Raw genomic sequence first — 113,174 nt, forward strand, 5'->3', positions numbered from 1 at the left:
CGCCTCGTCCCCACCCCTACCGGCGCTCGTGCCGCCGAGCAGGCCGCCGGTCACGATCGCATCGAGCGCCTGCCCGCCCGTGCCGCCCTGACCCTTCGCGACCATGCCGGTGGCGTTGCGATGACCGTGGCGTCGCGCCATGCCGCCACCCTTGGCCGCCTCGGACCGGCGTGCCACCTCTGCCGCCACGATCGCCTGCGGCAACGCCGCCAGGCGAGCGAACCTCGCCGACAGGTCCAGCAGCCGCGCCAGCTGCTCCTCCGACAGCGTGTCCAGGTCGCAGCCCTCGAACGGCGCGAGCTGCTCACGCGCCGTGTCGATCGCCTCTACCGGGAAGGTCATGACACCAGTCAACACGGAGGGTCTGACATCCACTCCCAGCCATCCACCCTGGTAGATGTGGAAAACGCCACCGCCTCCCGGCCTGGGGACATCACCTGAAGCACGATGTTCGACAGGTGGCTTCCAGCGGAACTGGACACACGTGGACGCCCTTAGACAACGGGCTGGTGCATGGTCCGTTTCGCGCTCGCGTGCGCGGGGGCGCGTCGTAGCCACAAGGATCCGGCTGTGCGCCACCATGGGGCCATGCCGACGATGCGCGTCTTCCGCCTGAGCCGGGCTCGACGGCGTCTGCTCCGCGAACACGCCGAGGCGGGCGTGACCGACATCCTGTTCGTGGGCTCCATGAGACTCGCTGGCGTCGCCGCATGGTTCTGCACTGCGACCGATGACGAGCGCGACAAACTCGCGTCTCACCTGCCGGAGCTCGAGCGCCGATTCCGCGAGGTGCTGGGCGAGGTCGGATTCCCCGAGACCCAAGTCGCCGAATGCGGGGCGACCGTCGAGTCACAGGAGACCGTCGATCGCGACTGGGGCTCCAATTGGCGCAAGGCGATGCAGTAGGCCCGCACCCAAGAGGCTCGCGCCGCCAGACGTTACCGCAGATGTCTTAGCGAGTTGCTCCCTTGGCAATCCTCCTCGCGCTACCGAGCACGCCCACGAGTGCGTACCCGCAACGGCCCGCGGGGCGCGCCACCCTCCACCCGCACCGCGCTCCCCTGCCACGACCCCGGCGCGCCGCCTGGCGCCCGCGCCCGGCAAGCGCCAAGATGCAGGCATGTCATCTGCGCGTGTGATCCATGTCACATGGGACGATGCGGCACGAAGGGCCCTCGAGGCCCGCGTCGCACGCGAGAACCCGGCCGGGCGGGAGGAGGCCCTGCGCCTCGCCGGCCTGGCCCTGCACCTGTGCACCGACCACGATGACCACGCGGACGAGTCCCGCGCGCTCCTCGACCGCTCCGTCACGGTCCCCGGCGCCGAGCCGCACCCGGGCGCGCGTGAGGCCCTCGCCCAGATCGCCGCGGCACGCGGCGACCAGGCCGGTGCGATCTACCGCTACCGCGAGCTCCTCGCCGAGCACCCCGACGGCGAGGGCACCTCGGGCGGCGTCGAGGTCGCGCTCGCGGAGCTGCTGCTCGACCGCGGCGTGCACGGCGACGTCGACGAGGCCGTCGACCTGCTTCAGACCTGGCGCAAGCGCCGTCCGCTGCACCTGGACACGCTGATGTTCCGCTGGCACGTCGCCCTGATCCGCTCGGCGGAGGCGGTGGGCGACGAGCGGACGATGCGCACCGCCGCCTCCACCGCCCTGAGCCTCGCGGAGAGCGCCAAGCGCCTGAGCTTCCACCCCGACTTCCACGAGATCGACACGGACAAGCCCACCCTCCGCTGGCTTCGCAGCATCGCGGCCTGACGCCCGGCGAGCGCGCCGCGGCTACCCTGCCTAGGTGATCTCCGACGCCGACCTCCCCTCCACCATCGCGGAGCCGGTGGAGCACACGCTCGAGATCAAGAAGTCGATCTTCCTCACCCATCTCGCGCCCGTCGCCTCGATGGAGGAGGCGGACGCGATCATCGCCCGGATCCGCAAGGAACGGTGGGATGCACGTCACCACTGCGTCGCGATGGTGCTGGGCACGCATGCCGACCGTCAGCGCTCGAGCGACGACGGCGAGCCCGCCGGCACCGCGGGCGTGCCGATGCTGGAGGTGCTGCGTCGCCGCGAGGTCACCGACGTCGTCGCGATCGTGAGCCGCTGGTTCGGTGGGGTCCTCCTGGGCGCGGGCGGCCTGGTCCGCGCCTACACCGCCGCGGTCGCGGAGACCCTCGACGTCGCCCGCCCCGTGCACCGGAGGCGCCTCACCGCTGTCACGCTCGACGTGCCGCACGCCGAGGCGGGCCGCCTGCTCGCCTTCTGCCACACCTGGGTCGCGGCCCACGCGGGGAGCCTGGCCGAGCCCGAGTACGGTGCCACGGCGCGGCTCATCGTCCATGTTCCCCCGGTCGAGCTGTCGACCTTCGACGCCGACCTGGCGGCGGCGACCGCAGGCGCGATCGCGCCGCACCACGGCGAGACCGCGGTGGTCGACGTCCCCGCCTGACGCGCCTACGTGTTGAGGAACGCGAAGATGTCGTAGATGAGGAACGCAGGCCACACGAGCGCCTGCAGCAGCGCACCCACGTGCTCCCAGAAGCCGTCGGCCTGGTTCCAGAACCACACCGCCGAGCCGATCATCGCGAGGAAGTACCCTCCGCCGCCCGCTGCGGCACCCGTGTTGCTCGCCATCGCCTATCCCCCTGTCGGGTCGATCGGGGACCCGGTTCCTGAGTACCAGGCACCGTCGGACATCGCAACGGGACGATGCGCCGCGCGACCGGCGCGTCAGACCGGCCGGGTGTGCTCCAGCGCAGCATGCGTCATCGAGGCGAGCCGCGACAGGCACCGCAGGTACTTCTTGCGGTAGCCGCCCCTCAGCATCTCGGGCGTGAACACGGAATCGAGCGGCGCACCGGAGGCAGCCAGCACCGCGTCCCGGTCGTAGAGCCGGTCCACCAGCGCCACCACGCGCAGCGCCTGGTTCTGGTCCTCGAGCGCCGCGACGTCGGTGATGGCCAGCGCGGCGATCCCGTCGACGTAGGCGCCGTAGCGCGACGGGTGCACCTGGGTGAGGTCCTCGAGCAGGTCGGCCCACGCCACCTGGGCTCCCCGCGGCGCACCGGCGACGGCGGCCACCACCTCCGGCGACGCCGGCGCCGGGAAGTCCAGCTCCCCGCGATGCCGGTAGTCGGGGCCGTCGATGCGGACGGTGGTGAAGACCCGGGCGACCGCCTGCACCTCCCGCTGGAAGTCCTCGGCGGCGAAGCGTCCCTCGCCCAGCGCATCGGGCAGCGTGTTCGACGTCGCCGCCACGCACACACCCGCGTCGGTGAGCTCGCGCATGAGCCGCGCCATGATGAGGGTGTCCCCCGGGTCGTCGAGCTCGAACTCGTCGATGCACACCACGGCGAAGCCGGACAGGGCCTCACGGGCCGCGATGAAGCCGAGCGCGCCCACCAGGTTGGTGTACTCGACGAACGTGCCGAACACGGCGCGCGACGGTCCGAGCGCATGCGCGAGCGACGCGAGCAGGTGCGTCTTGCCGACCCCGAAGCCGCCATCGAGGTACAGCCCGGCGCCGGGTCCCTTGCGCGTCCGCAGCCGCCGCAGGTGCGGCGCCGCGAAGTCGCGCACGGCCGCCAGCGCGGCCGCCTGCGAGGGATGCTCGGGATCGGGGACGTACGTCGAGAACGACGCCTGACCGAAGTGCGGCGGCGGCACCAGCCCCGCGATGAGGTCCTCGGGTGCGACCACGGGCCTGCGCCCGATCAGCGGGACGGTCACCGGGGACCCCCCGAGACGGCGCGAGGCGCGCCGGGCATCCCCGGCGCGCCTCGCATCGTCATGCGTGCGCTCAGGCCTCGACCTCGGTGCGGTCGCCCGACCACAGCGTGTGGAACGTGCCGTCGCGGTCGACGCGCTTGTAGGTGTGCGCGCCGAAGAAGTCGCGCTGACCCTGGATCAGCGCGGCGGGCAGTCGCTCGGCACGCAGCGAGTCGTAGTACGCGAGCGACGAGCCGAAGGCGGGCGCCGGCACGCCGGTGAGGGCGGCCTGCGCGACCACGCGGCGCCACGCGCCCACGCCGCCGGCGATCTCGTCCGAGAAGTACGGGTCCACGAGCAGCGTCGGCAGCTCCGGGTCACGCGTGAACGCGTCGGTGATGCGGTCGAGGAAGCGTGCGCGGATGATGCAGCCCGCGCGCCAGATCTTCGCCATGTCGCCCAGGGTGATGTCCCAGCCGAACTCCTCGGAGGCGGCGCAGATCTGGTCGAAGCCCTGCGCGTACGCGACCACCTTCGAGGCGTACAGCGCGAGGCGCACGTCCTCGACGAAGCCCTCGCGGTTGTTGATGTGGAAGTCGCCGGTCGACGCGGTCAGCACGTCGCGCGCGGCGGCGCGCTGCGCGACCTGCGACGAGATCGCGCGGGCGAACGTCGCCTCGGCGATGCCGGTCACGGGCACGCCCAGGTCGAGCGCCGACTTCACGGTCCAGCGACCGGTGCCCTTCTGGCCCGCCTCGTCCTTGATGACGTCGACGAGCGCCTTGCCGGTGATCGCGTCGTTCTGACGCAGCACCTCGGCGGTGATCTCGATGAGGAAGGACTCGAGGTCGCCCTGGTTCCACTCGGCGAAGATGTCCGCGATCTGGGCGGGCTCGAGGTCGAGTCCCGTGCGCAGCAGGTCGTACGCCTCGCCGATGAGCTGCATGTCGGCGTACTCGATGCCGTTGTGCACCATCTTGACGAAGTGGCCGGCGCCGTCGGGGCCGATGTGCACGCAACAGGGCGTGCCGTCCTCCGCCTTCGCGGCGATCTTCTCGAGGATCGGGCCGAGCGTGACGTACGACTCGGCGGGACCGCCGGGCATGATCGACGGGCCGAGCAGCGCGCCCTCCTCGCCGCCGGACACGCCCGAGCCCACGAAGTGGAGGCCCTTCGCGGCGAGGTCCTTCTCGCGGCGCATGGTGTCCGTGTACAGCGCGTTGCCCGCGTCGACGATGATGTCGCCCTGCTCGAGCAGGCCGGTGAGCTGGTCGATGACCGCATCCGTCGGGCCGCCCGCCTGCACCATGACGACCACGGTGCGCGGCTTCTGGAGCGACGCGACGAAGTCCTCGAGCGTCTCGGAGCCGATGAACGTGCCCTCGTCGCCGTGGTCCTCGAGAAGCGAGTGCATCTTCTGAGGCGAGCGGTTGTGCACCGCGACCGTGAAGCCGTTGCGCGCGAAGTTCCGGGCCAGGTTGCGTCCCATGACCGCGAGTCCGGTCACACCGATCTGAGCAAGCGCCATCGTCCATCCTTGTCGTTCCGGGGATACCCGGCCCAGCCTAGACGCTCGCGGTGCGCGTGGCGTACGTCTCGCCTGGAGGACCCGGGCTTAGGCTCCGACTATGGCCAGCGACCTCGACTCGGCGCCCGCGGATTTCCGCGCCGCGCTGCTGTCGTTGCGCGACGCGCCCACGCATCCCGCCGTGCGCCTCTCGGAGGTTCCGGCCCCCCACCGCATCGCGCCCTACGCCGCAGCGGTGCAGGGAGAGGTCGAGGGCGTCGAGGCGTCCGGCCGGTTCGTGATCCTTCACGACCCCGACGGTCAGCCCGCCTGGGACGGGACGATGCGCATCGTCGCCCTCGTGAAGGCAGTTGCCGATCCCGAGGTCGGGCGCGACGACCTGTGGGGCGAGGTCGCGTGGTCGTGGCTCACGGACGCCCTCGCGGGCACGCCCCACCACGCGCGCGGCGGTACCGTGACCAAGGTGACCTCCGAGTCGTTCGGCGAGCTGGCCGAGCGTCCCGGCGAGGTCTCGATCGAGCTACGGGCGTCGTGGACGCCCACCACCACCGATCTGGCACCGCACATCGCGGCCTGGACGGAACTCATGGCGGCATGCGCGGGCGTCCCTCCGACGCAGGACGGGGTGCGTGCGCTGCCGGGAAGGACCCTGTGACCGAGCCCACCACCGCATCGTCCACCGAGGACGATGCGCTCACGCCCATCCCGCTGACCGAGCCGGAGGGCGGCGTCCCCCCGATCATCGACACCCCCGAGGCCCTGGCCGAGGCGTGCGCCGCCTTCGCCGCGGGCACGGGCCCGGTGGCGGCCGATGCGGAGCGCGCCTCCGGCTTCCGGTACGGGCAGGGCACCTACCTCGCGCAGTTCAAGCGCGAGGGGGCGGGCATCGCGCTCATCGACACGGCCGCGCTCCCCGACCTCTCGACGTTCGGCGCCGCGCTCGGCGACGCGGAGTGGGTCTTCCACGCCGCGAGCCAGGACCTGCCGGGCATGCGCGAGCTCGGCATGACCCCCGGACGCGTCTTCGACACGGAGCTGGGCGCACGCATCCTGGGCTGGCCCCGCGTGGGCCTCGCCGCCGTGGTCGAGCGCGAGCTGGGCTTCGCGCTCGCGAAGGAGCACTCCGCGCAGGACTGGTCCACGCGCCCCCTCCCCCACGACTGGCTGGTCTACGCGGCCCTCGACGTCGAGGTGCTCCTCGACCTCCGCGAGCGGCTCGGCGCGCACCTCGAGGCGGCGGGCAAGCTCGCGTGGGCCGAGCAGGAGTTCGAGGCCGTGCGCCTCGCACCGCCTCCGGAGCCCCGCGAGGAGCCGTGGCGCAGGACCTCGGGCTGCCACCAGGTCCGCGACCAACGCGGGCTCGCGATCGTGCGCTCCCTGTGGGAGGCGCGCGACAAGGAGGCCCGCCGGAGGGACGTCTCCCCCGGTCGCGTGCTGCGCGACCAGGCGATCGTCGCGGCGGCGATGGCGAAGCCCGCGTCGCTCGACGCGCTCCTGGGCGTGCGCGAGTTCCAGTCGAAGGGCACCAAGCGGCGCGCGCCGCAGTGGTACTCGGCCATCGAGAAGGCCATGACGCTGACCGAGCGCGAGCTGCCTGCGCGGCGCGCCCCCGCAGGCGACGGCCCGCCGCAGCAGCGCGTGTGGAAGGACAAGCGCCCCGAGGCCTTCGCCCGGCTCGGCGCCGCGCGCGAGCGCATCGCGGCCCTGGTGGAGACCCACGAGGTCCCCGCGGAGAACCTGCTTCAGCCGGACGCCATGCGCCGCACGTGCTGGGAGTACGCGGGAGGCGGCGAGGCCTGGATCCGTGACTTCCTTGCGTCGCGCGGCGCACGCGCGTGGCAGATCGACCTCACCGCGCCCGAGCTCGCCGCCGCCTTCGTCGAGGCAGAGGCCACGGCAGCCCGGGCCGAGGAGACCCCCGAGGGCTGACCGTCAGCCGTTCTCCGGCGCCGCGCCGAGGCCGACGAACGTGGTGAGACCGTCTCCGCGCTCCAGCGTCAGGTGGGCCCCGAGGGGCAGCACGCGATCGGTCTCGTCGTCGAACCTGTACGACCAGTTCTCCGTCATGTCGTCGGTGCTGATCGACACGATCGTGTCTCCCTCGACCACGTAGAGCATCGTCTCGGCGACCCAGAGCGACCCGGTCGAGATCGGGAACGAGGCGGTCACCTCGCCGTCCGCGAGAGAGACCTGGTGCAGCTCGTCCTCGCCGACGAGGTACACGGAGCCGTCGTGGACGGCGCGCACGCTCACGTCGCCGTCGCCATCACCGAAGCCTCGATCCCACGCGCGCTCACCCGTCGCGAGGTCCACCCGCATCAGGTCGACGAGATCGCCTTCCTCGTCCGTGTCCCCGACGAACAGCTCGCCGCCCTCGATCCGGTAGCTCTCCGTTTCGAGCGCCGAGCCCCAGGCCCCCTCACCCTGCGCATCGAGCGCCATCAGCGTGAATCCGTCCCCGGCCGCGTCATCGACACGAAGGACCACGCCGTCCACGCTCGTCAGGCTGGTGTCGTCGTCCTCGATGCCGCTGAGAGCGGTCGCCCTGCCGGTGTCCCTGTCGAGCATCTCCTCCTCGTCCGAGCTGACCGCGACGAAGCCGCCCCGCGCCGCGATCCACCTCGCGGAGCCGTCGACGTCCTGCACCCAGGCCGGGCCCTCGTCGAGGCGAGCGAGCGGGTAGCGGGACACCGTCGCCGGTCCGCCCTCGCTGGTCGCCAGGTTCATCACGAACACGTCCTCGCCGTCCGCGTCGACGGTGATCGGCCCCTCCGGGAGGTCGGCGGAGCCGATGACACTGCCGTCGTCGTGCGCCAGGACCAGCAGCCGACTGGTGAGGTGGTCGTACGCGCCCCGGGTGGTCACGAGCACGAGCACCGAGGAGTCCTCGCCGTCGCCGATGACGCTCGCGTAGCCGTCGCCGTCGCCCACGTGGTCGCCGAGCGCGGCGGTCCACTGCTCCTCGCCCGTGAGGAGCGAGAAGAGCGTCACCTCGGGCTCGAACCCGGGGTCCGCCGGTTCGGGCAGCCGGTGCGCGCCCAGGTCGGTGCCGTTGAGCCCATCGGAGAAGCCGTGGATCAGGCCCCCGTCGATCGCCGGGTCGGGATCCGCGTAGTCGGTGGCGCCCGGCCAGTGGTCCTCGACGTCCGGACGGGATCCGGAGCCGTCCCGGTACGCGTCGTAGGCCGTCGCGTACTCCGTGCCGGCCTCCCAGCCCGCGTCGTACTGCGCGTCGTAGCCGGGCGTCCACTCGACGTCGTCGTACCAGTACTCCGCGGCGTCGGGATCGTCCCTGAAGTCCTCGTAGAAGAACGTCGGTGCCACCGCGATCGCGTCTCCACCGATCACCCAGCGTTGCGCGAAGCTGATGTAGTCGGACTCGACGCCGCGGGTCAGGTCCATGGACCAGATCTCCTCCGGCGTGCCGTCGATGTCCGCGAGGACGGCGGTGTCCGACCCGTCGCCCCCGAGCAGCGTGACCGCGCCGAGGGCGCCCGCCCCGAGCAGCATCACGACGCCCGCCGCCACGCCCGCGATCACGGCGGGCCTGCGCGAACGCGCCTGCACGGGCGCCTCGGACCCGGGATCGGACGATGCGGCGGGCACGGCGGCCGGGGGCGCCAGGGCGGGGACGGGCTGGTAGCTCCCGTCGAGCCCCAGGCGCCACTGCTCGAACGAGCCGTCCTCACGCCTGCGGTGGTACACCTGCGTGCCGTCGGGCTGCGGCACGTAGTAGCCGTATGTGCCGTCGGCGAGCTGCTGGTGGTAGACGAACGTGCCATCGGGCTGCGCCTGATGGAAGCCGTGGCTGCCGTCGGGCTGGAGAACCCACTCCTGCGCGGCAGTACCGGTGGCGGACGTGATCCCGTCGGTCATGGCTCGACGCCCCCCGTCAGGCGTCCGCACCCGAGGCGGCGCCCAGGCCGATCAGCTCGCTCGTCGAGTTGCTCCACAGGACCAGGAAGGACCCGAGGCTCGACACCGAGTACGAGTCGTCGTCGAACCTGTACGACCACACGTCCTTCATGTCCTCCGTGCGCACCGCCACGATCTCGTCGCCCTCGACCACGAACAGCATGGTCTCGGCGAAGTAGACCCACTCGGCGTCGGCCGGGAAGTCGCCGAGCTCCTCGCCGTCCTTGAGGGACAGCTGGACCAGCGTGTCGTCCGAGGAGACGTAGACCTTGCCGTCGTGCACGCTCTCGAGCCGCCAGTCGTCACCGTCGACCGCCTGCTCCCATGCCCCCTCGCCGGTGGCGAGGTCCACGCGCATGAGGTCCTCGAAGCCGTAGTCGTCGGACTCGTCGCCCACGAACAGCACGCCGCCCATGACGCCGTACATCTCGGCCTCCAGGGGCTCGTCCCAGAGCTGGTTGCGCTCCTCGTCCACCGCCATGAGAGCGACGTCGCCGTCGTCCTCGCGGTCGATCCGGACGTAGACGTCTCCGATGCGCGTGACCGCGGTGTCCTCGTCCGTGAGCCTGCTGAGGGGGTGGAGGTCGCCGGTCAGCTGATCGAGCAGCGCGACCTCGTTGGCGTACACCGACACGATCCCGTCCTCGAGGCCCAGCGAGTACACGCTGCCCTCGATGTCCTCCGACCAGGTCTCGCCGGCGTCGAGGTCCAGGAGCGAGTAGCGGGACACCGTGGTGAAGTACTCCTCGTCCGAGCTCGTCTCCACCATCACGTACAGGTCGTCGCCCTCCGGCTGCACGCTGATGTAGCCGTCCGGGAGCCGTGCCTCGCCGATGACAGCGCCTCCTTCGCGGGCCAGCACCACCAGCCGGTTGGCGACGTCCGCGTCGTCGGCCGTGCGCACCAACGCGATCACCGAGGCGCCGTCGGAACCCTCGCGGAGCTGGACCGACACCTCACCGGAGCCCGCATAGTCGGCGAGCGGCGCGGTCCACAGCGTCTCCCCCGTCTCGAGGGAGATGAGCGAGGCCTGCGGTGCGAAATCGGGCTCGACCGGCTCGGGGAGCCTGTGGGCGCCCTGAGAGTAGCCATCGACGCCGTCGCCGAAGCCATGGATGAATCCGCCCTCGGAGGCGTAGTCGCGAGACTCGTACGATCCGTCTCCGGGCCAGTACTCGTCGACATCCGGCGCCTCGACGTCGGTGTACCAGTACTCGTCCCAGTACTCCGCATCGGCCTCGGCATAGGCCACGCCCGCCGCCCAGCCCTCGTCGTACTGCGCGTCGTAGTCCGGCGTCCATTCGACGCCGTCGTACCAGTAGTCCAAGGTGTGCTCGACGTTGAACGCGTAGTAGTCGAACACCGGGCTCACGGCCAGGGCATCGGTGCCGATCGCCCACGAGCCGGCGTACGACACGTACTGGGACTCCTCGCCCAGCAGCAGGTCGGCGGTCCAGGCCTCGCCCGGCTTGTCCACGATGTCGGCGAGCACCGCCACATCGTCCCCTGCCGCATCGTCGCCTCCTCCGAGCAGCAGGTAGGCACCGACCGCACCGCCGGCGAGGAGCACCACGGCGCCCGCCGCCACGCCCGCGATGACGGCCGGCCTGCGCGAGCGCACCGCGGGCACGGGCACCGTCGCGGGGGACGATGCGGGGTCCACCGCGGGCGTCGCAGGCGCGGCGGCCACCGGCGCCGGTGCGGGCACAGGCGCGACCGCCTGGAACGTCCCGTCGAGGCCCAGGAGCCACTGCTCGAACGAGCCGTCGGGAAGGCGGCGGTGATAGAGCTGCGTGCCGTCGGCCTGCGGGAGGTAGTAGCCGTACGTGCCGTCGGCGAGCTTCTGATGGTAGACGTACGAGCCGTCCGCCTGAGGCTCGTGGTACCCGTAGGTGCCGTCCGCCTGGAGCGTGTAGTAGCCCTGGTCCGGCCCCTCAGGACGGCGTGCGGTGTCGTGCTCGGTCATGACCGGATGCCCCTCAGCTCGGCGGAAGCGGCGGCTCGTCGAGCCACCGTCCCGTTCTCGTCGCCGAGCACTCTAGCGATCCCCGAGAAGGCCGGGCAACGCACCGTGACGGGGATCACCCCTGGTCAGAGCCGTTCCGTGCCGTTTGGGCGTGTTGTCCCGGCCCGCGTCAGCGCTCGTGCAGCAGCGCGATGGTGCCGGCCGCGATCGCCGAGGGGTCGAGGCCCATGTCGTCGATCAGCTGGGCGCGCGAAGCGTGCTGGAGGAACTCTCGCGGCACACCGTGGTGCGCCCACGCGGCGGTGAGCCCGTGCAGGCGCGCGTAGGACGCCCATTCCTCGCCCAGCCCCGCATCCGTGAGGCCGTCCTCGACCGTCACCACGAGCTCGGCGTCGCGCACCAGGTCCTCGAGGCCGTCGGGCACCGGGTGCACCCACGTCGCGGTCGCCGCGAGCGTGGCGATCCCCTCGGCGGCGATCTTGTCCGCCGCGGCGATCGCGGTCGCCGCCATCGAGCCCAGCCCGACCACGACGACGCGCGGGCCGTCGCCGTGCTCCGCGAGGACCTCGAGGTCGCCGACGGTCCGCACGGACGGGAGCGGATCGCCCACCGCGCCCTTGGGGTAGCGCACCACCGTCGGGGCGTCGTCGACGTCGAGCGCGTCCCGGAAGGCCTGGCGCAGCGTCGCCTCGTCGCGAGGCGCTGCGAGCCGCAGGCCCGGGACGTGGCGCAGGAGTGCCATGTCCCACATGCCGTTGTGGCTGGGGCCGTCGTCGCCGGTGATGCCGGCGCGGTCGAGCATGAAGGTCACGCCCGCGCGGTGGAGGGCCACATCCATGAGCACCTGGTCGAAGGCACGGTTCAGGAACGTCGCGTACACCGCGACCACAGGGTGAAGGCCCGCATACGCGAGCCCCGCGGCGCTCGTCACGGCGTGCTGCTCCGCGATGCCGACGTCGATCACCCGGTCGGGGTACGCATCGGCGAGCGGCTGGAGTCCCACGGGCGCGAGCATCGCCGCGGTGAGCGCCACCACGTCCGGCCGCTCCTCGGCCGCCGCGAGGATCTCGTCAGCGAACACCGAGGTCCACCCGAAGCGGGACGGCTCGATCGGCAGCCCGGTCTCGGGGTGGATCTTCCCCACCGCGTGGAACCGGTCGGCGACGTCCTGCTCCGCCGGCGAGTAGCCGCGCCCCTTCTCCGTGAGGACGTGGACGATCACGGGCTCGCCGAACTCGTGCGCCTGACGCAGCGCCCGCTCGACCTGGCGCTGATCGTGCCCGTCGATGGGGCCGATGTACTTGAGCCCCAGGTCGGAGAACACGCCGTCCTCGGTGAGCAGGCCCTTGAGCGCCCGCTTGGCGTGCATGACCGTCTGATAGGTGAAGTTGCGGAACCGCCCGCGCCGCTCGAACGTGCGCTTGCCCCACCCGAGGAACTCCTCGTACCGGCGGTCGGTGCGGATGCCGTCGAGCTTGCGCGCGAGCCCGCCGATGGTCGGCGCATACGAGCGGCCGTTGTCGTTGATGACCACCACCACGCGGTCGCGTGAGGCGCCAAGCGAGTTGAGCGCCTCCCAGGCCATCCCGCCCGTGAGGGCGCCGTCGCCGATCACGGCGACCGTGCTGCGCGCGCGCTCGCCCCGCAGCGTGTGCCCCCGCGCGATGCCGGCGGCCCAGGACAGCGCGGTCGACGCGTGCGAGTTCTCCACGATGTCGTGGACGCTCTCCTGGCGGTCGGGGTATCCCGAGAGCCCGCCGCGGCGGCGCAGCGTCGAGAAGTCCTGGCGGCCGGTCAGCAGCTTGTGCACGTAGGCCTGGTGCCCGGTGTCGAAGACGATCGAGTCGTGCGGCGAGTGGAACACGCGATGGATCCCGATGGTGAGCTCGACCACCCCGAGGTTGGGCCCGAGGTGGCCGCCCGTGCGCGACACGCTGTCGACAAGGGTGGTGCGGATCTCCGCGGCGAGCTCCGCCAGCTCCTCGTAGGTCAGCCCGCGAAGGTCCGCGGGCGACCCGATGCGTTCCAGCACCTGGTGCTCCTCACTGCTGTATGACGTTCCACTGTACGGCCTCGTCCCCCTGACCCACGGCGGCGGCCGTCACGACCAAGGAAGCGGCCCCGCCCGGCTTGTGCCGGACGGGGCCGCTCGGGCCTGGTCGCGGCTACTTCACGAGCGACCGCAGCACGTACTGCAGGATGCCGCCGTTGCGGAAGTAGTCCGCCTCACCGGGCGTGTCGATCCGGACCACCGCGTCGAACTCGACCACCGAGCCGTCGGCCTTGGTCGCCTTGACCTCGAGGGTGCGCGGGTGCTCGCCCGCGGAGAACGCCGAGACGCCCGCGATCTCGAAGGTCTCGGTGCCGTCGAGCCCGAGCGATGCCGCGCTCTCCCCTGCCGGGAACTGCAGCGGGATGACGCCCATGCCGATGAGGTTGGACCGGTGGATGCGCTCGAAGCTCTCGGTGATGACCGCGCGGACGCCCAGCAGCGACGTGCCCTTCGCGGCCCAGTCACGCGAGGAGCCGGAGCCGTACTCCTTGCCCGCGAGCACCACGAGCGGCACCCCTGCGGCCTGGTAGGCGACCGACGCATCGTAGATCGTGGTCTGCTCGCCCGTGAGGTGGTTGAGCGTGAAGCCGCCCTCGACGCCGTCCAGCAGCAGGTTCCTGAGGCGGATGTTCGCGAACGTGCCGCGGATCATGACCTCGTGGTTGCCGCGGCGCGAGCCGTAGCTGTTGAAGTCGCGACGGTCGACACCGTGCTCCGCGAGGTAGACGCCCGCGGGGCTGTCGGCCTTGATCGAGCCGGCGGGCGAGATGTGGTCCGTGGTGACCGAGTCGCCCAGCAGCGCGAGCACGCGGGCGCCGGCGATGTCCTCGACCGGCTCCGGCTCGAGGCCCATGCCCTCGAAGTACGGAGGCTTGCGCACGTACGTCGAGTCGTCGGCCCACTCGAACGTCTTGCCGGCCGGCGTGGGCAGGTTCTGCCAACGCGAGTCGCCCGCGAACACGTCCGCGTAGTCCTTCTCGAACATCTCCTGCGTGATGGACGAGCCGACGATCTGCTCGACCTCGGCCGCGTCGGGCCAGATGTCGCGCAGGTAGACGTCGTTGCCCTCGGAGTCGGTGCCCAGCGGGTCCGCCTCGAAGTCGTGGTCCATCGTGCCGGCGAGCGCGTACGCGATGACGAGCGGCGGCGACGCGAGGTAGTTCATCTTCACGTCGGGGTTGATGCGGCCCTCGAAGTTGCGGTTGCCCGACAGCACCGAGACGACCGCGAGGTCGTTCTCGTTGACCACGTCGGAGACCTCCTGCGGGAGCGGTCCCGAGTTGCCGATGCACGTGGTGCAGCCGTAGCCGACCAGGTGGAAGCCGAGCGCCTCGAGGTCGGGCCACAGGCCCGCCTTCTCGTAGTAGTCGGTGACCACCTGCGAGCCGGGCGCCATCGAGGTCTTCACCCACGGCTTGGCCGTGAGGCCCTTGGCGTTGGCGTTGCGCGCGAGCAGCGCCGCTGCGAGCATCACCGACGGGTTCGAGGTGTTGGTGCACGAGGTGATCGACGCGATCACCACCGCGCCGTGGTCGAGCGCGGTCTCCGTGCCGTCGGCGAGCGTGACGGGAGCGTGCTTGTGCGGGCGCGTCTTCAGCGCGGTGGACGATGCGTGGGCCGGGGCGTCCTCCTCGCCGGCGTGCGCCTCGGCCGCGATCGGGTCGGAGGCAGGGAAGGTCTCCTCGACCGACTCGTCGAGGCCGTGCATCTCCTCGTGCTGCGCGTAGTCGAGGATCGAGCGGCCGAACGACGCCTTGGCGTCGGTCAGCTCGATGCGGTCCTGGGGACGCTTGGGGCCGGCGATGGAGGGCACCACGGTCGAGAGGTCGAGCTCGAGGTACTCGGAGTACGCGGCCTCGCGCGACGGGTCGTGCCAGAGGCCCTGCTCCTTGCAGTACGCCTCGACCAGCGCGACCTGCTCGGCGGAGCGGCCGGTGAGGCGCAGGTAGTCGACCGTCACGTCGTCGATCGGGAAGATCGCGGCGGTCGAGCCGAACTCGGGGCTCATGTTGCCGATCGTCGCGCGGTTGGCGAGCGGGACCGCGCCCACGCCCTCGCCGTAGAACTCGACGAACTTGCCCACCACGCCGTGCTGGCGGAGCATCTGGGTGATGGTGAGCACCACGTCCGTCGCGGTGGCGCCCGCCGGGATCGCGCCGGTGAGCTTGAAGCCGACCACCTTGGGGATGAGCATCGACACCGGCTGGCCCAGCATCGCGGCCTCGGCCTCGATGCCGCCCACGCCCCACCCGAGCACGCCCAGGCCGTTGATCATGGTGGTGTGCGAGTCGGTGCCCACGCACGAGTCCGGGTACGCCTGGGTCGCGCCGTCGAGCTCGCGCGTCATGACGCCGCGCGCGAGGTACTCGAGGTTGACCTGGTGGACGATGCCGGTGCCCGGCGGGACCACCTTGAAGTTGTCGAAGGCGGTCTGGCCCCAGCGAAGGAACTGGTAGCGCTCGCGGTTGCGCTCGTACTCGAGGTCCGTGTTGCGCTCGAGGGCGTCCTTGCGGCCGAAGATGTCGATGACCACCGAGTGGTCGATGACCATCTCGGCCGGCGCGAGGGGGTTGATGACCGACGGGTCGCCGCCGAGGGCGCTCACCGCCTCGCGCATCGTCGCGAGGTCCACCACGCAGGGCACTCCGGTGAAGTCCTGCATCACCACGCGCGCCGGCGTGAACTGGATCTCCGTGTCCGGGTCGGCGGTGGGCTCCCACTGCGCGAGCGCCTGGACGTGGTCCGCGGTGATGTTCGCGCCGTCCTCGGTGCGCAGGAGCGCCTCCGCGAGGATCTTGAGCGAGTACGGCAGGCGCTCGAGCCCAGGGACCGCGTCGAGTCGGAAGATCTCGTACTGCTTCTCGCCGACATCCAGCGTCGACTTGGATCCAAGGGTGTTCGCGCTCATGCGTCTCCTCCGTGGTTCGGGGTGTCCCAGCTTCGGGTCTGGCGTCATCCTATCGGGGCGGATGCCAGCGGCATTCTCCCCGCCCGGCCTACTCCTTGACGAACGTCGCGACCGTCTCGATGTGATGCGTCATCGGGAACAGGTCGAGGCCCTGCGCCTCCTCGAGCGCATAACCGTGGCCGGCGAGCAGCGCGGTGTCGCGGGCGAGCGCGACCGGGTCGCATGCGACATAGACGATGCGGCCCGCGCCGACCCTCGCGAGCACGTCGATGGTCTTCGCGCCGGCGCCCGAGCGCGGTGGGTCGAGCACCACGGCGTCGGCCGTGACGCCCGTGGCGTCCAGGAACGCGCGCGTGTCGGCGTGGACGATGCTCGCGCCCGGGACGTCGTGCGCGTTGCGTCGCGCGTCGCGCGAGGCCCGCGCATCGGACTCGACCGACGTCACGGACCGGCCGCCGGCGGCGAGGGGGACGGTGAACAGGCCCGCGCCCGCGTAGAGGTCGAGCACGGTCTCCGCATCGCCCACGCGGGACAGCACCGCGTCGACGAGCACCGCGGGCGCCTCGCGGTGGACCTGCCAGAACCCCTCGGCGTCGACCTGGAAGTCCCACTCCCCGCGCGGCGTGCTCACGTGCTCGCGGACCCGCCGCGGCGCGTTGTCGCGGCGGTCGGGACGGCCTCCCTTCCACGGCGTGCCGTCGACCACCAGGCGAGGATCCTCGCCCGCGGGGGCGACGCCCTGGATGTGGGACGCGGCGGGGAAACGCGTGCCCAGGACCAGCTCCTCGAGCGCCGGCGCGGCGATCGGGAGCGAGTCGAGCGCCTTGACAGCGCGGGAGCGGTGGACGTGCATGGCCGCCCGCCCGTCGGGTCCGGCCACCACCGTGACGCGCGTGCGGTAGCCGAGCCCGCCGCGCTCGTCGTCGCCGGGAGCCGCGACCACGTCGCCCGGGAACTCGCGATCCGCGAAGCGCGTGAAGGCCTCCCGCAGCACGTCGTGCTTCCAGCGCCGCTGAGCGGGCAGCGCCACATGCGACAGCTCGCCGCCGCCCACGCCTCCCGGTCCCGCATCTGGCCACGCGCTCGGCACCCGGTCCGGCGACGCCACGAGGACCTCGACGGCGTCGGCGCGCCACAGCCGCGCATCGTCCCCCGCCTCGGTCAGTCGGGCGCGCACCACCTCGCCCGGGAGCGCGTGGCGCACGAACACCACGCGGCCCTCGTGCCGTGCCACGCAGTGGCCACCGTGGGCCACCGCACCGATCTCGAGCTCGAGCAGCTCACGCATGGGTCGCCTCGTCCTTCTCCAGTCGCGGGAGCTCCCGCGTGACCGGCTCGCCGTCGAGCACCGCGAGCGACGACGACAGGTGCCACGGCACCGCCGCCACGACCACGCGCGGCACGGACAGGAGCTTGGCGCGCAGACGCATGGTCGCGCGGTTGTGCAGGAACCTCTCCCACCAGCGTCCCACGATGTACTCGGGCACGTACACGACCACCATGTCGCGCGGCGACTCGCGGTGGATCGAGCGCACGTGGTCGAGCACGGGCGCGACGAGGTCGCGGTACGGCGAGTCGAGCACCACGAGCGGGATGCTGAGCCCGAGCTCGCCCCACCGTCGCTGGAGGACGCGCGTCGCGGCGGGGTCGACCTGCACCGCGACGGCCTCGAGCGACGAGTGGCGTGCGGCCTTGGCATACGCGATCGCCCGCAGCGCGGGCCGATGCAGCTGCGCGACCAGCACGATGCCGTGGGTCGCGCTCGGACGCGCCGATGCGGGATCGTCGGGAAGGATCGCGAGCTGCTCCTTCACGTCCGCGTAGTGGCGGTGGATCCCCCGCATGAGGAAGACGAGCGCCGTGACGAGCACGAGCGCGAACCACGCGCCCGCCACGAAGTTGAAGATAGCGATGACGAGCCAGACCGCCGCCGCGACCACGGCCGCGGAGGCATGCAGCACGCGCGTGCCCTTCATGCGCAGGCGGGTGCGTCCGCTCGGCTCGAGCGCGATGCGAAGGCTCTGGTAGCGCACCATCGCGACCTGGCTCAGCACGATCGCCGCGAACGCGCCGATGAGGTACATGTGCACGAGCTGCTGGAGCCGCGCGCCCGTCACCACCACGATCACCGCGGAGGCGAGCGCGACCCAGAGGACGCCGCCGCGCAGCACCAGGCGGTCGTTCTGCTGCGAGAGCTGGCGCGGCAGGTAGGAGTCGCTCGCGAGCAGGCTCGTGAGGTCGGCGAAGCGGCGGAACACGGCCGAGGCGGCGGCGTACAGGATCGCGACGGACGGGATCGCGACCAGCCAGACGGGCCACGACGCCTCGAAGATGCGCTCGGCTGTCTGCAGCAGCACCGGCCCCGACGCCCAGCCGGAGACGCGGTAGCGCCACACCATGACGATCACCGCGGAGAACGCGACGGCGCCCGCGAGCACGGCCAGGATGAGGGTGCGCCCCGCACGCTTGCCGCGCGGCTCCGCGTGGGCGGGCCCGGACGACGCCAGGTGCTCGATGCCCGTGAGCATCACCGCGCCGGACGCGATGGCGCCGGCGAACGCGATGGCGGTGGACCACGTCGGCTCGGGCGGGGTGGTGTTGAGCGGCGCGATCTCGTCCCGCGTGGCGCCGATGACGAGCTGGAGCAGGATCACGCCGAGGAAGCCGAACCACACCACCAGCAGCAGGTGCGCCCGCTCGCGCACGCCGCGCAGGTTGGCGAGCGTCATCACCAGGATGGCGCCCACCGCGATCGAGGTGTGCGCGTTGTCGAGGCCGGGCACCACGAACGCGATGAACTGCGCGATCGCCGCGACCGACACCGCGACCGTGAACACGTAGTCGACGAGCAGCGAGGCCCCGGTGACGAGCGCCGCCTCGGGTCCGAGCTTGTCGGACACGAGCCCGTAGTCGCCGCGTGCGTCGGGCCTCTTGCGGACGTTCGACCGGTACGCGAACCCCAGCAGGAGCATGATCGCGACCACGCCGAGCGCCATGAGCGGCAACGTCGATTGGACACCGCCCTTGCGCAGCGCGTCCACCACCGCGTCGGGAGCGTATGTCACGGTGGACAGCAGGCTCGCGCCGAACACGGGTAGCGCGAGGCGGCTGCGCAGTTGCGCACGCTGGATCCGCCCCGTCGCGATGGGCCGCCCGAACACCAGCAGTTTCAGGGTCGCCAGAAACCTTCGCACGTCGCACCATCCTAGGCTCAAGGGGTATACGGTGGGTTGCCGTGCACATCGTGATCATGGGTTGTGGCCGCACCGGCGCGACGCTGGCGACCGAGTTCGAGGCCCGTGGCCACACCGTGGCGGTGATCGACCAGTCGGGCGACGCCTTCCGCCGCCTCCCCTCGGGGTTCGCAGGTCAGCGCATCACAGGCGTCGGCTTCGACCGCGACACGCTCGTCTCGGCCGGCGTCGAGGACGCCTATGCGTTCGCGGCCGTGTCCGACGGCGACAACTCGAACATCCTCGCGGCGCGCGTGGTGCGCGAGACCTACGGGATCGACAACGTGGTGGCGCGCATCGCGGACTTCGGCCGCGCCGAGGTCTACCGACGGCTCGGCATCCCCACCGTCGCGCCCGTGCCATGGACCTCCGCGCAGATCGTGTCGAGGCTCCTGCCCGGAGGCTCCGACGCGCTGTACCACGATCCGAGCGCGGGCGTGAGCCTCAACCGCCTGCCGATCGACTCCGGCTGGGTGGGCAAGCGCTACACGCAGCTCGAGGCGCAGACGCGCGCCCGCGTCGCGTACCTCGTGCGCTTCGGCGAGGCGCTGCTGCCCGATGCGGACACGCTCGTCCAGGAGGGCGACGAGGCCTACTTCACGATGCTGCCCGGCGCCGGCTCGGTGCCCGCGCGCGTCGCCGGCCGTTCCCCGGAGGTGACCCGATGAAGGTGATGATCGCCGGGGCGGGCTCCGTCGGCCGCTCGATCGCCCGCGACCTGCTCGAGCACGGGCATGAGGTTCTCCTCATCGACTCGAACCCCGCCGCCATGCGCGTCGCGCAGGTCGCGGAGGCCGAGTGGATGCTCGCGGACGTGTGCGAGATGTCCGCGCTGCGCGACGCGCAGATCGAGACCATGGACGTCGTGGTCGCGGCCACGGGCGACGACAAGGCGAACCTGGTCGTGTCCTTCCTCGCCAAGACGGAGTTCGGCGTGCCGCGCACGGTCGCGCGCGTCAACAACCCCCGCAACGAGTGGATGTACGACGCCCAGTGGGGCGTCGACGTGGCCGTGTCGACCCCGCGCATCATGACCGCGATGGTCGAGGAGGCGGTGGCGGTCGGCGACCTCGTGCGCGTGTTCACGTTCCGCCAGTCCGGCGCCGCGATGGTCGAGGTGACCCTGCCCGCATCGTCACCCGTCGTGGGCGTGCTCCTGCGCGAGATCCAGTGGCCCGTCGACATCGTGCTCGCGTGCATCATCCGCGGCGACCGCACCCTCTCGCCCACGCCCGACGACACCCTCGAGGCTCACGACGAGCTGCTGTTCATCGTGTCGTCGGAGGCGGATCCCGAGGCTCTCGAGCAGGCCCTGCGTCGCGGGACAGCAGCCATACGCCCCACAGCGTGAGCGCGAAGAGAGGCACGCCCATGGCGAGCTTGACGGTGCCGAGCACCGCGAGCTGACCCGCGAGGAGCAGCGGCAGCTGCACCGCGAGGCGCAGCGCGAACATCGCCGCGAGGACGCCGGACGCGAGCTGGTACCGGCGCCGCTCCCCCGCGCGCTGACGCCACGAGGTGCCCTCGCCGTGGATGAGTCCCATGACGATGCCGACCACGGGCCACCCCGCCACCATCGAGACGAGGATCCCCGCGAGGTACGCGGCGTTGATCCACATCCCGGGCTCGAAGTAGCCGGCGGCGTCGCCCGAACGCCAGGCCCAGATCGCACCGATCGCGACTCCCGCCGCGCCGGCGAGGGCCTGCGTGATCGGCGTGCGCTGGATGAGGCGCACGATGACGAGCAGCACCATCACCGCGGCCGCGGCGAGCACGGGCGCACGGAAGCCGCCCCACACCAGGTAGGCGACCACGAAGACGATGCCGGGGAGCGACGACTCGACGAAGCCCCGCCAGCCGCCGATCGCGGCGTGGAGGTCGAAGGACTCGCCTCCGAGCAGGCTCGCGGCCCGGTTCTCGGTGGCTGGTCGCTCGCCGGTCATGATGCGTGCATCAGCTCGTAGCGGGGGTTGTACAGGCGCGGCACGGACTCGGTCGCGCACACGCGGCCCTCGACGGCGAGCTCGACGCCGGGTGCGATGCCGGGCACGTCCCGCCGCCCCATGAACACGGCGTCGATGCGGCCGGTCCGGTCCTCGAGCCGCACGGTGAACGCCGGGGGCGCGTCGCTCGGCTCCACCTGGATCGCCACCACGCGGCCCTCGACGCGGGCGACCCCGCGGGGCTCGACATCCGCGATGGCGCACGTGGGGGCCGCGGACGTCACGCGGAGGCCTCCGCGGTCGCGACGCCGGTCGATCCGAAGCCGCCCTCGCCGCGGTGCGACCCGGGCAGGTCCTCCACGGGGACGAACTCGGCCAGCTCGACGCGCTGGATCACCAGCTGCGCGATGCGGTCGCCGCGGGCCAGCGTCACGGGCTCGTGGGCGTCGGTGTTGAGCAGGGTCACCGCGATCTCGCCGCGGTAGCCCGCGTCGACGGTGCCGGGTGCGTTCACCACGGTCACGCCGTGGCGAGCTGCGAGCCCCGAGCGCGGGTGGACGAACGCCGCATAGCCATGAGGGAGCGCGATGCGCAGCCCCGTGGGCACGGTGGCGCGCTCGCCGGGAGCGAGGTGCACGTCGACGCGGGTCGTGATGTCGGCACCAGCGTCACCGGGATGCGAGTACCGCGGGAGCGGCACGTCCGGCTCGGTCGTGCTGACGAGGATCTCGAGGTCGGCCATGCGTCAGGCCGCGCACTCCGAGCAGATCGGCTGATCGTTCTTGAAGGTCGCGAGCTGGCTGCGGTGGTGCACCAGGAAGCACGACATGCACGTGAACTCGTCCTGCTGCGCCGGAAGCACGCGGACCGAGAGCTCCTCGCCCGACAGATCGGCGCCCGGGAGCTCGAAGCCCTCTGCGGCCTCGGTCTCGTCCTCATCGACCACGCCGGAGGTCTTGTCCGCCCGACGGGCCTTCAGCTCCTCGATGGAGTCGGCCGAGATCTCGTCGTCGGTCTTGCGCGGCGCGTCGTAATCGGTTGCCATACGGCTGAAGTCCCTTCCACGTAACCTGTGGCTGTCTAATGCCCGGCGAGGACCTTTTGTTCCCGCGCGGCTGACGCATTCTGCACCATCCCGGAGAAGATTGCGACCTGTAGCGCGTGCCGCGCCTCAGAACGGCCGGATGCCCGCCGCGACGAGCGCATCGCGCAGCTCCTCCCATGCGGCCGGCATCGCCGCGATCACCAGCGACTCGTCCGGGGGCCCGCCGTCGACGGACCCCACGCGCACGCCGGCCTCGGACGCGATGAGCGCCGCCGCGGCGAAGTCCCACGGGTGCAGGCCCTGCTCGTAGTAAGCGTCCACCAGGCCGGCGGCGACGTTGCACAGGTCGACCGACGCGGAGCCGAGCCGGCGGATGTCCCTCACCTGGGGCAGCAGCCGCGCGACGAGCGCACCCTGCTGGGCGCGCCGCTCGGCGATGTACTGGAAGCCCGTCGCGACGAGCGTGCGGTCGAGCGGCGGCGCATCGTCCCGATGCAGGCGCTGCCCGTCGCGCCAGGCGCCCTCGCCGCGCGCCGCCGTCCACAGCACCCCCGACCCGTCGCGCACCGCTCCCGCCTCGACGGTCCAGCGACGCGGGTCGGGGTCCCCGCTGACCGCCGCCACGGACACGGAGTAGTGCGGGATCCCGTAGAGGTAGTTGACGGTGCCGTCGATGGGATCGAGCACCCACGTGATGCCGGACGTGCCCACCACGTCCTCGCCCTCCTCGCCCAGGATCCCGTCGTCCGGGCGGAGCACCGCGAGACGCTCCCGCAGGAGGCGCTCGGCGGCGAGGTCCATCTGGGTGACGATGTCGACCGAGGAGGACTTGGTGTCCGCGACGCGGGCGGAACCGCGTCCCGTCACGATGAGCCGGCCCACCTCCTCCGCGAGGGCCGAGGCGACGTCGAGCAGCGCGGAGGGAGTCGTCATGCGCTCATCGTAGGAGGCGGCCTCGAGGGCGATACCGACAATCGGGCCGATCCGGGGTGTCGCGGCGGCAGGGGCGCGAGCGCGTGGCACCCTGATGCCATGACTCGCCTCTCGCTCGTGGGCCCCTCCGAGGATGGCCTCCACCTCGTGGTGGAGACCGAGTCCGGCGACCGCTTCGAGCTCCCCCTTTCCGATGAGCTGCGCCACGCCGTGCGCTACACGCGGCCGGCGAGCACCGCGGCCGCGGCCCGCGCGGACGAGCCGGACGGCCCGACCATGACGCCCCGCGAGATCCAGCAGCGCATCCGTGCGGGCCTCAGCGCCGCCGAGCTCTCGGAGCTCACCGGCGCCTCGCTGTCCTCGATCGAGAAGTACGAGGGCCCGGTCGCCGCCGAGCGCCGGTACATCGCGGATCTCGCTCGCGAGACCCGCATCGGGCGCGACCCGAGCGCCCCGCAGCTGGGAGACCTCGTGACGGACCGCCTGGCGGCGCGCGGGGTGGACCCGGAGTCGGTGACGTGGGACGCCTGGCGCGAGGTCGACGAGCCCTGGCGCGTCGCGGCCGACTACCGCGTGTCCGGTCGAGGCGTGCGCGCGCTGTGGACGTTCGACCACTCGGCACGCACGCTGACCGCCGAGGACGAGGAGGCGCGCTGGCTCTCGGAGACCGAGCTGCTCGACGTGCCGATCCCCCGCCGCCACCTGAGCGCGGTGCGCGACGGCGAGGCCGACGCCGCACGTCCGCTCCAGGCCACGCGCCCGCCCGCCCCCACCGAGCCCGTCCCGCTCGTCGAGGAGCCCGACGCAGGCGCGGAGGCGGAGGCCCCGGCGCCCGTGCGTGCGCCCGAGCCGACCCAGACCGAGCTGCTGCTCGACGACCTCGACCTGCGCCGCGGCACGCGCGAGAGCGTCCCCGAGCCCGAGGAGGACGACGAGGACGAGGACGATGCGTTCGAGGGCTTCGGTCCCGCGCAGCGGGCCCGCCAGGCCGACACCGGCTTCGCCCACCCGGCGGCGCGGAAGAGCGCTCCTGAGCCCGAGCCCGCCCCGGCGCCCGCGAAGCCCGAGGAGCCGGCGGACCGCCGCTCCTCGAAGCGCGGCCGCGCGTCGGTGCCGAGCTGGGACGAGATCGTCTTCGGCGCCAAGAACGACCAGGGCTGAGCGACGCTCCCCTGCCGCCCGCCATCTTGAAAGTGGTAGGTGAGAGTCGGTTCTGCGACGTTTCGCCCTCACCGTGGTGGATGGTTGCCGGTCCGGACGGCGCGCACGACCGTTGAACCGCCGGTCACGCCGTCACCGGTGGGCACAGCGTCGGCAAGGGACCGCGACAACAGGCCACCACTGCGGCGCCGCGACCTTGCGAGACCGACCACCAGGTACCACTTTCGCGATGCGGCGTGGGTGGGCTGCCGGGCTCAGCCGTCGTAGGCGACGAGCAGCGGGATCTCGAGCTCCTCGCGCGTGAGGGAGCCGTGGACGCCGACGAGCGCGATCGCCTCGGGCGTCTGGGTACGGGAGTCGACCACCGTCGCGCGGCCCGCCATCGCCACCACCACGTCGCCGATCCGGTCCTCGACGTGGTCCGCGACCACCGGGCCGAACAGCCCCAGCGCCACCGCCTCGGATCGCAGCAGCACCGCGGCATCCGCCCCGAGCACGCCGCGCCAGCGCTCCGCGACCGCGGGCGCGACCGCCGCATCGTCCGTATGGAGGTGCAGCATGCGCGGCTCCCCCGCCACGAGCCGGACGTCGCGCGCGAGCGAGGGCTCCGCGGCGATGTCCCAGCGCGGCGCTCCCGGGACGTCGACCATCCCGTGGTCGGCGGTGACGACGATCGCGGCGTGGCGCGGGAGCCGCGCGCGCAGGCGCCGCAGCTCCTGGTCCACGTCCTCGAGCGCCGCCGTCCACGCCTCCGACTGCCAGCCATGCTTGTGGCCCATGCGGTCGATATCGCCCCAGTAGAGGTACGTGAGGCCCGGCGTGCGGGCCCGCCTGATGGCCTCGTCCACGCGCTCGGCCAGCCGCGCGCGACCGACGAACTCACCGCCCGACAGCGCCGCGCGCGTGAGCCCCGATCCCGCGAACTTGGCCTTGCCGAGGGTCGAGACCGCGAGGCCGCCCTCATGGGCCGTGCGCAGCAGGGACGGCTCGCGCTGCCAGCGCTCGGGATCGTCGGCGCCGTCCCATGACACGAGGTTCGCGGCGGCGCCGGTACGCGGGTTGTGCGCGGTGTATCCGGTCATCCCCGTGGCGCCCGACGCGCGGCCCGTGCCGAACAGCGCCAGCGAGGTCGCCGTGGTGGTCGGGAAGCCCGCCGTGATGACGGCGGACTCGGTGGTCCGCAGGAAGGGCGCGTGGCCCTTGCGCGCGTCGAGCTGGCGGTGGCCGAGCCCGTCGATGAGCACCACCACCACGTGCTCGGCACGCGGGATCCCCAGGCGGACCCTGTCGGCCTCGGCGTCCCGGGCCGCGACCGCATCGGCCGCGCCGACCGCCGCGAGGGCGCCCGGGAGGACCGCACCGAGCTCGAGGCCTCCGTAGTCGGGGACGGACAGCCCCGCGGCGGCCAGCCGTTCCCCGGGGGTCACCCCCGCGCCCCGATCGCCCCCTGGAGCACGGACGCGAAGTCCTGGAGCGCGCGGATCGAGGGCTCGCCGTCCGCGATGAGGCTCACACGCACCAGGATGTCGTCGGACGTGAGCGTGCCGGTGTAGCCGTGGTCGGCCTCGCAGCTCTGGTCGCCGCAGCTCGCCGGCTCGAGGTCGAGCCGCGAGTGGACGGACCCGCCGACCGCGAGCACGAGCTCGCTCGGGAGGTCTCCCTCCTTGAAGTGCTCGGGCTCGTGCACCACGTGGGTCATCGCGGTGTTGCGGATCGCGGTGAGCGCGGTGGCCTCGACCGTCGCGGAGGCCTCGTGGCCGCCCTCGGAGCCGTGCCCCGCGCCGTCGTCCATGTGGACCCGCAGCAGCCGCGTCGCCGTGATGACCAGCACGGTCATGTGGCGACGCACCTCGCGGTCGTCGAAGGTCGTCTCGGCGTGGACGAAGTGCCCGAGCACCGTCTCGGCGCCGATCGCGGAACGGAGGACGGAGGTCGCCAGCGCCGGGTAGTAGCCCGCGATGCGTACGGCCTGGTCGAGGGTCTGTGACATGGCCGCTATTGTCTCACCTTCGGGGGCGGCCGGCCGCGATCCCTGCGGACGATGCGCAGGCCCGCCCCGCGAGCCTGTGCGCGCGTGTCCGACGGACGCGAGACAATACGGGCTGGCCCTGACCGACCGAGCAGATCCGAGGTGACTGATGAGCGACGCGCCCGACGCGCAGATCGTCGACATCGACGTGAGCGCCGAGATGGAGGCGTCGTTCCTCGAGTACGCCTACTCGGTGATCTACTCGCGCGCCCTTCCCGACGCCCGTGACGGGCTCAAGCCCGTCCAGCGACGCATCGTCTACATGATGCAGGACATGGGGCTCCGGCCCGAGCGCGCCTATGTGAAGTCGGCCCGCGTGGTCGGCGAGGTCATGGGAAAGCTCCACCCGCACGGTGACAGCGCGATCTACGACGCGCTGGTGCGCATGGCGCAGTCCTGGTCGCTGCGGCTGCCGCTGGTCGACGGTCACGGCAACTTCGGCTCGCTCGACGACGGCCCCGCCGCGTCGCGCTACACCGAGTGCCGCCTCGCGCCCGCCTCGATGGTGATGACGGAGAACCTCGACGAGGACGTCGTCGACTTCGTCCCCAACTACGACAACAAGCTCACCCAGCCCGCCGTGCTGCCCTCGGCCGTCCCGAACCTCCTGGTCAACGGCGCCGCGGGCATCGCGGTCGGCATGGCGACCAACATGGCGCCGCACAACCTCATCGAGGTCGTCTCCGCCGCCCGCCACCTGCTGGCCCACCCCGGTGCGTCGCTCGAGGAGCTCATGCGCTTCGTGCCCGGGCCCGACCTCCCGGGCGGCGGCAAGATCGTGGGCCTCGAGGGCGTCAAGGAGGCCTACGAGTCCGGCCGCGGCAAGTTCCTCACCCGCGCGACCACCCGCATCGAGAAGGTCACCGCACGCCGCCAGGGCATCATCGTGACCGAGCTGCCGTACATGGTCGGACCCGAGAAGGTGATCGAGAAGATCAAGGACGCGGTCTCGGCGAAGAAGCTCGACGGCATCGCCGCGGTCACCGACCTCACCGACCGCCACCACGGCCTGCGCCTGGTGATCGAGATCAAGAACGGCTTCAACCCCGAGGCCGTGCTCGAGAAGCTCTACAAGGTCACGCCGCTCGAGGAGTCCTTCTCGATCAACAACGTCGCGCTCGTCGACGGCGAGCCCCGCACGCTGGGCCTCAAGGAGCTGCTGCGCGTGTGGGTCGACCACCGCCTCGAGGTGGTCCGTCGCCGCAGCGCGTTCCGCCTCAAGGCGCGCCAGGACCGGCTGCACCTGGTCGACGGCCTGCTCATCGCCATCCTCGACATCGACGAGGTCATCCAGATCATCCGCGCCGCGGACGATGCGTCGGTCGCGCGGGAGCGCCTGCGCACCGCCTTCGACCTGTCGGAGATCCAGGCCGAGTACATCCTCGAGCTGCGCCTGCGCCGCCTCACCAAGTTCTCGCGCCTCGAGCTCGAGAACGAGAAGTCCCAGCTGCTCGCGGAGATCGCCGAGCTCCAGGAGATCCTGGGCTCCGACGTGGTGCTCCGCGACGTGGTCGGGCGCGAGATGGAGGCCGCCGCCACGCAGTACGGCACCGCGCGCCGCACCATCCTGCTGGCCAACGGAGGTGCCGTGTCGTCGGCCGCGTCCGTCGGCGCGGCCGGGGCGCGCACCGGCGCCAAGGCGCCCGCGCTGTCCCTCGAGATCGAGGACACCCCCTGCTACGCGATGCTGTCCACCACGGGCCTCATCGCGCGCACCGCCGAGGACGAGGAGCCGGCTCGCGAGGGTCGCCGCTCGCCTCACGATGCGCTGCGCAGCGTGGTGCACGCCTCGGCCCGCGCGGACGTGGGCATCGCGACCAACCGCGGCCGCGTCGTGCGCGTGTCGCTCCTCGAGGTGCCGGCCCTGGCGCCGACCACCGAGCCGCCGTCGCTGGGCGGCGGCACCCCCGTGGCCGAGCTCGTGGAGCTGGACAAGGGCGAGGAGGTGGTGGGGCTGGTGCCCCTCGACGGGACCACGCCGCTCGCGCTCGGCACGCTCCAGGGCGTGGTCAAGCGCGTCAAGGCCGACGACATCCCGAACAAGGACGAGTGGGAGGTCATCTCCCTCGCCGACGGCGACGTCGTGGTCGGCGCGGGCGCCGCCGCGGACGGAGACGACCTCATCTTCGTCGCGAGCGACGCGAGCATGCTCCACTTCGACGCGAAGAACGTGCGCCCGCAGGGACGCGCCGGTGGCGGCATGGCCGGCATCAAGCTCGCCGCGGGTGCGCGCGTGCTGTTCTTCGGCATCGTCCGGGCGGGTACCGAGGGCGCCGTGGCGACCATCGCGGGACCGTCCGACGGCCTCCCGGGCGTCGCCGCCGGCTCGGCCAAGTGGACCCCGCTCGAGGAGTTCCCGGCCAAGGGCCGCGCGACCGGAGGCGTCCGCGCCCACCGGTTCCTCAAGGGCGAGGACACGCTCCTGCTCGCCTGGGTCGGTCCCACTCCCCCGCGCGCCTCGACGTCCGCCGGTCAGCCGGTGGACCTCCCCGAGGAGCCGGGCAGGCGCGACGGGTCCGGCACCGCGATGCCGACGCCCGTCGGCGGGATCGGGTGACGCTCGAGTATCGGACCGATGCGCCCGTCACCGCGGCGCAGTACGTGGACGCGCTCGACCGGTCGACGCTAGGCGAGCGGCGACCCACGGATGATCTCGCGGTGTTCGAGCGGGCGCTCGCGGCCTCGAACCTGCTGGTGACGGCGTGGGACGGGACGCTGCTCGTGGGCTTCGCGCGCGCTCTGACGGACTTCGAGCTCATGTGCTACCTCCAGGACCTCGGGGTCGACGCCGGGTACCAGCGCCGCGGCATCGGGCTCGAGCTGCAGCGGCTCATGCGCGCGCAGCTCGGGCCTCACTGCAAGGTGCGCCTGTCGGCCGCACCCGCGGCGGCGGACTACTACCCCGGCATCGGCTACCGGCGCCACGACCGCTCGTGGGAGCTGCTGCCCGGGGATCCGCTGGGCTGACGCCTGTCCCGGCGCACGTGCTCAGGTGAGCGGCGCCTCGGCGGCCCCCACGCTCGAGCGGAGCCTTACGGAGTCGCCGACCAGCAGCACGTCGCCCCGGAAGAACCGCAGCAGCCACAGCACCGCGTCGACGTTCGCGTCGCGCTGGAGCCGTGCGGGCGCGCCGGGCTCCGCCCGTGACGAGCGGCGGCCGATCACGTCGAGCACCGAGTGGACCGCGAGCGTGTACTGGCCGCGCAGCACCGTCTCGAGCGGGTTCGCGACCTTGCGGTAGCGCACCTTGACGCCGCGGCGCCCGGCCTCGACGTCCGCGAGGTGACCCACCTCTGCGGTGCGCCGCACGTAGAGCCCCTTCTTGGGAAGGATGCGCGCGACGGCGACGCCCCGGCGCATCGCGATCTCGGCCGCGAAGGCGAGCCCGTAGCCCGACGCCTCCCCGGTGTTGGAGAACACCGCGACGTCGCCCGCGACCTCGTGGTCGCGCATCACCAGCACGGCGACCGTGGGGTGACCGGCCTCGGCTGCGTCGATGGCGCCGTTGACCGCGAGGTGGAGGAACCGGCGCCGACGCGGCGGCGGCGGGACCGCGAGCAGCACGCAGCCGAGCTCGGCGGCCCGCGACACGGCCTCGCGCACATCGCCCCGCACCAGCCCGCCGTCGACGACCTCGAGGTCGGGCGCGACATCGTGGAAGCGCTCCGTGGCGTCGAACAGGGCGTCGGTGGTGAGCAGGACCAGCCGGGACGCCGCACCGGCGAGCCGGGCGGCCGCGCGCGGGCTCAGCCGGTGCGCGTCCAGGACCGCGATGCTGCGCGTGGTCTCGAGGACCTCCGCGGTCTCCGCCTCACCCACGGTCGAACGCCCACTGGCGATCGGTGAAGAGCTTCGCGATCACGAGGCCGACCATGATCGACAGCACCACGAGCACCACCTGGAGGATCGCGCCGATCGTCGCCGTGTAGTCGCCCTCGTTGAGGCTCACCACCGACTGGAAGGCGAGCACCCCGGGGATCATCACGAGCACCGCGGGGACCTGGAGCGTGATGATCGGCGACGGCGTCCGCGGCGCAGCCGCGGCGACCAGCACGCCGACCAGCACGCACGCGAGGACGGTGGCCATCTGGATCATCACGCCGTGGTCCGCCATGTACAGGCGCGCGGTGTTGGACACCATGCCGATGAGCGCGGCCGAGACCGCCATGCGCAGGGGCGAGTTGAACATGAGCGCGAAGCCCAGCACGCCCACGAAGCTCGCGGCGGCCATCATCGCGTAGTGGGGGAAGGCATCGAGCGCGATGGGCTCGCGCGTGCTCGCGTCGAGCGCCCCGATGAGCGTGAGGCCCCATACCGACAGCGCGGCGCCGACGATCATCATCGTGGCGAACACCAGGCGGGATATTCCGGCGGAGAAGTCGAGCTTGGCCATGTCGAGCGCGGCCGTGATGAGCGGGAAGCCGGGCAGCAGGAACAGCGTGCATGCGATGTACCCCGACGCGTGGACGTCGACGCCGAGCCCGAACGCGCCGTAGAGGGCGACGGACGCGAGGTACAGGCCGCATGCGAGGGCCGCGGCGACCAGCGTGGTCCCGAAGGGGTTGAAGCCACGATGCGCGAGGGCGCGGCGCAGGAACTGACCCGCCGTCGCGGCGACGAGCACCGCGATCACCTCGAGCGGTCGCGCGTTGTTGAGGACCCCGAACGCCGCGCACGCGGCGCCCGCGGAGAGCGCGTTCGCCGCGGCCGGGTAGAGCGCCGGCTTGGCCTCGATCCGGTCGAGCTCGGCGTGGACCTCGTCGACCGTGATGCGCTCGGGCAAACCCGAGCGGAAGTCGTCCAGCAGCTTGATGCGCTCCGCGTTGACGCCGAACTTGCGCACCTCGGTGACCTCGGTGCGGAAGATCGCCCCGCGATGGGTGGTCGCCGTGATCTCCGTCAACGTGACCGCGGCCGTGTGCCTGTCGACGCCGAGCGCGTGCGCGACGGCCGCCATCGCCTCCTTGACGCGGTAGCTCGCGGTCCCGGCCGCGAGCATCATGCGACCCATCCGGAGGATCGCGCCCGACTGCCCGATCAGCCCGACGGGCTCGAGCGAATGCTCGGGATCCCGGTGCTCAGCGGCTGGTTCTGCCATGTCACCCCTCGTATCGATGCGGCGGCGAGGCCGCGTGGTTCTCCGGGGACTTCATTGTGGCAGTCTCAGCGAGGCACGCCCACGCGCTTGTGCCAGTCGCGGATGCGCCAGAGCCGCGTGCGGAGCAGCACCGCCTCGGCCCGCGACACCGCGAGGATCGCGGCGGCCGCGCCGAGCGCGATGCCCGTGAACCCTCCGACCGGGACCTCGGCGACCGCGGCGATCACGAGCGCCGTGGTCGCGCCCATGCCCGCCAGGGCCGTGAGCGGACGGCCCGAGGACGCGCGCTCGCGCACCCAGAGCTCGTCGAGGAGGTCGAGCTCGCGCTCGGCCTCCATGAGCTCCTCCTCGAGCAGCGCGCAGCGGCGCGGGACACCGAGCACCGAGGCGTCACGGAACACCCGGTGCTTGCCCACCGGGTTGACGCGTGGCGTGAGGTGGTAGCCGTACGGGTGCACGGGGCACGCCGGCGCGCCCTCATGCGCCTCGGCGGCGCGCCCGGGAAGGCCGCTCATGCGTCGATCCTCGAGTGGTCGAGCGAGGCCGCGCCCGCGATGATGAAGTCGCGCCGCGGCGCCACGTCGTTGCCCATGAGGAGCTCGAACACGCGCTCCGCGGCCGCCGCATCGGCGCTCGTGACGCGGCGCAGCGTGCGCTTGGTCGGGTCCATCGTGGTCTCCGCGAGCTGGTCGGCGTCCATCTCACCGAGTCCCTTGTACCGCTGGATGTCGTCCTTGTACCGGCGGCCGGCGCGCTTGAGGTCGCGCAGCGTCTCCGCGAGCTCCTTCTCGGAGTACGTGTAGACGTACTCCTTCTCGCGACGGGCCGATCCCGACACCTCGATGCGGTGCAGCGGCGGGACCGCGGCGAACACGCGACCCGCGTCGACGAGCGGGCGCATGTACCGGAAGAACAGCGTGAGCAGCAGCGTCCGGATGTGGGCGCCGTCGACGTCCGCGTCCGTCATGAGGATGATCTTCCCGTAGCGCGCTGCATCGAGGTCGAAGGTGCGGCCGGAGCCCGCGCCCACCACCTGGATGATCGACGCGCACTCGGCGTTGTGCAGCATGTCCGTCACGGACGCCTTCTGCACGTTGAGGATCTTGCCGCGGATGGGCAGCAGCGCCTGGAAGTCGGAACGGCGGGCCAGCTTGGCCGTGCCGAGCGCCGAGTCGCCCTCGACGATGAACAGCTCGGACTGCTCGACGTCGTTCGAGCGGCAGTCCGCGAGCTTCGCGGGCAGCGACGAGGTCTCGAGCGCGTTCTTGCGCCGCGAGATCTCCTTCTGCTTGCGGGCGGCGACACGCGCGCGCATCTCCGCGACCACCTTCTCCAGCACCGTGTTGGCCTGAGCCTTCGTGTCGCGCTTCGAGGAGGTGAGGATGGCGGTGAGCTCCTGCTCGACCACCTTGGCGACGATGCCGCGCACGGGTCCCGTGCCGAGCACCTCCTTGGTCTGGCCCTCGAACTGGGGCTCCGGGATCCGGACCGTCACCACGGCGGTGAGGCCCGCCATGATGTCGTCCTTCTCGATGCGCTCGGCGCCGTCCTTGCCCGTGAGCTTGAGGCGACGCGCATTCGCGGTGATCTGCGCTCGCAGCACCTTGACGATGCCCTGCTCGAAGCCGGCCAGGTGGGTGCCGCCCTTGGGCGTCGAGATGATGTTGACGAACGATCGGGCCTCGGACTCGTAGCCGGTGCCCCAGCGCAGCGCGATGTCGACCGCGCACTCGCGCTCGACCTCCTCGGACACCAGGTGACCGTTGGGCTTGAGCACGGGCACGGTCTCCTTGTACGTCCCGTGGCCCGTGAGCTCCCAGGTGTCGGTGACCGCGGTATCGGTCGCGATGAAGTCCACGAAGTCCTTCGCGCCGCCCTCGTAGCGGAAGGTCTCCTCGCTCACGTTGGCCGCGTCGCGCTCGTCGCGCACCACGAGCGCGAGGCCGGGCACCAGGAAGGCCGTCTGCCGCGCACGCACCAGGAGGTCGTCGTAGCTGAAGGTGGCGCCCTTGTTGAAGATCTGCCGGTCCGCCCAGTAGCGGATGCGCGTGCCGGTGCGCGCCTTCGCGACCTTGCCGACGATCGCGAGCTCGGACCCCGTGACGAACGGCACGAACTCGGCGTCCGGCACCGGGCCGGAGGCGGGGTCCTGGAAGTAGCCGGGCTCGCCGCGGCGGAACCCCATGTGGTGCGTCTTCCCGCCGCGGTCCACCCATACGTCCAGGCGCTCCGACAGCGCGTTCACCACCGAGGCGCCGACGCCGTGGAGGCCGCCGGAGGCCGCGTACGAGCCGCCGCCGAACTTGCCGCCCGCATGGAGCTTGGTCATGACGACCTCGACGCCCGTGAGGCCCGTCTTGGGCTCGACGTCGACCGGGATGCCGCGACCGAGGTCTCGGACCTCGACCGAGTCGTCCGGGTGCAGCACGATCTCGATACGGTCGCCGAAGCCGCCGAGGGCCTCGTCGACCGAGTTGTCGATGATCTCCCACAGGCAGTGCATGAGGCCACGAGAGTCCGTGGTGCCGATGTACATGCCGGGTCGCTTGCGCACCGCCTCGAGGCCCTCGAGGACGGACAGATGCCTAGCGGAGTAGTCGTTCGCCACGGCGGACATCTTAGTTGGGGCGACGGACGACCGGGCGCAGCCGCACCGTCGGACGTGCGGATCGTATGCAGATATGGGAGCGTGATGCCTGGCAGGATGGGGGCACGATGACGGTGGACACGCAATGGCGCATCTCTCCGGGCGACCTGGCCGCGCGCGGGCTGGTGGCCGTCGCCACCGTGCTCGCGCTCGTCGGAGCCGCCTGGGCGACGGGCTCGTTCGGCGGGACCCCGCTCGACGAGGTCGTCGACGGCGCGCTCGCGCCCGGCGCGACGCTGCTCTCGCCCGCCGCATCGTCCGCGGGCATCCGCGGCGTCATCGGCATCGCGCTCGCGGCGTTCGCGATCGCGCAGGCGGTCCCGATGCCCGGTTCTCGCGCACGCGTGCGTGCCGCCTCGCTCCCCATGCTCCTCGCGATGCTCCTCACCTTTGCGTGGGGGTTCGCGGTGCAGCACGAGGCGCTCGCCGCGTCCATCGTGATCGACGCCGGCATCCTCGCGTGCCTTGGCTGGGCCGCCGCGATGCTCGTGCGCTCGCCCGCCGCGTCGATCCTCGAGGCGGCCGCGATCGACCTGCCCGTCGGGCTGTACCTCGGGTGGGGCGCCGCCGCGACCGTCTCGCATGTGACGGCCCTCGGCGCCTGGTGGCTCGGCACCCCGCCGGACGCCGGCGTCGCCGCCGCGGTCGGGGTGCTCATCGGCACCGGCTTCCTGGGCATCGCGATCGCACGGGACCTCTCCCCCGCGCCCGTGCTCGCGTGGGCGATGACGGTGGGATTCGTGTGGGTGCTCGCGTGGATCGCCGACGGCCGCCTGCACGGCGCTCCTCGCGACGCGATCGCCGGGTGGACGGCGCTGATCGCCGGCGGCGCCGTGGTGCTCACCACGGCGGTCGCGACGGTGGCGGCCGGCATCCGCACGCAGCGGCGTGCGCGGCGCCTGCGCGGGGACGTCGCCGACGGCTAGCGCAAGCTAGCGCCGGGGCCTGAGCCGCTGCGACGTCATCGCGACGTTGTCATGCTTGATGAAGAATCCGAGGTCCTGGTACAGGTGCAGGCCGGCGGGGCTGGCGTGCAGCTCGACCACCTCGATGCCGCGCCGGTCGGTCTCGGCCAGCAGGGCCTCCATGATGGCCCGCGCGTAGCCCTTCCGCTGGTGCTGCGGCGCGGTCGAGACCCACTGGATGTAGCCCATCTGGTGCGCCTGCGCGCCGGGGCGTGCCAAGCGGTGGGCGATGTTGACCAGCCCGCACGCCGCGAGGCCGCCCTCGGGAGCGTCGATCACCATGCCGAACAGGTCCGCGCCCAGGCGCTCGCGCACGGTGCGCGTCGACTCGACGGCCCACGTCGGCGTGGGCTTGGCGCCTACCGCCTTGTACATGAGCGCGCCCAGGTGGACGATCTCCGCGGCGTCCTGCTGCGTGGCGGGACGGACCTCCGTCACCTCAGCGCCACGCGACGGCGACGACGATGTTGACCAGCGTGAGGCCGCCGATCAGCCAGAACGGCACCACGGGGTTCTCGCGCTTGCGAGTCGCCTCCGCGAGGCCCGCGATCGCGAGCGCGATGAGGAGCTTGACGGCGATCTTCACATGGTCGGGCTCGAAGCCCGTCTCGTCGGCGCGCGCGTACGCCACGCCGGTGAGGGCGAGGCCGGTCAGGATCTGGGCGCGGGCGCCCCACACCATCACCGTGGTGATGCGCTTGACCTGCTCCTTGAGCTGTTCCATGAACGGCCCGAGGATCGCGGCAAGACCGACGAAGTGGAGCACGAGCAGGGCGTAGCGCAGGGCGGTCACGGGCTTCTCCTCGGATGGGGTGGGCGAACGGGACGATGCTATCGCCCGCCGGCGGCTGAGAGCACCGCCGCGCACGCGCTGCTCGCCACCGGGCGCGAATCCCGGCAGCGACCTAGCCTAGGAGGCCTATGAGCGACGTCGAGGCGTGGATCGTCACCTCCAGCGACACCTTGTGGACCTGGATCGTGCTTCCGCTCGTCGGGGTGCTCGGCATCTCCTTCACCCTGCGCTCCGGCGCCGTGCAGCTGAGGATGCTCCCCCAGATGATCCGGGGCCTCACCGACCGCACGCCGACGGACGAGGCGGGGCACGCGCAGTCGCTGTCCGCGTTCCAGGCCTTCACCGTGTCCGCGGCCTCCCGCGTGGGCATCGGGAACATCGCCGGGGTCGGCACCGCGATCGCGGTCGGCGGGCCGGGAGCGATCGCCTGGATGTGGCTCATGGCGATCTTCGGCTCGGCCACCGGCTTCGTCGAGGCCACGCTCGCCCAGCTCTACAAGCATCGCGACGCGACGGGCTTCCGGGGCGGGCCGGCGTACTACATCCAGCGGGGCCTCGGGCAGCGATGGCTCGGCTTCGTGCTCGCGATCGTGCTCATCGTCGCCGCGCCCTTCGCGGTCAACATGCTGCAGTCGTTCACCATCGTGGAGACGGTCACCTCGAGCGTGAGCGGTGGGGCGCCAGGCTGGGTCGGGCCCTCGGTCGCATGCCTGGTCGCCATCGCGACGGCGGCCGTGGTGCTGGGCGGCACGCACCGCATCGCGCTCGTCACGGAGACGCTGGTGCCGGCGATGGCCGTCCTCTACCTGGTGCTCGGGGTGGTGATCGTCGCGCTCCACGTCGACGCGGTCGGGCCGGTTCTCGCCGCGATCCTCCACGACGCGGTCTCGGGCCAGGCGGTGGCGGGCGGCGCGATCGGCACGGTGATCCTCACGGGCGTGCAACGCGGCATGTTCTCGAACGAGGCCGGGTTCGGCACCGCGCCCAACGCGGCGGCGAGCGCCGCGACGACGCACCCGGTGAAGCAAGGGCTGGTGCAGACCCTCGGCGTCTACTTCGACACCTTCTTCGTGTGCTCGATCACGGCGTTCATCATCCTCGTGACGCGCCCCGACCTCTCCGAGGCGGAGCCGGGCATCGCCCTCACGCACGATGCGATCGTGGGCTCGCTCGGCAGCTGGGCGGGCGCGCTGCTCTCGGTCATCGTCTTCATGCTCGCCTTCAGCACCATCCTGGGGCTGTACTTCTACGGCGAGGCGAACGTCGAGTTCATGACGCGACGCGCATGGGCCCTCTGGCTGTACCGCGTGCTCGTCGTGGCGGCGGTGCTCATCGGCGGCGTCGTCTCCGCGTCGGTGGTGTGGTCCCTCGCGGATCTGCTGCTCGGGGTGCTCGCGGTGGTCAACCTCCTCGCCCTCGCGCCGCTCTCTCGCCATGCGTTCGCGCTGCTCAGGGACTTCTCCGCGCAGCGGCGCGGCGGCCGGGACCCCGTCTTCACGCGCGACCGGCTGCCTGGCCTCCGCGGAGTCGAGGTCTGGGAGGACGAGCGCAGCGTCACGGGCCTGCCGCCCGCGGACGATGCGCAGGCCCCTCCCGTGCGCTGAGGCGCCCTCCCCCGCTCGGGGAAGGGCGCCTCAGAGCTACCGTGCCGGACGCTCGGCTCAGGAGTATCAGTCCAGGTAGTCGCGCAGGACCTGCGAGCGCGACGGGTGGCGAAGCTTCGACATCGTCTTGGACTCGATCTGGCGGATGCGCTCGCGGGTCACGCCGAAGACCCGGCCGATCTCGTCGAGCGTCTTGGGCTGGCCGTCCGTGAGACCGAAGCGCATGCCGACCACGCCGGCCTCGCGCTCGCTGAGCGTGTCCATCACCTTGCTCAGCTCCTCCTGAAGGAGCGTGAAGCCGACGGCGTCGGCGGGGACCACGGCCTCGGAGTCCTCGATGAGGTCGCCGAACTCGGAGTCGCCGTCCTCACCCAGCGGGGTGTGGAGCGAGATGGGCTCACGGCCGTACTTCTGGACCTCGACGACCTTCTCGGGCGTCATGTCGAGCTCCTTGGCGAGCTCCTCGGGCGTGGGCTCGCGGCCCAGGTCCTGGAGCATCTGGCGCTGGACGCGCGCGAGCTTGTTGATGACCTCGACCATGTGGACGGGGATGCGGATGGTGCGCGCCTGGTCGGCCATCGCGCGGGTGATGGCCTGACGGATCCACCACGTCGCGTAGGTCGAGAACTTGTAGCCCTTGGTGTAGTCGAACTTCTCGACCGCGCGGATCAGACCGAGGTTGCCCTCCTGGATGAGGTCCAGGAACAGCATGCCGCGGCCGGTGTAGCGCTTGGCAAGCGACACGACGAGGCGCAGGTTCGCCTCGAGCAGGTGGTTCTTGGCGTGACGGCCGTCGTTCGCGATCCACTCGAGCTCGCGGCGGAGCTTCGGGGCGAGCTTCTCGCCCGAGCCGAGCTTCTCCTCGGCGAACAGACCGGCCTCGATCCGCTTGGCGAGGTCGACCTCCTGCTCCGCGTTGAGGAGCGCGACCTTTCCGATCTGCTTGAGGTAGTCCTTGACCGGGTCGGCCGTGGCGCCCGCGGTCATGACCTGCTGGACCGGCGCGTCGTCGTCCCCCGCGCCGAGCACGAAGCCGCGGCTCTCGGTCTCGTCCTCCTTGCCGGCAGGCTTCGACTCGTCCTCCGCGGCATCCTCGCCCGCCTCGACGACCTCGTCGCCGGGCTCGACCTCCTCGAGGTCCGTGGGCTCGGCGTCGTCGACGTCCTCAGCGGCCTTCGCGCCCTTGGCGGTCTTCGGGGCCGCCTTGGCGGTGCGCTTGGGTGCGGCCTTGCGCTTCGGAGCCTCGACGGTGTCGGTGGTCTCCTCGGTGGCCTCCGGCTCGGCCTTCGCCGCGCGCTTGCGCGCGGTCGCGGTCGAAGCGCCGGGGGACTTGGATGCGGCTGACGTAGTCGTGGCCTTCTCCTTCTCGGTAGAGCTGCCGCGGGCGGGCAGCGAAGCGTCGGACGATGCGCGGGATGCGTCGGAGCGGGTTATCCGGGCGCTCGGCTTGCCGGCCCCGGATGCGCCGTCGGCGCGACTGTGCAGCTGTGGCGACACGGCTTCCCTCTCGACCTGTCACGGAGTGGATGGTGAGGCCCCGCTGATCGCCTCGCGCAAATCCATTAGATTGTAACGCCCACGTCAAGCGGTTGGTTCCCGCCGCGCCGGGTCCGTCGGCGCATGCCTCCGCCGACGTGGTCCGTCACAGCCCCCGCCGCTCGGCATCGATGAGGGCGAGCACGAGGAGCGCTAGACGATACTCCCGATCATGCTCGAGCGCGATCGCGCACCACGCGCGTGCGACGCTCGCGGACTCGCACCACCACGCGATCACGGCCAGGGTGCCCGCGGCGGGCGCGCAGAGGCGCGCCGGCGCATGCTCGAGGACCGTGACCAGCAGGCTCCGGGCCCTGTCGACGAGCTCCGGCCGCGGTGGGGACGACGGGACGAGCCCGCTCCCCAGCGCCCGCGCGACGGCGTCCGAGTCGCGGCCCGCGAGGGCGTCGCGCACCGCGTCGTCCGCGTCCGGGACCAGCATCAGGAGGACGGCGTCCCGCACGCGGACGTCGGCGAGCGAGGCCGCGAGGGCACCCATCGCGGCGGGACCCGTCGGCGCATCGTCCAGAGCGGTTCGCCAGCGCTCCGCGGACGTCCGCCGCCATGCGCCGCGGTCCCCCGCCGCCCTGGCCTCCCAGCGGCGCGCGGCACGCGCGGCGAGGCGCCGCTGAGCTGCCGGCGCGCGCGACGGCCCGGGGTCCCTACGCACGCGGACCTCGCCCGCCGCTGCGCGCGCGGCCCCGGGAACCGGCCTGCCGCCGGGCGGGCAGCACCACGGGTCCTCGCACCCCGGGCTGAAGTAACGGCCGTCGAGCACGACCCACGCCTCGACCGAAGCCACCCTCTCCTCCAGAGCGCGCACGGCGAGGTCGATCGCCGCGAGCGCGAGGTCCGCGTCCTCGGTGTACGCGAGCACCACCGCCCGGCGGGCGCCTTCGCGCATCGCATGGACCGCCAGCGCATGCGCGACCTCCTCGCCGTCCTCCCCGAGCAGATCGCGTTCGTCCCACCTCAGGAGCGCGCCGAGCTCGCCGCGTTCACGGATGAGCACCGCGACCAGCGACTCCGCGGGATCGAAGCCGATGAGGGAGGGGACGAGCGAGGCGAGCTCGCCGGGACCGGTGATCGTCGTCATGGGACGAGCGTGCGGGGGCGCGCGGACGGGCCGCGCGCCACTCCGCGCGGACGTGGACTGGGCCTTCGCGCGCGAGGGCTGGGGACATCGCGGCCGTCCGCGCCCCTACCCTGATGCCATGCACGCGACACCCACGGACGCCCGCGCCGTCATCGCCGACCGCACCGCCGAGCTGCTCGCGTGGGCCGCGGCGGCCATGGCACCCGGGCTGGAGGCGGCGCACGAGCTCGCCGCGCAGCTCGCCGCGTCCTCGGCCGGCGGCAAGGCCTTCCGCGGCCGGCTCCTGCTCGCGGCCTTCGAGGCCGCGGAAGGCGGCGACCGCCTGCCCGCGGAGCAGCTGGCGGGTGCGCTCGAGCTGTTCCAGACGGCCGCGCTGCTCCACGACGACGTGCTCGACGGCTCGGACACCCGGCGCGGCCGCCCCGCCGCGCACCGCGCGTTCGAGGCGCTTCATCGCGCGGCCGGCTGGCCGGGCGACGCCGCCGCCTACGGCCGCGCGGGCGCGATCCTCGCGGGCGACGTCGCGCTGGTGGCGGCGATGCGAGGCGCCGCGGTCGCCGCACGCCGTGCCGGCGACACCGTCGCGGACCTGTTCGACGAGATGGCGGCCCTGGTGACCGCCGGCCAGCATCTCGACATGCGAGTCGCGGCCGCGCCGTGGACCGACCTCGACTCGCTCGAGCACGACATCCGCGCGGTGATGCGCGCCAAGACGGCCTCGTACACGGCAGAGTTCCCCCTCGCGCTCGGTGCGGCCGCGGCAGGCGCGTCCCCCGCGACCGTGAACGCGCTGCGCACGGCGGGCCTGCCGTTGGGCGTCGCGTTCCAGCTGCGTGACGATGTGCTCGGGCTCACGGGAAGCCCCGAGACCACGGGCAAGCCCGTGGGCGACGATCTGCGCGAGGGCAAGCGGACGCTGCTCGTCTGGCACGCCCTTGCTCATGGCGACCCCGCGGAGCGCAAGGCCGTCCACGCGGTGCTGGGCGATCCCGCCGCGACCGCGGAGGCCACGTCCGCGGCGATCGCGGCGATCGAGTCGTCGGGCGCGCTCGCCGCCGCCGAGCGTGAGATCGCGGCGCAGGCCGGCCACGCCCGCGAGGCGCTGAACGCGGCGCTCGACCGCCCCGGTCCGGTCCTCGCGCTCGTCGACGCCGCGGTGGATCGCACCGCCTGAGCCGGCGGCGGGCCTCTCCGGGCCCGCTCAGCGCCGCTCTACAGGAGCGACTGCGCGATGCGGCGCACGTGCGCGCGCCGCCCCTCGCGGAGCGCGTCGAGGGGAGCCATGCCGAGCTCGGGCTCGTCGGCCATGAGCCACTCCGCCGCCTCCGCATCGTCCATGCCGGCGTCCCGCAGGAGCGTGAGGGTGCCACGCAGCGTCGCGAGTACCTCCGGACCGCGCTCGCCGTCGACGATCACGCCCGCGGGCACCTGGAGCGTCTGCCGCTCCCCACGGCGCACCGCGAGGAGCTCGCCCTCGCGGAGCATCTCGCGCACCTTGCTCGGGGTGGTCCCCAGGCGGTCGGCGAAGTCGGGCACGGTAAGCCAGGCGGCGTCAGTCATGGCTCCAGGGTACTGACACCTGCGGCACGCCTTGCGGCGCGAGCGACCTCGGGGTTACCGTCACTTTTGTCACATCTGTCACATCGGCACCATCACTCACACTGGAGGCACGCATGGCAGCGACGTCACCCCTCGCGCAGACCCGCCCCGCAGCGACCACCGCCGCTCTCGCGACGGTCGTCGGTCTCGCATCGGCCTCCCCCGCGCTGGCGGACGAGCAGCACCGCGTCCAGCCCGGCGACACTGTCTCGGCCCTCGCGGACCGCTACGGCAGCACGATCCCCGCGATCGTCGCCGCGAACGACCTCGACACGCGCGCGACCATCTACGTGGGCACCACCGTCACGGTGCCGAACGGAAGCACCACCGCGGCGCGCTCGAGCGTGACGAGCCTCTCGGCGACGTACACGGTCAAGGCGGGCGACACCCTCTCGGAGATCGCGCACCGCCACGGCACCACGGTCGCGACGCTCGCCCGCGACAACCGCCTCGCGAACGCCTCGCTCATCTTCCCCGGCCAGCGCCTCACCATCGGCGGCGGCGGGCAGGCGCAGCAGTCCCCCGCACGCGCCGCCACGACCTCCACCCGGTCGAGCACCAGCTACACGGTCAAGGCCGGCGACACCCTCTCGGAGATCGCGCACCGCCACGGCACCACGGTCGCGTCCCTCGCGAAGGCGAACACCCTCGCGAACGCCTCGCTCATCACGATCGGCCAGCGCCTCACCATCCCCGGCACGTCCGCCACACCCGCGCGCTCCACCGCCACGAGCACGCGCAGCGCTCCGCGAGCGACGACGCCGACCTACTACACGGTCAAGGCGGGCGACACGCTCGCGGCCATCGCCCAGCGCCACGGCACCACGGTCGCGACGCTCGCGCGGCAGAACTCGCTCGCGAACGCCTCTCTCATCCGGATCGGCCAGCGCCTGGCCGTGCCCGGCGACGCCACCGAGCCGCTCGTCGGCTCGACCTTCGCCGGCCGCACCTACGCCAGCGAGGTGGTGCGGGCCGCGAACCAGAACAAGGCGGTGCTGCTGAGCCGCACCGTCCCCTCACGCGAGAAGATGCAGGACATCATCGTCGCGACCGCGCGGCAGCACGGCGTCGACCCGGCGCTCGCGCAGGCGATCTCCTACCAGGAGTCGGGCTTCGACATGCGCGCGGTGTCGCCCGCGAACGCCGTGGGCGTGATGCAGGTGATCCCGACCTCGGGCGAGTGGGCGTCGGACATGGCCGGGCGTCGCCTCGACCTGCTCGACCCGCGCGACAACGTGCTCGCCGGCGTGCTGATCCTGCGCGCGCTCGACCGCACGTTCACGAGCGTCGACGATGCGATCGCGGGCTACTACCAGGGCGCCGCCGCGGTCATCGACCACGGCTACCACTACGACACCGTCGGCTACGTCGCGAGCGTCAAGGCGCTCATGTCCCGCTTCCGCTGACCCGGTGCGCGGTGCGAGCGCGACCCGCGGGACGCGCCGCGCACGCACCGCCGGAGCCGCCCTGCGTCCCGCCTAGAATGGACCCCGTGTCCAGCACCCTCACCGATCCCCTGCTCGGCCGCGTGATCGACGGCCGGTACGAGGTGCGCGAGCGCATCGCCGCCGGGGGGATGGCGACCGTCTACCTCGCATTCGACCGGAGGCTCGAGCGCGACATCGCGCTCAAGGTCATGCACCGCCACCTCGAGGTCGACCCGAACTCCCGCGAGTTCGTCGCGCGGTTCCGTCGCGAGGCCAAGGCCGCCGCACGCCTCACCCACCCCGGCGTGGTGCGCGTGTACGACCAGGGCATCGACCAGGACATCTCGTACCTCACGATGGAGTACGTCGACGGCGAGAACCTGCGCGAGGTCCTCGCGCACGAGGCGACGCTGCCGCTCGGCGTGGCCCTGTCCACGGTCGAGCACGTGCTCGACGCGCTCGGCTCGGCGCACCGCCAGGGCCTGGTCCACCAGGACGTCAAGCCCGAGAACGTCCTCATCGACTCCGAGGGACGTCCGCGCGTCGCCGACTTCGGCCTCGCGCGGGCCGTCACCGAGGTGACGTCGAGCACCTCCGGCACCATCCTCGGCACGGTCGCCTACCTGGGGCCCGAGCTGATCTCCAACGGCGTCTCCGACGCCCGGACCGACGTCTACGCCGCGGGCGTGCTCCTGTACGAGCTCATCACGGGGCGACAGCCCCACACCGGCACCACCGCGATCCAGGTCGCGACCAAGCACGTCCACGACGACGTGCCCGCGCCCTCGAGCGTGGTCGCGTGGCTGCCGACCGAGATCGACGACCTCATCGCGGCGCTGACCGCGCGCGACCCCGACCAGCGCCCGCAGGACGCGGGCGCGGCGCTCCAGCTGGTGCGGCGCACCCACGGCCTGCTCGACGAGCCGACTCTCGACCGCCGCGCGGACCCGCCCTCGGGCGCCACGCCGGTGGTGAGGGACGACGACGCGACGGCGGTGCTCACCACCGCCTCGCCGGGCAGCACCGTGGCGCTCCCCATCGGCCTGGGCCACCCGTTCCCTGCCGTCGGCACGGACCTCGCGGCGCTGCCAGACGACGACCCCGAGGCCCGCGAGCCCAAGCGCACCGAGCGGCGCGCCGGCTGGTGGATCGCGGCCGTCATGGTCGCGCTCCTGGTCCTCGGCGGCGGGGGCCTGTGGTGGTACAACTCGATCGGCCCGGGCGCCTACACCACGGTCCCGTCCGTGGTGAGCGAGACCGAGGACGATGCGACCGCGATCATCCGCGGCGCCGGCCTCACCCCCTCGGTCGAGCATGCCTTCGATGACGACGTCCCCGAGGGCATCGTGATCTCGGCGACGCCTGCGGCGCAGGAACGGGTGCTCAACAACGCGATCGTCACCATCACCGTGTCGGACGGCCCCCGCATGACCACGGTGCCCAAGCTCGTGGGCGAGCAGCAGGACGATGCCGAGGCGCGTCTCGAGGAGCTCGGCCTGCCGCTCGGCGAGGTCGAGGGCAAGAGCTCCGACACCGTCCCCGAGGGCGAGGTCATGTCGATCTCCCCCGCCGCGGGCGAGTCGGTGCGGCACGACACCCCGGTGGACCTGGTCGTCTCGAGCGGCCCCGCGCCCATCGAGTTCCCGGACGTCGCGGACATGACCGAGGCGGACGCGGTCGCGCTGCTCGAGGACGAGTACGCCCTGGACGTCACGGTCGACCACGCGCGCACGGAGGATGCGGACAAGGGCATCGTCTTCGCCCAGTCGCCCGCGGCCGGCGACGCCGGGCACCGCCTCGACTCCATCACCATCACGGTCTCCGACGGCCCGCCGCTTGTCACGGTCGACGACTACGTCGGCATGGAGGTCGACGCCGCCGAGAGCGCCGCCCGGGCGGCCGGCCTCGACGTCCAGCTCTACGCGTTCTGGCCGTGGAGCTCGAAGGGATCGATCGTCGACCAGTCGCTCATCCCGGGCAACCAGGTCGAGCGCGGCACGACCATCACGTTCAAGTACAACTGACGCGGCGCATCGTCCGACGAAGAAGGCCCCGCCCGGGATCACCGGGACGGGGCCTTCTCCGTCTGCGTCTGGTCAATGCGCGGGTTACGCGAGCTCCTCGACCGGATGCGGCTGGAGCGCGTTGTGCCGGGCCAGCAGGTCCGACACGAGGAACGCGAGCTCGAGCGACTGCTGGTGGTTGAGGCGCGGGTCCACCTTGGTCTCGTAGCGGCGGGCCAGGCCCTCGTCGTCGATCTTCTCGGTGCCGCCCATCACCTCGGTGACGTCGTCACCCGTGAGCTCCACGTGGAGGCCGCCCGGGACGGTGCCCAGCGCCTCGTGCACCTCGAAGAAGCCCGTGACCTCATCGAGGATCGTGTCGAACTTGCGCGTCTTGTAGCCCGAGTCCGACGTGAACGTGTTGCCGTGCATCGGGTCGGTGAGCCACGTCACCGTCACTCCCGAGTCGCGCACGCCCTCGACGATGGCGGGGAGCGCATCGCGCACCTTGTCGGCGCCCATGCGGGCCACGAACGTGAGGCGACCCGGGATGTTCTCCGGGTTGAGACGCTCCGCGAGCTCGACCGCATCGGCCGACGTGGCCGTCGGTCCCAGCTTCACCGCGAGGGGGTTGTGCACCTTCGACAGGAACTCGACGTGCGCGCCGTCGAGCTGGCGCGTGCGCTCCCCGATCCACAGGAAGTGGGCCGAGCAGTCGTAGGCGAGACCCGAGCGCGAGTCGATGCGCGTGAGCGCACGCTCGTAGTCGAGCAGCAGGGCCTCGTGGCTCGAGAAGAGCTCGACCGTCTTGAGCGCCTCGAAGTCGCCGCCCGCCGCGCCCATGAAGCGCACCGCGCGGTCGATCTCCTGCGACAGCTGCTCGTACTTGGCGTACGCAGGGTTCGCCGCGAAGCCCTTGTTCCACTGGTGCACGCGGCGCAGGTCGGCGAAGCCGCCCTGCGTGAAGGCGCGGATCAGGTTGAGCGTCGACGCGGACACGTGGTACGCGTCGACCAGCCGATCCGGGTTCGGGATCCGCTCCTCCTCGGTGAAGCCCGAGGAGTTGACGATGTCGCCCCGGTACACGGGCAGCGTCACGCCGTCACGGGTCTCCGTGTCCGACGAGCGCGGCTTCGCGTACTGGCCCGCCATGCGGCCGATCTTCACGACGGGCGTCGAGGCGCCGTACGTGAGGATCACGGCCATCTGGAGGATGGTCTTGATCTTGTTGCGGATGCGGTCGGCCGTGGCCTCCGCGAAGATCTCGGCGCAGTCGCCGCCCTGGAGGACAAAGGCCTCGCCGCGCGACGCGGCGGCCAGCTGCTCTCGCAGCCGGTCCGCCTCGCCCGCGAACACCAGAGGGGGGACCTGCGTGAGACGGTCGGTCGCGCGTCGCAGCGCAGCGGCATCGGGCCACTGCGGCTGCTGCCTCGCCTCCTTCGAGAGGTACGAGTCGACGCCCGCCGCCGCCAGGGCAGCCTCTGTCATGTGATTACGCCTGCCCGATCGCCTCGAGGGTCTCGACGTACCACGGGGTCGTGGTGTCGAAGGGCTTGTGGCCCGCGATGCGCGGGAACGGGATCGCCTTGAGACGGTCGCCGTCCTCCTCGTCGTGGCCGATCACGCCGGGCTCGCCGCGCAGCGCGCACTCGACCGCGTAGTCGGTCATCGACTTGATGAGGCGCAGGTCCTCGGCGTTCGCGGCCGCGGCACGCGAGAAGTAGCCCGACTTCTGGACCATGACCTTCTCCGCGCCCAGCTTCTCCGCGAACTGCTTGGCGAACCACTGGCCCGGGTTGATCTCGTCGAGGCGCACGTGGCCGAACGGGTCGCGCTTGACCTCCTGGCCCGTGGCCTCCATCTCCGCGATGATCTCGGGCACGCCGGCGCCCTCGGACAGGAAGATGTTAACGTTGCCGACCTCGTCCATCACCGTGCGCAGGCGCGCGGCCTCGGCGTCGATGTCGAGGTGCTGCTCGGGGACGTACACGGCGTGGATGTCCCAGCGCTCCTTGGTGAGGCCGATGCCGGGGAGGAACGTGCGGGTCTCGAGGTCCTCGCGGTACTTCATCGCGGCGGCGGCGGTGAGCCAGCCGCACGCACGGCCCATGACCTCGTGGATGATGAGCATGCGCGGGCCCGAGCGGTGCTCGCCGATGATGTTGCGGCCGAACTTCGCGGCCTCCTCGGCCGCGGTCCACGCACCGAGCGACTGGCGGATCGGCACCACGTCGTTGTCGATGGTCTTGGGAAGGCCCACCACGGTGAGGCCGTAGTCGTTCTCCGCGAGGTAGGCGGCCAGGTCCGCGGCGGTCGTGTTCGTGTCGTCGCCACCGATGGTGTGGAGCACGTCGACGCCGTCGGCCTTGAGCTGCTCCGCGGCGACCGCGAGCGGGTCCTCGCCGTCCTTGACCAGGCCGCGCTTGACGCAGTCCGCGACGTTGGTGAGCTTGACGCGCGAGTTGCCGATCGGCGAGCCGCCGAACTCGTGCAGGAGGCCCGCGTGCTTGCGGACCTCGTCGTCGATCACGATCTTCTTGCCGAGCAGCAGACCCCAGTAGCCGTGCTCATAGGCGATGATCTCCACCTCGGGGGCGATCTCGGTGTAGCGCTCGATCAGGCCTCCCACCGCGGAGGAGAGGCAGGGGGCGAACCCACCGGCGGTCAGGAGTGCAACGCGGCGAACCGACATGACGGACCTTTCGTTGTGTGTCTTGCGGATTTCGTGGTCATTCTAGGCGCGCGACAGGGCGCCGGGAGCCGGGACGGGGGACCTACTCCCCCGCCTCCCGGGACTGCTGCTCCTTCTCGAGCTCGCGCTTGACGAGCGCGGCGTCGCGTTCGACGTACTCCTGGCCGGAGAGCTCGGCGATGGCCGCCATGATCCGGTCCGTCGCCTCGCGCAGTGCGGCGCGGTCCTCCTGACGCCCGTCGAACTCCGACAGGTCGATGGGGGCGCCGATGCGCACGCCGATCGGGTGGCGCTTGGGAACCTTCTGCCCGATGGGCTGCGCGATGTGCGTGTCGATCATCGCGACGGGGATCACCGGCGCGCCCGACTCGATCGCGAGGCGCGCGACGCCGGTCTTGCCGCGGTACAGGCGGCCGTCGGGGCTGCGCGTGCCCTCGGGGTAGATGCCGAGCAGCTCGCCGCCCTGCACCACCTGGAGGCCGGTGCGGAGCGCCGCCTCGGACGCGCGCCCGCCCCCACGGTGCACGGGGATGGTGCCCACGCCCTCCATGAACGCCTTCGTCGCGTAGCCCTTGACGCCCTTGCCGGTGAAGTACTCCTCCTTGCCCAGGAACACCACCTTGCGGCTGATGACCACGGGCAGGAACACGGAGTCCGAGAAGGACAGGTGGTTGGAGGCGAGGATCGCGCCCCCCGTCTCGGGGATGTTCTCCTGCCCCTCGACCCAGGGCTTGTACACGCCCTTGAGCGCGGGGCCCAGCAGCACGTGCTTGAAGAGGCGGTAGTAGGTGTCGCTCATGATGTCCGGGGAGGTTCCTAGCGGTTGGCGGAGGCGATGCGGGCGAGGTCGGCCGCGCCGACGATCCCCGCATCGTTGCCCATCTCTGCTGCGACGATGGGGACGATGGGACGGTGGCCGCGCGCGGGCAGGTTCGCCTCGAACGCCTTGCGGGCCGGGTGGAGCAGCAGGTCGCCGGCGGCGACGACGCCGCCGCCGATGACGAAGAGCTCGGGGTCAAGCGCGGCGGCCAGCGATGCGGAGCCCTCGCCGATCCAACGGCCCAGCTCGGCGAGGAGCTCGAGGCCCAGCTCGTCGCCGTCCATGGCGATCTGGGTGACGTGCGGGCCCGTGATCGCGGTGGCGTCGCCGCCCGCGAGCTCGAGCAGGCCGGCGGCGCGCACCGGGCGGTCCATGGCCGCGCGGCGCGCCTCGCGGGTCAGCGCGGATCCCGAGGCGTACTGCTCCCAGCAGCCGTGGAGGCCGCAGCCGCACGGGTGGCCGTTCGGCACCACGCGCAGGTGGCCCAGCTCGGCCGCGAAGCCGTACGCGCCGCGCACGAGCTTCCCGTCGACCACCAGCGCGGCGCCCAGCCCCGTGCCGATGGTGAGCAGCACCATGTGCTTGGCGTCGCGCGCCGCGCCGAAGGCGAACTCCGCCCAGCCGGCCGCGTTCGCATCGTTCTCGACCACGACGGCGACGTCGTCGCGGCCGATGAGCGCGCGCACGTTCGTCGCGAGCGGGTAGTCGCGCCACGCGATGTTCGGCGCGAACAGCACGTTCTCCTGGTCCGAGGAGACGAATCCGGCCGCTGCCAGGCCCACCGCGTGGAACTCGTGGTCGGCCGCGAGCTCCGCCACCGCATCGGCGATCGCGGCGTCGATGCCCGCCGGATCCTGCGGCTTGGTCTTGCGCTTGGTCTTGGCAATGATGGCGCCGTCCTCGTCGACCACACCGACCGCGATCTTGGTGCCGCCGATGTCTACGCCGATTGCATGCATTCTCTATGGCCTTCCGCTACCTCGCTGGGACTCAGTCAAGGCTATCGTCTGACGCGTCCCCCCTACTGCCATGGGAGTCCTAAAGCATGAGCCAGCCCTCGCACACCGACGACGCCGCGAACATCGTCGACCTCATCTCGCAGGCGTGGCGCACCCACGCCGACCGCGTGGTGATGCGCTACACCGACGCGGACGACGCGTGGATCGACGTCACCGGCGCGCAGGCCCAGGCCTGGGTCACCGAGGTCGCGAAGGGGCTCATCGCGCGCGGGATCGAGCCGGGACAGAGCGTCGGGATCATGGCGCGCACGCGCATCGAGTGGTCGATCCTCGACGTCGCCATCTGGACCGTGGGCGCGCTCCCCGTCCCCATCTACGACACGTCGTCGGCCTCGCAGATCGACTGGATCACGTCGGATGCCGACATCGCGGTGCTGTTCGTCGAGACCGAGGCGCACGCGGCGCTCGCCCACCAGGTGGCGAGCGACCCCGAGAGCCCGCTGCGCGAGATCCTCGTGATCGACCGTGGCTGCGTCGACGACCTGCGCGCCGCGGGCACCGGGATCCCTGACACGCTCGTCGCGGAGCGGGCGGCGCTCGCTACGCTCGAGGACCCGGCCACGATCGTGTACACGTCGGGCACCACCGGCCGCCCCAAGGGCGCCGTGCTCACGCACCGGAACTTCGTGGTGCACACGCGGGGCATCCATGTGGAGCTCGAGGACGTGCTGCTCCGGCCCGAGTCGAGCTCGGTGCTCTTCCTCACGCTCGCGCACTCGCTCGCGCGGCTGGTCGAGGTGGTGCTGCTCGCGGGCGGCACGACCATCGGCTACTGCCCCGACACGCGCAAGCTCGTGCCGTACATCGGGTCCTTCCACCCCACGCTGCTGCTCGCGGTGCCGCGCGTGTTCGAGAAGGTCTACAACGCGGCCGAGCAGAAGGCCGCCGCCGGCGGGAAGGTGAAGATCTTCCGGTGGGCCGCGAAGCAGTCCATCGACTACTCGCGCGCGCTCGACACGCAGGCCGGCCCCTCGTTCGCCCTCAAGGCGCGTCACGCGGTGGCTGACCGGCTGGTGCTCGCGAAGATCCGCGAGGTGCTGGGAGGCAAGGCCGTCCACGCCATCTCGGGGTCCGCCCCGCTCGGCGAGCGTCTGGGCCACTTCTACAACGGCCTCGGCCTCCAGGTGATGGAGGGGTACGGCCTCACCGAGGTCACGGCCGCGGCCCACGTGAACCGCACGACCAGGTCCAAGATCGGCACCGTCGGCCCCGCCCTGCCGGGCTTCGAGACCGTCATCGCCGAGGACGGCGAGGTGCTCATGCGCGGCGACATGCTGTTCCAGGGGTACCACCGGAACCCCGAGGCGACCGCCGAGGCGATGCGCGACGGGTGGTTCCACACGGGCGACATCGGGCAGCTCGACGACGAGGGCTTCCTCACGATCACCGGCCGCAAGAAGGAGATCATCGTGACCGCGGCGGGCAAGAACGTCGCGCCCGCGGTGCTCGAGGACCGCCTGCGCGGCTACGCGCTCGTCAGCCAGTGCGTGGTCGTGGGCGAGGCGAAGCCCTTCATCGGCGCGCTCATCACGCTCGACGAGGAGGCCCTGCCGGGCTGGCTCACCAGCCACGGGCTGCCCACGATGCCGGTGGCCGAGGCCGCGACCCACCCCGTGGTGCGCGAGCACCTCGACAACGCCGTCACCAGGGCGAACGGCGCGGTGTCGCGCGCCGAGTCGATCCGCCGCTGGGAGATCCTGCCCACCGACTTCACGGTCGAGGCGGGGCACCTCACGCCGTCGCTCAAGGTCAAGCGCGCGCAGGTGCTGCGCGACTTCGCGGCGGACGTCGAGGCGCTGTACACGACGGCGACACGCTGACAGACGACCCTGGGGGCACGCGGTGCCTGATGCCCCCAGGGGTAGTGGCACCACAAGTCGGGGCTGTCCGGGCGCGGCCGATCCGCCGAGCCTGGAGGCACCACCGACCCGGAGGACACCATGCCCTACCTCATCTCCACCCCGTCAGCACCCGACAGCGCGACCGCGTCCGTGACCCGCGAGCTGCCCATCGCCCGCTCGCACGTGATCCCGGCGCCCGTCGGCGCGCGCTTCGCCCGCGCCGCGGCCGCTGAGACCCGGACGCGGCTCTACCGCCGGGCCCTGCGCCCGCGATACGCCGTGGGTGCGCGCTTCCCGCGACGCGACGCGGCGGACAGGGCCGAGCTCGCGCTCGTGCTCGTCCCGCTCGGCTCGCCGCGACCGCGACCGGTCGGGGCCCGCTTCCCCCGCTGACCCGGACCCGCCGACACGGCCCGGAGGCCTGTCCGCCCTCGACGACGCCCGCCGCCCGCTTGGGGCCGCGGGCATCGTCACGCTCCCGCGGCATCGCGTGCCCGATGCCCCCCGCTCGGGTGGCACCACAAGTCGGGTCTGGTGGGACGAATCGGACGAGGCGAGCATGATCCGGAATCCAACCCGGAGGTTCCCACCATGTCCCTGTCCACCGATGCGCCCGCGCTCACCGAGCCCGAGTGCACCACCGTCTCCAACCCCCGTCGCACGACGCTCGCGGGCGGCATCGCCGGCACCGCCCTCGGCACCGCGCTCGACGACCTCGCCGCGCGCCTCGACGGCGGCATCGTCCGCCCCGCCGACCAGGACTGGGACGCCGCGCGTGCCGCGTGGCAGCTCGGGGTGGATCAGCACCCCGTGGCCGTGGTGCTCGCCGCGTCCGAGGCCGATGTCGCCCGCACGCTTCGGCTCGCCACGCGCCTCGGCGTACGGGTGGCGCCGCAATCCTCGGGCCATGGCGCCGTGGCGCTCGGTCCGCTCGAGGGCGCCATCCTGCTGCGCACGAGCGCGCTCTCGACCGTGTCGGTCGACGCCGTCGCCCGCACCGCGACCGTCGGTGCGGGCGCCACGTGGGGCGACGTCGCGGACGCCGCCGCGCCCCACGGGCTCGCGGGTCTGGCGGGCTCGTCACGCACCGTCGGCGTCGTCGGCTACTGCCTCGGCGGAGGGCTCGGCTGGCTGGGACGCCTCCACGGGCTGGGCGCAGGATCGATCCTGTCCGCGCGTGTCGCGTTGCCCGGCGGCGCCGTCGTGATCGCCTCGGCGTCCGAGCACGCCGACCTCTGGTGGGCGCTGCGGGGCGGCGGCGGGGCGGGCGTGGTCACCGAGCTGACGCTCCGCCTGGTCGAGGTCCCCGACCTGACCGCCGGCACCCTGTGGTGGCCGCGTGCGCGCGCCGCCGAGGTCCTCAAGGCCTGGGCACGCCTCATCCCGGTCCTGCCGCGCGAGATCACGACCGTCGCGCGCGTCCTGACCTTCCCCGACATCGAGGAGCTCCCGCCGCACCTGCGAGGAGCGCAGATGGTGCTCGTGCAGGCGGCCGTCGTAGGCTCGGCCGCTCTCGCCGACCGCCTGCTCGCGCCGCTCCGTGGGCTCGAGCCGGTGATGGACGACATCGCGCCCGTCTCCCCCGACGCGCTCGGCCACCTGGCGATGGACCCGCCCGACCCGTCGGCGGGCGCCGCGGAGGGCGTGGTCCTCGCAACATTCGGCGAGGCGGCCGTCGACGCATGGCTCGAGGCGCTCGACGGCCCTGCGTGCGCGGGAGTCGTGGCGGCGGATCTCCGCCAGCTGGGCGGGGCCCTGTCTCCAGAGTCCGGCCACGATGCGGCGCTCACCGGGCTCGCGGGCGCGGTCGCGGCGGTCGCCGTCGCGCCGGTGACGCCCGTGGCCGACGCCGCAGCCGCCGCCCAGGCGGTCGCCGCGGCGCTCGCAGCGCTCGCGCCCTGGGCGAGCGCGCACCAGTACGCGAACTTCGTCGAGCAGCCCGCCGACGAGGAGACGCTCGTGGGCACCGCGCACGACAGGCTCGACACGATCCGTCTGTCGTACGACCCGGACGGCACGGTGCTCCGCCGCCACGGCGGCTGACCGGCCCTCGGTCGAAGGGGGCTGGGGCGAGCCGCTGGTACCGTGGCTCGCCTCAGGACACCTCGCCCAGCGGCCGCTCGCGTCCCGGCCTAGCTCCCGCTGCGCATGAAAGGCAGGATCACATGCGCGCTGTCGAGCCGCGGATGGTCTTCGTCGGCGGGGCCCACCGGAGCGGCACCACGGTGCTCGCGCAGGTCATGGCCGCATCGCCCGAGCTCGCGGGGCTGGTCGGCACCGGCGTGCCGATGGACGAGGGCCAGCACCTGCAGAGCGTGCTCCCCACCGCAGCGGCCCTGGGCGGTGCCGCGCGCTGGGCCCTGGACCCCCGGGCGCACGCGGTCGAGGCGGATCCCGGCGATCGCGCCGCGATGCGCTCCGCGATCTCCGACGCCTGGCAGCCCTTCTGGTCCTCGGATGCGGCGTTGCGGGTGGAGAAGTCGCCGCCCAACGTCACGCGCATGCGCTTCCTGCAGTCGCTGTGGCCCGATGCACGGTTCATCGTCATCACACGGCACCCCATGATCCAGTCGCTCGCCATCCAGAAGTGGGACCACTCCCTGCCGGGCTTCCTGCCCAAGCTGGGCCTCGGCATCGACAAGACCCTCGAGAACTGGTGCGAGATCCACGACATGCTCGCGGCGGACGCTCCGCACCTCGACCGCCTGCTGGTGCTGCGCTACGAGCACCTCATGGCGGACCCGCAGGGCGAACTCGCGAAGGTCTCGGACTTCCTCGAGCTCTCGGAGCCGCTCGACGCGGATCGCATCCAGCCGAGCCGCGGTGACACCTACCGCACATTTGTCGAGGGCCAACGGGACCGGCGGTGGGGGCCCCACGTCCCCGTGATGGCACCGAAGCCCTTCACCACCGCTCGACGCCGCGCCGCGTTCCGCGCGAGCTGGGAGGCGGTGAGCAGGTACGACGCGCTTACAGGCCGCTACTCGCGCCTCGCCCGACGCTTCGAGGAGCGCGCGCGCACGCACGGCTACTCAATGCTCGACCTTGACGCGGTCGCCGCGTTCCCCGCGCACGGCGCATGACCCCCTAGCTCGCGCGCGGCGGCCTCACGAGTCGCAACGGCGGCACGAGCCCACCTGCGGCGAGCGCGTCGAGGGCGTGCGCCTGCTCCTCGTCGAGTTCGACAGTCGAACGATCCGACGGCCGCACCTCGATGGTGAGGAACGAGACGACGCAGTCGCCGCAGCTCCTGCCCCTCATCTCGCATGAGTCACAGTCGATCAGCATGGCCACGCCCCTCTCCTCCAGGTCCGGCGTCGGTGCATGCCGCGCTCGCGCGGCACGCCGTGCGTGGGGCACGGATCACGGTCGATCACCATGCCTCCCAGGCTAGGGAGGGGGTCTGACATCGCAACGTCATGCCTGGTGCATCCACTGGTGCAAGGCGTTGTCGGAGGGGGGCCGTACCGTCGGCGTATGACCTCCCCCGCCGAGACCGTCGAGCAGCTGCTCCATCAGCAGCGCTCGCTCGAGGACGTCGGCGAGCCGCTGCATCGCACCACCTTCGTGGTCGTCGACCTCGAGACCACCGGGACCTCGCCCGACAGGGCCTGCATCACGGAGATCGGAGCGGTCAAGACGCGCGGAGGCGAGGTCGTCGGAGAGTTCCAGACCCTGGTGGACCCCGGTTCGCCCATCCCGCCGTTCATCGTCGCCCTCACCGGCATCACGGACGCGATGGTCGTCGCGGCGCCGCGGATCGAGCAGGTCCTGCCGTCCTTCCTCGAGTTCCTCGGCGACGCGGTCCTGGTCGCCCACAACGCCCCGTTCGACACGGGCTTCCTGCGCGCCGCGTGCCGCGCGCACGGGTACCGATGGCCTGGCAACCAGGTGGTCGACACGGTCACGCTCGCCCGCCGCGCCACCACCAAGGAGGAGGCGCCCAACAAGAAGCTGTCGACCCTCGCGCGGGTGTTCGGCACCGTGGTCGAGCCCAACCACCGCGCGCTCGAGGATGCGCGCGCGACATCGGAGATCCTCCACCGGATGCTCGAGCGGGTCGCGGCGTTCGGCATCACGCACCGCGAGGACCTCGACGCGCTGCGCAACCCCATGCCCGAACGCATCCGCAAGAAGGCCGCCATGGCCGATCGCGTGCCCGCGAAGCCGGGCGTGTACGTCTTCCGGGGCCCACGCGGCGAGCGCCTGTACGTGGGGACGTCGAAGAACCTCCGCTCGCGCGTGAAGTCCTACTTCACCACCGGCGAGCAACGCCGCTCCGTGCGCGACATGCTCGAGCTCGCCGTGGACGTCGACACCCTGGTGTGCGCGACCGAGCTCGAGGCCAACGTGCGTGAGGTCCGTCTCATCGCGGAGCACCGCCCGCGCTACAACCGCAGGTCGGCGCGGCCGGAGCGGACGCCGTGGGTCCGCATCACGGATGAGCGCTATCCCCGCCTCGCGGTGTCGCGCGCCGTCGCCGGCCCAGAGGGCTCGCTGGGGCCGATGCGCTCGGCAGCGGACGCGCGCCTCGCGATCGAGGCGGTCCAGTCCGCGCTCGGCGTGCGGACGTGCACCACGCGCCTGCCGATCACGCCGCGCGCGAACGCCCGCGCGTGCCTGCTCAAGGACCTGGGCGCGTGCGCCGCGCCCTGTGTGCGCGGTGACGCGTCGGGCTACGACACCACCGCGCAGGCCATGCGCGACGCGCTCGCCGCCGACCCGTCGCCCGTGGTGAGCGCGCTCGAGCGCCAGATCGCCGAGCGTGCCGAGGCGCTCGACTACGAGCGCGCCGCCGAGCTCCGAGACGGCGTGAGCGCCGTGGTGGACGGCGCGATGCGGGCACAGCGGCTCGCCTCGCTCGCCCGATGCTCCATCGTCGCGGTCCGACCGGATGGGGACGCGTGGGACGTCGCCGCCTTCCGCCGCGGCGCGCTCGCCGGCAGCGAGCGCGTGTCGGAGAAGGTCTGGGACGCCGCTGACCGCCTGCGGACCCTCACCGACGACCTCGACGTGACCCGCGAGGTCCTGGTCGAGGAGCGCGAGCTGGTGGCCCGGTGGCTCGAGGCGCCAGGTACGCGGCTGCTCTACGTCGACGGCGAGTGGTCGAACCCCGTCAACGGCGCTGGGCGTCATGCGCGGTGGGTCGAGGCTCGCCGGGCGGACCGCGACGCCCGCCCGCTCACCCGGCGCGCGGAGGGCTGAACCGAGCCCCTATGCGGTGACGGCGGCCGGCACGAGCGACGCGCCGGCCGTGTCGGTCGCGCCGCGCCTGCGGTAGAGACCCATGGCCACGACGACCCACACGCCGGTGATCGCCCATCCCGCCCAGATGTCGATCACCCAGTGGTTCGCGGTCAGGATCACCACCACGCCGGTGATGAGCGCGTAGGACACGGCCACGACGCGCAGCCAGAGCCGACGCGTCATGATGCACACCGCCAGCGCGACCCACAGCGACCACCCCGCGTGCAGCGAGGGGAAGGCCGCGAGCTCGTTCGTGGTGCTCGACAGACCGTCGGCGCCCTGCGGACCCCGATCCCAGAAGCCCATCCGGCCTGTCTCCTCGAGCACGTCGACGAAGCCGCGCATGAGCCGCGGCGGGGCCGTGGGCAGCACGATGAACATGACGAGCGCGGTGAGCGTGGTGCCGGCGAGCGCCACGAACAGCGGCCTGTAGAGCGAACGATGGCGCGTCCACAGCACCACGAGCACCCCGATCGTCGCGACGAAGTGCCAGGTCGCGTACCAGAGCGCGGTGGCGAAGGCGACCCCGGGCGTATCGACCGCCCAGCGGTTCCACGACTGCTCGATGTCGATGCCGAGCCACTGCTCGAAACGATGGATGTCGGTCGCCGTGGAGGTGGCCACCCCGAAGTCGCCCTGGGCGGCGAGCCGCGCGAGCGAGTAGACGCCGTAGAGCATCAGCACGAAGACGATCTCTCGGGCCGCGCCTGAACCCAGCCACGACCTCCACGAGGGCCATTGCCTCACCACGTCGGGCGAAGCGGGGCCTTCGCGAACAGAATCGATCACCGCCGCAGTCTAAGGGCAGGTGACGCTCAGGCAAACGTCAGGTGACGAGGATGCCACGAACGGGCGATGCGCCTAAGCCTGGGTGGCGGCCACCCAGCGGTCGAGCACGTCGGCGGCGGCCCCCGAGTCCACGGCGCGCGCCGCGTGCTCCAGACCCGCCTCGAAACGCTCGACGAGCGTGCCGCTCGACGTGCCGGCGAGCGTCGCGTCCGCGACGAGGCCCGACGCCGCGTTGAGCAGCACCGTGTCGCGCACGGCGCCCGGGGCGCCCGCAAGCACGCTGCGCACCACGGCAGCGTTCTCCTCGGCCTCGCCGCCGCGCAGGTCGTCGATCGTGATGCGCGCGAGCCCGAGGTCGCTCACCGGGTCGAGACGCATCTCGGTCACGCCGCCGCCACGGACCTCCCAGACGGTCGCCGCGCCCGTCGCCGCGAGCTCGTCGAGACCGTCGTCGCCGTGGAAGACCAGCGCCTCACGGCCCTGCTGCGCGATCACGCCCGCGAGCACGGGCGAGACGCGCAACGACGACGACCCGATGGCCGTCGCCTGCGGCTGCGCGGGGTTGGTGAGCGGGCCCAGGATGTTGAAGGTGGTCGGGATGCCCAGCTCCTTGCGGATCGGCATCGCGAAGCGCATGGACGGGTGGAACACCTGCGCGAAGCAGAACGTGATGCCCACCTCGGTCGCCAGCTCCCGCACCCGCTCGACCGGGAGGTCGAGCCGGACTCCCAGCGCGCCGAGCACATCGGCCGACCCCGACTTCGAGGTGGCGGCGCGGTTGCCGTGCTTCACCACGGTCGGGCCGGCGCCCGCGATCACGATCGACGCCATCGTGGAGATGTTCACCGTGTGCGCGCCGTCGCCGCCGGTGCCGACGATGTCGACGGTCCGTCCGGGCACCTCGAACCGCACGGCGTGGGCGAGCATCGCCTGGGCGAGCCCGGCGACCTCGGCGGGCGTCTCGCGCTTGACGCGCAACGCCGCGAGGAACGCCCCCATCGCCACGGGCGAGGCGGAGTCGGTGAGGACCGAGTCCATGACCGCCGCGGTCTCCTCCGCGGTGAGGTCCTCATGCTCGACGAGGCGCGCGAGCAGGTCCTGGAGCGTCGCCATCGTCGCGGGCCTCAGGCGCTCGCGGGCGCGAAGAACGAGTCGACCGCGTCGCGCAGGACGAACGGGTCGAGCGGGTGGGACACGGCGGCGTCGGCCTCGGACCAGGTCGCGAGCCACGCGTCGCCGGGCCGGCCGACGAGCAGCAGGATCGGCGGGCACACGTAGAGCTCGTTCTTCATCTGGCGCGCGACGGCCATGCCTCCGACCTTCGCGGTCTCGCCGTCGAGGATCACCAGATCGAAGGACCCGGAGTCGAGCTGCTCCGTCACCGCCGCGTGCGTCGCGGTCTCGGTCCACTCGATCGGCTGACCGTGGGTGGTCGGGCCGACCGCGAAGCGCACCTTCTCGCGTACGTTGCGATCGTCGCTGTACAGAAGGATGCGTGCCTTGCGGACGGTGACGTCCCCGGACTCGTGCTTGACCACGTCGCTCATGGCGCCCATTCTGGCACGCCCGGTGCCTGGTCCATGCCGGTTCTCGCGCCCTGCCCGGGCATATCGGAACACGTGCGGGAACGTCGCGGCACGCCTGCACGTTGCTTGGTGAGTCCCGGGTGCTCCGTACGCTTTAATGGGACCTATGTCCCACGCCACGACTGCGCCGTCGCCCATCCACGCGACCCGGCCCAATCAGGTAGCCGTCGGCACCATCGTGTGGCTGAGCTCCGAGCTGATGTTCTTCGCAGGCCTGTTCGCGATGTACTTCACGCTCCGGGCTCAGGTACCCGAGGTCTGGGCCGACAAGACCGAGCTGCTGAACATCCCCTTCGCCGCACTCAACACCTCCGTGCTGGTGCTCTCCTCCTTCACCGCCCAGGCGGGCGTGTGGGCGGCCGAGCGCTACCAGCGCCGCCGCACCGGCAAGCTCTACCAGCTCAAGGGCTGGGGCATGCACGAGTGGTTCGTGCTGACCTACATCATGGGATCGGTGTTCATCGCCGGCCAGGTGTACGAGTACGCGATGCTCATCTCCGAGGGCCTCACCATCTCGTCGAGCCCGTACGGCTCCGTCTTCTACCTCACCACCGGCTTCCACGGCCTCCACGTGCTCGGCGGCCTGATCGCCATGCTGTTCGTGCTGGCGCGCTCGTTCGCGGCGAAGAAGTTCGGGACGCATGAGGCGACCACGGCGATCGTGGTCTCGTACTACTGGCACTTCGTCGACGTGGTGTGGATCGCGCTGTTCGCCGTGATCTACATCCTGCAGTAAGGGACCTCACCGTGAACGCACTCGCACGTCACCGCTACCACCGCGCGGCCCCGGTCGTCCTCGTCCTGCTGCTGCTCGCCCTCATCACGGGCATCGCCGCCGCCGTCTCCACCGCATCGTCCGCCGATGCCGCGACCGCGACCACCGCTGAGGACGCGGCCGAGGGCCAGAAGCTCTTCGCCGCCAACTGCGCCTCGTGCCACGGCCTCGACGCCACGGGCACCGACGGCGTCGCGCCGTCGCTCGTCGGCGTGGGCGCCGCGGCCGTCGACTTCCAGGTCGGCACCGGCCGCATGCCCATGCAGTCCTCGGGCCCGCAGGCCATCGCCAAGCGCGCGCAGTTCTCCGAGGAGGAGATCTCGCAGCTCGCCGCGTACGTCGCCTCGCTGGGCGCCGGCCCCGCCATCCCCACCGCCGAGCAGGTCGACCCCGAGCTGGGCGACGCGGCCAACGGCATGGAGCTCTTCCGCACCAACTGCGCCATGTGCCACGGCTCGGTCGGCGGCGGCGGCGCCCTCACGCAGGGCAAGTACGCGCCGAACCTCTGGGAGACCACTCCCACGCACATCTACGAGGCGATGCTCACCGGCCCGCAGTCCATGCCGGTGTTCAACGACGCCAACATCACGCCCGAGGGCAAGCGCGACATCATCGCCTACCTCAAGGCTCAGGACGAGGGCTCGCCGGGCGGTCTCCGCCTCGGCACCATCGGCCCCGTCGCCGAGGGCATGTGGGGGTGGCTCGTCGCCCTCGGACTCATCATCGCCAGCACCGTGTGGATCGGAGCCCGTTCTTCATGAGCACCACTGAGAACCCGACCTCGCACGAGTCGGAGCACACCACCCCCGAGTCCTTCGAGGACCCGGGCCTCCCCTATCACCGTCCCCGCCGCGCGGACGTCGACCCGAAGGCCGAGAAGAAGGCCGAGCGTCAGGTCGCCGCGCTGTTCGCGGTCTCCATCGTGGGCACGATCGTCGCGATCGGCTCCTACATGGCCCTCGACATGACGGACGAGATCGACTCGATCCGGTTCGTCAACATGATGATCGGCCTCGGCATCTTCCTCGCCATGATCGGCATCGGCTTCGGCGCGATCCACTGGGCGAAGACGCTGATGCGCGACCACGAGATGGTCGAGGAGCGCCACGCGCTCCGCTCCTCCGAGGAGTCCCGCGCCGGCGCGATCCAGAATCTCAAGGACGGCGTCGAGGACTCCGGCATCTCCGGTGTCAAGCGTCGCCCCGTCCTCGTGGGCACGGGCCTGTCCGCCCTCCTGCTCGCGCCGCTCGCGGTCCTGTGGCCGCAGATCGGCAACATGGGCGCCGACTGGAACACGTCGAACTTCGGCCACACGATGTGGCGCAAGGGCATGCGTCTGACGCGCGACCCCGACGGCACGCCCATCAAGGCGTCCGACGTCACCATCGGCTCGGCGTTCCACGTGATCCCCGAGGGGCTCAACGAGCTCGAGCACCACAAGATCGAGGAGAAGGCCAAGGCCGTCGTCCTCCTGCTGCGCCTCGACCCGCGTGACCTCAAGATCCCGGACGACCGCAAGGACTGGTCGTTCGACGGCATCGTCGCGTACTCCAAGATCTGCACCCACGTCGGCTGCCCCGTGGCGCTGTACGAGCAGCAGACCCACCACCTGCTCTGCCCCTGCCACCAGTCGACCTTCGACGTCTCCGACGGCGCCAAGGTGGTCTTCGGCCCCGCGAAGCGTCCGCTCCCGCAGCTGCCGATCGCGGTCGACGACGAGGGCTACATCATCGCGCAGAGCGACTTCCACGAGCCGATCGGCCCGTCCTACTGGACGCGCCTCAAGGACACGTCAGACGGCATGCACGCCGACGACTCCGAGGGGAGCAGCCACTGATGGGCGCTCGCGTCAACACCGCCGCCGCCGGCACCGCGAACTGGGTCGACGAGCGCACCTCCATCGGTGGCTTCGTCAAGTTCTTCGCCCGCAAGCTCTTCCCGGACCACTGGTCGTTCATGCTGGGCGAGATCGCCCTGTACTCGTTCGTGGTCCTGCTGCTCTCGGGCGTGTTCCTCACGGCGTTCTTCGTGCCGTCGATGACCATCGTCGAGTACGACGGCCCGCTCGCGACCATGCAGGGCGTGGAGATGTCCGAGGCCTTCGCCTCGACGCTGCACATGTCCTTCGAGGTCCCCGGCGGCCTCCTCATGCGCCAGATCCACCACTGGTCGGCGCTGCTGTTCACCGCGGCGATCGTCACGCACATGGCGCGCGTGTTCTTCACCGGCGCGTTCCGCAAGCCGCGCGAGCTCAACTGGCTCGTCGGCTTCACGCTGATGATCCTGTCGCTCGCGGCGGGCTTCTCGGGCTACTCGCTCCCGGACGACGTCCTCTCCGGCAACGGCCTGCGCATCATCGAGGGCGTCACCCGGTCGATCCCGATCGTCGGCGAGTACATCTCGTACTGGATCTTCGGCGGCGAGTTCCCGGGTGAGATCCTCATCCCCCGCCTCTTCACCATGCACGTCCTGCTGGTGCCGGGCCTCATCCTCGTGCTCGTCGCGCTGCACCTGTTCCTGGTGTTCCTGCACAAGCACACGCAGTACCCTGGCGGCGGCCGCAAGGACACCAACGTCGTGGGCCTCCCCCTCTTCCCGGTGTACACCGCGAAGGCCGGCGGCTTCTTCTTCGTGGTGTTCGGCATCATCGCGCTCGTCGCGGCCATCTTCACCATCAACCCGGTGTGGAACTACGGCCCCTACGACCCGTCGCCGGTCTCCGCGGGCACCCAGCCCGACTGGTACATCCTGTTCGTCGACGGCGCCCTGCGCCTCATGCCGGGCTGGCTGTTCGACATCATCCCGATGGAGTGGGAGTTCTGGGGCTACACGCTCTCGCTGAACATCCTCATCCCGGCGCTGATCCTGCCCGGCCTGTTCTTCGGCTTCCTGGCGCTGTACCCCTGGATCGAGGCGTGGGCCACCGGCGACCGCGGCGAGAAGCACGTGCTCGACCGTCCGCGCAACGCCCCGGTCCGCACCGGCATCGGCGTCGCCCTGATCTCGTTCTACGTGATCCTGGTGATGGAGGGCTCGAACGACATCATCGCGAACCTGTTCCACCTGTCGCTCAACGACCTCACGTACTTCTTCCGGATCGGCATCTTCGTGATCCCGGCCCTCGCATTCTGGATCACCCGTCGCCTCGCGATCGGCCTCCAGCGCAAGGACCGCGAGCTGGTGCTGCACGGCAAGGAGACGGGCCGCATCGTCCGTCACGAGCACGGCGAGTACCAGGAGGTCCACGAGCCGCTCACCGATCAGGAGCGCTGGATCCTCGTCTCCTACGACGACATCGCACCGCTCGAGATCGAGCCCGAGTACAACGACCGCGGCGTGCGCCGCAAGGGGTACCGCTGGGACCACTTCAAGCAGCGGCTCTCGCGGATCTACTTCGAGAAGCGCATCTCCCCCGTCACCCCGGAGGAGCTCGCGGAGGCGCAGCACGCGCACCACTGAGGCATCCGATCGAAGGGGCGTCCGGCATCTGCCGGGCGCCCCTTCGGCGTTCTCCGGGGACGATGCGCGGCTCGCAGTCCACCCCACCGTCGCACGCCGGGCTCCTGGAATGGGGCGCTCAGCGTCGCTCTGGAGTGATCGCTGCGCGCCTTGGGGCATCCACGTTCGTCGCCGTCGGGCGAGCGACCACCGATGCCCCATGGCGGACCGCGCACGTCAGGAAGCGACGGTGGACGCCCCATCTCCCCGAGGGCGCGGGGTGGGCGCGCGGGCGGCAGGTGCGGACGCGGGCTGCACCTGGAATGCCCTGGCACCCGCTCCGGTTGGAGTGGATGTCCCATCACGCTCCGGCCCCGGTCACCGCTAGGCTCGGAACGTTCCCGGAAACCCGGCCGCGTCGCCCACCTGGCAGCGCGGCCCGACCATGGAGGAAGAATGGCCGACTACACGCTGCCGGACCTCAGCTACGACTACGGCGCCCTCGACCCGTACATCGCGGGCGAGATCATGGAGCTCCACCACAGCAAGCACCACGCGGCGTACGTCGCCGGCGCGAACACGGCGCTCGAGAAGATGGCGGGCGCGCGCGAGTCCGGCGACTTCGGCGCCATCGCGGGCCTCGAGAAGGCGCTCGCCTTCAACCTGGGCGGCCACACCAACCACTCGGTGTTCTGGACCAACATGTCCCCCGACGGCGGCGACAAGCCCGAGGGCGAGCTCGCGGCCGCGATCGACGAGCACTTCGGATCGTTCGACGGCTTCCGCGCCCACTTCACCCACAACGCCATGACGATCATGGGGTCCGGCTGGTCGATCCTCGCGTGGGACACGATCGGCAAGAAGCTCATCATCGTCCAGCTCTACGACCAGCAGGGCAACGTCCCCGTGGGCCTGATCCCGCTGCTCATGCTCGACATGTGGGAGCACGCGTTCTACCTGCAGTACAAGAACGTCAAGGCCGACTACGTCAACGCGTGGTGGAACGTCGTGGACTGGGCCAACGTCCAGCAGCGCTTCATCACGGCGACGGCGACGCAGGGCCTCATCGTCGCATAGCGCTCGCACGCATCGTCCGGAGGGCGGTCTCCCGCATGGGAGGCCGCCCCCTGTGCGTTGGAGCCCTGTTCCGGCCCCGGCACCAGGCCGGACGCTACGGTGGGTGCATGGCTACCACCGGCTCGCACCTCGAGGAGACCGCCGAGGACGAGGTCGAGCACCGCCCCATGATGTGGCTGCTGCTCGTCACGCTCGTGGTGCTGCAGTTCGGCTACCCGGTCACGTACGAGGGCACCGGGTGGACGGTCGCCTATCTGCTGACCTACATCGGCATCGTCGTGTTCAGTATCCGCAGGGCGAATGCCGACCGCCGCCGGTACTGGCCGCTCCTCCTCGCCTCGCTGGGACTGATCGTGGGCACCACCTGGTACGCGTTCGAGCAGCAGGACGCGACCGCCGTCGCCGCGATGCTCGCCAGCATGGGCGTGCTCCAGCTCGCGCTCGTCGTGACCCTCGCCCGGTCGCTCGCGAGCCCGCCTCCGGGTGCCCGCACCATCGACCTGCTGCTCGTGGCGGTGTGCACGTACCTTCTGCTCGGCGGAGTCTTCGGCGTGGTCTCCAGCCTCATGGAGATCGGGCACCCGGGCAGCTTCGCCGACCCCAACGCGGCGGGGGGCGCCCTCACCTGGCAGGGCCTCACCTACGGCAGCTACGTGACGCTCGCGACGCTCGGCTTCGGCGACATCGTCCCGGTGACGCCGTGGGCGCGCTCGCTCTGGTCGTTCGAGGCGGTGCTCGGCACGCTGTTCGTGGCGGTCGTCATCGCGCGCCTGGTGGGCGTGGCTGGCTTCGCCCCCCGAGACACGCGCGAGGCCTGAGGCCCTACGCCCCCACGTACTCGGCCCCCACGTACTCGGCCCCCACGTACTCGGCAAGGTGCTCGCCGGTGAGGGTCGACCGCGCCGCGACCAGATCCGCAGGAGTGCCCTCGTAGACGATGCGTCCGCCGTCGTGGCCCGCGCCCGGCCCCAGGTCGATGATCCAGTCGGCGTGCGCCATCACGGCCTGGTGGTGCTCGATCACCACGACCGACCGGCCGCCGTCCACCAGCCGGTCCAGCAGCCCGAGCAGGTGCTGGACGTCCGCGAGGTGCAGACCCGTGGTGGGCTCGTCGAGCACGTACACGCCGCCCTTGTCTCCCATGTGGACCGCGAGCTTGAGCCGCTGCCTCTCCCCGCCGGAGAGCGTCGACAGCGGCTGTCCCAGGCTGAGGTACCCGAGCCCCACCGCCGCGAGCCTCTCGACGATCGCCAGCGCCGCCGGCGTGCGCGCCTCACCCTCGGCGAAGTACCCCAGCGCCTCGGTGACGGGCATCTCCAGCACATCGGCGATGGATCGCCCGCCCAGGGTGTACTCGAGCACCGACGCCTGGAAGCGGCGTCCCTCGCACTCCTCGCACGTCGACGACACGGTCGCCATCGGGCCCAGGTCGGTGAAGACCACGCCCGCGCCGTTGCACACCGGGCACGCGCCCTCCGAGTTCGCGCTGAACAGCGCCGGCTTCACGCCGTTGGCCTTCGCGAAGGCCTTGCGGACCGGCTCCAGCAGGCCCGTGTAGGTGGCCGGGTTGGACCGGCGCGAGCCCTTGATGGCCGTCTGGTCGACGTAGACCACGTCCTCCCCCGCCGGGATCGAGTCGCGGATGAGCGAGCTCTTGCCCGAGCCCGCGACCCCGGTCACCACGCACAGCACGCCGAGAGGGATGTCGACGTCGACGCCCTGCAGGTTGTGGGACGAGGCTCCACGCACCTCGATCGCCCCCGTCGCTGCGCGCACGCCGTCCTTGAGCCGTGCGCGGTCGTCCAGGTGGCGCCCCGTGAGCGTGTCGCTCGCGCGCAGCGCCGCGACGGTGCCCTCGAAGCACACGGTCCCTCCCCCGGCACCGGCGCCCGGGCCGAGGTCCACGACGTGGTCCGCGATCGCGATCGCCTCGGGCTTGTGCTCGACCACGAGCACCGTGTTGCCCTTGTCCCTCAGGCGGACCAGCAGGTCGTTCATCCGCCGGATGTCGTGCGGGTGCAGCCCCACGGTGGGCTCGTCGAACACGTACGTCACGTCGGTCAGCGAGGATCCCAGGTGCCGGATCATCTTGACCCGCTGCGCCTCGCCGCCGCTCAGGGTTCCCGACGGCCGGTCGAGCGAGAGGTAGCCCAGCCCGATCTCGACGAAACCCTCGCACAGGTCCGTGAGCGAACGCAGCAACGGCGCCACCGTCGGCTCGTCCAGCGCCCGCACCCACGCGGCGAGGTCGGTGATCTGCATGGAGCACGCGTCGGCGATGCTCACGCCTCCGATGCGGGAGGCCCGGGCGCCCTCCGCGAGCCGCGTACCCTCGCACTCCGGGCATGTCTGGAAGGTGACGGCGCGCTCCACGAACGCGCGGATGTGCGGCTGCATCGAGTCGACGTCCTTGGACAGCATCGACTTCTGGATCTTGGGCACCAGACCCTCGTAGGTGAGGTTGATCCCCTCGGCCTTGACCTTGCGCGGCTTCGCGTAGAGGAAGTCCTCGCGCTGCTTCGCCGTGAACTCCTTGACCGGCACGTCCCCGGGCACCACGTTCGCGATGAGCCGCACGGCCCAGCCGTCCGCCGTGTACCCCGGCACGGTGATCGCGCCCTGCTTGAGCGAGAGCGACTCGTCCACCAGCTGCGCGAGGTCGATGTCGGAGACGCTTCCCATCCCCTCGCATCGGGGGCACATGCCGCCCAGCTGCGAGAAGGTGCGCACCTCCTTCTTGCCCCCGCCGACGGAGATGGCGCCCTGGCCCGAGACCGACGGCACGTTGAACGAGTACGCCTGCGGCGAGCCGATGTGCGGATCGCCCAGCCGGCTGAAGAGGATGCGCAGCAGCGCGTTCGCGTCGGTCACCGTGCCCACGGTCGAGCGCGCGTTGGCGCCGAGCCGCTCCTGGTCCACGATGATCGCGGTGGTCAGCCCCTCGAGCCGGTCCACATCGGGCCGTGCGAGCGTGTCCATGAACCCCTGCACGAACGCCGAGTAGGTCTCGTTGATCATGCGCTGCGACTCCGCCGCGATGGTGTCGAAGACCAGCGAGCTCTTGCCGGACCCCGAGACCCCGGTGAAGGCCGTGATGCGCCGCTTCGGGATTGCGACCGTGACGTCCTTGAGGTTGTTCTCGCGCGCTCCCTCGACCCGGATGAGGTCGTGGGCGTCGGCGGCGTGCACGGGCTCAGGCATGGGGGCTCCCGTCGGTGGGGACGATGCGACGGTCACCATTGTGGCGCGGGGCACCGACATCGGCGGGATCAGGGCCGCAGCGGGCGCTCCGCGCGGCGCGAGCGCGCCCCGGCGCGCGTCAGTACCCCGCGGGCTTCGAGTCCTTGCCGTCGAGCCACAGGCGGGCGGACGGGTCGGCGTGGGCGCCTCCCGAGCCGACGTGCTTGGGGTCGACCGTGTCGCCCTTGGTGATGACGTGCACCATCGCCATCGCATGGCCCCGCCCGAGACCGTAGTCGTCGCGCAGCCACTCCACGATCGGCGTGGCCTTGGTGCCAGGACCCCACCCCTTGGCATGCGCCAGCTCGACCAGCTGACGCGGGGTCAGGCCCGTCTTGGTCTCGACCGCGTCGAGGTACGCCTGGAACGACACGAGCGGCTCCCGTCCGGGCGCCTCCCCCGACGCCCTTGGTGCACCTTAGGTCGGCCGCCGACGATGATCAACAGAGACCGGGCTCACGCGCAGAAGCGGCCCGCCCCCATCGGGGACGGGCCGCTCCGTGAGATCCGGGGATCAGTGCGCGTGCTGGCCGCGCGAGAACTCCATGACCCAGCCGACCAGGCCGAAGACTCCGACCACCGCCGCGGGGGCCATGATCCACCAGCCCACCGCCATGGCGACGAAGGCGAGCGCCGCTCCGGCGCCGCACAGCAGCGGCCACCAGCTCCACGGAGCGAACGTGCCCTGCACGCCGGCGTCCTCGGAGATCTCGGCGTCCTCGCGGTCCTCGGCGCGCTGCCCATGACGCTTCTCGAGCATCTTGAAGTACACCGCGACCATCGCGAACATGCCGCCGGTCAGGTAGATCGCGAGGAACCCGACCCACTCGGACCAGTGGGTGAAGATGCCGTACGCGGTGCCGGCGAGGAAGAAGAAGACGCCGGGGACGATGAAGACGTTGGCCTCTGTACGCATGCTGCAGCCTCCTTACGCGACCGGCGCGTGGTCGGTGGCGTCGCGCTCGGCCTGGTGGTGGTCCCGGGCCGCCGCACCGGGGTGGTGCAGGTCGAACGCGGGGCGCTCCGAGCGGATGCGCGGGATGGACGTGAAGTTGTGGCGCGGCGGCGGGCAGGACGTGACCCACTCGAGCGAGTTGCCGAAGCCCCACGGGTCGTCGACCTCCACCTTGGGCGCCTTGCGCGAGGTGACGTAGACGTTCCAGAAGAACGGCAGCGTCGAGGCGGCGAGCACGAACGCGCCGATGGTCGACAGCTGGTTCATCCACGTGAAGCCGTCCTCGGGCATGTAGTCGACGTAGCGACGTGCCATGCCCCACGCACCCAGCCAGTGCTGGACCAGGAAGGTGGTGTGGAAGCCGACGAACAGCAGCCAGAAGTGGATCTTGCCCAGGCGCTCGTCGAGCATGCGGCCCGTGAACTTGGGCCACCAGAAGTAGAAGCCCGCGAACATCGCGAACACCACGGTGCCGAACACGACGTAGTGGAAGTGCGCGACCACGAAGTAGGAGTCGGACAGCGGGAAGTCGAGCACCGACGAGCTCAGGATGATGCCGGTGAGGCCGCCGAAGAGGAAGGTGACCAGGAAGCCGATCGACCACAGCATCGGCGTCTCGAAGGTGATCTTGCCTCTCCACATGGTGCCGATCCAGTTGAAGAACTTCACACCGGTCGGGACCGCGATGAGCATCGTCATGAACGAGAAGTACGGCAGCAGCACCGCGCCGGTCACGTACATGTGGTGCGCCCACACCGTCACCGACAGCGCGGCGATCGCGATGGTCGCGTACACGAGGCCGTGATAGCCGAACAGCGGCTTGCGCGAGAACACCGGGAAGATCTCGGAGACGATGCCGAAGAACGGCAGCGCGATGATGTACACCTCGGGATGGCCGAAGAACCAGAACAGGTGCTGCCACAGGATGGCGCCGCCGTTGTCCGGGTTGAAGACCTGCGAGTGGAGCACGCGGTCCGAGCCGAGCGCGAACAGCGCCGACGCGAGCGGCGGGAACGCGAGCAGCACGAGCATCGACGTCACGAGGATGTTCCAGGTGAAGATCGGCATGCGGAACATGGTCATGCCCGGCGCGCGCATCGTGACGATGGTGGTGATGAAGTTCACCGAGCCGAGGATGGTGCCGAAGCCGCCGAGCGCGAGGCCGAAGACCCAGAGGTCACCGCCGACACCGGGCGAGTAGATCGAGTTCGACAGCGGCGCGTAGGCGAACCAGCCGAACGATGCCGCGCCCTGCGGGGTGAAGAAGCCCGCCATCGCGATGACGCCGCCGAAGAGGTAGAGCCAGTACGCGAGCATGTTGAGGCGCGGGAACGCCACGTCGGGCGCGCCGATCTGCAGCGGCATGATGAAGTTCGCGAAGCCCGCGAACAGCGGGGTGGCGAACAGCAGCAGCATGATCGTGCCGTGCATCGTGAACAGCTGGTTGTACTGCTCCGCCGACTGCACCACCTGCATGCCGGGCTCGAAGAGCTCGGCGCGGATCAGCAGCGCGAGCAGGCCGCCCACGATGAAGAAGAAGAACGACGTGATCAGGTACATGTACCCGATCGTCTTGTGGTCGGTGGAGGTGATCCACTTGATGACCAGCGAGCCGCGACGTGTCGGGGCCGCGGGGATGGAGACGGTGCGCTGGGTGTCAGCGGCCTCATAGGGGACGGTGGCCATCAGGACTGAGCCTCCTCGTGCTCCTCGGTCAGCTGGACCACCTGGTCGCGGCTGTACTCGTCGACGCCGATCTGGCCTTCGTAGCCGGCGGCGCGGAGCTCATCCATGTGCGCGTCGTACTCCTCGCGGGAGACGACCTTGACGTTGAACAGCATCGAGGCGTGGTACTCGCCGCAGAGCTCGGCGCACTTGCCCTGATACGTGCCCTCCTCGGTGGGGGTCACCTGGAAGGTGTTGGTGCGGCCGGGGACGGCGTCGACCTTGTAGAGGAAGGCCGGGATCCAGAACGAGTGGATGACGTCGCGCGACTCGATGGTGAACTCGACGTTCTCATCGACCGGCAGGTAGAGCGTCGGAAGCGTCTCCTCCACGCCTTCCTCGCCGGTAAGGGTCGCCTGGACGCCCGGGTCGTAGACATCGTCGTCGATGTAGTTGAAGTCCCAGCTCCACTGCTTGCCGACCACGTTGATCTGGACGTCGGGCTCGGCCGACGTGTCCTGGATCGCAGCGATGTCCTCGGCGGTGTACTTGAACAGCACGCCGATCATGAGCAGCGGGACGATGGTGTACATCAGCTCGAGCGGGATGTTCGCACGCGTCTGCATGGGGAGCTTGTTGTCCCCCTTGCGCTTGCGGTAGACCGCGACGCACCACAGGATCAGGCCCCACGTGATGGCGCCGACGGCGAGCGCGGCGATCCAGGAGCCGTTCCACAGGGTGATGATCCGACCCGTGTGGTTGGTGATGTCAGGGGAACTCGGGAGGGCGCCGTTCTCGATGCCGTTGGCGCATCCTGCCAGGAGGGACGTCAGTCCCAGGACAGCGATGCCTGCCAGGGCTTTTCCGGGCACGCGGGGACGTGAAAGCAGGGACACACGGGCAGTGTAGCGCGCTGTACGGTGAAGCCATGCAGGCCGCACGCATGTTCCTGGACGCCTCGGGGTCCTCCCCTATGACGAACAGGACGCTCGAGGCGTTCCACTCCGGGCTCGCGGACGGGTGGGCCGATCCGAGCCGGCTCCACACGGAGTCGCGACGTGCCAGGCAGCTCGTCGACGCGTCCCGCGAGGCGCTCGCCGAGGCGCTCGGATCCAGGCCCGAGCACACGTTCCTGACGCAGTCGCCGCACCTCGGTATCGAGCGGGCCCTGGCGGGCATCTTCACGGCGCGTCGCGGGCGCGACCGCATCGTCGCCTCGGCCGTCGAGCGCGACGCGACCCTGCACGCCGCGCACCACCTCACGGGCGGGAACGTCACCACCGTGCCGGTCGATCGGCTCGGCCACGTCGACCTCGACGTGCTGGCCGGCGAGCTCGCCGTGCCCGACGTCGCGCTCGCCGCGGTCCAGCACGCGAACCACGAGATCGGCACCGTGCAGCGGCTCGACGCCGTCGCGGAGGCTGCGGCCGCGGCCAAGGTGCCGCTCCTGGTGGACGCGACCGCGAGCATCGGCCACGGGCCCGCGCCCGAGCACTGGGACGCCATGGTCGCCAACCCTGCCGACTGGGGCGGCCCGGCCGGGCTCGGCGTGGTCGCGATGCGGCCGCGCACCCGCTGGCTGCCCGCGTGGCCCGAGGGCGACGACTGGGCCCCCGGCGGGCTGCTCGTGCCCGCGGTGCTCGCGGCGGCGGTCGCGCTCCAGGAGCGCCTCGAGCAGCGCGACGCCACTCAGGGGCGGCTGCGGGGCCTCGTCGACCGGGTGCGGTCCACCGCCGCGACGTGGCCCGGCGTCGACGTGGTCGGTGATCCCGACGAGCGGCTCCCTCATGTGGTGACGTTCTCGTGCCTCTATGTCGACGGCGAGGCGCTGCTGTCGCGCCTGGACCGCGAGGGCATCGCCGTCGGGTCCGGCTCCGCCTGCACCACCAGCACGCTCGAGCCCAGCCGCGTGCTCGCGGCGGTGGGCGCGCTCAGCCACGGCAACGTGCGGCTCGGCCTGCATCCCGGCGTCTCCGACGCGGACGTCTCGCGCCTGCTCGCCCTCATGCCGCGCGTGCTCGCGGACCTCCGCGCCGAGGCCGGCGCGCCGGAGCTGTGACGTGACCGCGGACGATGCGGCCGTCGAGGGCGACGCCCCCGTCACGGTCGACGCGACGGGGCTGCTGTGCCCCCTGCCGATCATCGAGCTCGCGAAGGCCGCGCGCGGCCTGGGGCCCGGCACCGAGGTCACGGTGCTGTGCACCGACCTAGCGGCGCGGGTCGACGTGCCCGCGTGGGCGCGCATGACCGGGAACGACTTCGTGGGGGAAAGCGAAACGGACGGTGAAGGCGTAGCCCTCACCGTCCGTCTGCGCTGAATCAGATCAGCTGAAGGAGTCTCCGCACGCGCAGGAGCTCGAGGCGTTCGGGTTGTCGATGGTGAAACCCTGCTTCTCGATGGTGTCCGCGAAGTCGATCGTCGCACCGTCGAGGTACGGGACCGACATCTTGTCGACAACGACCTCCACGCCGTCGAAGTCGCGGATCGCGTCCCCGTCCAGCGTGCGCTCGTCGAAGTAGAGCTGGTAGATGAGGCCCGAGCAACCGCCGGGCTGCACCGCGAGGCGCAGTCGAAGGTCGTCGCGGCCCTCCTGCTCGAGCAGGCTCCTGACCTTCGCCGCCGCAGCATCGGTGATGACGACGCCGTGGGACTTGGTCTCGGTCGCAAGATCAGTCATTGACGCCTCCTCTCTCTCGGTGTGATGTCAAGCGTACGCCGGTCCGCAGGTATTCCGTACCCCGGCTCGCGAATTGGTGGACATGTCACCGATTCGGGGTCCAGGTCTGCGCCACGCGTCGGATCTGATCGGCGAGGCCGAGCTCGCCCACCGCGCCCTCGTGCGCCGCGACGATGCCGGCCGCCATGAGGTCCCGCTTGCCGACGCCGAGCTCCGCGGCGACCACCACGCACGGGACGCCGCGGCGCGCGGCCAGCGCCGCAGCGGCCGAGGCCGCGCCATGGTCCAGGTCCGATGCGTGGAGGCGTCCGACGACGGCGACCACCACGTCCGCATCCGCCGCGGCCGCCTCGAGGCCGGTCAGCCCGGCAAGCGCCGACGCCGCGGGCACCAGCCGCGCGCCCAGCGCACCGAGCACATACGCGAGCCCTCCCGCCGCGCCGGAGCCCGGCTGGTCGGACAGGCGGGAGGGCCCGAGCAGCGCGCGACGCGACGCGACCGCATCGGCCTCCCGCGCCACCGCCGTCCAGCGCTCCTCCTGCTCCTGCGCCGCGAGGGCGAGCGCCGCATCGTGCTCCCGTCCGTCCCGTACCGCGGCGCTCATGCCGGTGAAGCCGAGCAGCGGGCGGTCGGAGCCCACGAGCGCGACCAGGTCGAGCCCGGCGACCGCGCCACGCGCGGCCTCGAGGCCGCCGCCCCAGAGATCGACGGCGTCGCCCGCGGGCGGCTCGTCGCCGAGCGGCACCACCACGGTCGCCTTCTCCCCCGCCGCGGCCAGCCCGAGCAGCGCGGCACGCAGCGCGGACGGCTCCCACCGGGACCCTGCGGCGGGCGCGAGCACCAGCGCGGGACCCACGCGGCGGGCAAGCGCGCCGCCGACGGGGTGCTCCGGACCGGTCAGCGCATCGGCGCTGCGCGGACCGCCCGAGGGCGTCGCCACCACCGCGAGCGAGACGTGCGAAGCGGTGGCCGACCAGGCATCTCGGACGATCCGGGAGGTGTCGGACGGAGGGAGGGTCCCAGCGCCCTCACGGGGCCAGCTCTGGGCGGCGATGACGGCACGCATGGCCTCAAGTCTGCCCTGCCACGCATGCGACAATGTGCGAATGACCCAGACCTTCCACGAGCCCTCGCCGTCTGCGCTGATGCTCCTGGGCGAGCGTCGCGACCCGCTGTCGGAGCGTGGCGTCGACTGCCCGGGCACCCTGCCGTCGCCCTCGGACCCCGATCTGGTGGACCGCGCCCGCGCCGCGAAGGAGGCGCTCGGAGACCGCGTGTTCATCCTCGGTCACCACTACCAGCGCGACGAGGTCATCCAGTTCGCGGACGTCACCGGTGACTCGTTCAAGCTCGCGCGGGACGCGGCGGCGCGCCCCGCGGCGGAGTTCATCGTCTTCTGCGGCGTGCACTTCATGGCCGAGTCCGCGGACATCCTCACCTCGGACGCGCAGCAGGTGATCCTGCCGGACATGGCCGCCGGCTGCTCGATGGCGGACATGGCCAACATCAACCAGGTCGACGATGCCTGGGCCCAGCTCGAGGAGGCCGGCATCGCCTCCCGCACCGTCCCGGTGACGTACATGAACTCGACCGCCGCCATCAAGGCGTTCTGCGGCGAGCACGGCGGCGTGGTCTGCACGTCCTCGAACGCCGAGGTCGCGCTCCACTGGGCCTTCGACCAGGTGGGCGGCGTCGACGGCGACGGCAAGGTGCTGTTCCTGCCCGACCAGCACCTGGGACGCAACACCGCAGTCCTGCAGCTGGGTCTCTCCCTCGACGACTGCATCGTGTGGGACCCGCGCAAGCCGCTGGGCGGCAACACGCCCGAGGCGGTCGAGGCGGCCCGCATGATCCTGTGGAAGGGCCACTGCTCGGTGCACGGCCGCTTCCGCAAGGCGCACGTCGACCGCTTCCGCGAGCAGGTGCCCGGCATCAACGTGCTGGTGCACCCCGAGTGCACGCACGAGGTCGTCACGGCGGCCGACATGGTCGGCTCGACCGAGTACATCATCAAGGCCCTCGACGCGGCCGAGCCCGGCTCCGCGTGGGTGATCGGCACCGAGCTCAACCTGGTGCGCCGCCTCGCGAACGCGCACCCGGACAAGGAGATCCACTTCCTCGAGGACACCGTGTGCTTCTGCTCGACGATGAACCGCATCGACCTCCCGCACCTCGTGTGGGCGCTCGAGTCGCTCGTCGCGGGCGACGTGCCGAACGTGATCGTCGTGGACGACGAGACCCAGCGGCTCGCGAAGATCGCGCTCGACCGCATGCTCGCGCTTCCCGCCAAGAACCCTGCCAAGGACTGATCTGAACACCATGAGCGACAAGAACACCCCCGAGACCGACATCCCCGGCGTCGAGGTCCCCGGCAAGAAGGGCAAGCCGACCCCGAAGCGCAAGGACCAGGAGGCGCTGCGCAAGCGCCCCGTCATCGCCGACACCAAGGCCGCGAAGAAGCAGCAGCGCGAGCAGCAGCGTGTGGCCCGCGACAAGGAGTGGCAGGCGATGCGGGAGGGCGACGAGCGCCACATGCCCGCCGAGCACCGCGGTCCCGAACGCCGGTTCCTGCGCGACTATGTCGACGCGCGCACCGCGCCGGGCGAGTTCCTGCTCCCCCTGTCGATCGTGTTCGTGATCCTGTCGCTGATGGTGCAGGGCGTCGCGGCGGTCGCGCTCATCGCGCTGTTCTACTTCATGGTGCTCGTGGTCGGCATCGAGACGTTCATCATGACGCGCCGCCTCAAGAGGCGCTTCAGCGACAAGTTCGGCGCGCACAAGCTGCCGCGCGGGTGGACCTTCTACGTCATCGCGCGCCACCTCAACCTGCGGCGCTTCCGCGCGCCCAAGCCGAAGGTCCGGCGCGGCGAGTACCCCGTCTGACCCGACCCCTCCGTGCGGCTCCGCCACACGACCCCGGCTGGATCCAGGCGATTCGCGCCCGCTGATGCGCGACTCGCCGACGACACGCCGGGGCGTGTGTGGCGGAGCCGCAGTCGTGTGTGGCGGAGCCGCGGCCCGGTGTCGGCGATGTGTCCTAGGGTCGAGGGATGGTCAACTATCGCTACCTCGGCAACTCCGGGCTCAAGATCACCGAGCTCACCTACGGCAACTGGATCACCCACGCATCGCAGGTCGAGAACGACCAGGCGAAGGCCTGCGTGCAGGCGGCGCTCGGCGTGGGCATCAGCTCGTTCGACACCGCGGACGTGTACGCCAACACCCAGGCCGAGGTGGTCCTGGGCGAGGCGCTCAAGGGCGAGCGCCGCGAGAGCCTCGAGATCTTCACCAAGGTCTTCTGGTCCACAGGTCCGGGCGGCGCCAACGACATGGGCCTGTCGCGCAAGCACATCATGGAGTCGATCAACGGCTCGCTCCGCCGCCTTCAGACGGACTACGTCGACCTCTACCAGGCGCACCGCTACGACTACGACACCCCGCTCGAGGAGACGATGAGCGCGTTCGCGGACATCGTCCACGCGGGCAAGGCGCACTACATCGGCGTGAGCGAGTGGACCGCGGACCAGATCCGGGCGGGCGCCGCGCTCGCGAAGGAGCTGAGGATCCCCTTCGTGTCCTCGCAGCCCCAGTACTCGATGCTGTGGCGCGTGATCGAGGACGAGGTGGTGCCAGCCTCGCAGGAGGTGGGCGTGAGCCAGATCGTGTGGTCGCCCGTCGCGCAGGGCGTGCTGACCGGCAAGTACAAGCCCGGTCAGCCGGCGCCCGCGGGCTCGCGCGCGACCGATGAGAAGTCCGGCGCGCGCTTCATCGAGCGCTGGATGGGCGAGGACATCCTCACCCGCGTCCAGGGCCTGCAGCCCATCGCCGACGAGCTGGGCCTCACCATGGCGCAGCTCGCGATCGCATGGGTGCTCCAGAACAGCAACGTGGCCGCGGCGATCATCGGCGCCTCGCGCCCCGAGCAGGTCCGCGACAACGCGAAGGCCTCGGGCGTCGAGATCCCCGCCGCGCTCATGGCGCGCATCGACGATGTCCTGGGCGACGTGGTCGAGCGCGATCCTTCCCGCACCAAGGAGGCGGGCCCGGCGCACCGCTGAGACGCACGCACGACGAAGGCCCCGGGGCGACCCCGGGGCCTTCGCTGCATCAAAGGAGAAAACAATGCGTGCACGCCTGGCAGGTGCGTGCATCTGGGGAACGCACGGACCCTCGCGTCTGTTCCCGTCTCAGGCGCACACTGGGGACGTGGACATGTTGCGCGACCGCGACGATGCGGGCGGGAGGCTCACGTGGCTCCTGTCGCCGCTCGTGACGCAGGGCTCCGGCACCGAGGCCGTGGTGCTCGCGCTGCCCCGCGGCGGCGTGCCCGTCGGCGCGGCGATCGCGCGTGGCCTGGGCCTCCCGCTCGACGTCTGCGTGGTGCGCAAGCTGGGCGCGCCGGGCAACCCCGAGTACGGCTTCGGCGCGATCGGCGAAGGGGGCGTGCGCGTGGTCGACGAGGACTCGATGCGAGCGCTCCAGCTCGACGAGGCCGACGTGGCGGCGGTCGAGGAGCGGGAGCGGGCGCGCCTGGACGATGCGGTCGCGAGGTACCGCGCGGTCCGCGCCCGTGTGCCCCTCGCGGGACGCACCGCGATCGTGGTCGACGACGGGATCGCGACGGGAGGCACGGCGCGGGCCGCGGCACGCGTGGCGCGCGCCGCCGGTGCGACGCGGGTCATCGTGGCCGCCGGCGTCGCGGCGCCCGACTCCCTCCACGCGCTCATGCGCGACGGCAGCGCGGACCTCGCGCTCGCGGCGCTCATCCCGAACCGGCTCATGGCCGTGGGCCAGTGGTACCTCGACTTCTCCCAGACCCCCGACTCCGAGGTGCTGCGCCTGCTCGCCGAGGCGGGGTCAGCGCCCGCCGTCGGCGATGGCGAGGATGCGTGACGCCGCGGGCGACAGGCGCCTGCGGGGATCCCACACCGCCGCGAGGGGCCGGGTGAGCAGGGGCCCGTCGACGCGGACGCGATGCAGGCGACCGGTTTCGAGGTCCTCGCGGACCGCGCGCTCGCTCAGCGCGGCCACTCCCCCGCCCGCGAGCACCGTCGCCCGGATCGCGGCGGTGGTCGACAGCTCCGCGGCGGGCGCGGCCACGGAGCCGGGCCCGAGCACGCTCTCGAGCGCACGCTCGAGCGTGAGCCGCGTGCCGGAGCCCGGCTCGCGGCTGAGCAGCGGCGTGCGCGCGAGCTCCGCGGCCGAGACCGAGGTGCGGCGCGCCCAGGGATGTCCCGCGCCGACCACGATCGCGACCTCGTCGTGCGCGACGACGAGCGCCGCGAGCCGCGCGGGCGGCTCCGGGGTCTCGACGAAGCCGAGGTCGTAGGCGCCGGCACGGACGCGCTCGGCGACCGTCGCGCTGTTGACCGCGGTGAGCTCCACCTGCGCCGCGTCCGGCTCCCCTGCGTATGCGACAAGCCACCCCGGGAGCAGATGCTCGGCGACGGTGAGGCTCGCCCCGATGCGCACATGCGCCGCACGGTCCGACCTCAGCGCGGCGACGGCCGAATCGAAGCCGTCGACGTGCTGCAGCACCGTGCCCGCCCAGCCCGCGACCATGACGCCGTGGTCGGTCAGCGCGGTGCCTCGCGCGGTCCGCGAGAACAGCGCGAGGCCCCAGCGACGCTCGAGCGCACGCATGCGCTGCGACACCGCCTGCTGGCTCACGCCGAGCTGCTGGGCCGCGCCGGTGAGGCTCCCCCGCCGCTCGACCTCGACCAGCATCCGCAGCTCCTCGATGGACGTCCCCGCCATGCACCCTCCGTCACAACCTGTGCTTGTGCTTCGCCACGATTCTTGCACTACCGGGCTCATGCTGCGCTTGGGAGCCTGGCTCCATGACCTTCGCGCGCATCGTTCCCCTCCCCCCGAACTGGTTCGCGGCGGTGATGGGGACGTCGATCGTCGCCACCGCCGCGCATTCGCTCCCGGTCGGGCCCCCGGGCCTCGACGCGCTCGCGTGGGCCGCGTGGGCGCTCGCCGGTGCCCTGCTGGTGGCGGCGCTCGCGGGCACGGCGGCACACCTGCGGGCCGATCGGGCGGCGCTGCGCGGATACCTCCTCGACCCCGCGGTCGCACCTTTCTACGGTGCGCCCGCCATGGGCCTGCTCGCCTTCGGGACCGCGACGCTGCTGGTGGCACCGCCCCGGCTCGGCGACGCGGCGCTCGCGATCGACGTGGCGCTGTGGACCGCGGGCACGTTGCTCGGCCTCGCGACGGCGATCGGGGTCCCGGTCCTCGCGTTCACGCGCCACCGCGTCCCCGCCGACGCCGCCACCGGCGCGTGGCTCATGCCCGTGGTGCCGCCCATGGTGTCGGCCGCGGCCGGCGCTCTGCTGCTGCCGCACCTCGAGGGCTCGGCGGCCCAGAGCATGGCGCTCGCCTGCTACGCGATGTTCGGCGCCTCGACGCTCGCCACGCTCGCCCTCCTCCCCCAGGTCTGGTCGCGCCTCGCCCACCACGGACGCGGAGAGCTCCGGACGGTGCCGACCATGTGGATCGTGCTCGGGCCCCTGGGGCAGTCGGTGACCGCGGCGGGGCTGCTCGCGGACCACGCGGGCCCCGCGTTGGGCGTGAGCGAGCGTGCTCTCACGCTGTTCGCGCTCCTCTACGGGATCCCGGTGATGGGCTTCGCGCTGATGTGGCTCGCGATCGCCGGCGGCGTGACCGCGGTCACCGTGCGCGAGGGCCTGCCCTTCTCGCTCGCCTTCTGGGCGTTCACGTTCCCCGTGGGGACCCTGGTGACCGGGGCATCGTCCCTCGCCTCGCACACCGGCGCGGCCGCGCTCGACGCGCTCGCCGTCGGGCTGTTCGCGCTGCTGCTCGCGGGGTGGACCGTCGCGGCGACGGGGACGGTGCGGCACCTGCGCGGCGTGCGGCGCCCCGTACCGGGCGTCCCGCGGGACGCGGTGCCCGCCTGAGCACCGGCGCTGAGCGTCCCGAGCCGTGGGGGCGGCGGGTCAGGACGTGGTGAGAGCCCTGTTGAGACGCGCCACCCACCAGGGGCCCTGGTACACGAACGCCGTGTAGACCTGCAGGAGCGTCGCGCCCGCCGCGAGGACCTCACGCGCGTCCTGCTCGGAGGAGATGCCGCCGACGCCGATAAGGCACATGTCCGGGCCCACGCGCCCCCGCAGGCGCGCCACCACCTCGAGCAGGCGCGGCAGCAGGACGGGGCCCGAGAGGCCACCCGGTCCGCGGTCGTGCGCGATGGTCGTGTTGGACGCCACGATGCCGTCGAGGCCGAGCTCGAGGGCGAGGTCCGCGACGGCGTCGACGTCGTCGTCCGCGAGGTCGGGAGCGATCTTGACCAGGAGCGGGACCGTGCGCTCCGGCACGGCCTCGTCCGCGGCCGCACGGGTCGCGGCCAGGATCGGGCGCAGCGTCTCGACGGACTGGAGATCGCGCAGGCCCGGGGTGTTCGGGGAGGACACGTTCACCACCAGGTACGAGGCGTACGGTGCGAGCAGCCGCGCCGAGTACGCGTAGTCGCCCGCGGCGTCCTCGGGGGCGGTCGCCTTGTTCTTGCCGAGGTTCACCCCAAGCACGATGCGTCGGCCGGCCGCGGTGGCGCGCAGCGCCGCGAGGCGGGCGGCCATCGCATCCGCGCCCTCGTTGTTGAAGCCCATGCGGTTGCGCAGGCCGCTGACGTCCTTCTCGCGCCACGAGCGCGGCTTCTCGTTGCCCGGCTGGCCCTTCGGCGTGACGGTGCCCACCTCGACGAACCCGAAGCCCGCGGCCGCGAGCCCCGCGACCGCCTCGGCGTCCTTGTCCATGCCCGCCGCGAGGCCCACGGGCGCCGGGAAGGTCAGCCCGAGCGCCTCGACGGCACCCGCGCGGTGCGGCCGGGCGACGAGGCCGATGGCGCGCATCGTCTTGAAGGCCCAGGTGTTGCGGCCGATGGCCGCGACCCCGAACCGGTGGGCGCGCTCGGCGTCGACGTGCGAGAGGACATGGCGGTAGAGGGGGACGTACACGAGTCCCAAACTACCGGGGCTAGGCTCGTCGGCATGACCTCCATCACCACCACCCAGGACCAGGTCGCGTCCCTCGAGGCCGACGCCATCATCGTCGGCTGGACCGCCGACAGCACCGTCGCAGCCCACCCGCTGCTCTCCGACGAGGCGTGCGAGACCATCGCCGCCGGCGCCGAGCTCCTCGACGCCTCCTCGAAGCCCGGCAAGGTCACCGTCGTGCCGGGTGCCGGCACCGAGGCCCGCCGCGTCGTCGTCGTCGGCATCGGCTCCGGCTCGGACGCGGACCTCCGCGTCGCCGCCGGCGAGGCCTCGCGCCAGGTGGGCAAGAAGCCCTCCAAGGTCGTCGTCGCGCTCCCGATCGCGTCCGATGCTGACGCCATCGCGATCGCGCAGGGCGCCGTGCTCGGCGCCTACACGTTCACCGACTACAAGTCGGACGAGGACGCCGGCACCGACACCGAGTGGGTCGTCGCGGGCGCGTCCGACGCCGCGATCGAGCGCGCCACCATCCTGGTGCAGGCGGCCGCGGGCATCCGCGACCTCGTCAACACCCCGCCGCTCGACCTCTACCCCGGCTCGTTCGCCGAGGTCGCCGAGCAGCTCGGCGCCCAGGTCGGCGCCGAGGTCGAGGTCTGGGACGCCAACCGGCTCGCGACCGAGGGCTTCGGCGGCATCCTCGCCGTCGGCATGGGCTCGTCGCGTCTGCCCCGCCTGGTGAAGGTGGCCTACAAGCCCGAGGGCGCGACGCAGACCGTCGCGCTGGTGGGCAAGGGCATCACGTTCGACACCGGCGGCATCTCGCTCAAGCCGTCGAAGTCGATGGAGACCATGAAGTCCGACATGACCGGCGCCGCCACCGTGCTGCACGCCGTCATCGCGGCCGCGCGCGCCGAGCTCCCCATCGCCGTCACCGCGTGGCTGTGCATCGCGGAGAACATGCCCTCGGGCACCGCGCAGCGCCCCTCGGACGTCATCCGCATCTACGGCGGCCAGACCGTCGAGGTGCTCAACACCGACGCCGAGGGCCGCCTGGTCATGGCCGACGGCCTGGTCAAGGCCCGCGAGGAGAACCCGGACGTGCTGCTCGACGTCGCGACCCTCACCGGCGCGCAGGGCGTCGCGCTCGGCACCCGCACCTCGGGCGTCATGGGCACCGCGGAGATCCGGGACGAGGTCGTCGCCCGCGCGAACGAGGTCGACGAGGCGATGTGGGCGATGCCCCTTCCCGAGCACCTGCGCGAGTCCATCGACTCGAAGATCGCGGACCTGCAGAACATCGGCGACCCGCAGGGCGGCGGCATGCTCTCCGCGGGCATCTTCCTCCGCGAGTTCGTGGGCGACACCCCGTGGGCGCACCTCGACATCGCGCGCCCGTCGTACAACGAGGGCAAGGCGTGGGCCGAGAACGTCGCGGGCTCGACCGGCCACTCGTTGCGCACCCTGTTCCGCTTCCTCGAGGAGCGCGCCCAGGCGTGATCACGCGCTGAGCTGAAGAAGGCCCGGTCCCCGCAAGGGGGCCGGGCCTCCGTGCTGTTCGAGCCGGGTCATCGTCCCCGTCCCCGGTCGGGACGCTCAGCACTCCTCGATGTGCTCGGAGGCCACATCCCGGGACGCCCACCTCCGCCACCCCTCACCCGCCGGAGCTCAGCGTCCCGCGACCAGGGGTCCTGGAGGATCGCGGAGTGCTAGGTGTCCCGCCCCGTGGGGACGCTCGGGGACGATGCCCCGGCGGCGGCGGCGCGGCGGGTCAGCCGTGGTTCTTGCGCTGCTTCTCGTTCCACTCGCGCATGCGCGACGGGTAGCCCGACAGGTTGACGTCGAAGGCCGGCAGCGAGAGCTGCTGCGCGAGCTTGCGCGCGGCGGCCTCGTCGGGGACGCGGCGACGCGTCCACTCGCCCGTGTCGGCGACGATCACCATGGTCGTCTGCGTTACCCGCGTGGGCGGCTCGATGAACACCTCGCAGCCGGTGTGGGACGCGACGAAGGCCTTGAGGTGAGCGATGGTCTCGGCCTTCGCATCCCGCCCCCCTTCCTGGGGAGACGACGTGTGCTTCGACCGCGACATCCACGAGAACAGACCCATGACCCCAGCGTAGCCACCGGGTATCGTCGCAGCGCGCAACGCGCACGGTTCGCGGGCTACTCTCACCGTGGCAAGATGAGGCGGTACAGACATCCCTTACAAGGAGATCCCATAGTGTCCGAGTCCACCCCACGCTCGTTTGATGTCCTCATCCTCGGCGGCGGGTCGGGCGGCTATGCCGCTGCCCTGCGCGCCTCCCAGCTCGGCCTCACGGTCGGACTGGTCGAGGAGTCGAAGGTGGGGGGAACGTGCCTCCACAACGGCTGCATCCCGACGAAGGCCCTGCTTCACGCCGCCGAGCTCGCGGACAACGCGCGCGAGGGCGAGAAGTACGGCGTGAACTCGCAGCTCAACGGCATCGACATGACCAAGGTGAACTCCTACAAGCAGGGCGTCATCGACCGTCTCTACCGCGGCCTCCAGGGCCTGGTGAAGTCGCGCAAGGTCCACGTCATCGAGGGCCACGGCCGCCTGGTCGGCCCCGACACCATCGAGGTCGCCGGCGAGCGCTACACGGGCTCCAACATCATCCTCGGCACGGGCTCGTACGCCCGCTCCCTCCCCGGCCTCGAGATCGGCGGCCGTGTCATCACGTCCGACCAGGCGCTCGGCATGGAGTGGGTCCCGCAGCGCGCGATCGTGCTCGGCGGCGGCGTCATCGGCGTCGAGTTCGCCTCGGTCTGGAAGTCCTTCGGCGCGGACGTCACCATCGTCGAGGCGCTGCCCCACCTCGCCCCCAACGAGGACGAGGCGCTGTCCAAGGGCCTCGAGCGCGCCTTCCGCAAGCGCGGCATCAACTTCAAGGTGGGCGTCCGCTTCCAGGGCGTCGAGCAGAACGATGCCGGCGTGAAGGTCACCCTCGAGGACGGCACGGTTCTTGAGGCCGACGTCATGCTGGTCGCCGTGGGCCGTGGCCCGCGCACCGCGGACCTCGGCTACGAGGAGCAGGGCATCCGCGTCGACCGCGGCTTCGTGCTCACCGACGAGCGCCTCCACACGGGCGTCGGCAACATCTACGCGGTCGGCGACATCGTCCCCGGCCTGCAGCTCGCGCACCGCGGCTTCCAGCAGGGCATCTTCGTCGCCGAGCAGATCGCGGGCCTCGCGCCGCAGCCGATCGTCGAGGCGAACATCCCGCGCGTCACCTACTGCGACCCGGAGGTCGCGTCCGTCGGCCTCACCGAGGCGAAGGCCAAGGAGCAGTACGGCGAGGACAAGGTCCAGACGCTCGAGTACAACCTCGGCGGCAACGGCAAGAGCCAGATCCTGGGCACCACGGGCTTCATCAAGCTCGTCCGCGTCGCAGACGGCCCGGTGGTGGGCGTCCACATGCTGGGCGCCCGCGTCGGCGAGCAGATCGGCGAGGCTCAGCTCATCGTGAGCTGGGAGGCGCACCCCGAGGATGTCGCCCCGCTCATCCACGCCCACCCCACGCAGAACGAGGCTCTCGGCGAGGCGCACCTCGCGCTCGCCGGCAAGCCCCTGCACGCCCACGACTGATCCGATCCGACTGAGGGAGAACCCCACATGAGCAACGACGTCACCCTTCCCGCTCTCGGCGAGTCCGTCACCGAGGGCACCGTCACCCGCTGGCTCAAGAACGTCGGCGACACCGTCGCCGCCGACGAGCCGCTCCTCGAGGTCTCGACCGACAAGGTCGACACCGAGATCCCGTCGCCCTTCGCGGGCACCCTGCTAGAGATCCTCGTCCAGGAGGACGAGGAGGCCGCCGTCGGCGCGATCCTCGCGCGCATCGGCGAGGCGGGCGAGGCCCCTGCCGCCGCGCCGGCCCCTGAGGCAGCGGCTCCGGCGCCCGAGGCCGCCCCCGCCCCCGCGGCGGAGCCCGCACCCGCGGCACCTGCGCCCGCCCCTGCACCGGCCGCCGGCGGTCGCGACGTCACCCTGCCCGCGCTGGGCGAGTCCGTGACCGAGGGCACCGTCACCCGCTGGCTCAAGGCCGTTGGCGACTCCGTCGACGCGGACGAGCCGCTCCTCGAGGTCTCGACCGACAAGGTCGACACCGAGATCCCGTCGCCCTTCGCGGGCGTGCTCACCGAGATCCTCGTGGCCGAGGACGAGATCGCCGAGGTCGGCTCCGTGCTGGCCCGCATCGGCGAGCCCGGCAGCGCGCCTGCCCCTGCGGCAGCCCCGGCCGCCGCTGCGCCTGCGCCCGCACCGGCACCCGCCGCACCGGCACCCGCCGCACCGGCGCCTGCTCCTGCCGCCCCCGCGCCGGTCGCGCCGCCCGCTCCCCCGGCCCCCGTGGCAGCGGCTCCGGCCGCTCCGGCTCCCGCCGCGGCCGCGTCGTCCGGCTCGGGCTACGTCACGCCGATCGTCCGCAAGCTCGCCGCCGACAAGGGTGTGGACCTGTCCTCCCTGACCGGCACCGGCGTGGGCGGCCGCATCCGCAAGGAGGACGTCCTCGCGGCGGCCACCGCCGCGCCTGCCGCCGCTGCCGCTCCTGCGGCTGCCGCCCCGGCCGCCCCCGCATCGTCCGCGATGGACGTCGAGGTCTCGGAGCTGCGCGGCCAGACGGTCAAGATGACCCGCATCCGCAAGATCACGGCCGACAAGATGATGGAGTCGCTGCACGGCATGGCGCAGCTCACCTCCGTGGTCGAGGTCGACTGCACCAAGATCTGGGCCCTGCGCGCGAAGTCCAAGAACGCGTTCGCGGAGAAGCACGGCGTGAACCTCACGTTCCTGCCCTTCTTCACGCGCGCCGTCGCGGTGGCGCTCAAGGAGCACGCGTTCCTCAACGCCTCGGTGGTCGAGGACAGCATCGTGTACCACCCGACCGTCAACCTGTCGCTCGCGGTGGACACCCCCAAGGGCCTCATGCTGCCGACGCTCAAGGATGCGGACTCGAAGAGCATCGTCGAGCACGCCCAGGGCATCGTCGACCTCGCAGGGAAGGCCCGCACCGGGGGCCTCAGCTCGGACGAGATCTCGGGCGGCACGTTCTCGGTGACCAACACCGGCTCGGGCGGCACGCTGTTCGACACGCCGATCGTCCCGGCGCCGCAGGTCGGCATCCTCGCCACGTGCGCGATCGTCAAGAAGCCCGTGGTGGTCAAGGGCCCCGACGGCGAGGACGTCATCTCGGTCCGCCCGATGGCCTACCTCCCGCTGAGCTACGACCACCGGATCGTGGACGGCGCCGACGCGGCCCGCTTCCTCCAGACGGTCAAGCGGATCATCGAGGCGGGCGAGTTCGAGTCCGAGCTCGGCCTGTAACCGACAGGGACAACTGAAGATGCGCGTCGTCATCGCCGGCTCCTCGGGGCTCATCGGGACGGCGCTCAGCACCTCACTGCGCGAGGGCGGCCACGATGTGGTCGCCCTCGTGCGGCGTTCGCCCGCGGGATCCCACGAGTCGCGGTGGGACCCGGGTGCCGGCCGCGTCGACGCCGGCCTGATCCAGGGCGCCGATGCGGTGGTCAACCTCGCCGGCGCGTCCATCGGCGACAAGCGCCTCACGGACTCGTACGCGCAGGTGGTGCGGCAGTCCCGCGTCGACTCGACGGCCACGCTGGCCGAGGCCATGGTCGGAGGCTTCCGTGGCGTGCTGCTCCAGGGCTCCGCGATGGGCTTCTACGGCTCGCGCGGCGAGGAGCCGCTCACCGAGCGCTCCGACGCGGGTGACACGCTGCTCGCGAGCATCGTCTCCGATTGGGAGGCCGCGGCACAGCCCGCGCGCGACGCCGGCGTCCGCACGGTCACGGTCCGCACCGGCCTGGTGCTCGCCCCGCACGGGGGGTTCGCCGACCGCCTGCTGCCGCTGGTGACCCGTGGCCTGCTGGGCTCGCTCGGGACCGGGGACGCGTGGCACTCGTGGATCACGCTCGAGGACCACATCCGCGCGCTGCGGTTCCTCCTCGACTCCGACTTCTCCGGCGCGGTCAACGCGATCGCCCCGTACCCGGCGCGCGATGCGGCCCTCATCCGGGCGCTCAGCGAGGCCGCCGGGCGGCGTCCCGGCTTCCGCGTGCCCGCCTTCGTGCTCGAGGCCGCGATCGGCCGCGCGGTGGAGGACCTGCTGTCCTCGCAGAAGGCCACGCCCGGCGTGCTCATGCGCCTGGGCTTCGAGTGGCGCCATCCCCGCATCGAGGACGCGGCGCGCTGGCTCATGGCGGGGCGCTGACCTCCCGCACGCGCCACCTCTCCCCCGACCACGCGAGCACCATCCTCACCCGCTCGGTCCGCGCCGGCACGGTCGCGATCGCGCCGTCGCCGTCCGTCCACGTGTGGGCGCTCACCCCGTAGCGCACGTCGACCACCGCCGCGGTGTCCCCCGCCTCCACGAGCGTCGCCGCGCGGACTCCTAGCGCGAGGCCCGAGACCGCGCTTCCCTCGTCGAGAGCGCGGGCCTCCTGCGCGGCGGTCGCCCACGCCGAGCCGCCAGGCACCGTCAGCGCGATGAGCGCCTCCCCATCCCCCGCCACCAGCGCCTGGACACGTGACCGTGTCAGCTGGATGGCGGCCGCGGCCGGGTCCGGCTCGGGCAGCGACGATGCCCCGGGGGCCGCCGCAGCGCCCGTCGCCGACGGCGCATCCCCCGCCACGCGCCCCGCGACCGCGGGGACCTCGGGACCCCACAGCCACCACGCGCCCACGGCCGCCGCAGTGGCGAGGGCGGCCGCCGCGCGCAGCGGATGCCGCCGCAGGCGCCAATGCCACGCCCGCGGATCGCGCACCGTGGCGAGGGAGGCGGCCGGGACGGCGTCCTCGGCCGGATCGGGCCGCCATCGCGCGGGCTCCGCGCAGCGCGGGAGGCCCCGCGCCACCGCGCGCGCGGTGGGACGCGCCGACGGGTCCGTGACGAGCAGGGGCGCCATCCATGCCTCCGCCTCGACGCGGATCGCCTCACCTGCGCACGCCAGCGCGAGCGCGCCCAGGGCATGGACGTCGTCGGCCGGACTCGGCGCCGCGCCCGCCGCGCGCTCGGGCGACGCGAAGCCTGGGGTGCCCCGTTCCCGCCCGAGCGCGGACCCGACCAGGTCGACGAGCACGGGCCGCACACCGATCACCACGTTCGCGGGCGAGACGTCCCCGTGGGCGAGGCCCGCCTCGTGGAGCGCGGCCAGGGCATCCGCGACGCCCGCAGCCAGCCACACCCATGCGCCCAGCTCCTCGCACCGCCCCGCGGCAGCGACCGCGACGCCCGGCACGCGCGGCGCGCAGACCACCACCGCATCGGCCTCGCGCACCACCTCTACCGGCGCGCAGAGCCCGGGATGGGCGAGCGCGCTCAGCGCCTCGAGGCGGGCCCTCGCGAGCCTCTCGTCACGGTCGCCCGAACCGACCGCGCGCGCGACCCGGTCGAGCCGGAGCGGGGTGATCTGTCGCACCCCACCACGGTGACAGCCGGGCCGCGTCGCGCGGCGTTGTCCACAGGACTAGTCGGAGATCTTCCGCGAGGCCCACCACGCGCGGGCGCGGAGATCGCCGATCAGCCCGGGCACCAGGAGCGACCGCACCACGAACGTGTCGATGAGCACGCCCGCGGCGACGATGAACGCGATCTGCGCCAGGAAGATGAGCGGGATCACGCCGAGCGCCGCGAACGTCGCCGCCAGCACGATCCCCGCGGAGGTGATCACGCCGCCGGTGACGGCCAGAGCGCGCCGGATGCCCTCCTTCGCCCCATGCTGGAGCGACTCCTCGCGCGCACGGGACATGAGGAAGATCGAGTAGTCGACCCCGAGCGCCACCAGGAACACGAACCCGAGCAACGGCACCGAGGGGTCGGTGCCCGGGAAGTCGAGCAGGTGGGTGAACACGATGGCGGACAGCCCGATGGTCGCGGCGAAGCTCAGGACGTTCGCCACGATGATCAGCACCGGGGCGACGAACGCGCGCAGCAGCAGCACCAGCACCACCAGGATGACCGCGAGGATGGTCGGCAGGATCACCGTGAGGTCGCGCTCGGTGGTGAGGCGGGTGTCGAGCGACTCGGCGGCCTGGCCGCCGACCAGCGCCTCGGCATCGACGGCGTGGACCGCCTCGCGGACGTCGGCGACGATGTCGAGCGCCTCCGCCGACGAGGCCGAGACCTGCGTGATCGCGTCGACCTCGACGCGACCGTCGACCACCACGGGCTCCTCGCCGGGCACGGATCCGGCGGGCGCGCCGGCCGCGACGGCCGGGGTGAGCACGTAGGCGTCGACGATCCCGTCCACGCCCTGGACCGCCGCGAGGACGTCCTCCGCGGACCCCTCTGCGGCGATCACGCGGATGGGCGACGTCGCGCCCGCGTCGAAGTGCTGCTCGAGGAACTCGAAGCCGGTCACCGACTCCGTCTCCGCGGTGAAGATGTCGCGCTCGCCCAGGCCGCCCGACTTGAAGGTGGGCACGAAGGCTGCGAGCACCGCGAGGCCGAGCGCCGCGGACACCCACACCACGCGCGGACGCGCGTCGACGCCGCGCGAGATGCGGCCCCACACCCCGGCGCGCGCCTCGACGGCCTCGATGGTCTCCTCGGCCTCGTGCGCATCGTCGCCGCGGTAGCGCGGCATCGCCGGCCAGAAGACCCCGCGCGCGTGCTTGCCGCCGATGAGCAGCAGCGCGGGCAGCAGCGTGAGCGCCGCCAGGAACGATGCGGCGATGCCGATCGCGCCGGCCGGGCCGAGCGCGGCGTTCGACTTGAGGTCGCTCAGCAGGAGGACAAGGAGGCCGATGACCACCGTGCCGGCGGAGGCCGCGATGGGCTCGAGCGACCGCTTCCAGGCGTGGGACAGCGCCGAGTACGGGGACTGGATGCGCAGCAGCTCCTCGCGGTAGCGGGCCACGAGCAGCAGCGAGTAGTCCGTGGTCGCACCGACGACGAGGATGAACATGATGCCCTGGCTCTGGCCGTTGAGCGTGATGACGTCGGCGTTCGCGAGGGCGAAGACCGCGATGATCGCCCCGGTGAGCGCGAGCATGGAGGTGGCGAGCACCAGGAACGGCAGCACAGGGCTGCGGTAGACGATCAGCAGGATCACGAGCACCACGCCGAGCGCCACGAGCAGCAGGATGCCGTCGATGCCTCCGAAGGCCTCGACCAGGTCCGCGACCAGGCCGCCGGGGCCTGTCACGTAGCCGGTGAGGCCCGTGTCGGCCTCGCTCCAGGCGGTCCGCAGCTCGTCGACGTAGAGCTGTCCGATGGACTCCTCGCCCGCCATCTCGTCGAAGACGTCCGCGTCGACCGCGAAGGACACGAGGATCGCGTCGCCGTCCTCGGACGGGATCGCGGTCGGGCCCTGGCCCTGCGGGCCGGTGAGGGTGACGTCGCCGAGCGTGCGGCCCTCGGGGTCTCCCTCGAGGGGAACGGAGAGGACGCCGTCGACGAAGGACTGCACCGTCGCGACGTCGGATGCGCCGCCCTCGACCGCGAGGAGCGTGGGGACGGAGTCGGTCGGGGCGAACTCGGCGTGCGCCGCCGCGGCCTCGGTCGACTCGGCGCTCGAGGGCAGGAACGCGGCGGAGTCGTTCTCCTGAACCTCGGAGAGCTTGCCGAACGTCTGTCCGCCGGCGCCGCCGATGGATAGCCACGCGAAGATCACCAGGATGATGAGCAGGGGACGAGCCCAGGATCGAATGTTCACGTCGGTAATGATCGCGCAAAGGCGGGACCTTATTCCCACTTTCGGCGAAGAGTTACCATCCTGGGATGCAGATCGTCCCCCTCGAGCTCGGCACGCGCCTCGTCCCGTACCAGGAGGCGTGGGATCTCCAGCGCGAGATCCACGCGCAGGTCGCGACCGGCGAGCGCGAGGACACGCTGCTCCTGGTCGAGCACGAGCCCGTGTACACGGCGGGCCGCCGCACCGCGACGTGGGACCGGCCCGTCGACGGCACCCCCGTGGTCGACGTCGACCGCGGCGGCCGCATCACATGGCACGGGCCTGGCCAGCTGGTCGGGTACCCCATCGTGCGGCTCGCGGAGCCCGTGGACGTGGTCCGCTACGTCCGTCGCCTCGAGCAGGCCGTCATGGACGTGTGCGCCTCATTCGGCCTGGAGACGATGCGCGTCGAGGACCGCTCGGGCGTGTGGCTGCCCGCCGCCGACGGCAGGCGCGAACGCAAGATCTGCGCGATCGGCGTCCGGGTGGCGAAGGGCGTGACCATGCACGGCTTCGCGCTCAACTGCACGCCGGATCTCGACTGGTTCGACCGCATCGTCCCGTGCGGCATCTCCGACGCCGACGTCACCTCCCTCAGCGCCGAGCTCGGCCGCGAGGTCCCGCTGTCCGAGGCGGTCGAGCCGACCGTCCGATTCCTGAACGATGCGCTGGCCGACGTAAGGTGGGCGCTGGCGCCCACCCCTGCCGCCTCCGACCTCCCCACGAAGGAGCCCGTGTGACCATCGCCCCCGAAGGCCGCAAGATGCTGCGCGTCGAGGCGCGCAACTCCGCCGTCCCGATCGAGCGCAAGCCCGAGTGGATTCGCACCAAGGCGACCATGGGCCCCGAGTACAACGACCTCAAGGGCCTGGTGAAGACCGGCGGCCTGCACACGGTGTGCGAGGAGGCCGGCTGCCCCAACATCTTCGAGTGCTGGGAGGACCGCGAGGCGACGTTCCTCATCGGCGGCGACCAGTGCACGCGCCGATGCGACTTCTGCCAGATCGACACGGGCAAGCCCGCGGCCTTCGACGCGGACGAGCCGCGCCGCGTCGCGGAGTCGGTGCGCCAGATGGGTCTCAAGTACTCGACCATCACCGGCGTGGCGCGCGACGACCTCGAGGACGGCGGCGCGTGGCTCTACGCGGAGACCGTCCGCCAGATCCACGCCACCACCCCCGGTGTGGGCGTCGAGCTGCTCATCCCCGACTTCAACGCGGTCCCGGAGCAGCTGGCCGAGGTCTTCTCCTCGCGCCCCGAGGTGCTCGCGCACAACCTCGAGACGGTCCCCCGCGTCTTCAAGCGGATCCGCCCCGGCTTCCGCTACGACCGTTCGCTGTCGGTGCTCACCGCGGCCCAGGAGGACGGCCTGGTCACCAAGTCGAACCTGATCCTCGGCATGGGCGAGACGTTCGACGAGGCCGTCGAGGCGCTCCGCGACCTCCATGCGGCCGGCTGCGACCTCATCACCATCACGCAGTACCTGCGCCCCTCGCCCCGCCACCACCCCGTGGACCGCTGGGTCAAGCCGCAGGAGTTCGTCGAGCTGTCGGACATCGCCGAGGAGATCGGCTTCCTCGGCGTGATGTCCGGGCCGCTCGTGCGGTCCTCGTACCGCGCGGGCCGCCTCTGGGGTCAGGCGATGAAGCGCAAGGGGCGGGAGATCCCTGCGTCGCTCGCGCACCTGGGCGAGGCGACCGAGTCGCGCCAGGAGGCCTCGGCGCTTCTCAAGGCACGTCCCGAGCTCGCCTGAGCCGCGCATCGTCCCGTCATCCTCACGGGGGTCCCGAGCCGGTCCCCACCTGCGACTAGACTGACCGCATCATGGCGAAGAACGACGCACCCAAGCCCAAGAAGCAGCGCTGGTACCACCTCATCGCGCAGGCGTACCGGACCACCGCCCCGTACGACAAGAAGCTGCTGCCGGGCATCCTCGGCATCCTCATCGGGACCATCGCGGCCTTCGTGCTGTTCGGCATCTTCGTCATCGGCGGCACCATCGCGATCGTCTACATGTCGATCTTCGGTGTGCTCACCGCGGCGCTGCTCGCGATGTGGTTCCTCACGCGCCGCTTCGAGCGCGTCGCGTACTCCCGCATGGAGGGGCAGACCGGTGCGTCGCTCGCCGTCGCCCAGTCGATCCGCAGCGGATGGCACTTCGAGGACGCTCCCGCGAACATGGACGCGCGCGGCAGCGCGATCGTGTTCCAGGGCGTCGGCAAGGGCGGCATCCTCCTGGTCGCGGAGGGCGGAAGCGCCGCGCGCAAGCCCGCGGGTCAGGCGAAGAAGCGCATCGAGAAGCTGGTCCCCGGTGTCCCCGTGACCATCATCTACGTCGGCCGCGGCGAGGGTGAGGTCCCGCTTCCGGACCTCACCAAGGCGATCCGCAAGACCAAGAAGGCGCTCGGCCGCAACGACCGCCCCAAGGTCGAGGCACGCCTCAAGGCCATCGGCGGCGCGAAGCCCCCGATGCCCAAGGGCATCGACCCGGTGCGCGCGCGTCCCGACCGCAAGGGCATGCGCGGCCGCTGAGCCTCACGCTTCCGACAATCCCCTCCACCCGGAACCCGGTCCCGCCCGGCACCACCGGAAGTGGTAGGGGGTTGTCGCTTCTCCGGGATCCGCGCATCCCGGTGGTGGATGGTTGTCGCGCCGTCGCTACGGCAGCGTGACCAGCACGCCCCCGTCGGTGCCCGCGAACTCCACGCCACGCAGGTCCGTCACGCGCGGCAGCCCCGCCGTCGCGGCGGTGTCGAGGCCTCCGACCACCACCACCTGCGCGCCCGCCGCGAGACCCGAGCGGACGCCCGCGTCCGAGTCCTCGAACACCACGCAGTCCTCCGGATCGAGCCCAAGCGCATCCGCGCCACGGCGGTACGGCTCGGGATCGGGCTTGCCGTGCTCGACGTCCTCCGCGGCGATCAGGACCTGGACCACGGGGAACCCGAGGCGCGTCAACCGGCGAAGCGCCGCGTCGCGCACCGCCGATGTCACGACGGCCCAGCGACCGGACGGCAGCGTGCGCACCGCGGCGACGGCGCCGGGGATCTCGACATCCGCGTCGAAGCGCTCGTTCTCCCACGCGGAGACCTGCGCGAACCACGGCTCGATGTCCGCGCCCTCCCCGAGGAAACGGCGCAGCGTCGCGCGCGCGGGCACGCCGTGGACGTGGGCGAGGACCTCGGCGGGATCGAGCCCCGCCTGGCGCGCGAAGTCTCCCCAGACGACGTCGACCGTCGCGGTGGAGTCGATGAGCGTGCCGTCCATGTCGAGCAGCACACCGCGCGCGTGGAGCTCCGTCATCATGCCTGCCCGCCCGTGCGGACGATGCGCGTGCCGGCGAGGCGGTCGTGCAGGCCTCGGCCGTCGGGGCCCCAGACGACCGCGGGGATCACCAGCACCAGCAAGCCCGTGCGGATCGCCGCCTTGGTGATGCCCACGACGGACGCGCCGTCCTCGCGCACCACCCGCAGGCCCGCGATGCGGTGGCCGATGGTCGAGCCGAGCGTCGCGACCAGGAGAAGGTGCTGGAGCGCCCAGACGGCGAGCGTCGCGAACGGGGCGCCCGCAAGGAAGGCCCGCTCGACGGACGTCGCGCCCGACGTCGCGTAGGTGGGGTCCGGGAAGAACGCGGACGAGATCAGGAGGCACATCGCCCAGTCGATCGCGATGCCACCGAGCCTGCGCGGGACATGCGCGGACGGGGTCGACGTGTCGGTCGGGGGGCTCTGCTCGCTCACCGCGACAGCCTATCCGGACGATGCCGAGGCAAGCCTGCGCGCATCGTCCGATTCGTCCTCGGCTACCACAGCCGCCGGAGTGCCACATGTAACACCGATGAAACATTGCGTGTATGTGCAGGCAACCCTCCGCCCCTAGGGTGTGGAGTGCCACTGTAGGCCTGTCTCTCTTGAGGAGTACCGGATGTTCAAAGACGCCAACGAGGCGATCGAGTATGTGAAGAACGAGGGCGTCGAGTTCGTCGACATCCGCTTCTGCGACCTTCCCGGTCAGATGCAGCACTTCAACATCCCCGCGTCGCAGTTCACCGAGGACGTGTTCACCGAGGGCGCGATGTTCGACGGTTCGTCGATCCGCGGTTTCCAGGCGATCAACGAGTCCGACATGAAGCTGCTGCCGGACGTGGCGACGGCGTTCGTCGACCCGTTCCGCAAGGCGAAGACGCTCGTCATCAACTTCTCGATCGTGGACCCCTTCACGAACGAGCCCTACTCGCGCGACCCCCGCAACATCGCGGCGAAGGCCGTCGAGTACCTGAAGTCCACCGGCATCGGTGACACCGCCTTCTTCGCCCCCGAGGCGGAGTTCTTCATCTTCGACTCGGTTCGCTTCGACACGAACCAGCACGAGGGCTACTACCACATCGACTCGTCCGAGGCCTGGTGGAACACCGGCGTCGAGTACGAGGAGGACGGCACCCCCAACCGCGGCTACAAGACGCGCTACAAGGGCGGCTACTTCCCCGTCTCCCCCGGCGACCAGTTCGCGGACCTCCGCGACGAGATGTGCAAGGTCCTCGGCGAGGTCGGCCTCGAGCTCGAGCGCGCGCACCACGAGGTGGGCACCGCCGGCCAGCAGGAGATCAACTACCGCTTCAACACGCTGCTGCACGCGGGCGACGACATCCAGAAGTTCAAGTACGTCGTCAAGAACGTCGCGTGGCGTGCGGGCAAGACCGTGACCTTCATGCCGAAGCCGCTCTTCGGCGACAACGGCTCGGGCATGCACGTCCACCAGTCGATCTGGAAGAACGGCGAGCCGCTGTTCTACGACGAGGCGGGCTACGGCGGCCTCTCGGACATCGCCCGCTGGTACATCGGCGGAATCCTCAAGCACGCGCCGTCGCTGCTCGCGTTCACCAACCCGACCGTCAACTCGTACCACCGCCTCGTGCCGGGCTACGAGGCCCCGGTCAACCTGGTGTACTCGGCCCGCAACCGCTCCGCCGCGGTGCGTATCCCGATCACCGGCTCGAACCCGAAGGCCAAGCGCATCGAGTTCCGCGCGCCCGACCCGTCGTCGAACCCGTACCTCGCGTTCGCGGCGCTCCTGATGGCCGGCATCGACGGCATCAAGAACCGCATCGAGCCCCCGGCCCCGGTCGACAAGGACCTCTACGAGCTTCCCCCGGAGGAGCACGCCCAGATCGCTCAGGTCCCGGCCTCGCTCCCCGCGGTGCTCGACGCGCTCGAGGCGGACCACGGCTTCCTCACCGAGGGTGGCGTGTTCACCGAGGACCTCATCGAGATGTGGATCGACCTCAAGCGCACGCAGGAGATCGACCCGCTGCGCTTCCGTCCGCACCCGCACGAGTTCGAGCTCTACTACGACTGCTAAGCCGTAGCGCTCACCCGAAGGCCCGTCCCGCATCCGCGGGGCGGGCCTTCCGCGTTTGTGGCCGGTCCTGCGCTCCCACGCGACCGCTGGCGGGACATGGGTGCGGGATTCGGCGCCGATCCTGCGCCCATGTCCCGCCAGGAGGCGTCGCCGGCACGATGCGGTGGTCCGGCGGTGTCCCCGGGCTGCGGCAGGATAGTCGGATGCCTCAGACGTGGACCGGCCGCTCCGGGTGGACGCTCACACGTGAAGGGGCGGGCCTGGCGCTCACGTTCGACGGCCAGACCACGCGCCTCGAGGGCGCCGAGGCCGCACGGGTGCGCACGGCCTGGTGGTGGACCGGACGCTGCCTCGTGGTCGAGGCGACGGACGATGCGCCCCGCACCCGCCTGCCCGGCCTTCGCCGGGGCCACGCAAAGGACGTGACGGCCGCGGTGTCCCGCATCGTCACCGGGGCGAAGCTGCGCGAGCCGCTCCTTCTCGCCGCCGCACGCGAGCCCGTATTCACCCGCCTGCTCGAGACGCGCGTGCGCACGCAGCGGTGGATCGCCCACGACGACGCAGCCGCGATCCTCGCCGGGCTCCCCCGCCACGACGACGTCCTGGCCGCGCTCACCGAGGCCGAGCGCGAGGGCGTCGAGGACCGGCTCTCCCCCACCGAGCATCGCGCTCTGGCGTTCCTCGCGCGCGACCACCTCGCGGACGTCAGCGCGGCGAACGACGAGATCCTGCGTCGCGAGCTCAGGTCCGGCCGCGCCTTCTTCGCTCGCGTCGAGAAGTCGCCGCTCACCGAGGAGCAGGCGCGCGCCGTGGTCTCCCACGACAACCGCGTGCGCGTGATCGCCGCCGCGGGCTCCGGCAAGACCTCCGTGATGGTGGCACGCGCGGCGTACGCGATCCGCCGCGGGTTCGTGCGCCCGGAGCGCGTGCTCATGCTCGCCTTCAACGCGGACGCGGCGAAGGAGCTCGAGGAGCGCGTCGGCACGCGCCTGCGCGCGCTTGGCCTTGCGAGCGACGGGGTCAAGGCGACGACGTTCCACTCGTTCGGGCTCGCGCTCATCGGCGAGGCCACAGGTCGCAAGCCGCGCATCGCACCCTGGGTCGAGGGCGGTCGCGACGTGGAGAAGGTGCAGGAGATCGTGGATCGCCTGCGCGACCAGGACCTGGGCTTCCGCTTCAAGTGGGACCTGTTCCGCCTGCTCTACGGCAAGCTGTCCGTCGCGGGCGACGGCGGGGCGCCCGACAGCTACGACCCGGCGACCAAGCTCAGCGGCTTCGAGACCTACCGCGGGGAGACCGTCCGGAGCGAGGGCGAGCGCCTCATCGCGGACTGGCTGTTCCTCCACGGCGTCGAGTACCGCTACGAAGCGCCGTACACGCACGATGTCGCCGACCGCGCCCACGGCCAGTACCGGCCCGACTTCTACTACCCGGCCGCGGACGTGTGGCACGAGCACTGGGCGGTGCGTGCCGACGGCTCGGTGGTCGAGGACTTCCGCGGCTATCGCGAGGCCATGGAGTGGAAGCGCAAGGTCCACGCGCGCCACGGCACCGCGCTGGTCGAGACCGAGTGGCACTCGATCATCGACCACAGCGGCTTCGAGGCGCTCGCCGAGGACCTCGAGCGTCACGGCCTCGCGCTCGACTGGAACCCCGACAGGGAGCTGCCCGGCGCCGAGCCCCTCGAGCATGAGCGCCTCGCGCGGCTCATGCGGACGTTCATGTCGCATGTGAAGCCGGGCGCGCTCACGCGCGAGACCCTGCGGGCCCGAGTCGCCGCGCACCCCGAATGGGACACCGCCCGCACCCGCCTGTTCGTGGACCTGTACTGGCACATCCACGACGCCTGGCAGGCCGAGCTCGCCGCGACCCGTACCGTCGACTTCGACGACATGCTGCTGGCCGCCGCCGAGGCCGTCGAGCGCGACCCGTCGCTCGCGCGCTGGGACCTCGTCATGGTCGACGAGTTCCAGGACACGTCGCGCGCGCGAGCCCGCCTCACCAAGGCGCTGCTGCACGGTCGCGGCAAGCACCTGCTCGCTGTCGGCGACGACTGGCAGGCCATCAACCGCTTCGCCGGCGCGGACCTCTCGGTCATGACCGGCTTCGCCGAGTACTTCGGCCCGGCGTTGACCCGCCGCCTCCAGACGACGTTCCGCACCACGCAGACCACCGCCGATATCGCCGGCCGCTTCGTGTCGCGCAACCCCGCGCAGATCACCAAGACGGTCCGCTCCGCCCGGGGCGAGGGTGGCGCGCCGGTCACCATCGTCCGGGTACCGCGGCACGATGCGGTGCCGGGCGCCATCGAGGCTCACCTGGAGCGCCTCGCAGCATCGGCTCGCGGCGCCCGCAGCGGCCGCGCGACCGTCGATGTCCTCGGCCGCTACGGCTTCGACCAGCAGCTCATGCCCGCGCGGCGCGTGGACGGCCTGGACGTGCGCTTCCGCACCGTGCACCGGTCGAAGGGCCTCGAGGCGGACCACATCGTCCTGCCGAACGTCACGAGCGGCCGGTACGGCTTCCCCAGCACCATCCCGGACGACCCGGTGCTCGCCCTCGCGATGTCCGAGGACGACGGCTACCCCGACTCCGAGGAGCGCCGGCTGCTCTACGTTGCGCTCACGCGCGCGCGCCAGACCGTGACGCTGTTCACCGTCGCGAGACGCGAGTCGCCGTTCGTCCTCGAGCTGCTCGAGGACCCGGGCGTCCAGGTGGTCGACGCGACCGGCGCGCCCGCGGCCGAGGTGCAGGTGTGCCCCGGCTGCGGCGAGGGCACGCTGGTGAAGCGCACCGGCAGGTACGGCGACTTCCTCGGCTGCAGCGCGTTCCCCCGGTGCACGCAGACCGTCAAGGTGTAGGCGCGCTCACGGCTCCGCCACACGGTTTCGCGGCTCCGCCACACGAGGATCGGCGTGTCGTCGGCGAGTCGCAGCGTGGACGACCTCCAGAGCACGGTGGCAACCGCACCGGTGTGGCGGAGCCGTAGACCGACTACTGCTTGCCGAAGAACTCGGCGTTGCTCACCTGCGTGGGCGCCGCCGAGGGCTGCGTGACGTTCAGCGCCGCCGCGATCGCCTCGATCGCGGCCGCCTGGCGTGTCACCGCAACCAGGGTCAGGACGAGGCCGATGAGCGCGGCGATCGCACCGATCACCGCAAGCGCGGCCACCGACGACAGCGCGCCGAACATGGACACGAAGTTGCCGACGATGAGCAGGGCCAGTCCACGGCCGAGGTTCGACGCGAACGTGAAGGGAGCGCCCGCGGGAGCGTTGTCACTGGTAGGCATGGCGATACTGTGGCACAGCGCTACCCACGCCACCACACCCCAGTTGTGGGGGCGGCTTCGCGCGCGGCCTCAGTATCCGCGCGACGTGTCCGCGGACACGAGCTCCCCGGACAGCGCTGCGACGAACTCGTCCACCGTCGTGGGCTTGGAGAACATCGGGTAGTCGAACTTGATGGCGTTCGCGTGCTCCTCCATGGACGTCGCGCCCACCGCGTCGGTGAGGGTGAGCACCTCGAAGCCCTTCTCGTACGCGGAGCGCATGGTCGACTCGACGCAGCAGTTGGTGAGGAAGCCGGCGAGCACGATGGTCGTGATGCCCTTCGAGCGCAGGATGAAGTCGAGGTTGGTCGAGGCGAACGCGTCGAGGCCGCGCTTGCCCTCGATCACGATGTCCTCGCCCGCGGGCTCCATCTCGCCGACGATCTCGCAGCCCCACGTGCCCTTGACGAAGGACGTCGTGTCCACGACGCCCTTGAGGATGCCGTAGGGGTGCGCGGTGATCTCGTAGTAGCCGGGCTGGAACGCGATGGGGCTGTGGATCACGGTGGCGCCGGCCGCACGTGCCGCCTCGAGCGCGCGCTTGGCGTTCGGAAGCGTGCCGGTCTGCTCCATGACGTCGGCGACGGCGCCGTGCAGCGAGCCGCCCTCGCTGGTGAAGTCGTTCTGGAACTCGATGAGGACCAAGGCGGTGGTGGACGGGTTCATGAGAGTGCTCCTTCGTTGGATGCCGGGTATACCAGGGATGGAGGGGTGAGGTCGAGCCGCTCCGCGAGAAGCTCGAGGACGTGCCGGTAGGGCACGCCCGTGGCTCGGGACATCCCGAGCTCACAGGTCCGGTTGCACGAGGCGTGCGCGTCCGAGCCGAGCGCCGCCGCCCCAGCGGCCTCGGGTGCGGTGGCCGATGCGGTCAGCTCGGGGTGCAGGAGGCCGCGGTCGCCCGCGAAGGCGCAGCAGCCCCAGTCGTCGGGGACGGCGACCTCGCGCGCGACCGCTCCGGCCACGCGACGCAGGTCCGCCTCGAGCCCCAGGTGGACCGACGAGCACGTGGGGTGCAGGGTCAGCGAGTCGAGACGCGACACCTCGCCGAGCACGGGGAGCACGCGCTCGGCGACGAACGTCACGGCGTCGACCACGCGCACCTCGAAGCCCTGCGCCGCGGCGACCAGGCGCGCGAAGCCCTCCGTGCAGGACGATGCGTCGCTCACCACGGGCAGCCTGCCGCCGTCCGTCGCGGCGCGAAGGACGGGCAGCACCCTCGCGCGCATCGCAGCGAGCCCGGCCGTCGCACCCTTGGAGGACCACACGGTCCCGCAGCACAGCGAGTCGATGCCGTCCGGCACGAGCAGCGGGATCCCCGCCGCCGCGCAGAGCGCCTCGAAGGCCCGCTGCACGCCAGGTCCAGCCCCCGGACCGAACATCGCGCTCTGGCACGAGGGCAGATAGACCACCTCGGGAGGGCCGTCAGGCGCGGGCCGGGCACGGCTCGCACCACCCTTCGGGAGGTCCGCGGACCACAGCGGCACGGTGTCCTCGCCGAGCACCGCGCGCGCCGCCCGGTTCGCGCCGCGCACCAGGGGGTCCGGGGCGGCCGCTGCGGCGGTCAGCGCCGCCGATGCCACGCGGTTCGCGCCTTCCCAATGGCGCGCCGCACCGGTCCAGACCGCGCCCAGCGGTCCGGGCAGATGCTCGGCTCGCAGCCCCTTCACGAGCGCGCCGGTGTCGATCCCCAGCGGGCACGAGGTCGCGCACAGCGAGTCGACCGCGCATGTCTGCTCCCCCGCGTACCGGTACCCGGCCGCGATCTCCGCCGCCGCATCGTGCTCCCCCGCCGCCTCGGCGGCGCGCATCTCGCGGCGCAGCACGATGCGCTGGCGCGGCGTGAGGGTGAGGTTCCGCGACGGGCAGATGGGTTCGCAGTAGCCGCACTCGACACACGAGTCCGCGAGCGGCTCGATCGCCGGGGCGAGCTTGATGTGCGCGAGGTGCGCGTGGGGATCCTCGGACAGGAGGATGCCGGGCCCAAGAACCCCCTGCGGGTCGCACAGACGCTTGATCTCGCGCATGACGGCGTAGAGCTCGTCGCCGTACTGACGGCGCACGAACGGCGCCATCACCCGGCCCGTGCCGTGCTCGGCCTTGAGCGATCCGCCCAGGCCGAGGATGAGCGCGACCAGCTCCTCGGTGAAGGCCTCGTAGCGTCCCAGCGCCTCGGCGCCCTCGAAGCGATCCGTGAGCATGAAGTGGAGGTTGCCGTCCTTGGCGTGTCCGAAGATCACCGCGTCCTCGTAGCCGTACCGCTCGAGGAGCGCCGCCAACGCGATGCAGGCGTCCGCCAACCGCTCGACCGGCACGACCACGTCCTCGAGCAGGGCCGTGGTCCCGCTACGGCGGGCGCCGGCCACCGTCGCGTACAGCCCCTTGCGCAGCTTCCACAGCTCCTCCCGATGCGCGGCGTCGGTGCCGAGCACGGCCGGCCTCTCGAGCGGGAGCGCGGCGAGGACCGCCCGGGCGCCGTCCACGAGTGCGGCGAGCGCCTGCGCGGTCTCCGCCTGGTACTCGACCAGCAGCGCGGCCTGCGTGCCGACGGCGAGCGAGCGCACGGCCTCGGGGGCGCCCTTCTGCCCCTGCCCGACACGGAGCGAGGTGGCGTCCATGAGCTCGAGGGCCGCGGCCCCGGTCGCGACGAGCGGCGGCAGCGCCCGGCTCGCGGCCTCGAGGTCCCGGAATACCAGCAGCGCGGTCGCGGCGTGAGGACGCAGGGGGACGGTGCGCATCGTCGCCTCCGCGACGAAGGCGAGCGTGCCCTCGCTGCCCACCAGCAGATGAGCGAGGATCTCGGCCGGGCGCTCGAAGTCGACGAGGGCGTTGACGCCGTACCCCATGGTGTTCTTCATCGCGAACTGCCGCTCGATGGTCGCGACCGACTCCGGGTTCGCGAGGATCCGGGCGCGCAGCTCGAGCAGCCCGGCGTGGAGCGCCGGCTCGTCGCGGGCGAGCGTCGCGTCCGCGCCGGGGTCCGCCGTGTCCACCACCGTGCCCGACGGCAGCACCGCGACGAGCGACTCGAGCGTCCGGTAGCTGTTCTCCACCGTGCCGCAGGACATCCCGGACGAGTTGTTGGCGATCACCCCGCCGAGCGTGCACGCGATCTCGCTCGCGGGATCGGGACCGAGCCTCCGGCCGTGGCGCAGCAGGCGCGCGTTGACGCGGCGCACGGTCGCGCCGGGCTGGACGCGCACGCGCGCTCCCCCGTCGAGGACCTCGATGTCGGTGAAGTGACGGCGCACGTCGACGAGCACGCCGTCCGTGCCGGCCTGTCCGGACAGCGACGTCCCGCCGGACCGGAACGTCAGCGGTGCCTGCGCCTCGGCGGCGGCGCGCATGACCGCCCCGACCTCGGCGGCGCTCGCGGGCGCCACCACGGCCGCGGGGACCAGCAGGACGTGCGAGGCGTCGTGCGCCATCGCGCGACGCGTGAGGGTGTCCGTCCGCACCTGCGCGGGATCGTCCACGCACGCATCGAGCAGCTCGCCGAGCCGGGAGTGCTGCGGGGACATGGGTCTCCTCGTCGAGAGCGCCATACACACGGACACGCCGATTGTCCGACAAGTAGACGCAAGTGACAAGGGTCCCGGATCGGATAGATTGCTCGCAGGCGTTGCGGCTCGGACCGCCGCATCGTCCCGACCCGACCGACGGAGGACGGCGATGGCGCGAGGGATCGTGGTGACCAGCCTGGTCGACGCGCTGGTCGAGGACCTGCGCGAGAAGGTCGTCTCAGGCGAGCTCGCTCCCGGCACGCCGCTCACCGAGCTCGAGGTCTCGACGCGCTACGACGTCGCCCGCGCGAGCGCCCGCGCCGCGATCGAGCGGCTCACCGGCGAGAAGGTGCTGGTCCGCGCCAACCACAAGACGGCGCGCGTCATCACGCTCGGGCCGGAGGACGTGCGCGACATCTACCGCACGCGCACCTACCTCGAGTCGGAGGTGCTGCGCCGGCTCGCGCTCACGCGGCAGGTGCCTGCAGCCGCGTGCGAGGCCAACGCCGAGATCGCGGCGCTGTGGGCCGAGGGCTCCTACGCGATCGTCGACCCGGACATGCGCTTCCATACGAGCCTCATCGACTCGCTCGCCAGCACGCGCACCTCCGCGATGTACCACTCCCTCGCGTTCGAGGTGAAGCTGTGCATGGCGCAGCTGCAGGGCCGCCAGCGGCTGAGCCCCGAGATCATCGTCGCCGAGCACGCGCGCATCCTCGCGCTCATCGAGGCCGGCGACGGCGAGGGCGCGGCGGCGATGCTCGACGAGCACCTCGCCCGCGCGCGCGAGCTGCTCGCCGCGAGCCTCGGGGGCGAGGCCGGCCCGGAGGCGTCGGTGCCGTCGTCGGCGCTGCCACCGACCCCCTGAGCGCTTCCCCGCAGCGCGCCAGCGTTGACACCGACGCGAAGTGCCCGCCCTCGTGGGAGAACGGGCACTTCGCGTCGGCAGAGGCGACGAGGCGTCAGGCTCGCTCGGCGTCGCCCTCGGACCCGCCGGCGACCGCCGGGACGGCCGCGGCGTCGGCGCCCGAGATCTGCTCACCCGCGGCCGCGACCGCGGCCTCGCCGGCATGCGCCCCGCCCACCATCGGACGCGACTGCACCAGCAGGGCGGCGACGAGCGCCGCGAGCAGCACCGCGCCCACCGAGATCCACATCGCGGTCGAGAAGCCCTGGACCGTGGCCTCCGCCATCTCCGCGGGGGTGGTGGCGCCGTGATCGGCGATCCAGTTCGTCGTGGCGGTCGCGGCGACCGTGTTGAGCAGCGCGATGCCGATCGACCCGCCCACCTGCTGGGTGGTGTTGAGCGTCGCGGAGACCACGCCCGCATCGGTCCCACGCACACCGCCGGTCGCGGTGGCCATCGACGGCATGAACGTCATGCCCATGCCGAGGCCCAGGAGCAGCAGGCCGGGGAACACGTGCAGCCAGTAGGTCGAGCCCACGTCGATCTGCGTGAGGAACGCCAGCGCCGACGCCGCGATGAGCATGCCGGGGAGCATGAGGCGACGGGGGCCGACGCGGGGCAGGAAGCGGGCCGAGATGCCGACCGCGCCGGTCATCATGCCGAGCACCATGGGCAGGAAGGCCACGCCGGTCTTGAGCGGCGAGTACCCCTGGATCCCCTGGAGGTAGTAGGTGAGGAACAGGAAGACGCCGAACATGCCGATCTGGGTCAGGCCCACCGCGCTCAGGGCGCCGACGCGGTTGCGGTCGCGCAGCAGGTGCAGGGGCAGGAGCGCGTGCGGGGTGCGGCGCTCGACGAGCACGAACACCACGAGCAGCGCCGCGCCCAGGGCGAGCATGGACAGCACCAAGGTGGACGTCCACCCGTGCTGCTCGGCCTCGCTCAGCGCGTAGACGATCGCGAGCACGCCGCCGGTCGCGAGCAGCGCGCCGGGGATGTCGAGCCGGGTGCGGATGCCCTCGGTGCCGTGGTTGTGCAGGAAGAGCACCGCGCCGATCACGGCGACCACCGCGATGGGCACGTTGACCATGAGCGTCCAGCGCCAGTCGAGGTACTGCGTGAGCGTGCCGCCGAGGATGAGGCCCAGCGCCGCGCCGCCGCCTGCGATCGCGCCGTAGACGCCGAGCGCGCGGGCGCGCTCCTTGGGATCGGTGAACGTCACGTTGAGCATGGACAGGGCCGCCGGCGCGAGCAGCGCGGCGAACACGCCCTGCAGGGCGCGAGCGATGATGAGCATCGCGAAGGTCTGCGAGACGCCCCCGAACGCGGAGGCCGCGGCGAAGCCGATCAGGCCGGTGATGAGGACCTGCTTGCGTCCGAAGACGTCGCCGAGGCGGCCTCCGAGCAGGAGGAGCCCGCCGAACGCGAGCGTGTAGGCGGTGATGACCCACTGACGGTCGGCGTCGGAGATGCCGAGGTCCGCCTGCGCGGTGGGCAGTGCGATGTTGACGATGGTCATGTCGAGCACGACCATCAGCTGAGCAAGGCCGATCGCGGCCAGGCCCCACCAGCGGCGGGGATCGGGGGTGGTGTCCATGGGTGCCTTTCAGGTGCACGCGCGGTGGCGCGCGTCAGGTCCGGGGAGGGCGGCATCGCCGGGGAGCCCGTGCGGGCGGGGCCGGGGCTCCTGAGGGAGCCGGGGCCTTGGGCGGTGCGGAAGCGGGACGATGAGCCCTTGAGGAACTTCCTAGCCGCCCGGTAAGTTACAGACAGGACGCTATGCTGGAACTAGCCGGCCGTCAAGTCGATTCCCGAATTCCCGCAGAATCCCGCTTGCACCGGCGTCATGAGAGGAAGCGATGACCGAGACCCCCACCCGACGCCGCGGCGACACCCGCGCGCGCATCCAGGAGGTCGCGCTCGAGCGCTTCACCGAGAACGGCTACGACCAGACCTCGTTGCGCGAGATCGCCGAGGACCTGGGCGTCACCAAGGCCGCGCTCTACTACCACTTCAAGACCAAGGACGACATCCTCGAGTCGCTCCTCTCGCAGGCCTCGACCGCGCTCGACGAGCTGGTCGCCTGGATGCGCGCCGAGCCCTCGACCCGCGAGCGTCGGCTCGAGATGATCCACCGCCTCGCGGGCATCACGCAGGGCGTTCCCGGCGACGTGATGCGCTGCGTCCAGCAGAACGAGGTCGCGCTCCAGAACCTCGGCACAAGCCTGGTCCACGACCTCAAGGTGCGCCTGTGGGAGGCCGCGATCCCCGACGAGGCCTCGATCGAGGATCGCCTGCGCATCCGCATGGCGGTCATGACGGTGCTCATCGCCAACAAGCCGGGCAACGACCTGGGCGGCACGGCCGCCGAGCGCACCGCCGCCGCGCTGGAGATCGCCGAGGACCTGGTCCGCTAGGACGGCTCGATCGCGTTCACGCCGGCCAGCCGGTCGCGGAACCACCGCTCGTCTGACGGTTCGAGCGCGATCTCGATCACCGCATCGGCCGTCCGCAGCGTCACGACGCTCATGTTCGTACCGACACTCCCCTCCTCGACACTGGTGGGGATGCGGGCCCCTCCGTCTGCCACAACGCCCGCAAGGACCCGCCGGCCCACTCGCAACTCTTCCCGTGCGACGGTCCATGTGGGGTACGCCTGCCACCAGGGCTGAAGCCCGGGGACTCGCCCCGATGTCGTGCGCGACGGCGCCGTGATGCGTCCGCGCGCGCGATCCTTGGCGAGCGCCTTCTCGCTCGGCGAACCGCCCCAGCTGTCGCCGAAGAACCCAGCGATGACCTCAAAGACCGCTTCCCACATCACGCGCCCCCGAGCGCTGCGGCGTCGCGCGCCCCCATGAGCCGCTCCCGGAACCACCGCTCGTCGGCCGGGTCGAGCGCGATCTCGATCGCGGCATCGTCCGTGCGGACCGTGACGATCCTGAGCGGCGGCCCCTCACCGAAGGGCTCATCGCCGAACGGGACGCGCACCCGGTGCGCGCTCGCCGAGGTGCCCAAGACCTGCTCCTCGACGGCCGTCGGGACGCGTCCCGCGACATCCACGGCGCGGACCGCGATCGCCTCGTCCCGGCGCGCGAGCCTGCCCTCCTCGACGCGCCAGCGCGTCTTGGACTCCCAGAACGGCTTGAGCCCGGGCACGGTGCCGGACGCGACGCAGGTGTGCGCGGAGATGAGGCCGCGGGACCTCAGCTTCGCGAGGCGCCTGCGGGTCGGCTGGAATCCCCAGAGCTCGAGCAGCTCGATGATCAGCCAGAACGCCCTGACGAACAGGTAGCCCTCCACCGCACCCCCTCAGTTGTCGCCGAGCATAGCGGCGGCGCACACCCGCGCGTGCTCGCCGGCGTGGAGCGCCTCCAGCCCCGACCAGGGGCAAGCGGTCAGCCGGCCACCTCCTCCTGGCGGGTCGCGGCCGCCGCCGAGCCTGCCGACGCCACGTAGCCGGGGATGTGCCTCTCCCCCGGACCGTCGTACAGCGATAGCGGCCGGATGAGCGCATTGCTCGCGAGCTGCTCCTGGATATGCGCGGTCCAACCCGCGATCCGCGACATCACGAAGATCGGCGTGAACAGCTCGGTGTCGAAGCCCATGAGGCGGTACGCCGGGCCCGACGGGTAGTCGAGGTTCGGGTAGATGCCCTTGCGCGCGACGAACTCGGCCTCGAGGGTGTCGTAGAGCTCGGCGAGGTCGGGACGGTCGTAGTGCGCGACGAGCGTGTCGAGCGAGGCCTTCATGGTCGGCACGCGGGAGTCGCCGCGCTTGTAGACGCGATGCCCGAAGCCCATGATCTTGCGCTTCTCCGCCAGCGCCTGGTCCAGCCAGTCGCGCACCTTCGCCGCCGAGCCGATCTCGTCGAAGGTCCTCATCACCGCCTCGTTCGCTCCCCCGTGGAGCGGACCCTTGAGGGCGCCGATCGCGGCGACGATCGCGCTGTAGTAGTCGGAGAGCGTCGACGTCACCACGCGCGCGGTGAAGGTCGAGGCGTTGAAGCTGTGCTCGGCGTACAGCGTCATGGAGACGTCGAACGCCTTCCTGACGGTCTCGGGAGGCTCCTCGCCGAAGGTCATCCAGAGGAAGTTCGCGGCGTAGCCGAGGTCCTCGCGCGGCGGCACGATGTCGAGACCGCGCCGATGACGCTGGATGTACGCCACCACCGCCGGCACCTTCGCGATCAGCACGAGCGCCTTGTCGCGGATCTCCTCCGGATCATGGCTCCACGCCGTCGGGTCCTCGCCTCCGAGCACGCTCACCGCGGTGCGGACCACGTCCATGGGGTGGGTCGAGTCGGGAAGCCTCTGGATCACCCCCATGAGCCGGTCGCCCAGGTCACGATGCGTGCGCTCGAGGGCGAGCGAGCGCTCACGTTCCTCGGGGGTGGGGAGGACGCCGTTCCACAGCAGGTAGACCACGTCCTCGAAGGAGCACAGGGCCGCGAGCTCCTGGACCGGGTAGCCGCGATAGAGCAGCGAGTTGGTCTCGACGTTGACCTTCGACACCGCGGTCGTGTCGGCCACGACGCCGACCAGGCCCTTCCGGACCTCGGGGTTGTCGCTCATGATCACTCCTTTGTGATGCCCGAGTAGATGACTTGCAGAGGTCAGTCCCTGACCACGGAGAAGTTGAAGATGTCGGAGTCGAACCGGCTGTAGCCCTGGTAGTCGAGGAGGTCGTAGAGCTCGGCGCGGTGCTGCATCTCCCCCACGCGAGGACCGAGCGTGCCCTCGGAGTCCAGCGTGTCGAGGGCGCGCATCGCGGCGCCCATCGCGAGTCGCAGCAGCGACACCGGCCAGATCACCATGTTCACACCCACGTCCCGCAGCGCCTCGACCGTGAACAGCTCGGACTTGCCGAACTCGGTCATGTTCGCGAGCAGCGGGACGTCGACCGCCGCGCGCATCGCCTCGAACTCCGCGAGGGTCGCCATCGCCTCGGGGAAGATCGCGTCGGCGCCGGCGTCCACGAGCGCCCGCGCGCGGTCGAGGGCATCCGCCAGGCCCGAGACCCCACGGATGTCGGTGCGCGCCATGATGACCAGGTTCGGGTCGCGGCGGGCGTCCACGGCGGCGCGGATCCGCGCGAGCGCCGTGGCCTCGTCGACCACCTCCTTGCCGTCGAGGTGACCGCAGCGCTTGGGATTGACCTGGTCCTCGATGTGGAGGCCGGAGACCCCGGCATCCTCGAGCTCCTGCACCGTGCGCGCGACGTTCATGGGCTCGCCGAAGCCCGTGTCCGCATCGACGAGCACAGGCAGGTCCGTCATGCGGGCGATCTGACGCGTCCGCGCCGCCACCTCGGTCAGGGTGGTGAGCCCGATGTCCGGCAGCCCCAGGTCCGCCGACAGCACGGCGCCCGAGACGTAGACGCCCTCGAAGCCGCGCTGCTCGATGAGCCGCGCCGACAGCGGGTTGAAGGCGCCCGGCATGCGGAGCAGCTCGCCGGACGCCAGCCGCTCGCGGAACGCCGCGCGCTTGGCCGCGGGCGTGGCGGTCGAGTACAGCATCGTGCCTCCCTAGAGCAACCCGCGCGGCGCGGGGGCGGCGGCGCGCACGGCATCGGGGACGGTGAAGGTGAGCTCGCCCAGCTCCTCGGGGGCGAGCGCGGGCAGGCGCTGCGCGACATCGAGGAAGCGCTCGACCTCCGCCTCCTCGAGGACGTCCGCCGCCAGGGTGCGAAACTTCCGCACATAGTCGACGCGGGCGAAGGGCCGCGCGCCCAGGGGGTGCGCATCGGCGACAGCGATCGAGTCGCGGAACATGCTGCCATCGGCGAAGGTCACCTCGATCGACCCGCCGAACGCCTTCTCCGCGGGGTCGGTCGAGTGGTAGCGGCGAGTCCAGTCGGGATCCTCCGTGGTGACGATGCGCCGCCACAGCGCCACCGTGTCCGGCCGCGCGGCGCGCTCGGGCAGGTAGGACGACTCGTGATCGAAGCACCCGTCCTGGAGCGCGACGGTGAAGATGTACGGCAGCGAGTGGTCGAGCGTCTCGCGTGAGGCCGTGGGCGAGTACTTCTCCGGGTCGCCCGAGCCCGAGCCGATCACGTAGTGCGTATGGTGCGAGGTCGCGAGCACGATGCGCTCGACGCGGTCGGGGTCCGCGATCTCGGGGTGCTCGTGGTGCAGCCGACGCGCGAGATCGATCCACGCCTGGGACTGGTACTCGGCTGAGTGCTCCTTGGTGTACGAGTCGAGGATGGCGCGGCGCGGCTCCCCCTGCTCGGGTAGCGACACCTCGTAGGCGGCGTCGAAGCCGCCCAGGAGCCGCGCGATCACCCCGTCCTCGCCCTCGTAGATGGGGGTGGGCGAGGTCTGGCCGCGCATCGCCCGGTCCACGGCCTCGACGGCGAGCTTGCCGGCGAGCGCGGGCGCGTGCGCCTTCCACGACGAGATCTCGCCCTTGCGGGACTGCCGCGTCGCGGTCGTCGTGTGAAGCGCCTGCCCCACGGCCTGGAAGATCGTCTCCGTGTCCAGCCCGAGCATCGTCCCGATGCCCGCCGCGGCCGAGGGGCCCAGGTGCGCGACGTGGTCGATCTTGTGCCGGTGGAGGCTGATGGCCTTGACCAGGTCGATCTGGATCTCGTAGGCGGTCACGATGCCGCGCAGGAGGTCCTCGCCCGTGACGCCGCATCCGGACGAGTGCTGCGCGACCGCGACGAGCGGCGGGATGTTGTCACCCGGGTGCGAGTACTCCTCCGCGAGGAACGTGTCGTGGTAGTCGAGCTCGCGCACCGCGACGCCGTTGGCCCACGCAGCCCACTCCGCGCTCACGCGGGTCGCGCCCGGCTCGCCGAGGACCGTCGCGCCGCGCCCGCCGGACGATGCGCCATGGGCGAGCGCCTGCGCGCGGGCGGCGGACGGGGCCGAGCGGCCGTACGACGCGACCGCGACCGCGGCGTTGTCGATCACGCGGTTGATGACCATGTCCTCGACGTCGGGTGTCACGGGCGCGGGATCGGCGGCGACCTCCGCGATCCTCCAGGCGAGCTGCTCCCAGCGAGGCAGCGCCTCGGCGGAGGTGTGGGCGCGGACGGCGTAGGTCTTCACGCGGGGATCTCCTCGGGGTCGGAGCGGTCGACGGATCGCAGGACGCTGGCAAGGCTGCGATGGAGGTGGAGCTCGGTCGCATGGGCGGCCATGGTGGGCGAGCCCTCGATGATCGCGTCGACGATGAGCAGATGCTCCTGGGTCGCCTCGCGCAGGCGCGACTCGTCGTCGCTCGAGAGGCGGCGCAGGCGCGCAACGTGCGCGCGCACGCCCCTGAGGGCGGCCTGGAGGTACGCGTTCGCGGCCGCGCGATCGATCTCCGCGTCCATGCGCGCGGTGAGGGCGTAGAAGCCGTCGCGGGAGGGCTCGGAGGCGAGCCGCTCCCCCGCGTCGCGCAGCTCGTCACGGAGAGCCTCGAAGACCACGGGGTCGCGGCGCTGGGCCGCGAGGCTCGCGGCCTTCACCTCGAGCGCCGCGCGGAGCTCGAACAGCTCGCGGACATCGTCCAGCGAGAGCCCGGCGACCACGAGCCCACGTCCGCCACGCGCCGCGACCAGGCCGTCGGACTGCAGCCGCGAGAGCGCCTCGCGGAGCGGGGTCCGCGAGACCCCCAGGCGCTCGGACTGCTCGATCTCAGCCAGCGGGGCACCGGGCGCGAGAGCACCCTCGAGGATCTCCGTGCGAAGCGCCGCGTAGACCCGCTCGCTCGTGCGCATCTCGCCTCCTCGGGGCCTTGCATACAGAATGCGGCCCAACACGGCGAAAGTAGCACTGGTGTCGCAGTGATGTATACAACGGGTCCGTCAGCGCCCGCTGACGGACCCGAAGCGACCCGCGACCGGCGCGATCAGGAGCGGCCTGAGAGCCGCCACCGCGCCCGCGATGACCCCGAGCGACACCAGGAAGATCCCCACGCCCAGCCATCCGCCCGCGTCGCTCGCGGCGTACATGTGCTCCAGGTTCTCGCGGGCGCCGGTGAGGAGCACCAGCCCGACGTGGCCGACCACGAAGGCGACGAAGTAGACCATCACCGGGAAGTGGAGCGCCCGCGCGACGCTCTTCGGGTAGACGCGGTCCCCTCGCGGGCCGCCACGCCAGTAGATGCTCATGCGGACGCCCGTGACGATCGCGAGCGGCGCGGCGATGAACACCGTGACGAAGTAGGCGAGCTGCTGGAGCGCGTTGTAGTACGCCCAGCTGTCGTGCGCCGGCCAGTCGAGCGAGGCGTACTGCAGCGCCGTCGAGAGCGCGTTGGGGAAGACGCTCCAGCTCGTGGGCACGATGCGCATCCATTGCCCCGTCGCGAGCAGCAGGACGATGTAGAGCGCGCCGTTCGCCACCCACAGCACATCGAGCGCCTGGTGGGTCCACGAGCTCAGGCTGATCCGGCTCGCAGGGTCGGCGCGACGCGCCCAATGCGCCTCGGGCCGCTGCTGCAGGCGCACCTCGAGCCCCGTGCGCACGATGAGCACCAGCAGGAAGACATTGAAGAAGTGCTGCCAGGAGAGCCACGCCGGGATGCCGACCGGCGCCCCTTCCGGGAGCGGGTAGGTGCCCGGATAGGTCTCGAGGAACCGCTCGACCGCGTCGAGGCTCACGAGCCATCGCGCCACCAGCACCACGAGTCCCCCGACGGCGAGCAGCACCGCGAGACCGATGACCGCGCGCCCGCCGCGCCCCATGCGGCGGGGCGCGGGGATCGGGACCGGGGCGGGCTCATGCGCGGCGGGGGCCGCCTCGGGAGCCGGCGCCACCGGCGCCGGCTCGTCGACCGGCACGTCGACCGGCGCACCGGCGGGGACCGCGACGGACGCCGGAGCGAAGCCCGCCGCGGGCCACGGCTCACCGCCCGGCGTCCTCGGCAGGCCGCGGCGCAGCGCCACGCCGACGGCGTCGGCGGATCCCCCCGCGCGCGCCGGCGGCCACGGCTCGCCTCCCGGCACCCGGGGAAGACCTCGACGCACGCCGGGGGTCACGAGCCCCGCCTCGCCTCGAGCGCCGCGATAAGCTGCGGCACCACGTCGAACAGGTCGCCGACCACGCCGAAGTCGGCGATCTCGAACAACGGCGCGTCGGCGTCGGTGTTGATCACCACGATCGTCTTGGAGGTCTGCATGCCGGAGCGGTGCTGGATCGCCCCGGAGATGCCGAGCGCGATGTACAGGTCCGGCGACACGGAGACGCCCGTCTGACCCACCTGATGCGAGGACGGCGCGAAGCCCTCGTCCACGGCCACGCGCGAGGCGCCCACCGCGGCGCCGAGCGCATCGGCGAGCCGCTCGACCAGCGCGAACTGCTCCGCCGAGCCGATGCCGCGGCCGCCGGAGACCACCTTCGCGGCGCCGCGCAGGTCAGGCCGCGACGAGGACTCGACGATGGGCTCGACCGCGGCCACCGCGACCG

Annotated in this window: 104 protein-coding genes (1 of these 104 running past the window's edge); 44 read left to right on the forward strand and 60 right to left on the reverse strand. The window is 71.8% G+C overall.

The annotated features are described in order from the left end of the window. Positions 1-342: hypothetical protein (locus AOM06_RS04810; protein ID WP_228372858.1), on the reverse strand; the 342-nt coding region annotated here is incomplete at its 3' end. 246 nt (positions 343-588) lie between these two features. On the opposite strand from AOM06_RS04810, the gene AOM06_RS04815 reads away from it, so the two are divergent. The 3 genes from AOM06_RS04815 (at position 589) to AOM06_RS04825 (ending at position 2,447) form a co-directional block, all read left to right on the forward strand. Then, positions 589-906 carry a hypothetical protein gene (locus AOM06_RS04815; RefSeq protein WP_156163586.1) on the forward strand — a complete coding sequence of 106 codons (318 nt, stop codon included), beginning with the start codon at positions 589-591 and terminating at the stop codon, positions 904-906. A gap of 214 nt (positions 907-1,120) precedes the next feature. Continuing rightward, a complete protein-coding gene (locus AOM06_RS04820; protein ID WP_062303489.1) occupies positions 1,121-1,759 on the forward strand; it encodes a tetratricopeptide repeat protein in 639 nt (212 codons plus the stop codon). A gap of 34 nt (positions 1,760-1,793) precedes the next feature. Then, positions 1,794-2,447: an IMPACT family protein gene (locus AOM06_RS04825; protein WP_228372859.1), complete on the forward strand. Its 654-nt coding sequence runs from the start codon at positions 1,794-1,796 to the stop codon at positions 2,445-2,447. 5 nt (positions 2,448-2,452) lie between these two features. On the opposite strand, the gene AOM06_RS04830 is transcribed toward AOM06_RS04825, so the two are convergent. From AOM06_RS04830 to gnd, 3 genes are all read right to left on the reverse strand, one after another. Then, positions 2,453-2,632, reverse strand: a complete 180-nt coding sequence (locus tag AOM06_RS04830; RefSeq protein WP_062303492.1) for a hypothetical protein — start codon at positions 2,630-2,632, stop codon at positions 2,453-2,455. A gap of 96 nt (positions 2,633-2,728) precedes the next feature. Beyond that, positions 2,729-3,727: a cell division protein ZapE gene (zapE, locus tag AOM06_RS04835; protein ID WP_062303495.1), complete on the reverse strand. Its 999-nt coding sequence runs from the start codon at positions 3,725-3,727 to the stop codon at positions 2,729-2,731. A 70-nt stretch (positions 3,728-3,797) separates the two neighbouring features. Continuing rightward, complete coding sequence (gnd, locus tag AOM06_RS04840; RefSeq protein ID WP_062303499.1) at positions 3,798-5,234, reverse strand: NADP-dependent phosphogluconate dehydrogenase; 1,437 nt, start codon at positions 5,232-5,234, stop codon at positions 3,798-3,800. Positions 5,235-5,334: 100 nt separating this feature from the next. Here gnd and AOM06_RS04845 point away from each other — a divergent pair, with 100 nt between their 5' ends. Beyond that, positions 5,335-5,889: a DUF3000 domain-containing protein gene (locus AOM06_RS04845; protein WP_062303502.1), complete on the forward strand. Its 555-nt coding sequence runs from the start codon at positions 5,335-5,337 to the stop codon at positions 5,887-5,889. Then, positions 5,886-7,163, forward strand: coding sequence for an HRDC domain-containing protein (locus AOM06_RS04850; RefSeq protein WP_062303505.1), 1,278 nt, complete (start codon positions 5,886-5,888; stop codon positions 7,161-7,163). Before AOM06_RS04845 ends, AOM06_RS04850 begins: the two co-directional genes overlap by 4 nt. A 3-nt stretch (positions 7,164-7,166) precedes the next feature. Here the strand turns inward: AOM06_RS04850 and AOM06_RS04855 are convergent, their stop codons facing one another. The 6 genes from AOM06_RS04855 to AOM06_RS04880 all read right to left on the reverse strand — a co-directional run bounded on the left by AOM06_RS04855 (position 7,167) and on the right by AOM06_RS04880 (position 19,270). Then, positions 7,167-9,110, reverse strand: coding sequence for a PQQ-binding-like beta-propeller repeat protein (locus AOM06_RS04855; RefSeq protein WP_062303509.1), 1,944 nt, complete (start codon positions 9,108-9,110; stop codon positions 7,167-7,169). A 16-nt stretch (positions 9,111-9,126) separates the two neighbouring features. After that, positions 9,127-11,115, reverse strand: coding sequence for an outer membrane protein assembly factor BamB family protein (locus tag AOM06_RS04860; RefSeq protein WP_062303512.1), 1,989 nt, complete (start codon positions 11,113-11,115; stop codon positions 9,127-9,129). A gap of 169 nt (positions 11,116-11,284) precedes the next feature. Then, complete coding sequence (gene dxs / locus AOM06_RS04865) at positions 11,285-13,147, reverse strand: 1-deoxy-D-xylulose-5-phosphate synthase (protein WP_062303515.1); 1,863 nt, start codon at positions 13,145-13,147, stop codon at positions 11,285-11,287. A 133-nt stretch (positions 13,148-13,280) separates the two neighbouring features. Then, positions 13,281-16,076: an aconitate hydratase AcnA gene (gene acnA, locus AOM06_RS04870; RefSeq protein ID WP_062303518.1), complete on the reverse strand. Its 2,796-nt coding sequence runs from the start codon at positions 16,074-16,076 to the stop codon at positions 13,281-13,283. A gap of 88 nt (positions 16,077-16,164) precedes the next feature. Beyond that, positions 16,165-17,364 (reverse strand): class I SAM-dependent RNA methyltransferase, encoded by a 1,200-nt coding sequence (locus AOM06_RS04875; protein WP_062303521.1) that lies wholly within the window; start codon positions 17,362-17,364, stop codon positions 16,165-16,167. Further along, positions 17,357-19,270: an APC family permease gene (locus AOM06_RS04880; RefSeq protein ID WP_169747718.1), complete on the reverse strand. Its 1,914-nt coding sequence runs from the start codon at positions 19,268-19,270 to the stop codon at positions 17,357-17,359. Before AOM06_RS04880 ends, AOM06_RS04875 begins: the two co-directional genes overlap by 8 nt. 41 nt (positions 19,271-19,311) lie before the next feature. Between AOM06_RS04880 and AOM06_RS04885 the strand changes: the two genes are divergently transcribed. Together AOM06_RS04885 and AOM06_RS04890 are read left to right on the forward strand one after the other, a co-directional pair. Next, the gene (locus AOM06_RS04885) at positions 19,312-19,977 is read left to right on the forward strand and encodes a potassium channel family protein (RefSeq protein WP_062303526.1); all 666 of its coding nucleotides are present in this window, start codon (positions 19,312-19,314) and stop codon (positions 19,975-19,977) included. Then, the gene (locus AOM06_RS04890) at positions 19,974-20,660 is read left to right on the forward strand and encodes a potassium channel family protein (protein WP_062303527.1); all 687 of its coding nucleotides are present in this window, start codon (positions 19,974-19,976) and stop codon (positions 20,658-20,660) included. The genes AOM06_RS04885 and AOM06_RS04890 overlap by 4 nt, the downstream gene beginning before the upstream one ends. On the opposite strand, the gene AOM06_RS04895 is transcribed toward AOM06_RS04890, so the two are convergent. The 5 genes from AOM06_RS04895 to AOM06_RS04915 all read right to left on the reverse strand — a co-directional run bounded on the left by AOM06_RS04895 (position 20,578) and on the right by AOM06_RS04915 (position 23,230). Beyond that, positions 20,578-21,252 carry a DUF3159 domain-containing protein gene (locus AOM06_RS04895; protein ID WP_062303528.1) on the reverse strand — a complete coding sequence of 225 codons (675 nt, stop codon included), beginning with the start codon at positions 21,250-21,252 and terminating at the stop codon, positions 20,578-20,580. The two genes, AOM06_RS04890 and AOM06_RS04895, sit on opposite strands and share 83 nt — an antisense overlap. Next, positions 21,249-21,536: an OB-fold nucleic acid binding domain-containing protein gene (locus AOM06_RS04900; protein WP_062303531.1), complete on the reverse strand. Its 288-nt coding sequence runs from the start codon at positions 21,534-21,536 to the stop codon at positions 21,249-21,251. Before AOM06_RS04900 ends, AOM06_RS04895 begins: the two co-directional genes overlap by 4 nt. Then, on the reverse strand, positions 21,533-21,994 hold the full coding sequence (gene dut, locus AOM06_RS04905; RefSeq protein ID WP_062303533.1) for a dUTP diphosphatase: 462 nt from the start codon (positions 21,992-21,994) through the stop codon (positions 21,533-21,535). Before dut ends, AOM06_RS04900 begins: the two co-directional genes overlap by 4 nt. A gap of 3 nt (positions 21,995-21,997) precedes the next feature. Next, a complete protein-coding gene (locus AOM06_RS04910) occupies positions 21,998-22,297 on the reverse strand; it encodes a DUF4193 domain-containing protein (protein WP_062293544.1) in 300 nt (99 codons plus the stop codon). Between the two features lie 126 nt (positions 22,298-22,423). Beyond that, positions 22,424-23,230, reverse strand: a complete 807-nt coding sequence (locus AOM06_RS04915) for an inositol monophosphatase family protein (RefSeq protein ID WP_062303537.1) — start codon at positions 23,228-23,230, stop codon at positions 22,424-22,426. A gap of 99 nt (positions 23,231-23,329) precedes the next feature. Between AOM06_RS04915 and sepH the strand changes: the two genes are divergently transcribed. Next, positions 23,330-24,391 carry a septation protein SepH gene (gene sepH / locus AOM06_RS04920; protein WP_062303540.1) on the forward strand — a complete coding sequence of 354 codons (1,062 nt, stop codon included), beginning with the start codon at positions 23,330-23,332 and terminating at the stop codon, positions 24,389-24,391. A 254-nt stretch (positions 24,392-24,645) separates the two neighbouring features. Here sepH and AOM06_RS04925 read toward each other — a convergent pair whose 3' ends face one another. Then, positions 24,646-25,818, reverse strand: a complete 1,173-nt coding sequence (locus AOM06_RS04925) for an alkaline phosphatase family protein (protein WP_062303543.1) — start codon at positions 25,816-25,818, stop codon at positions 24,646-24,648. Next, positions 25,815-26,381: a DUF5998 family protein gene (locus AOM06_RS04930; protein WP_082105323.1), complete on the reverse strand. Its 567-nt coding sequence runs from the start codon at positions 26,379-26,381 to the stop codon at positions 25,815-25,817. The genes AOM06_RS04925 and AOM06_RS04930 overlap by 4 nt, the downstream gene beginning before the upstream one ends. A 148-nt stretch (positions 26,382-26,529) precedes the next feature. On the opposite strand from AOM06_RS04930, the gene AOM06_RS04935 reads away from it, so the two are divergent. Together AOM06_RS04935 and AOM06_RS04940 are read left to right on the forward strand one after the other, a co-directional pair. Then, the gene (locus tag AOM06_RS04935; protein WP_062303547.1) at positions 26,530-28,977 is read left to right on the forward strand and encodes a DNA gyrase/topoisomerase IV subunit A; all 2,448 of its coding nucleotides are present in this window, start codon (positions 26,530-26,532) and stop codon (positions 28,975-28,977) included. Then, positions 28,974-29,387: a GNAT family N-acetyltransferase gene (locus AOM06_RS04940; RefSeq protein WP_062303551.1), complete on the forward strand. Its 414-nt coding sequence runs from the start codon at positions 28,974-28,976 to the stop codon at positions 29,385-29,387. Before AOM06_RS04935 ends, AOM06_RS04940 begins: the two co-directional genes overlap by 4 nt. Positions 29,388-29,408: 21 nt before the next feature. On the opposite strand, the gene AOM06_RS04945 is transcribed toward AOM06_RS04940, so the two are convergent. From AOM06_RS04945 to AOM06_RS04960, 4 genes are all read right to left on the reverse strand, one after another. Further along, positions 29,409-30,239, reverse strand: coding sequence for a hypothetical protein (locus AOM06_RS04945; protein ID WP_062303554.1), 831 nt, complete (start codon positions 30,237-30,239; stop codon positions 29,409-29,411). Then, a complete protein-coding gene (locus tag AOM06_RS04950) occupies positions 30,232-31,518 on the reverse strand; it encodes a threonine/serine exporter family protein (protein WP_062303556.1) in 1,287 nt (428 codons plus the stop codon). Before AOM06_RS04950 ends, AOM06_RS04945 begins: the two co-directional genes overlap by 8 nt. A 65-nt stretch (positions 31,519-31,583) precedes the next feature. Next, positions 31,584-32,033: a hypothetical protein gene (locus AOM06_RS04955; protein WP_062303559.1), complete on the reverse strand. Its 450-nt coding sequence runs from the start codon at positions 32,031-32,033 to the stop codon at positions 31,584-31,586. After that, on the reverse strand, positions 32,030-34,135 hold the full coding sequence (locus AOM06_RS04960; protein WP_062303562.1) for a DNA gyrase/topoisomerase IV subunit B: 2,106 nt from the start codon (positions 34,133-34,135) through the stop codon (positions 32,030-32,032). The genes AOM06_RS04955 and AOM06_RS04960 overlap by 4 nt, the downstream gene beginning before the upstream one ends. Before the next feature lie 98 nt (positions 34,136-34,233). On the opposite strand from AOM06_RS04960, the gene AOM06_RS04965 reads away from it, so the two are divergent. Continuing rightward, complete coding sequence (locus tag AOM06_RS04965) at positions 34,234-35,091, forward strand: TspO-related membrane protein (RefSeq protein WP_062303565.1); 858 nt, start codon at positions 34,234-34,236, stop codon at positions 35,089-35,091. A 6-nt stretch (positions 35,092-35,097) separates the two neighbouring features. Here the strand turns inward: AOM06_RS04965 and AOM06_RS04970 are convergent, their stop codons facing one another. Together AOM06_RS04970 and AOM06_RS04975 are read right to left on the reverse strand one after the other, a co-directional pair. Continuing rightward, positions 35,098-35,568, reverse strand: coding sequence for a GNAT family N-acetyltransferase (locus AOM06_RS04970; RefSeq protein ID WP_062303568.1), 471 nt, complete (start codon positions 35,566-35,568; stop codon positions 35,098-35,100). A 1-nt stretch (position 35,569) separates the two neighbouring features. Beyond that, a complete protein-coding gene (locus AOM06_RS04975; protein ID WP_062303571.1) occupies positions 35,570-35,923 on the reverse strand; it encodes a hypothetical protein in 354 nt (117 codons plus the stop codon). A 128-nt stretch (positions 35,924-36,051) separates the two neighbouring features. Here AOM06_RS04975 and AOM06_RS04980 point away from each other — a divergent pair, with 128 nt between their 5' ends. Further along, positions 36,052-37,527, forward strand: a complete 1,476-nt coding sequence (locus AOM06_RS04980; protein WP_062303574.1) for an alanine/glycine:cation symporter family protein — start codon at positions 36,052-36,054, stop codon at positions 37,525-37,527. 66 nt (positions 37,528-37,593) lie between these two features. Here AOM06_RS04980 and AOM06_RS15055 read toward each other — a convergent pair whose 3' ends face one another. Together AOM06_RS15055 and AOM06_RS04990 are read right to left on the reverse strand one after the other, a co-directional pair. Beyond that, on the reverse strand, positions 37,594-39,024 hold the full coding sequence (locus AOM06_RS15055; RefSeq protein ID WP_082105324.1) for an RNA polymerase sigma factor: 1,431 nt from the start codon (positions 39,022-39,024) through the stop codon (positions 37,594-37,596). 145 nt (positions 39,025-39,169) lie between these two features. Then, the gene (locus AOM06_RS04990) at positions 39,170-40,159 is read right to left on the reverse strand and encodes a DUF4192 family protein (RefSeq protein ID WP_062303577.1); all 990 of its coding nucleotides are present in this window, start codon (positions 40,157-40,159) and stop codon (positions 39,170-39,172) included. A gap of 118 nt (positions 40,160-40,277) precedes the next feature. Between AOM06_RS04990 and AOM06_RS04995 the strand changes: the two genes are divergently transcribed. After that, positions 40,278-41,333: a polyprenyl synthetase family protein gene (locus AOM06_RS04995; RefSeq protein WP_169747719.1), complete on the forward strand. Its 1,056-nt coding sequence runs from the start codon at positions 40,278-40,280 to the stop codon at positions 41,331-41,333. A gap of 38 nt (positions 41,334-41,371) precedes the next feature. On the opposite strand, the gene AOM06_RS05000 is transcribed toward AOM06_RS04995, so the two are convergent. Continuing rightward, positions 41,372-41,719 (reverse strand): Rv2175c family DNA-binding protein, encoded by a 348-nt coding sequence (locus AOM06_RS05000; protein ID WP_062303583.1) that lies wholly within the window; start codon positions 41,717-41,719, stop codon positions 41,372-41,374. 113 nt (positions 41,720-41,832) lie between these two features. On the opposite strand from AOM06_RS05000, the gene AOM06_RS05005 reads away from it, so the two are divergent. Next, positions 41,833-43,164, forward strand: coding sequence for a lytic transglycosylase domain-containing protein (locus AOM06_RS05005; RefSeq protein ID WP_062303591.1), 1,332 nt, complete (start codon positions 41,833-41,835; stop codon positions 43,162-43,164). Between the two features lie 86 nt (positions 43,165-43,250). After that, positions 43,251-45,209 (forward strand): Stk1 family PASTA domain-containing Ser/Thr kinase, encoded by a 1,959-nt coding sequence (pknB, locus tag AOM06_RS05010; protein WP_082105351.1) that lies wholly within the window; start codon positions 43,251-43,253, stop codon positions 45,207-45,209. A gap of 84 nt (positions 45,210-45,293) precedes the next feature. Here pknB and AOM06_RS05015 read toward each other — a convergent pair whose 3' ends face one another. The 4 genes from AOM06_RS05015 to AOM06_RS05030 all read right to left on the reverse strand — a co-directional run bounded on the left by AOM06_RS05015 (position 45,294) and on the right by AOM06_RS05030 (position 49,659). Next, a complete protein-coding gene (locus tag AOM06_RS05015) occupies positions 45,294-46,676 on the reverse strand; it encodes a class II 3-deoxy-7-phosphoheptulonate synthase (RefSeq protein ID WP_062303597.1) in 1,383 nt (460 codons plus the stop codon). Positions 46,677-46,680: 4 nt separating this feature from the next. After that, positions 46,681-47,880 (reverse strand): pyrophosphate--fructose-6-phosphate 1-phosphotransferase, encoded by a 1,200-nt coding sequence (locus AOM06_RS05020; RefSeq protein WP_062303600.1) that lies wholly within the window; start codon positions 47,878-47,880, stop codon positions 46,681-46,683. Positions 47,881-47,962: 82 nt separating this feature from the next. Next, positions 47,963-48,679, reverse strand: a complete 717-nt coding sequence (locus AOM06_RS05025; RefSeq protein WP_062303603.1) for a lysophospholipid acyltransferase family protein — start codon at positions 48,677-48,679, stop codon at positions 47,963-47,965. Positions 48,680-48,696: 17 nt separating this feature from the next. After that, positions 48,697-49,659: an ROK family glucokinase gene (locus tag AOM06_RS05030; protein ID WP_062303605.1), complete on the reverse strand. Its 963-nt coding sequence runs from the start codon at positions 49,657-49,659 to the stop codon at positions 48,697-48,699. A gap of 86 nt (positions 49,660-49,745) precedes the next feature. Between AOM06_RS05030 and AOM06_RS05035 the strand changes: the two genes are divergently transcribed. The 4 genes from AOM06_RS05035 (at position 49,746) to AOM06_RS05050 (ending at position 54,643) form a co-directional block, all read left to right on the forward strand. Beyond that, a complete protein-coding gene (locus tag AOM06_RS05035) occupies positions 49,746-51,539 on the forward strand; it encodes an AMP-dependent synthetase/ligase (RefSeq protein ID WP_062303608.1) in 1,794 nt (597 codons plus the stop codon). 120 nt (positions 51,540-51,659) lie between these two features. After that, a complete protein-coding gene (locus tag AOM06_RS05040) occupies positions 51,660-51,953 on the forward strand; it encodes a hypothetical protein (protein ID WP_062303611.1) in 294 nt (97 codons plus the stop codon). A 198-nt stretch (positions 51,954-52,151) separates the two neighbouring features. After that, on the forward strand, positions 52,152-53,603 hold the full coding sequence (locus tag AOM06_RS05045) for an FAD-binding oxidoreductase (RefSeq protein WP_062303614.1): 1,452 nt from the start codon (positions 52,152-52,154) through the stop codon (positions 53,601-53,603). Between the two features lie 122 nt (positions 53,604-53,725). Further along, positions 53,726-54,643, forward strand: coding sequence for a sulfotransferase family protein (locus AOM06_RS05050; RefSeq protein ID WP_062303617.1), 918 nt, complete (start codon positions 53,726-53,728; stop codon positions 54,641-54,643). Between the two features lie 4 nt (positions 54,644-54,647). Here AOM06_RS05050 and AOM06_RS05055 read toward each other — a convergent pair whose 3' ends face one another. Continuing rightward, entirely contained in the window at positions 54,648-54,848 is a 201-nt protein-coding gene (locus tag AOM06_RS05055) for a hypothetical protein (RefSeq protein WP_062303822.1), read from the reverse strand. 189 nt (positions 54,849-55,037) lie between these two features. Here AOM06_RS05055 and AOM06_RS05060 point away from each other — a divergent pair, with 189 nt between their 5' ends. Next, positions 55,038-56,765: a DEDD exonuclease domain-containing protein gene (locus tag AOM06_RS05060; protein WP_062303621.1), complete on the forward strand. Its 1,728-nt coding sequence runs from the start codon at positions 55,038-55,040 to the stop codon at positions 56,763-56,765. A 9-nt stretch (positions 56,766-56,774) separates the two neighbouring features. On the opposite strand, the gene AOM06_RS05065 is transcribed toward AOM06_RS05060, so the two are convergent. From AOM06_RS05065 to AOM06_RS05075, 3 genes are all read right to left on the reverse strand, one after another. Further along, complete coding sequence (locus AOM06_RS05065; protein ID WP_156163587.1) at positions 56,775-57,596, reverse strand: phosphatase PAP2 family protein; 822 nt, start codon at positions 57,594-57,596, stop codon at positions 56,775-56,777. 72 nt (positions 57,597-57,668) lie between these two features. Then, positions 57,669-58,709, reverse strand: coding sequence for an anthranilate phosphoribosyltransferase (gene trpD, locus AOM06_RS05070; RefSeq protein WP_062303630.1), 1,041 nt, complete (start codon positions 58,707-58,709; stop codon positions 57,669-57,671). Positions 58,710-58,720: 11 nt separating this feature from the next. Then, positions 58,721-59,143, reverse strand: coding sequence for a response regulator (locus AOM06_RS05075; protein ID WP_062303823.1), 423 nt, complete (start codon positions 59,141-59,143; stop codon positions 58,721-58,723). 145 nt (positions 59,144-59,288) lie between these two features. Here AOM06_RS05075 and ctaE point away from each other — a divergent pair, with 145 nt between their 5' ends. The 6 genes from ctaE (at position 59,289) to AOM06_RS05105 (ending at position 65,290) form a co-directional block, all read left to right on the forward strand. After that, on the forward strand, positions 59,289-59,918 hold the full coding sequence (ctaE, locus tag AOM06_RS05080; protein ID WP_062303633.1) for an aa3-type cytochrome oxidase subunit III: 630 nt from the start codon (positions 59,289-59,291) through the stop codon (positions 59,916-59,918). Positions 59,919-59,929: 11 nt separating this feature from the next. Further along, the gene (qcrC, locus tag AOM06_RS05085; protein ID WP_062303635.1) at positions 59,930-60,718 is read left to right on the forward strand and encodes a cytochrome bc1 complex diheme cytochrome c subunit; all 789 of its coding nucleotides are present in this window, start codon (positions 59,930-59,932) and stop codon (positions 60,716-60,718) included. After that, entirely contained in the window at positions 60,715-61,794 is a 1,080-nt protein-coding gene (gene qcrA, locus AOM06_RS05090; protein WP_062303638.1) for a cytochrome bc1 complex Rieske iron-sulfur subunit, read from the forward strand. The genes qcrC and qcrA overlap by 4 nt, the downstream gene beginning before the upstream one ends. Next, positions 61,794-63,416 (forward strand): cytochrome bc1 complex cytochrome b subunit, encoded by a 1,623-nt coding sequence (qcrB, locus tag AOM06_RS05095; protein WP_082105327.1) that lies wholly within the window; start codon positions 61,794-61,796, stop codon positions 63,414-63,416. Before qcrA ends, qcrB begins: the two co-directional genes overlap by 1 nt. A gap of 435 nt (positions 63,417-63,851) precedes the next feature. Continuing rightward, positions 63,852-64,472: a superoxide dismutase gene (locus tag AOM06_RS05100; protein ID WP_062303641.1), complete on the forward strand. Its 621-nt coding sequence runs from the start codon at positions 63,852-63,854 to the stop codon at positions 64,470-64,472. Between the two features lie 107 nt (positions 64,473-64,579). Beyond that, complete coding sequence (locus AOM06_RS05105) at positions 64,580-65,290, forward strand: potassium channel family protein (protein WP_228372860.1); 711 nt, start codon at positions 64,580-64,582, stop codon at positions 65,288-65,290. A gap of 4 nt (positions 65,291-65,294) precedes the next feature. Here the strand turns inward: AOM06_RS05105 and AOM06_RS05110 are convergent, their stop codons facing one another. The 5 genes from AOM06_RS05110 to ctaC all read right to left on the reverse strand — a co-directional run bounded on the left by AOM06_RS05110 (position 65,295) and on the right by ctaC (position 71,228). Continuing rightward, complete coding sequence (locus AOM06_RS05110) at positions 65,295-67,712, reverse strand: ATP-binding cassette domain-containing protein (protein ID WP_228372869.1); 2,418 nt, start codon at positions 67,710-67,712, stop codon at positions 65,295-65,297. Positions 67,713-67,791: 79 nt separating this feature from the next. Continuing rightward, the gene (locus AOM06_RS05115) at positions 67,792-68,085 is read right to left on the reverse strand and encodes a DUF4287 domain-containing protein (protein WP_062303647.1); all 294 of its coding nucleotides are present in this window, start codon (positions 68,083-68,085) and stop codon (positions 67,792-67,794) included. Between the two features lie 141 nt (positions 68,086-68,226). Then, positions 68,227-68,628 carry a cytochrome c oxidase subunit 4 gene (locus AOM06_RS05120; protein ID WP_062303650.1) on the reverse strand — a complete coding sequence of 134 codons (402 nt, stop codon included), beginning with the start codon at positions 68,626-68,628 and terminating at the stop codon, positions 68,227-68,229. Positions 68,629-68,640: 12 nt separating this feature from the next. Then, positions 68,641-70,353, reverse strand: a complete 1,713-nt coding sequence (ctaD, locus tag AOM06_RS05125) for an aa3-type cytochrome oxidase subunit I (protein WP_082105329.1) — start codon at positions 70,351-70,353, stop codon at positions 68,641-68,643. Further along, entirely contained in the window at positions 70,353-71,228 is an 876-nt protein-coding gene (ctaC, locus tag AOM06_RS05130) for an aa3-type cytochrome oxidase subunit II (protein ID WP_169747720.1), read from the reverse strand. The genes ctaD and ctaC overlap by 1 nt, the downstream gene beginning before the upstream one ends. A 32-nt stretch (positions 71,229-71,260) precedes the next feature. Between ctaC and AOM06_RS05135 the strand changes: the two genes are divergently transcribed. Both AOM06_RS05135 and AOM06_RS05140 read left to right on the forward strand, forming a co-directional pair. After that, positions 71,261-72,391, forward strand: a complete 1,131-nt coding sequence (locus AOM06_RS05135; RefSeq protein ID WP_062303653.1) for a cysteine desulfurase family protein — start codon at positions 71,261-71,263, stop codon at positions 72,389-72,391. 1 nt (position 72,392) lies between these two features. After that, complete coding sequence (locus AOM06_RS05140) at positions 72,393-72,650, forward strand: sulfurtransferase TusA family protein (protein ID WP_062303656.1); 258 nt, start codon at positions 72,393-72,395, stop codon at positions 72,648-72,650. Between the two features lie 6 nt (positions 72,651-72,656). On the opposite strand, the gene erpA is transcribed toward AOM06_RS05140, so the two are convergent. Together erpA and AOM06_RS05150 are read right to left on the reverse strand one after the other, a co-directional pair. Next, on the reverse strand, positions 72,657-73,010 hold the full coding sequence (erpA, locus tag AOM06_RS05145) for an iron-sulfur cluster insertion protein ErpA (protein WP_062303659.1): 354 nt from the start codon (positions 73,008-73,010) through the stop codon (positions 72,657-72,659). An 85-nt stretch (positions 73,011-73,095) separates the two neighbouring features. Continuing rightward, positions 73,096-74,076, reverse strand: a complete 981-nt coding sequence (locus tag AOM06_RS05150; RefSeq protein WP_062303662.1) for a glycerate kinase — start codon at positions 74,074-74,076, stop codon at positions 73,096-73,098. A 40-nt stretch (positions 74,077-74,116) separates the two neighbouring features. Here AOM06_RS05150 and nadA point away from each other — a divergent pair, with 40 nt between their 5' ends. The 4 genes from nadA (at position 74,117) to AOM06_RS05170 (ending at position 77,903) form a co-directional block, all read left to right on the forward strand. Next, positions 74,117-75,319 carry a quinolinate synthase NadA gene (gene nadA / locus AOM06_RS05155; RefSeq protein WP_062303666.1) on the forward strand — a complete coding sequence of 401 codons (1,203 nt, stop codon included), beginning with the start codon at positions 74,117-74,119 and terminating at the stop codon, positions 75,317-75,319. A gap of 10 nt (positions 75,320-75,329) precedes the next feature. Next, on the forward strand, positions 75,330-75,893 hold the full coding sequence (locus AOM06_RS05160; RefSeq protein ID WP_062303668.1) for a DUF3043 domain-containing protein: 564 nt from the start codon (positions 75,330-75,332) through the stop codon (positions 75,891-75,893). Between the two features lie 167 nt (positions 75,894-76,060). Beyond that, complete coding sequence (locus AOM06_RS05165; protein ID WP_062303671.1) at positions 76,061-77,068, forward strand: aldo/keto reductase family protein; 1,008 nt, start codon at positions 76,061-76,063, stop codon at positions 77,066-77,068. A 154-nt stretch (positions 77,069-77,222) separates the two neighbouring features. Then, entirely contained in the window at positions 77,223-77,903 is a 681-nt protein-coding gene (locus AOM06_RS05170) for a phosphoribosyltransferase (RefSeq protein ID WP_062303674.1), read from the forward strand. Here AOM06_RS05170 and AOM06_RS05175 read toward each other — a convergent pair. Next, positions 77,868-78,767 (reverse strand): LysR family transcriptional regulator, encoded by a 900-nt coding sequence (locus AOM06_RS05175; protein WP_062303677.1) that lies wholly within the window; start codon positions 78,765-78,767, stop codon positions 77,868-77,870. The two genes, AOM06_RS05170 and AOM06_RS05175, sit on opposite strands and share 36 nt — an antisense overlap. Positions 78,768-78,850: 83 nt before the next feature. Between AOM06_RS05175 and AOM06_RS05180 the strand changes: the two genes are divergently transcribed. After that, positions 78,851-79,933: a TDT family transporter gene (locus AOM06_RS05180; RefSeq protein WP_062303680.1), complete on the forward strand. Its 1,083-nt coding sequence runs from the start codon at positions 78,851-78,853 to the stop codon at positions 79,931-79,933. 39 nt (positions 79,934-79,972) lie between these two features. On the opposite strand, the gene AOM06_RS05185 is transcribed toward AOM06_RS05180, so the two are convergent. Continuing rightward, on the reverse strand, positions 79,973-80,989 hold the full coding sequence (locus AOM06_RS05185) for a quinone-dependent dihydroorotate dehydrogenase (protein ID WP_062303683.1): 1,017 nt from the start codon (positions 80,987-80,989) through the stop codon (positions 79,973-79,975). Between the two features lie 33 nt (positions 80,990-81,022). Between AOM06_RS05185 and AOM06_RS05190 the strand changes: the two genes are divergently transcribed. Beyond that, complete coding sequence (locus AOM06_RS05190) at positions 81,023-82,465, forward strand: leucyl aminopeptidase (RefSeq protein ID WP_062303686.1); 1,443 nt, start codon at positions 81,023-81,025, stop codon at positions 82,463-82,465. Positions 82,466-82,736: 271 nt separating this feature from the next. On the opposite strand, the gene AOM06_RS05195 is transcribed toward AOM06_RS05190, so the two are convergent. After that, positions 82,737-83,072, reverse strand: coding sequence for a hypothetical protein (locus AOM06_RS05195; RefSeq protein WP_062303689.1), 336 nt, complete (start codon positions 83,070-83,072; stop codon positions 82,737-82,739). Positions 83,073-83,186: 114 nt separating this feature from the next. Here AOM06_RS05195 and lpdA point away from each other — a divergent pair, with 114 nt between their 5' ends. From lpdA to AOM06_RS05210, 3 genes are read left to right on the forward strand one after another with little or no spacing between them, the layout of a single operon-like run. Continuing rightward, positions 83,187-84,572 (forward strand): dihydrolipoyl dehydrogenase, encoded by a 1,386-nt coding sequence (lpdA, locus tag AOM06_RS05200; RefSeq protein WP_439644718.1) that lies wholly within the window; start codon positions 83,187-83,189, stop codon positions 84,570-84,572. Positions 84,573-84,599: 27 nt separating this feature from the next. Further along, positions 84,600-86,309: a 2-oxoglutarate dehydrogenase, E2 component, dihydrolipoamide succinyltransferase gene (gene sucB / locus AOM06_RS05205; protein ID WP_062303692.1), complete on the forward strand. Its 1,710-nt coding sequence runs from the start codon at positions 84,600-84,602 to the stop codon at positions 86,307-86,309. A gap of 19 nt (positions 86,310-86,328) precedes the next feature. Then, entirely contained in the window at positions 86,329-87,216 is an 888-nt protein-coding gene (locus AOM06_RS05210; RefSeq protein ID WP_062303693.1) for a TIGR01777 family oxidoreductase, read from the forward strand. Here the strand turns inward: AOM06_RS05210 and AOM06_RS14710 are convergent. Next, on the reverse strand, positions 87,200-88,423 hold the full coding sequence (locus AOM06_RS14710) for a protein kinase family protein (RefSeq protein ID WP_062303694.1): 1,224 nt from the start codon (positions 88,421-88,423) through the stop codon (positions 87,200-87,202). The two genes, AOM06_RS05210 and AOM06_RS14710, sit on opposite strands and share 17 nt — an antisense overlap. Before the next feature lie 48 nt (positions 88,424-88,471). Continuing rightward, positions 88,472-90,661 carry an MMPL family transporter gene (locus AOM06_RS05220; RefSeq protein ID WP_169747722.1) on the reverse strand — a complete coding sequence of 730 codons (2,190 nt, stop codon included), beginning with the start codon at positions 90,659-90,661 and terminating at the stop codon, positions 88,472-88,474. 65 nt (positions 90,662-90,726) lie between these two features. Here AOM06_RS05220 and lipB point away from each other — a divergent pair, with 65 nt between their 5' ends. From lipB to AOM06_RS05235, 3 genes are all read left to right on the forward strand, one after another. Beyond that, positions 90,727-91,419 carry a lipoyl(octanoyl) transferase LipB gene (gene lipB / locus AOM06_RS05225; RefSeq protein ID WP_062303695.1) on the forward strand — a complete coding sequence of 231 codons (693 nt, stop codon included), beginning with the start codon at positions 90,727-90,729 and terminating at the stop codon, positions 91,417-91,419. Next, positions 91,416-92,432 carry a lipoyl synthase gene (lipA, locus tag AOM06_RS05230; RefSeq protein ID WP_062303696.1) on the forward strand — a complete coding sequence of 339 codons (1,017 nt, stop codon included), beginning with the start codon at positions 91,416-91,418 and terminating at the stop codon, positions 92,430-92,432. The genes lipB and lipA overlap by 4 nt, the downstream gene beginning before the upstream one ends. A gap of 71 nt (positions 92,433-92,503) precedes the next feature. Then, the gene (locus AOM06_RS05235) at positions 92,504-93,211 is read left to right on the forward strand and encodes a DUF4191 domain-containing protein (protein ID WP_062303697.1); all 708 of its coding nucleotides are present in this window, start codon (positions 92,504-92,506) and stop codon (positions 93,209-93,211) included. 126 nt (positions 93,212-93,337) lie between these two features. Here the strand turns inward: AOM06_RS05235 and AOM06_RS05240 are convergent, their stop codons facing one another. Next, a complete protein-coding gene (locus AOM06_RS05240) occupies positions 93,338-93,982 on the reverse strand; it encodes an HAD-IA family hydrolase (protein WP_062303698.1) in 645 nt (214 codons plus the stop codon). Continuing rightward, positions 93,982-94,419 (reverse strand): RDD family protein, encoded by a 438-nt coding sequence (locus tag AOM06_RS05245; RefSeq protein WP_062303699.1) that lies wholly within the window; start codon positions 94,417-94,419, stop codon positions 93,982-93,984. Before AOM06_RS05245 ends, AOM06_RS05240 begins: the two co-directional genes overlap by 1 nt. Positions 94,420-94,603: 184 nt before the next feature. Between AOM06_RS05245 and glnA the strand changes: the two genes are divergently transcribed. Further along, complete coding sequence (glnA, locus tag AOM06_RS05250; RefSeq protein ID WP_062303700.1) at positions 94,604-96,037, forward strand: type I glutamate--ammonia ligase; 1,434 nt, start codon at positions 94,604-94,606, stop codon at positions 96,035-96,037. Between the two features lie 203 nt (positions 96,038-96,240). Beyond that, entirely contained in the window at positions 96,241-98,898 is a 2,658-nt protein-coding gene (locus tag AOM06_RS05255) for a UvrD-helicase domain-containing protein (protein WP_062303701.1), read from the forward strand. A gap of 133 nt (positions 98,899-99,031) precedes the next feature. Here AOM06_RS05255 and AOM06_RS05260 read toward each other — a convergent pair whose 3' ends face one another. The 3 genes from AOM06_RS05260 to AOM06_RS05270 form a co-directional block, all read right to left on the reverse strand. Further along, complete coding sequence (locus tag AOM06_RS05260) at positions 99,032-99,328, reverse strand: hypothetical protein (RefSeq protein ID WP_062303702.1); 297 nt, start codon at positions 99,326-99,328, stop codon at positions 99,032-99,034. A 69-nt stretch (positions 99,329-99,397) separates the two neighbouring features. Continuing rightward, on the reverse strand, positions 99,398-100,033 hold the full coding sequence (locus tag AOM06_RS05265) for a cysteine hydrolase family protein (RefSeq protein ID WP_062303703.1): 636 nt from the start codon (positions 100,031-100,033) through the stop codon (positions 99,398-99,400). Then, positions 100,030-102,885 (reverse strand): FAD-binding and (Fe-S)-binding domain-containing protein, encoded by a 2,856-nt coding sequence (locus AOM06_RS05270; protein WP_062303704.1) that lies wholly within the window; start codon positions 102,883-102,885, stop codon positions 100,030-100,032. The genes AOM06_RS05265 and AOM06_RS05270 overlap by 4 nt, the downstream gene beginning before the upstream one ends. 151 nt (positions 102,886-103,036) lie before the next feature. Here AOM06_RS05270 and AOM06_RS05275 point away from each other — a divergent pair, with 151 nt between their 5' ends. Then, on the forward strand, positions 103,037-103,735 hold the full coding sequence (locus tag AOM06_RS05275) for a GntR family transcriptional regulator (RefSeq protein ID WP_062303705.1): 699 nt from the start codon (positions 103,037-103,039) through the stop codon (positions 103,733-103,735). Positions 103,736-103,829: 94 nt separating this feature from the next. Here the strand turns inward: AOM06_RS05275 and AOM06_RS05280 are convergent, their stop codons facing one another. Further along, the gene (locus AOM06_RS05280) at positions 103,830-105,371 is read right to left on the reverse strand and encodes an MFS transporter (RefSeq protein WP_082105333.1); all 1,542 of its coding nucleotides are present in this window, start codon (positions 105,369-105,371) and stop codon (positions 103,830-103,832) included. A 262-nt stretch (positions 105,372-105,633) separates the two neighbouring features. Between AOM06_RS05280 and AOM06_RS05285 the strand changes: the two genes are divergently transcribed. Next, positions 105,634-106,191: a TetR/AcrR family transcriptional regulator gene (locus tag AOM06_RS05285; RefSeq protein ID WP_062303706.1), complete on the forward strand. Its 558-nt coding sequence runs from the start codon at positions 105,634-105,636 to the stop codon at positions 106,189-106,191. Here the strand turns inward: AOM06_RS05285 and AOM06_RS14715 are convergent. The 8 genes from AOM06_RS14715 to AOM06_RS05320 all read right to left on the reverse strand — a co-directional run. Continuing rightward, the gene (locus AOM06_RS14715) at positions 106,188-106,592 is read right to left on the reverse strand and encodes a hypothetical protein (protein ID WP_156163590.1); all 405 of its coding nucleotides are present in this window, start codon (positions 106,590-106,592) and stop codon (positions 106,188-106,190) included. The two genes, AOM06_RS05285 and AOM06_RS14715, sit on opposite strands and share 4 nt — an antisense overlap. Further along, positions 106,592-107,074: a hypothetical protein gene (locus tag AOM06_RS05290; protein ID WP_062303707.1), complete on the reverse strand. Its 483-nt coding sequence runs from the start codon at positions 107,072-107,074 to the stop codon at positions 106,592-106,594. The genes AOM06_RS14715 and AOM06_RS05290 overlap by 1 nt, the downstream gene beginning before the upstream one ends. A gap of 95 nt (positions 107,075-107,169) precedes the next feature. Further along, on the reverse strand, positions 107,170-108,345 hold the full coding sequence (locus tag AOM06_RS05295; RefSeq protein WP_062303708.1) for a bifunctional 2-methylcitrate synthase/citrate synthase: 1,176 nt from the start codon (positions 108,343-108,345) through the stop codon (positions 107,170-107,172). A gap of 41 nt (positions 108,346-108,386) precedes the next feature. Beyond that, the gene (prpB, locus tag AOM06_RS05300; protein WP_062303709.1) at positions 108,387-109,289 is read right to left on the reverse strand and encodes a methylisocitrate lyase; all 903 of its coding nucleotides are present in this window, start codon (positions 109,287-109,289) and stop codon (positions 108,387-108,389) included. 9 nt (positions 109,290-109,298) lie between these two features. Then, entirely contained in the window at positions 109,299-110,831 is a 1,533-nt protein-coding gene (locus AOM06_RS05305) for an MmgE/PrpD family protein (protein ID WP_062303710.1), read from the reverse strand. Further along, a complete protein-coding gene (locus AOM06_RS05310) occupies positions 110,828-111,487 on the reverse strand; it encodes a GntR family transcriptional regulator (RefSeq protein ID WP_062303711.1) in 660 nt (219 codons plus the stop codon). Before AOM06_RS05310 ends, AOM06_RS05305 begins: the two co-directional genes overlap by 4 nt. 87 nt (positions 111,488-111,574) lie before the next feature. After that, positions 111,575-112,747, reverse strand: a complete 1,173-nt coding sequence (locus AOM06_RS05315) for a cytochrome b/b6 domain-containing protein (protein WP_082105334.1) — start codon at positions 112,745-112,747, stop codon at positions 111,575-111,577. Next, positions 112,744-113,174, reverse strand: partial view of an electron transfer flavoprotein subunit alpha/FixB family protein gene (locus AOM06_RS05320; protein ID WP_062303712.1) — the final stretch only. It continues 532 nt past the right edge of the window; 431 of the gene's 963 nt are visible here — the last part of the coding sequence; its start codon lies off the right edge, out of view — the gene reads right to left on this strand; its stop codon occupies positions 112,744-112,746. Before AOM06_RS05320 ends, AOM06_RS05315 begins: the two co-directional genes overlap by 4 nt.

The organism is Demequina subtropica, assembly GCF_000971235.1.
Taxonomy (GTDB): domain Bacteria; phylum Actinomycetota; class Actinomycetes; order Actinomycetales; family Demequinaceae; genus Demequina; species Demequina subtropica.

Coding starts and splice junctions, on each gene's coding strand:
- AOM06_RS05040 (WP_062303611.1), top strand. CDS start 51,660: ATGCCCTACCTCATCTCCACCCCGTCAGCACCCGACAGCGCGACCGCG.
- AOM06_RS05175 (WP_062303677.1), bottom strand. CDS start 78,767: ATGGCGGGGACGTCCATCGAGGAGCTGCGGATGCTGGTCGAGGTCGAG.
- prpB (WP_062303709.1), bottom strand. CDS start 109,289: ATGCTGTACTCGACCGCCACGCCCGCGGCCAAGCGCGCGGCGTTCCGC.
- AOM06_RS04960 (WP_062303562.1), bottom strand. CDS start 34,135: ATGTCCGCCGTGGCGAACGACTACTCCGCTAGGCATCTGTCCGTCCTC.
- AOM06_RS05150 (WP_062303662.1), bottom strand. CDS start 74,076: ATGCGTGCCGTCATCGCCGCCCAGAGCTGGCCCCGTGAGGGCGCTGGG.
- AOM06_RS05255 (WP_062303701.1), top strand. CDS start 96,241: ATGCCTCAGACGTGGACCGGCCGCTCCGGGTGGACGCTCACACGTGAA.
- AOM06_RS05100 (WP_062303641.1), top strand. CDS start 63,852: ATGGCCGACTACACGCTGCCGGACCTCAGCTACGACTACGGCGCCCTC.
- AOM06_RS05055 (WP_062303822.1), bottom strand. CDS start 54,848: ATGCTGATCGACTGTGACTCATGCGAGATGAGGGGCAGGAGCTGCGGC.
- AOM06_RS05105 (WP_228372860.1), top strand. CDS start 64,580: ATGGCTACCACCGGCTCGCACCTCGAGGAGACCGCCGAGGACGAGGTC.
- acnA (WP_062303518.1), bottom strand. CDS start 16,076: ATGAGCGCGAACACCCTTGGATCCAAGTCGACGCTGGATGTCGGCGAG.
- AOM06_RS04820 (WP_062303489.1), top strand. CDS start 1,121: ATGTCATCTGCGCGTGTGATCCATGTCACATGGGACGATGCGGCACGA.
- AOM06_RS05260 (WP_062303702.1), bottom strand. CDS start 99,328: ATGCCTACCAGTGACAACGCTCCCGCGGGCGCTCCCTTCACGTTCGCG.
- erpA (WP_062303659.1), bottom strand. CDS start 73,010: ATGACTGATCTTGCGACCGAGACCAAGTCCCACGGCGTCGTCATCACC.
- AOM06_RS05170 (WP_062303674.1), top strand. CDS start 77,223: ATGTTGCGCGACCGCGACGATGCGGGCGGGAGGCTCACGTGGCTCCTG.
- ctaE (WP_062303633.1), top strand. CDS start 59,289: ATGTCCCACGCCACGACTGCGCCGTCGCCCATCCACGCGACCCGGCCC.
- AOM06_RS04990 (WP_062303577.1), bottom strand. CDS start 40,159: ATGACGACGATCACCGGTCCCGGCGAGCTCGCCTCGCTCGTCCCCTCC.
- lipB (WP_062303695.1), top strand. CDS start 90,727: ATGCAGATCGTCCCCCTCGAGCTCGGCACGCGCCTCGTCCCGTACCAG.
- AOM06_RS05000 (WP_062303583.1), bottom strand. CDS start 41,719: ATGACTGACGCCGCCTGGCTTACCGTGCCCGACTTCGCCGACCGCCTG.
- AOM06_RS04915 (WP_062303537.1), bottom strand. CDS start 23,230: ATGACGACTCCCTCCGCGCTGCTCGACGTCGCCTCGGCCCTCGCGGAG.
- AOM06_RS04815 (WP_156163586.1), top strand. CDS start 589: ATGCCGACGATGCGCGTCTTCCGCCTGAGCCGGGCTCGACGGCGTCTG.
- AOM06_RS05270 (WP_062303704.1), bottom strand. CDS start 102,885: ATGTCCCCGCAGCACTCCCGGCTCGGCGAGCTGCTCGATGCGTGCGTG.
- AOM06_RS05240 (WP_062303698.1), bottom strand. CDS start 93,982: ATGACGGAGCTCCACGCGCGCGGTGTGCTGCTCGACATGGACGGCACG.
- trpD (WP_062303630.1), bottom strand. CDS start 58,709: ATGGCGACGCTCCAGGACCTGCTCGCGCGCCTCGTCGAGCATGAGGAC.
- AOM06_RS04935 (WP_062303547.1), top strand. CDS start 26,530: ATGAGCGACGCGCCCGACGCGCAGATCGTCGACATCGACGTGAGCGCC.
- AOM06_RS05190 (WP_062303686.1), top strand. CDS start 81,023: ATGACCTCCATCACCACCACCCAGGACCAGGTCGCGTCCCTCGAGGCC.
- AOM06_RS05050 (WP_062303617.1), top strand. CDS start 53,726: ATGCGCGCTGTCGAGCCGCGGATGGTCTTCGTCGGCGGGGCCCACCGG.
- AOM06_RS05235 (WP_062303697.1), top strand. CDS start 92,504: ATGGCGAAGAACGACGCACCCAAGCCCAAGAAGCAGCGCTGGTACCAC.
- AOM06_RS05030 (WP_062303605.1), bottom strand. CDS start 49,659: ATGCATGCAATCGGCGTAGACATCGGCGGCACCAAGATCGCGGTCGGT.
- sucB (WP_062303692.1), top strand. CDS start 84,600: ATGAGCAACGACGTCACCCTTCCCGCTCTCGGCGAGTCCGTCACCGAG.
- gnd (WP_062303499.1), bottom strand. CDS start 5,234: ATGGCGCTTGCTCAGATCGGTGTGACCGGACTCGCGGTCATGGGACGC.
- AOM06_RS04860 (WP_062303512.1), bottom strand. CDS start 11,115: ATGACCGAGCACGACACCGCACGCCGTCCTGAGGGGCCGGACCAGGGC.
- AOM06_RS04875 (WP_062303521.1), bottom strand. CDS start 17,364: ATGCGTGAGCTGCTCGAGCTCGAGATCGGTGCGGTGGCCCACGGTGGC.
- AOM06_RS05310 (WP_062303711.1), bottom strand. CDS start 111,487: ATGCGCACGAGCGAGCGGGTCTACGCGGCGCTTCGCACGGAGATCCTC.
- AOM06_RS05075 (WP_062303823.1), bottom strand. CDS start 59,143: ATGAGCGACGTGGTCAAGCACGAGTCCGGGGACGTCACCGTCCGCAAG.
- ctaD (WP_082105329.1), bottom strand. CDS start 70,353: ATGGCCACCGTCCCCTATGAGGCCGCTGACACCCAGCGCACCGTCTCC.
- AOM06_RS05005 (WP_062303591.1), top strand. CDS start 41,833: ATGGCAGCGACGTCACCCCTCGCGCAGACCCGCCCCGCAGCGACCACC.
- nadA (WP_062303666.1), top strand. CDS start 74,117: ATGACCCAGACCTTCCACGAGCCCTCGCCGTCTGCGCTGATGCTCCTG.
- AOM06_RS04930 (WP_082105323.1), bottom strand. CDS start 26,381: ATGTCACAGACCCTCGACCAGGCCGTACGCATCGCGGGCTACTACCCG.
- AOM06_RS05110 (WP_228372869.1), bottom strand. CDS start 67,712: ATGGTGACCGTCGCATCGTCCCCACCGACGGGAGCCCCCATGCCTGAG.
- AOM06_RS04895 (WP_062303528.1), bottom strand. CDS start 21,252: ATGACCGGCGAGCGACCAGCCACCGAGAACCGGGCCGCGAGCCTGCTC.
- AOM06_RS05020 (WP_062303600.1), bottom strand. CDS start 47,880: ATGTCGGTTCGCCGCGTTGCACTCCTGACCGCCGGTGGGTTCGCCCCC.
- AOM06_RS05160 (WP_062303668.1), top strand. CDS start 75,330: ATGAGCGACAAGAACACCCCCGAGACCGACATCCCCGGCGTCGAGGTC.
- AOM06_RS05275 (WP_062303705.1), top strand. CDS start 103,037: ATGGCGCGAGGGATCGTGGTGACCAGCCTGGTCGACGCGCTGGTCGAG.
- AOM06_RS05180 (WP_062303680.1), top strand. CDS start 78,851: ATGACCTTCGCGCGCATCGTTCCCCTCCCCCCGAACTGGTTCGCGGCG.
- qcrA (WP_062303638.1), top strand. CDS start 60,715: ATGAGCACCACTGAGAACCCGACCTCGCACGAGTCGGAGCACACCACC.
- AOM06_RS04845 (WP_062303502.1), top strand. CDS start 5,335: ATGGCCAGCGACCTCGACTCGGCGCCCGCGGATTTCCGCGCCGCGCTG.
- sepH (WP_062303540.1), top strand. CDS start 23,330: ATGACTCGCCTCTCGCTCGTGGGCCCCTCCGAGGATGGCCTCCACCTC.
- qcrB (WP_082105327.1), top strand. CDS start 61,794: ATGGGCGCTCGCGTCAACACCGCCGCCGCCGGCACCGCGAACTGGGTC.
- AOM06_RS05210 (WP_062303693.1), top strand. CDS start 86,329: ATGCGCGTCGTCATCGCCGGCTCCTCGGGGCTCATCGGGACGGCGCTC.
- AOM06_RS05025 (WP_062303603.1), bottom strand. CDS start 48,679: ATGAGCGACACCTACTACCGCCTCTTCAAGCACGTGCTGCTGGGCCCC.
- AOM06_RS05285 (WP_062303706.1), top strand. CDS start 105,634: ATGACCGAGACCCCCACCCGACGCCGCGGCGACACCCGCGCGCGCATC.
- AOM06_RS05265 (WP_062303703.1), bottom strand. CDS start 100,033: ATGAACCCGTCCACCACCGCCTTGGTCCTCATCGAGTTCCAGAACGAC.
- AOM06_RS05015 (WP_062303597.1), bottom strand. CDS start 46,676: ATGACAGAGGCTGCCCTGGCGGCGGCGGGCGTCGACTCGTACCTCTCG.
- AOM06_RS05295 (WP_062303708.1), bottom strand. CDS start 108,345: ATGAGCGACAACCCCGAGGTCCGGAAGGGCCTGGTCGGCGTCGTGGCC.
- AOM06_RS04830 (WP_062303492.1), bottom strand. CDS start 2,632: ATGGCGAGCAACACGGGTGCCGCAGCGGGCGGCGGAGGGTACTTCCTC.
- AOM06_RS04980 (WP_062303574.1), top strand. CDS start 36,052: ATGAGCGACGTCGAGGCGTGGATCGTCACCTCCAGCGACACCTTGTGG.
- AOM06_RS05135 (WP_062303653.1), top strand. CDS start 71,261: ATGCAGGCCGCACGCATGTTCCTGGACGCCTCGGGGTCCTCCCCTATG.
- AOM06_RS05045 (WP_062303614.1), top strand. CDS start 52,152: ATGTCCCTGTCCACCGATGCGCCCGCGCTCACCGAGCCCGAGTGCACC.
- glnA (WP_062303700.1), top strand. CDS start 94,604: ATGTTCAAAGACGCCAACGAGGCGATCGAGTATGTGAAGAACGAGGGC.
- AOM06_RS05035 (WP_062303608.1), top strand. CDS start 49,746: ATGAGCCAGCCCTCGCACACCGACGACGCCGCGAACATCGTCGACCTC.
- AOM06_RS05165 (WP_062303671.1), top strand. CDS start 76,061: ATGGTCAACTATCGCTACCTCGGCAACTCCGGGCTCAAGATCACCGAG.
- AOM06_RS05195 (WP_062303689.1), bottom strand. CDS start 83,072: ATGGGTCTGTTCTCGTGGATGTCGCGGTCGAAGCACACGTCGTCTCCC.
- AOM06_RS04950 (WP_062303556.1), bottom strand. CDS start 31,518: ATGGCAGAACCAGCCGCTGAGCACCGGGATCCCGAGCATTCGCTCGAG.
- AOM06_RS04955 (WP_062303559.1), bottom strand. CDS start 32,033: ATGAGCGGCCTTCCCGGGCGCGCCGCCGAGGCGCATGAGGGCGCGCCG.
- AOM06_RS04890 (WP_062303527.1), top strand. CDS start 19,974: ATGAAGGTGATGATCGCCGGGGCGGGCTCCGTCGGCCGCTCGATCGCC.
- AOM06_RS04910 (WP_062293544.1), bottom strand. CDS start 22,297: ATGGCAACCGATTACGACGCGCCGCGCAAGACCGACGACGAGATCTCG.
- AOM06_RS05280 (WP_082105333.1), bottom strand. CDS start 105,371: ATGGACACCACCCCCGATCCCCGCCGCTGGTGGGGCCTGGCCGCGATC.
- AOM06_RS04995 (WP_169747719.1), top strand. CDS start 40,278: ATGCACGCGACACCCACGGACGCCCGCGCCGTCATCGCCGACCGCACC.
- AOM06_RS14715 (WP_156163590.1), bottom strand. CDS start 106,592: ATGTGGGAAGCGGTCTTTGAGGTCATCGCTGGGTTCTTCGGCGACAGC.
- AOM06_RS05120 (WP_062303650.1), bottom strand. CDS start 68,628: ATGCGTACAGAGGCCAACGTCTTCATCGTCCCCGGCGTCTTCTTCTTC.
- dut (WP_062303533.1), bottom strand. CDS start 21,994: ATGGCCGACCTCGAGATCCTCGTCAGCACGACCGAGCCGGACGTGCCG.
- AOM06_RS04965 (WP_062303565.1), top strand. CDS start 34,234: ATGACGGTGGACACGCAATGGCGCATCTCTCCGGGCGACCTGGCCGCG.
- AOM06_RS04855 (WP_062303509.1), bottom strand. CDS start 9,110: ATGACCGACGGGATCACGTCCGCCACCGGTACTGCCGCGCAGGAGTGG.
- AOM06_RS05060 (WP_062303621.1), top strand. CDS start 55,038: ATGACCTCCCCCGCCGAGACCGTCGAGCAGCTGCTCCATCAGCAGCGC.